General features: G+C 64.2%; 96 protein-coding genes, 4 pseudogenes and 1 riboswitch (2 of these 101 cut by a window edge). Of the genes and pseudogenes, 51 read left to right on the top strand and 49 right to left on the bottom strand.

The genetic code is table 11. The features are described from left to right. The 5 genes from JKP78_RS07435 to JKP78_RS07415 all read left to right on the top strand — a co-directional run. Positions 1 to 868, top strand: partial view of a glycogen/starch/alpha-glucan phosphorylase gene (locus JKP78_RS07435; protein WP_200626434.1) — the 3' portion only. It extends 1,583 nt beyond the left edge of the window; 868 of the gene's 2,451 nt are visible here — the last part of the coding sequence; its start codon lies off the left edge, out of view; its stop codon occupies positions 866 to 868. Positions 869 to 1,096: 228 nt separating this feature from the next. Continuing rightward, positions 1,097 to 2,107: a class 1 fructose-bisphosphatase gene (locus JKP78_RS07430; RefSeq protein ID WP_186684313.1), complete on the top strand. Its 1,011-nt coding sequence runs from the start codon at positions 1,097 to 1,099 to the stop codon at positions 2,105 to 2,107. Positions 2,108 to 2,110: 3 nt separating this feature from the next. Then, entirely contained in the window at positions 2,111 to 2,707 is a 597-nt protein-coding gene (locus tag JKP78_RS07425) for a DUF924 family protein (RefSeq protein ID WP_170033267.1), read from the top strand. Positions 2,708 to 2,935: 228 nt separating this feature from the next. After that, positions 2,936 to 3,190 carry an outer membrane protein assembly factor BamE domain-containing protein gene (bamE, locus tag JKP78_RS07420; protein WP_003249234.1) on the top strand — a complete coding sequence of 85 codons (255 nt, stop codon included), beginning with the start codon at positions 2,936 to 2,938 and terminating at the stop codon, positions 3,188 to 3,190. Beyond that, on the top strand, positions 3,187 to 3,759 hold the full coding sequence (locus JKP78_RS07415) for a lipocalin family protein (RefSeq protein ID WP_170033265.1): 573 nt from the start codon (positions 3,187 to 3,189) through the stop codon (positions 3,757 to 3,759). Before bamE ends, JKP78_RS07415 begins: the two co-directional genes overlap by 4 nt. A gap of 113 nt (positions 3,760 to 3,872) precedes the next feature. On the opposite strand, the gene JKP78_RS07410 is transcribed toward JKP78_RS07415, so the two are convergent. Next, positions 3,873 to 5,237: a formimidoylglutamate deiminase gene (locus JKP78_RS07410; protein ID WP_200626433.1), complete on the bottom strand. Its 1,365-nt coding sequence runs from the start codon at positions 5,235 to 5,237 to the stop codon at positions 3,873 to 3,875. Positions 5,238 to 5,380: 143 nt separating this feature from the next. On the opposite strand from JKP78_RS07410, the gene hutC reads away from it, so the two are divergent. The 11 genes from hutC to hutG all read left to right on the top strand — a co-directional run bounded on the left by hutC (position 5,381) and on the right by hutG (position 18,095). Further along, positions 5,381 to 6,091 carry a histidine utilization repressor gene (gene hutC / locus JKP78_RS07405; protein WP_170034323.1) on the top strand — a complete coding sequence of 237 codons (711 nt, stop codon included), beginning with the start codon at positions 5,381 to 5,383 and terminating at the stop codon, positions 6,089 to 6,091. Beyond that, complete coding sequence (locus tag JKP78_RS07400) at positions 6,088 to 6,663, top strand: HutD/Ves family protein (protein WP_170033261.1); 576 nt, start codon at positions 6,088 to 6,090, stop codon at positions 6,661 to 6,663. Before hutC ends, JKP78_RS07400 begins: the two co-directional genes overlap by 4 nt. Before the next feature lie 383 nt (positions 6,664 to 7,046). Further along, positions 7,047 to 8,726, top strand: coding sequence for a urocanate hydratase (hutU, locus tag JKP78_RS07395; RefSeq protein WP_200626431.1), 1,680 nt, complete (start codon positions 7,047 to 7,049; stop codon positions 8,724 to 8,726). A 106-nt stretch (positions 8,727 to 8,832) separates the two neighbouring features. Continuing rightward, positions 8,833 to 9,801 (top strand): ABC transporter substrate-binding protein, encoded by a 969-nt coding sequence (locus JKP78_RS07390; protein WP_200626429.1) that lies wholly within the window; start codon positions 8,833 to 8,835, stop codon positions 9,799 to 9,801. 26 nt (positions 9,802 to 9,827) lie between these two features. Beyond that, positions 9,828 to 10,679 (top strand): ABC transporter permease, encoded by an 852-nt coding sequence (locus tag JKP78_RS07385; protein ID WP_170033255.1) that lies wholly within the window; start codon positions 9,828 to 9,830, stop codon positions 10,677 to 10,679. After that, complete coding sequence (locus JKP78_RS07380; RefSeq protein ID WP_170033254.1) at positions 10,676 to 11,506, top strand: quaternary amine ABC transporter ATP-binding protein; 831 nt, start codon at positions 10,676 to 10,678, stop codon at positions 11,504 to 11,506. Before JKP78_RS07385 ends, JKP78_RS07380 begins: the two co-directional genes overlap by 4 nt. Positions 11,507 to 11,514: 8 nt before the next feature. Next, the gene (locus tag JKP78_RS07375) at positions 11,515 to 13,038 is read left to right on the top strand and encodes an HAL/PAL/TAL family ammonia-lyase (RefSeq protein ID WP_200626427.1); all 1,524 of its coding nucleotides are present in this window, start codon (positions 11,515 to 11,517) and stop codon (positions 13,036 to 13,038) included. 21 nt (positions 13,039 to 13,059) lie between these two features. Then, positions 13,060 to 14,592, top strand: coding sequence for a histidine ammonia-lyase (gene hutH / locus JKP78_RS07370; RefSeq protein WP_200626425.1), 1,533 nt, complete (start codon positions 13,060 to 13,062; stop codon positions 14,590 to 14,592). Positions 14,593 to 14,656: 64 nt separating this feature from the next. Next, the gene (locus tag JKP78_RS07365; protein WP_170033248.1) at positions 14,657 to 16,060 is read left to right on the top strand and encodes an amino acid permease; all 1,404 of its coding nucleotides are present in this window, start codon (positions 14,657 to 14,659) and stop codon (positions 16,058 to 16,060) included. 15 nt (positions 16,061 to 16,075) lie between these two features. Continuing rightward, on the top strand, positions 16,076 to 17,281 hold the full coding sequence (gene hutI / locus JKP78_RS07360; RefSeq protein ID WP_186684319.1) for an imidazolonepropionase: 1,206 nt from the start codon (positions 16,076 to 16,078) through the stop codon (positions 17,279 to 17,281). A gap of 10 nt (positions 17,282 to 17,291) precedes the next feature. Beyond that, positions 17,292 to 18,095: an N-formylglutamate deformylase gene (hutG, locus tag JKP78_RS07355; protein WP_200626423.1), complete on the top strand. Its 804-nt coding sequence runs from the start codon at positions 17,292 to 17,294 to the stop codon at positions 18,093 to 18,095. Positions 18,096 to 18,155: 60 nt separating this feature from the next. Here hutG and JKP78_RS07350 read toward each other — a convergent pair whose 3' ends face one another. Next, a complete protein-coding gene (locus JKP78_RS07350; RefSeq protein WP_234454557.1) occupies positions 18,156 to 23,687 on the bottom strand; it encodes an NEL domain-containing protein in 5,532 nt (1,843 codons plus the stop codon). Positions 23,688 to 23,855: 168 nt separating this feature from the next. Here JKP78_RS07350 and pip point away from each other — a divergent pair, with 168 nt between their 5' ends. From pip to JKP78_RS07315, 7 genes are all read left to right on the top strand, one after another. Further along, positions 23,856 to 24,827, top strand: coding sequence for a prolyl aminopeptidase (pip, locus tag JKP78_RS07345; RefSeq protein ID WP_186672301.1), 972 nt, complete (start codon positions 23,856 to 23,858; stop codon positions 24,825 to 24,827). After that, on the top strand, positions 24,824 to 25,261 hold the full coding sequence (dtd, locus tag JKP78_RS07340) for a D-aminoacyl-tRNA deacylase (RefSeq protein ID WP_170033240.1): 438 nt from the start codon (positions 24,824 to 24,826) through the stop codon (positions 25,259 to 25,261). Before pip ends, dtd begins: the two co-directional genes overlap by 4 nt. 263 nt (positions 25,262 to 25,524) lie before the next feature. Next, entirely contained in the window at positions 25,525 to 27,246 is a 1,722-nt protein-coding gene (locus JKP78_RS07335) for a glucan biosynthesis protein G (RefSeq protein ID WP_325166786.1), read from the top strand. Next, positions 27,239 to 29,812 (top strand): glucans biosynthesis glucosyltransferase MdoH, encoded by a 2,574-nt coding sequence (gene mdoH / locus JKP78_RS07330; protein WP_200626419.1) that lies wholly within the window; start codon positions 27,239 to 27,241, stop codon positions 29,810 to 29,812. Before JKP78_RS07335 ends, mdoH begins: the two co-directional genes overlap by 8 nt. 282 nt (positions 29,813 to 30,094) lie before the next feature. Then, positions 30,095 to 30,892: a transporter substrate-binding domain-containing protein gene (locus JKP78_RS07325; protein ID WP_186684455.1), complete on the top strand. Its 798-nt coding sequence runs from the start codon at positions 30,095 to 30,097 to the stop codon at positions 30,890 to 30,892. A gap of 79 nt (positions 30,893 to 30,971) precedes the next feature. After that, positions 30,972 to 31,934 (top strand): amino acid ABC transporter permease, encoded by a 963-nt coding sequence (locus JKP78_RS07320; RefSeq protein WP_170033234.1) that lies wholly within the window; start codon positions 30,972 to 30,974, stop codon positions 31,932 to 31,934. Then, entirely contained in the window at positions 31,927 to 32,661 is a 735-nt protein-coding gene (locus JKP78_RS07315; RefSeq protein WP_186684457.1) for an amino acid ABC transporter ATP-binding protein, read from the top strand. The genes JKP78_RS07320 and JKP78_RS07315 overlap by 8 nt, the downstream gene beginning before the upstream one ends. A gap of 137 nt (positions 32,662 to 32,798) precedes the next feature. On the opposite strand, the gene JKP78_RS07310 is transcribed toward JKP78_RS07315, so the two are convergent. From JKP78_RS07310 to ubiE, 12 genes and pseudogenes are all read right to left on the bottom strand, one after another. Beyond that, the gene (locus JKP78_RS07310) at positions 32,799 to 34,742 is read right to left on the bottom strand and encodes a methyl-accepting chemotaxis protein (RefSeq protein ID WP_200626417.1); all 1,944 of its coding nucleotides are present in this window, start codon (positions 34,740 to 34,742) and stop codon (positions 32,799 to 32,801) included. Between the two features lie 246 nt (positions 34,743 to 34,988). Beyond that, the gene (locus JKP78_RS25410) at positions 34,989 to 35,702 is read right to left on the bottom strand and encodes a methyl-accepting chemotaxis protein (RefSeq protein WP_442793974.1); all 714 of its coding nucleotides are present in this window, start codon (positions 35,700 to 35,702) and stop codon (positions 34,989 to 34,991) included. Positions 35,703 to 35,843: 141 nt separating this feature from the next. After that, positions 35,844 to 36,788: pseudogene (locus JKP78_RS25405) on the bottom strand (methyl-accepting chemotaxis protein); the annotation flags it as partial. 218 nt (positions 36,789 to 37,006) lie between these two features. Then, the gene (locus JKP78_RS07300) at positions 37,007 to 37,714 is read right to left on the bottom strand and encodes a 16S rRNA (uracil(1498)-N(3))-methyltransferase (protein WP_200626401.1); all 708 of its coding nucleotides are present in this window, start codon (positions 37,712 to 37,714) and stop codon (positions 37,007 to 37,009) included. Beyond that, positions 37,711 to 38,496, bottom strand: a complete 786-nt coding sequence (gene tatC / locus JKP78_RS07295) for a twin-arginine translocase subunit TatC (RefSeq protein WP_186672313.1) — start codon at positions 38,494 to 38,496, stop codon at positions 37,711 to 37,713. The genes JKP78_RS07300 and tatC overlap by 4 nt, the downstream gene beginning before the upstream one ends. Further along, complete coding sequence (gene tatB / locus JKP78_RS07290) at positions 38,493 to 38,870, bottom strand: Sec-independent protein translocase protein TatB (RefSeq protein ID WP_186684331.1); 378 nt, start codon at positions 38,868 to 38,870, stop codon at positions 38,493 to 38,495. Before tatB ends, tatC begins: the two co-directional genes overlap by 4 nt. A gap of 3 nt (positions 38,871 to 38,873) precedes the next feature. Beyond that, the gene (locus JKP78_RS07285; protein ID WP_186672316.1) at positions 38,874 to 39,146 is read right to left on the bottom strand and encodes a twin-arginine translocase TatA/TatE family subunit; all 273 of its coding nucleotides are present in this window, start codon (positions 39,144 to 39,146) and stop codon (positions 38,874 to 38,876) included. A 162-nt stretch (positions 39,147 to 39,308) separates the two neighbouring features. After that, entirely contained in the window at positions 39,309 to 39,644 is a 336-nt protein-coding gene (locus JKP78_RS07280; RefSeq protein WP_170033220.1) for a phosphoribosyl-ATP diphosphatase, read from the bottom strand. A 1-nt stretch (position 39,645) separates the two neighbouring features. Beyond that, positions 39,646 to 40,038 carry a phosphoribosyl-AMP cyclohydrolase gene (hisI, locus tag JKP78_RS07275; RefSeq protein WP_013974544.1) on the bottom strand — a complete coding sequence of 131 codons (393 nt, stop codon included), beginning with the start codon at positions 40,036 to 40,038 and terminating at the stop codon, positions 39,646 to 39,648. 72 nt (positions 40,039 to 40,110) lie between these two features. Beyond that, positions 40,111 to 41,730, bottom strand: a complete 1,620-nt coding sequence (ubiB, locus tag JKP78_RS07270) for a ubiquinone biosynthesis regulatory protein kinase UbiB (protein WP_186684334.1) — start codon at positions 41,728 to 41,730, stop codon at positions 40,111 to 40,113. Then, positions 41,727 to 42,350: a ubiquinone biosynthesis accessory factor UbiJ gene (locus JKP78_RS07265; protein WP_200626399.1), complete on the bottom strand. Its 624-nt coding sequence runs from the start codon at positions 42,348 to 42,350 to the stop codon at positions 41,727 to 41,729. The genes ubiB and JKP78_RS07265 overlap by 4 nt, the downstream gene beginning before the upstream one ends. Continuing rightward, the gene (gene ubiE / locus JKP78_RS07260) at positions 42,350 to 43,120 is read right to left on the bottom strand and encodes a bifunctional demethylmenaquinone methyltransferase/2-methoxy-6-polyprenyl-1,4-benzoquinol methylase UbiE (protein ID WP_186684338.1); all 771 of its coding nucleotides are present in this window, start codon (positions 43,118 to 43,120) and stop codon (positions 42,350 to 42,352) included. Before ubiE ends, JKP78_RS07265 begins: the two co-directional genes overlap by 1 nt. A gap of 124 nt (positions 43,121 to 43,244) precedes the next feature. On the opposite strand from ubiE, the gene JKP78_RS07255 reads away from it, so the two are divergent. The 4 genes and pseudogenes from JKP78_RS07255 to JKP78_RS25395 form a co-directional block, all read left to right on the top strand. Further along, positions 43,245 to 43,520 (top strand): polyhydroxyalkanoic acid system family protein, encoded by a 276-nt coding sequence (locus JKP78_RS07255; RefSeq protein ID WP_186672329.1) that lies wholly within the window; start codon positions 43,245 to 43,247, stop codon positions 43,518 to 43,520. Between the two features lie 263 nt (positions 43,521 to 43,783). Then, positions 43,784 to 44,203: a phasin family protein gene (locus JKP78_RS07250; RefSeq protein WP_085621735.1), complete on the top strand. Its 420-nt coding sequence runs from the start codon at positions 43,784 to 43,786 to the stop codon at positions 44,201 to 44,203. After that, positions 44,130 to 44,600: pseudogene (locus tag JKP78_RS25400) on the top strand (phasin family protein); the annotation flags it as partial. The gene JKP78_RS07250 and the pseudogene JKP78_RS25400, both read left to right, overlap by 74 nt. Positions 44,601 to 44,630: 30 nt before the next feature. After that, a pseudogene (locus tag JKP78_RS25395) lies at positions 44,631 to 44,966 on the top strand (hypothetical protein); the annotation flags it as partial. A 172-nt stretch (positions 44,967 to 45,138) separates the two neighbouring features. On the opposite strand, the gene JKP78_RS07240 reads toward JKP78_RS25395, so the two are convergent. The 14 genes from JKP78_RS07240 to gshB all read right to left on the bottom strand — a co-directional run bounded on the left by JKP78_RS07240 (position 45,139) and on the right by gshB (position 59,106). Continuing rightward, positions 45,139 to 45,753, bottom strand: coding sequence for a TetR/AcrR family transcriptional regulator (locus tag JKP78_RS07240; protein WP_170033208.1), 615 nt, complete (start codon positions 45,751 to 45,753; stop codon positions 45,139 to 45,141). Between the two features lie 13 nt (positions 45,754 to 45,766). Then, positions 45,767 to 47,449 carry a class II poly(R)-hydroxyalkanoic acid synthase gene (gene phaC / locus JKP78_RS07235; protein WP_200626391.1) on the bottom strand — a complete coding sequence of 561 codons (1,683 nt, stop codon included), beginning with the start codon at positions 47,447 to 47,449 and terminating at the stop codon, positions 45,767 to 45,769. Positions 47,450 to 47,569: 120 nt separating this feature from the next. Continuing rightward, on the bottom strand, positions 47,570 to 48,421 hold the full coding sequence (gene phaZ, locus JKP78_RS07230) for a poly(3-hydroxyalkanoate) depolymerase (protein WP_170033204.1): 852 nt from the start codon (positions 48,419 to 48,421) through the stop codon (positions 47,570 to 47,572). A gap of 60 nt (positions 48,422 to 48,481) precedes the next feature. Beyond that, a complete protein-coding gene (gene phaC, locus JKP78_RS07225) occupies positions 48,482 to 50,161 on the bottom strand; it encodes a class II poly(R)-hydroxyalkanoic acid synthase (RefSeq protein WP_200626389.1) in 1,680 nt (559 codons plus the stop codon). Positions 50,162 to 50,431: 270 nt separating this feature from the next. After that, complete coding sequence (locus JKP78_RS07220; RefSeq protein WP_085621741.1) at positions 50,432 to 50,809, bottom strand: gamma-butyrobetaine hydroxylase-like domain-containing protein; 378 nt, start codon at positions 50,807 to 50,809, stop codon at positions 50,432 to 50,434. A 163-nt stretch (positions 50,810 to 50,972) separates the two neighbouring features. Continuing rightward, complete coding sequence (gene hslU, locus JKP78_RS07215) at positions 50,973 to 52,316, bottom strand: ATP-dependent protease ATPase subunit HslU (protein ID WP_015272084.1); 1,344 nt, start codon at positions 52,314 to 52,316, stop codon at positions 50,973 to 50,975. Positions 52,317 to 52,392: 76 nt separating this feature from the next. Beyond that, on the bottom strand, positions 52,393 to 52,923 hold the full coding sequence (gene hslV, locus JKP78_RS07210) for an ATP-dependent protease subunit HslV (RefSeq protein ID WP_025340909.1): 531 nt from the start codon (positions 52,921 to 52,923) through the stop codon (positions 52,393 to 52,395). A gap of 195 nt (positions 52,924 to 53,118) precedes the next feature. Then, positions 53,119 to 54,390: a dihydroorotase gene (locus JKP78_RS07205; RefSeq protein WP_186684342.1), complete on the bottom strand. Its 1,272-nt coding sequence runs from the start codon at positions 54,388 to 54,390 to the stop codon at positions 53,119 to 53,121. Then, positions 54,387 to 55,391, bottom strand: coding sequence for an aspartate carbamoyltransferase catalytic subunit (locus tag JKP78_RS07200; protein WP_186684343.1), 1,005 nt, complete (start codon positions 55,389 to 55,391; stop codon positions 54,387 to 54,389). Before JKP78_RS07200 ends, JKP78_RS07205 begins: the two co-directional genes overlap by 4 nt. Before the next feature lie 14 nt (positions 55,392 to 55,405). Next, a complete protein-coding gene (pyrR, locus tag JKP78_RS07195; protein ID WP_186684344.1) occupies positions 55,406 to 55,924 on the bottom strand; it encodes a bifunctional pyr operon transcriptional regulator/uracil phosphoribosyltransferase PyrR in 519 nt (172 codons plus the stop codon). Positions 55,925 to 55,973: 49 nt separating this feature from the next. After that, on the bottom strand, positions 55,974 to 56,411 hold the full coding sequence (ruvX, locus tag JKP78_RS07190) for a Holliday junction resolvase RuvX (RefSeq protein WP_186684345.1): 438 nt from the start codon (positions 56,409 to 56,411) through the stop codon (positions 55,974 to 55,976). After that, positions 56,411 to 56,980, bottom strand: coding sequence for a YqgE/AlgH family protein (locus JKP78_RS07185; RefSeq protein WP_186684346.1), 570 nt, complete (start codon positions 56,978 to 56,980; stop codon positions 56,411 to 56,413). Before JKP78_RS07185 ends, ruvX begins: the two co-directional genes overlap by 1 nt. Positions 56,981 to 57,155: 175 nt before the next feature. Next, entirely contained in the window at positions 57,156 to 58,061 is a 906-nt protein-coding gene (locus JKP78_RS07180) for an energy transducer TonB (RefSeq protein WP_170033188.1), read from the bottom strand. Positions 58,062 to 58,152: 91 nt separating this feature from the next. Further along, positions 58,153 to 59,106 (bottom strand): glutathione synthase, encoded by a 954-nt coding sequence (gene gshB / locus JKP78_RS07175; protein ID WP_186684348.1) that lies wholly within the window; start codon positions 59,104 to 59,106, stop codon positions 58,153 to 58,155. A 297-nt stretch (positions 59,107 to 59,403) separates the two neighbouring features. Between gshB and JKP78_RS07170 the strand changes: the two genes are divergently transcribed. The 7 genes from JKP78_RS07170 to trhA all read left to right on the top strand — a co-directional run bounded on the left by JKP78_RS07170 (position 59,404) and on the right by trhA (position 69,149). After that, positions 59,404 to 59,805 (top strand): response regulator, encoded by a 402-nt coding sequence (locus JKP78_RS07170; protein ID WP_003257770.1) that lies wholly within the window; start codon positions 59,404 to 59,406, stop codon positions 59,803 to 59,805. Between the two features lie 47 nt (positions 59,806 to 59,852). Next, a complete protein-coding gene (pilH, locus tag JKP78_RS07165) occupies positions 59,853 to 60,218 on the top strand; it encodes a twitching motility response regulator PilH (protein WP_170033182.1) in 366 nt (121 codons plus the stop codon). After that, positions 60,215 to 60,769 (top strand): chemotaxis protein CheW, encoded by a 555-nt coding sequence (locus JKP78_RS07160; protein WP_186672370.1) that lies wholly within the window; start codon positions 60,215 to 60,217, stop codon positions 60,767 to 60,769. Before pilH ends, JKP78_RS07160 begins: the two co-directional genes overlap by 4 nt. A 47-nt stretch (positions 60,770 to 60,816) precedes the next feature. Beyond that, complete coding sequence (locus JKP78_RS07155; RefSeq protein ID WP_225931978.1) at positions 60,817 to 62,865, top strand: methyl-accepting chemotaxis protein; 2,049 nt, start codon at positions 60,817 to 60,819, stop codon at positions 62,863 to 62,865. Positions 62,866 to 62,874: 9 nt separating this feature from the next. Continuing rightward, positions 62,875 to 67,827, top strand: a complete 4,953-nt coding sequence (locus JKP78_RS07150; RefSeq protein WP_200626387.1) for a hybrid sensor histidine kinase/response regulator — start codon at positions 62,875 to 62,877, stop codon at positions 67,825 to 67,827. Beyond that, positions 67,820 to 68,293, top strand: coding sequence for a chemotaxis protein CheW (locus tag JKP78_RS07145; protein WP_170033174.1), 474 nt, complete (start codon positions 67,820 to 67,822; stop codon positions 68,291 to 68,293). Before JKP78_RS07150 ends, JKP78_RS07145 begins: the two co-directional genes overlap by 8 nt. A 238-nt stretch (positions 68,294 to 68,531) precedes the next feature. Next, a complete protein-coding gene (trhA, locus tag JKP78_RS07140) occupies positions 68,532 to 69,149 on the top strand; it encodes a PAQR family membrane homeostasis protein TrhA (protein WP_170033172.1) in 618 nt (205 codons plus the stop codon). Here the strand turns inward: trhA and JKP78_RS07135 are convergent, their stop codons facing one another. Beyond that, complete coding sequence (locus JKP78_RS07135) at positions 69,150 to 69,869, bottom strand: 16S rRNA (uracil(1498)-N(3))-methyltransferase (protein WP_200626379.1); 720 nt, start codon at positions 69,867 to 69,869, stop codon at positions 69,150 to 69,152. 176 nt (positions 69,870 to 70,045) lie between these two features. Beyond that, positions 70,046 to 71,452 carry an adenosylmethionine--8-amino-7-oxononanoate transaminase gene (locus tag JKP78_RS07130; RefSeq protein WP_170033168.1) on the bottom strand — a complete coding sequence of 469 codons (1,407 nt, stop codon included), beginning with the start codon at positions 71,450 to 71,452 and terminating at the stop codon, positions 70,046 to 70,048. A 269-nt stretch (positions 71,453 to 71,721) separates the two neighbouring features. On the opposite strand from JKP78_RS07130, the gene JKP78_RS07125 reads away from it, so the two are divergent. From JKP78_RS07125 to JKP78_RS07115, 3 genes are all read left to right on the top strand, one after another. After that, complete coding sequence (locus JKP78_RS07125; RefSeq protein WP_200626377.1) at positions 71,722 to 73,584, top strand: flavin monoamine oxidase family protein; 1,863 nt, start codon at positions 71,722 to 71,724, stop codon at positions 73,582 to 73,584. A 210-nt stretch (positions 73,585 to 73,794) separates the two neighbouring features. Continuing rightward, positions 73,795 to 74,346 carry a cytochrome b gene (locus JKP78_RS07120; RefSeq protein ID WP_186684358.1) on the top strand — a complete coding sequence of 184 codons (552 nt, stop codon included), beginning with the start codon at positions 73,795 to 73,797 and terminating at the stop codon, positions 74,344 to 74,346. Positions 74,347 to 74,380: 34 nt separating this feature from the next. Next, entirely contained in the window at positions 74,381 to 74,959 is a 579-nt protein-coding gene (locus JKP78_RS07115; RefSeq protein ID WP_200626375.1) for a YceI family protein, read from the top strand. A gap of 194 nt (positions 74,960 to 75,153) precedes the next feature. Here JKP78_RS07115 and JKP78_RS07110 read toward each other — a convergent pair whose 3' ends face one another. The 5 genes from JKP78_RS07110 to ahcY form a co-directional block, all read right to left on the bottom strand. Further along, positions 75,154 to 77,028, bottom strand: a complete 1,875-nt coding sequence (locus tag JKP78_RS07110; protein WP_200626373.1) for a DEAD/DEAH box helicase — start codon at positions 77,026 to 77,028, stop codon at positions 75,154 to 75,156. 221 nt (positions 77,029 to 77,249) lie between these two features. Beyond that, positions 77,250 to 78,038: a substrate-binding periplasmic protein gene (locus tag JKP78_RS07105; RefSeq protein ID WP_170033158.1), complete on the bottom strand. Its 789-nt coding sequence runs from the start codon at positions 78,036 to 78,038 to the stop codon at positions 77,250 to 77,252. 80 nt (positions 78,039 to 78,118) lie between these two features. Continuing rightward, complete coding sequence (locus tag JKP78_RS07100; protein ID WP_186684360.1) at positions 78,119 to 79,186, bottom strand: hypothetical protein; 1,068 nt, start codon at positions 79,184 to 79,186, stop codon at positions 78,119 to 78,121. A 90-nt stretch (positions 79,187 to 79,276) separates the two neighbouring features. Beyond that, positions 79,277 to 80,122 carry a methylenetetrahydrofolate reductase [NAD(P)H] gene (gene metF / locus JKP78_RS07095; RefSeq protein WP_085621759.1) on the bottom strand — a complete coding sequence of 282 codons (846 nt, stop codon included), beginning with the start codon at positions 80,120 to 80,122 and terminating at the stop codon, positions 79,277 to 79,279. Between the two features lie 161 nt (positions 80,123 to 80,283). Beyond that, positions 80,284 to 81,693, bottom strand: a complete 1,410-nt coding sequence (gene ahcY / locus JKP78_RS07090) for an adenosylhomocysteinase (protein ID WP_170033154.1) — start codon at positions 81,691 to 81,693, stop codon at positions 80,284 to 80,286. Positions 81,694 to 81,713: 20 nt separating this feature from the next. Then, positions 81,714 to 81,810, bottom strand: a riboswitch (S-adenosyl-L-homocysteine riboswitch). 178 nt (positions 81,811 to 81,988) lie between these two features. Here ahcY and JKP78_RS07085 point away from each other — a divergent pair. After that, on the top strand, positions 81,989 to 82,390 hold the full coding sequence (locus JKP78_RS07085) for an acyl-CoA thioesterase (protein WP_009399312.1): 402 nt from the start codon (positions 81,989 to 81,991) through the stop codon (positions 82,388 to 82,390). A 33-nt stretch (positions 82,391 to 82,423) separates the two neighbouring features. Here JKP78_RS07085 and JKP78_RS07080 read toward each other — a convergent pair whose 3' ends face one another. Further along, positions 82,424 to 83,659, bottom strand: a complete 1,236-nt coding sequence (locus JKP78_RS07080) for a cation:proton antiporter (protein ID WP_170033152.1) — start codon at positions 83,657 to 83,659, stop codon at positions 82,424 to 82,426. A gap of 253 nt (positions 83,660 to 83,912) precedes the next feature. Between JKP78_RS07080 and JKP78_RS07075 the strand changes: the two genes are divergently transcribed. Next, on the top strand, positions 83,913 to 84,746 hold the full coding sequence (locus JKP78_RS07075; RefSeq protein ID WP_170033150.1) for an EamA family transporter: 834 nt from the start codon (positions 83,913 to 83,915) through the stop codon (positions 84,744 to 84,746). A 28-nt stretch (positions 84,747 to 84,774) separates the two neighbouring features. Continuing rightward, complete coding sequence (locus JKP78_RS07070; RefSeq protein ID WP_186672396.1) at positions 84,775 to 85,158, top strand: MAPEG family protein; 384 nt, start codon at positions 84,775 to 84,777, stop codon at positions 85,156 to 85,158. A 50-nt stretch (positions 85,159 to 85,208) separates the two neighbouring features. On the opposite strand, the gene mltA is transcribed toward JKP78_RS07070, so the two are convergent. Next, a complete protein-coding gene (gene mltA, locus JKP78_RS07065; protein WP_186684362.1) occupies positions 85,209 to 86,360 on the bottom strand; it encodes a murein transglycosylase A in 1,152 nt (383 codons plus the stop codon). 119 nt (positions 86,361 to 86,479) lie between these two features. Between mltA and JKP78_RS07060 the strand changes: the two genes are divergently transcribed. Then, the gene (locus tag JKP78_RS07060) at positions 86,480 to 86,938 is read left to right on the top strand and encodes a c-type cytochrome (protein WP_186684364.1); all 459 of its coding nucleotides are present in this window, start codon (positions 86,480 to 86,482) and stop codon (positions 86,936 to 86,938) included. A gap of 70 nt (positions 86,939 to 87,008) precedes the next feature. Here the strand turns inward: JKP78_RS07060 and JKP78_RS07055 are convergent, their stop codons facing one another. From JKP78_RS07055 to JKP78_RS07040, 4 genes and pseudogenes are all read right to left on the bottom strand, one after another. After that, entirely contained in the window at positions 87,009 to 87,401 is a 393-nt protein-coding gene (locus tag JKP78_RS07055; protein ID WP_186684366.1) for a DUF1090 domain-containing protein, read from the bottom strand. Between the two features lie 132 nt (positions 87,402 to 87,533). Next, positions 87,534 to 89,234 (bottom strand): annotated as a pseudogene (ligB, locus tag JKP78_RS07050) (NAD-dependent DNA ligase LigB). 147 nt (positions 89,235 to 89,381) lie between these two features. After that, positions 89,382 to 90,572: a methionine adenosyltransferase gene (gene metK, locus JKP78_RS07045; RefSeq protein ID WP_170033138.1), complete on the bottom strand. Its 1,191-nt coding sequence runs from the start codon at positions 90,570 to 90,572 to the stop codon at positions 89,382 to 89,384. An 18-nt stretch (positions 90,573 to 90,590) separates the two neighbouring features. Next, entirely contained in the window at positions 90,591 to 91,583 is a 993-nt protein-coding gene (locus JKP78_RS07040; protein WP_170033136.1) for an ArsR/SmtB family transcription factor, read from the bottom strand. A gap of 227 nt (positions 91,584 to 91,810) precedes the next feature. On the opposite strand from JKP78_RS07040, the gene tkt reads away from it, so the two are divergent. The 10 genes from tkt to JKP78_RS06990 all read left to right on the top strand — a co-directional run bounded on the left by tkt (position 91,811) and on the right by JKP78_RS06990 (position 102,207). Beyond that, entirely contained in the window at positions 91,811 to 93,808 is a 1,998-nt protein-coding gene (gene tkt / locus JKP78_RS07035; protein ID WP_186684370.1) for a transketolase, read from the top strand. A 179-nt stretch (positions 93,809 to 93,987) separates the two neighbouring features. Beyond that, complete coding sequence (gene epd, locus JKP78_RS07030) at positions 93,988 to 95,049, top strand: erythrose-4-phosphate dehydrogenase (RefSeq protein ID WP_170033132.1); 1,062 nt, start codon at positions 93,988 to 93,990, stop codon at positions 95,047 to 95,049. A 12-nt stretch (positions 95,050 to 95,061) separates the two neighbouring features. Continuing rightward, the gene (locus tag JKP78_RS07025) at positions 95,062 to 96,225 is read left to right on the top strand and encodes a phosphoglycerate kinase (protein WP_186684372.1); all 1,164 of its coding nucleotides are present in this window, start codon (positions 95,062 to 95,064) and stop codon (positions 96,223 to 96,225) included. Beyond that, positions 96,225 to 96,476: a hypothetical protein gene (locus tag JKP78_RS07020; protein WP_186684373.1), complete on the top strand. Its 252-nt coding sequence runs from the start codon at positions 96,225 to 96,227 to the stop codon at positions 96,474 to 96,476. The genes JKP78_RS07025 and JKP78_RS07020 overlap by 1 nt, the downstream gene beginning before the upstream one ends. A gap of 101 nt (positions 96,477 to 96,577) precedes the next feature. After that, positions 96,578 to 96,907: an MliC family protein gene (locus JKP78_RS07015; protein WP_170033126.1), complete on the top strand. Its 330-nt coding sequence runs from the start codon at positions 96,578 to 96,580 to the stop codon at positions 96,905 to 96,907. Positions 96,908 to 97,007: 100 nt separating this feature from the next. Next, a complete protein-coding gene (fba, locus tag JKP78_RS07010; protein WP_170033124.1) occupies positions 97,008 to 98,072 on the top strand; it encodes a class II fructose-bisphosphate aldolase in 1,065 nt (354 codons plus the stop codon). A 246-nt stretch (positions 98,073 to 98,318) separates the two neighbouring features. After that, on the top strand, positions 98,319 to 100,445 hold the full coding sequence (locus JKP78_RS07005) for a putative bifunctional diguanylate cyclase/phosphodiesterase (RefSeq protein WP_186684374.1): 2,127 nt from the start codon (positions 98,319 to 98,321) through the stop codon (positions 100,443 to 100,445). Between the two features lie 39 nt (positions 100,446 to 100,484). Beyond that, a complete protein-coding gene (locus JKP78_RS07000) occupies positions 100,485 to 100,985 on the top strand; it encodes a M48 metallopeptidase family protein (RefSeq protein ID WP_186684375.1) in 501 nt (166 codons plus the stop codon). A 12-nt stretch (positions 100,986 to 100,997) separates the two neighbouring features. Beyond that, complete coding sequence (locus tag JKP78_RS06995) at positions 100,998 to 101,294, top strand: winged helix-turn-helix domain-containing protein (protein ID WP_170033118.1); 297 nt, start codon at positions 100,998 to 101,000, stop codon at positions 101,292 to 101,294. A gap of 175 nt (positions 101,295 to 101,469) precedes the next feature. Next, positions 101,470 to 102,207, top strand: coding sequence for a substrate-binding periplasmic protein (locus JKP78_RS06990; RefSeq protein ID WP_200626363.1), 738 nt, complete (start codon positions 101,470 to 101,472; stop codon positions 102,205 to 102,207). Between the two features lie 30 nt (positions 102,208 to 102,237). Here JKP78_RS06990 and yccS read toward each other — a convergent pair whose 3' ends face one another. The 8 genes from yccS to putA form a co-directional block, all read right to left on the bottom strand. Beyond that, positions 102,238 to 104,421, bottom strand: coding sequence for a YccS family putative transporter (yccS, locus tag JKP78_RS06985; RefSeq protein ID WP_200626361.1), 2,184 nt, complete (start codon positions 104,419 to 104,421; stop codon positions 102,238 to 102,240). A gap of 83 nt (positions 104,422 to 104,504) precedes the next feature. After that, complete coding sequence (locus JKP78_RS06980; protein WP_200626359.1) at positions 104,505 to 105,686, bottom strand: NAD(P)/FAD-dependent oxidoreductase; 1,182 nt, start codon at positions 105,684 to 105,686, stop codon at positions 104,505 to 104,507. 122 nt (positions 105,687 to 105,808) lie between these two features. Further along, positions 105,809 to 107,146 carry an ATP-dependent RNA helicase DbpA gene (dbpA, locus tag JKP78_RS06975; protein ID WP_234454573.1) on the bottom strand — a complete coding sequence of 446 codons (1,338 nt, stop codon included), beginning with the start codon at positions 107,144 to 107,146 and terminating at the stop codon, positions 105,809 to 105,811. Between the two features lie 112 nt (positions 107,147 to 107,258). Then, positions 107,259 to 108,686 (bottom strand): multidrug transporter subunit MdtD, encoded by a 1,428-nt coding sequence (gene mdtD, locus JKP78_RS06970; RefSeq protein WP_170033108.1) that lies wholly within the window; start codon positions 108,684 to 108,686, stop codon positions 107,259 to 107,261. Between the two features lie 127 nt (positions 108,687 to 108,813). After that, the gene (locus JKP78_RS06965) at positions 108,814 to 110,133 is read right to left on the bottom strand and encodes a TldD/PmbA family protein (protein ID WP_200626357.1); all 1,320 of its coding nucleotides are present in this window, start codon (positions 110,131 to 110,133) and stop codon (positions 108,814 to 108,816) included. Continuing rightward, entirely contained in the window at positions 110,130 to 111,575 is a 1,446-nt protein-coding gene (locus JKP78_RS06960; RefSeq protein ID WP_200626355.1) for a TldD/PmbA family protein, read from the bottom strand. The genes JKP78_RS06965 and JKP78_RS06960 overlap by 4 nt, the downstream gene beginning before the upstream one ends. Before the next feature lie 31 nt (positions 111,576 to 111,606). Next, a complete protein-coding gene (locus JKP78_RS06955; protein ID WP_200626353.1) occupies positions 111,607 to 113,409 on the bottom strand; it encodes an acyl-CoA dehydrogenase in 1,803 nt (600 codons plus the stop codon). 251 nt (positions 113,410 to 113,660) lie between these two features. After that, positions 113,661 to 115,343 carry the end of a trifunctional transcriptional regulator/proline dehydrogenase/L-glutamate gamma-semialdehyde dehydrogenase gene (gene putA, locus JKP78_RS06950; protein ID WP_186684389.1) on the bottom strand. Its footprint extends 2,271 nt past the window's final position, so the window shows 1,683 of its 3,954 coding nt (coding positions 2,272-3,954); its start codon lies beyond the right edge, outside the window; the stop codon is at positions 113,661 to 113,663.

Below are 115,343 nucleotides of genomic sequence, written 5' to 3'. Positions count from 1 at the left end.
ACGTGCCCTGGCCAGCCTCATCCAGGACCGCCTGGGTGTCACGGTCAACCCCGAGGCGTTGTTCGACGTGCAGGTCAAGCGCATCCACGAATACAAGCGCCAGTTGCTCAACCTGCTGCACACTGTGGCGCTGTACCAGGCCATGCGCAACGACCCGGGCACCGACTGGGTACCGCGGGTCAAGATTTTCGCCGGCAAGGCCGCTGCCAGCTATCACCAGGCCAAGCTGATCATCAAGCTGGCCAACGACATTGCCCGCGTGGTGAACAACGACCCGACGGTGCGTGGCCTGCTCAAGGTGGTGTTCCTGCCCAACTACAACGTCAGCCTGGCCGAAAGCATCATCCCGGCAGCCGACCTTTCCGAGCAGATTTCCACCGCCGGTTACGAAGCGTCCGGTACCAGCAACATGAAGTTCGGCCTGAATGGCGCGCTGACCATCGGCACGCTGGACGGCGCCAATGTGGAAATGAGCGAGCGGGTCGGGGCCGACAACATGTTCATCTTCGGCCTCACCGCGCAGCAGGTGGAAGCGCGGCGGCGCTCCGGTGACTTCGGTGCCAGTGCGGCGATTGCCGCCTCCAGCCGCCTCAACGACGTGCTGCAGGCCATTCGCAGCGGAGTGTTCTCGCCGGATGACCCCTCGCGCTACAGCACCTTGATCGATGGGCTGGTGGCCTATGACCGCTTCCTGGTGTGTGCCGACTTCGATGCTTACTGGGATGCCCAGCGCCGGGTAGAAGAGTTGTGGCACAAGCCGCAGGAGTGGTGGCGTATGGCGGTACTGAACACCGCGCAGATGGGCTGGTTCTCGTCGGACCGGACCATTCGCGAGTATGCCAGCGAGATCTGGAAGGCTCTGGACTGATTCAAGCCTGTACCGGCCCATTCGCCGGCACGCCCGCTGCCACGGAGAACGCATGGGGGCGGGCGTGCCCGCGAATGGGCCCACAACCAGACCATCGGCCTGGCGCCCGCTGAACTACCGACCTATTGTGCCGTCTGAGTGCCGTGGCGAGTCTCATCACTCGCTAGCCCGCAACTCTCCCTGTAAACTGCGTGGGTTTTTATCCCCACAATCCTTTCGGAGCCATACATGTCCCGCGTTACCCTGAGTCGCTATCTGATTGAGCAGACCCGCAGCAACAATACCCCTGCCGATCTGCGCTTCCTGATCGAGGTGGTGGCGCGTGCGTGCAAGGAAATCAGCCACCACGTGTCCAAAGGCGCCCTGGGCGGGGTGCTGGGCAGCATGGGCACCGAGAACGTGCAGGGCGAAGTCCAGAAGAAACTGGACGTGATTTCCAACGACATCCTGCTGGAGGCCAACGAGTGGGGTGGCCACCTGGCCGGCATGGCTTCCGAGGAAATGGACAACGCCTACCAGATCCCGGGCAAATACCCGAAAGGCGCCTACCTGCTGGTCTTCGACCCACTGGACGGCTCGTCCAACATCGACGTCAACGTGTCGGTCGGCACCATCTTCTCGGTACTGCGTTGCCCCAACGAGTACCTGAGCCAGAATGAAACCCTGAACGAAAAAGCCTTCCTGCAGCCAGGCACCCAGCAGGTCGCCGCCGGTTATGCCATCTACGGCCCGCAGACCATGCTGATCCTGACCCTGGGCAACGGCGTCAAGGGCTTCACCCTGGACCGCGAGCTGGGCAGCTTCGTCCTGACCCACGAAAACATCCGCGTGCCGGAAAGCACCGCCGAATTCGCCATCAACATGTCCAACCAGCGCCACTGGGAAGCGCCGGTGCAGCGCTACGTGGGCGAACTGCTGGCAGGTGAGACCGGCCCGCTGAAGAAGAACTACAACATGCGCTGGATCGCCTCGATGGTGGCCGACGTGCACCGCATCCTCACCCGTGGCGGCCTGTTCATGTACCCACGTGACGCCCGCGAGCCGAGCAAGCCGGGCAAGCTGCGCCTGATGTACGAAGCCAACCCGATGTCGTTCATCATCGAGCAGGCCGGCGGCGCTTCCACCAACGGTTACGAGCGTATCCTCGACATCCAGCCAGAGAGCCTGCACCAGCGCGTGTCGGTGATCCTCGGCTCGAAGGAAGAGGTCGAGCGCGTCACCGCCTACCACAAGGAGTAAGTCATGCTCGCACCTTGGCAGCCGTTGCTGGAGTGGTGGTTCGGTTGGGGCACCAGTCCCCAGGCCGTGGCTGACGAGAAGAGCACGCTGTGGTTCGGCAAGCATCACGATGCCGAGGCCCATGCGCTGTTTGGCGAGCTGGTCGAGCACGCCCTGGCGGGCGGGCTCGACGAATGGCAGCAGAGTCCGCAGGGTTGGCTGGGCCTGCTGATCCTGCTGGACCAGTTGCCGCGCATGATCTATCGCGATACGCCACGTGCCTTCGAAGGTGACCGGCGTGCCCAGGTAGTGGCCATGCAGGGCTTGCAGAAGGGCTGGGACTACCAGCTGCTGCCGATCCAGCGGGTATTCGTGCTGCTGGTGCTGGAGCATGCCGAGGTGCTGGACTGGCAAAACCTGTGTGTCGAGCGCTACCAGATGCTGCTGGACGAGCAGCCTGAGGCGAACCGCCGCCTGTTCGAAGGCTTCCTCGACTATGCCGAGCAGCACCAGCGGGTAATCGCCCGGTTCGGGCGCTTTCCGCACCGCAACCTGGTGCTGGAGCGGCCCAGTACCAGTGAAGAAATGGATTTTCTACTGGAGCCCGGTTCCAGGTTCTGAGGCCGTGGTACCTGCTACGCCTGCCGTTACGATGAAAGGCCGCGTCTGTCCAGGCGCGGCCTTTTTCTATTCGCAAAAGACTATTTCTTTGTGATTAATCGCACAGTAGTGGCCATCCGACCAATGGTGTAGGGGAAAGGGGGGGCGGGCAGGGAACCTGGGAGGGATTTTTCCGTCGAAGGTCACTGCAGGCCACTCGCCTGTATCCCCTGTCCAGGAGTGTCCTTCATGTCGTTGCGTTCCCTCGCCCTGTTGTCGCTGTGCGTCGTCCTGACTGCCTGCAGCAAGATCAATCAGGAAAACTATTCCAAGATCAAGGCCGGTATGAACAAGGCCGAGGTCGAGCAGTTGCTCGGCACGCCGACCGAGTGTTCCGGCGCGTTGGGCATGAGCAGCTGCACCTGGGGGGACGAGAAGAGCTTCATCAGCGTGCAGTACGCGGCTGACAAGGTGCTGATGTATTCCGGGCAGGGCCTCAAATGAGGCGCCTGTACCTGCTGATGGGGGTATGCCTGGCGTTGCTGCTGGGCGGCTGTGCTGGCTCGGTACACGACCCGCTGGCGCCGAAAACCGCTGGCAACGTCGACCTCAAGCGCTACCAGGGCAAATGGTACGAGCTGGCACGCTTGCCGATGCGCTACCAGGACGGTTGTGAGCAATCCGAGGCGCACTACAACCTCAGGGTCGATGGCAGCCTGGGTGTGCTCAACCGTTGCCGCACCATGGGTGATGAATGGCTGCGTGCAGAAGGGCATGCGAACATTCAGGAGCCGGGCCACACCGACAAGTTGTGGGTCGAGTTCGACAACTGGTTCACCAAGCTGGTGCCAGGCGTGGCCAGGGGCGAGTACTGGATTCTGTATGTGGACGAGCGTTATCGCACGGCAGTGGTTGGCAGCCCGGACCGCAAGCACTTGTGGCTCCTGTCGCGAACGCCGACGCTACCGGCCTGGGAGCGCGAGAACCTGATGTCCAGGGCGCGGCAACAGGGGTATGACACCAGCCGCTTGATCTGGCGTGCTTCCGACCAGCAGATCGTCAAGATGCATTGAATGGCTGGGGCCGCTTTGCGCCCATCGCGACACAAGACCGCTCCTGCAGGGGGCGGGATCACCTGTAGGAGCGGCCTTGTGTCGCGATGGGCTGCAAGACAGCCCCAATACCTCTACCCCAGCAGCTGGCGCAACACCCCGGCAAACGCCCGCCCGCTTTCCTCTTCCTGCGCATGTCGGCCCTGGCGCACCACCCACTGCCCGTTCACCATCACATCGCGCACCTGCCGATCACCACCAGCAAACAGCCAGCGGTTGAGAATGGCATCACCCTCGGCCATGGCGATGTAGGGATCCTGCCCATCGAGCACCAGCCAGTCGGCACGCTTGCCCACCGCTAGTTCCCCGACTGCCTGCCCCAACGCCTGCGCGCCACCGGCCAGCGCGGCGTCATACAACGTGCGCCCGACCATCGGCTGGTCGCCGCGATACAAGCGGTTGCGCCGCTGGTCTCGCAGCCGCTGGCCGTATTCCAGCCAGCGCAGTTCCTCCACCACGCTCAGCGATACATGGCTGTCGGAGCCGATGCCCAGGCGACCGCCCTGGGCCAGGTAGTCCACTGCCGGGAAGATCCCGTCGCCCAGGTTGGCTTCAGTGGTCAGGCACAACCCGGCCACTGCGCCGCTGCGCGCCATGGCGCTGACTTCATCCGGCTCGGCATGGGTGGCATGCACCAGGCACCAGCGCCGGTCGACGTCCACATGCTGGTACAGCCACTGCAACGGGCGCTGGCCGCTCCAGGCCAGGCAGTCATCGACTTCCTTCTGCTGCTCGGCGATGTGGATATGTATCGGGCATTGCTGGTCGCTGGCTGCCAGCACTTCGGCAATCTGCCCAGGCGTCACCGCCCGTAGCGAGTGGAAGCACAAACCCAGTTGCTGCGTTGCTTGCCCGGCCAGCAATGGGGCCAGTCGCGCCTGCAACTGCAGATACCTTTCGGTGGAGTTGATGAAGCGCCGCTGCCCATCGTTCGGCGCCTGGCCGCCAAACCCGGCATGGCTGTACAGCACCGGCAGCAGGGTCAGGCCGATGCCACTGTCGGCTGCGGCCGCGCTGATGCGGCGGGACAGCTCGGCCGGGTCGGCATAGGCCTGGCCAGCCTGATCGTGGTGCACGTAATGGAACTCGGCCACCGAGGTGTAGCCGGCCTTGAGCATCTCGATGTACAGCTGGCGGGCAATCACCTGCAGTTGCTCCGGGCTGATCTGGCCAACCAGGCGGTACATCAGGTCGCGCCAGGTCCAGAAGCTGTCGTTGGGGTTGCCAGCCACCTCCGCCAGGCCCGCCATGGCCCGCTGGAAGGCATGCGAGTGCAGGTTGGGCATGCCTGGTAGCACAGGGCCGCCAAGGCGCTCTGCGCCCTCGCCACTGGCATCGGCTGCGATTGCCGCCAGGGTGCCGTCGGCGGCTACCTCGAAACGGACATTGTGGGCCCAACCGGTGGGCAGGAGGGCACGTTCGGCGTAATAGGCGGGCATTGCGCTATCCTGTTATTGTTCAGCTTGTATATACATATACAGCCGTTTGCCTGCCGGGTAAACTCCGGCAAGCTACCATCAATCTATTCGCACAAGGATCAAACGCCGTGCCGACACCTTCTGTTTCCGCGCTGGTGGCCCAAATGGGCGAGGGCCCGGCGCCATTGTACGCCCGGGTCAAGCAGATGATCGTCCAGCAGATCGAGAATGGCAGCTGGCCGCCGCACCACCGCGTGCCTTCCGAGAGCGAGCTGGTCAGCCAGCTGGGCTTCAGCCGCATGACCATCAACCGCGCATTGCGCGAGCTGACCGCCGAAGGGCTGTTGGTGCGCATGCAGGGGGTCGGCACCTTCGTTGCCGAGCCCAAGACCCGTTCGGCGCTGTTCGAAGTCAACAACATCGCTGACGAGATTGCTGCCCGTGGCCACCAGCATAGTTGCCAGGTGATCACCCTGGCCGAGGAGGCCGCCGGCTCCGAACGCGCGCTGGCCCTCGATATGCGCGAAGGCCAGCGGGTGTTCCATTCGTTGATCGTGCATTACGAAAACGGCGTCCCGGTGCAAATCGAAGACCGTTACGTCAATGCACAGATCGCCCCGGACTACCTCAAGCAGGATTTCACCCGGCAGACGCCCTACGCCTACCTGTCCCAGGTAGCGCCACTGACTGAAGGCGAGCACGTTGTCGAAGCCATTCTCGCCGAGCCTGACGAATGCAAGCTGCTGCAGATCGAGCAAGGTGAGCCGTGCCTGCTGATTCGCCGCCGTACCTGGTCCGGTCGCCAGCCTGTCACCGCAGCGCGGTTGATCCACCCTGGTTCCCGTCATCGCCTGGAAGGACGTTTCAGCAAATGAGCCAACTGCAATGGTTGCGTGCCAAAGACTACCCGCGCATGCCGTGGAAGAACGGTGGCGGGTTCACCGAGGAAATCACCCGTGACGCAGGCGACGGGCTCGAGGGCTTCGGCTGGCGCCTGTCGATAGCCGATATCGAGGCCTCCGGTGGCTTTTCCACCTTCGCCGGGTATCAGCGCATCATCACCGTGCTGCAAGGCGATGGCATGCGCCTTACGGTGGATGGCCAGCCCAGCCGCCCACTGGTGCCCTTCGACGCCTATGCGTTCAGCGGTGAAAGCCAGGTGAACTGCTCGCTGCTGGGCGGGGCGATCCGCGACTTCAACCTGATCTACGCACCACTGCGTTACCGTGCGCGACTGCAGTGGTACCACGGCGGCAGCCGGCTGTTCAGTGCCGCCAGCACCGTACTGGTGTTCAGTGGCCAGGCGCAGTTGGCGGTGACTATCGACGGCCAACTGCAGCCGGCGCTGGGGCTGTATGACTGCCTGCACCTGAGCGGTAACGACCGCCTCCTGGAGGTGGAAGTGCTCGGTCGCTGCTGTGTCATCGAGCTGACCGCGCTTTCCTGAGTACCCGCCGGCCCTTCGCAACCAGGCGAAAGGGCCGCGCCGCCCCACCAAGAGTTACCCGGTAACGCCCCGAAAAGGTCTGGCCTGTTACCGAATGCCCCAAGATGGCGCAACGCCTTCTGATCCTCGTCTCCCTCTCCAATCGCCTCTCCAGTTTTTTTAGTTTTTCTGCATCCCTTGCGCCATGCGGGCTGCAACGCCATGGACGGGGTTGAAAAAACACCCAGCGAAGCAACTTGGCCGTTCAATTGCATATGCTTGTATGTACAAGTAAAGCCAAGTAGGCGAAAGTGGATAGGCCGTCCACTTTGCGCTGTACAGACCGCACCACTGGCCCGCCGATCGCGTCGGGTTTTGGATAGATCGCTCGAGGAGCACTTTTCGTGATTGACAACAAGCTGAACAAATTCCGTGACGTCGAGATCCGCGCCCCGCGTGGCAACAAGCTGACCGCCAAGAGCTGGCTGACTGAAGCGCCGCTGCGCATGCTGATGAACAACCTCGACCCGCAGGTTGCCGAAAACCCGAAAGAACTTGTGGTGTATGGCGGCATTGGCCGCGCCGCACGCAACTGGGCTTGCTACGACAAGATCGTCGAGAGCCTGACCCAGCTGAACGACGATGAAACCCTGCTGGTGCAGTCGGGCAAACCGGTCGGTGTGTTCAAGACCCACGCCAACGCCCCGCGCGTGCTGATCGCCAACTCCAACCTGGTACCGCACTGGGCCAACTGGGAGCACTTCAACGAACTGGATGCCAAGGGCCTGGCCATGTACGGCCAGATGACCGCCGGCAGCTGGATCTACATCGGTAGCCAGGGCATCGTCCAGGGCACCTACGAAACCTTCGTCGAGGCTGGCCGCCAGCACTACGGGGGCAGCCTCAAAGGCAAATGGGTGCTGACCGCTGGCCTGGGCGGCATGGGCGGCGCCCAGCCACTGGCAGCGACCCTGGCCGGCGCCTGCTCGCTGAACATCGAATGTCAGCAGAGCCGTATCGATTTCCGCCTGCAGACCCGCTACGTCGACGAGCAGGCCCACGACCTTGACGACGCCCTGGCGCGCATCGCCAAGTACACCGCCGAAGGCAAGGCGATTTCCATCGCCCTGCACGGCAACGCCGCCGAGATCCTGCCGGAACTGGTCAAGCGCGGCGTGCGCCCGGACATGGTCACCGACCAGACCAGCGCCCACGACCCGCTCAACGGCTACCTGCCGGCGGGTTGGACCTGGGAGCAGTATCGCGACCGTGCGCAGACCGAGCCGGCCGCCGTGGTCAAGGCTGCCAAGCAATCCATGGCCGTGCACGTGCAGGCCATGCTCGACTTCCAGAAGCAGGGCGTGCCGACCTTCGACTACGGCAACAACATCCGCCAGATGGCCAAGGAAGAAGGCGTCGCCAATGCCTTCGACTTCCCAGGGTTCGTCCCGGCGTACATCCGCCCGCTGTTCTGCCGCGGTATCGGCCCCTTCCGCTGGGCCGCGCTGTCCGGCGAGGCCGAGGACATCTACAAGACCGACGCCAAGGTCAAGGAACTGATCCCGGACGACGCCCACCTGCACCGCTGGCTGGACATGGCCCGCGAGCGCATCAGTTTCCAGGGCCTGCCAGCCCGTATCTGCTGGGTTGGCCTGGGGTTGCGGGCCAAGCTGGGCCTGGCATTCAACGAGATGGTACGCAGTGGCGAGCTGTCGGCCCCGATCGTTATCGGTCGCGACCACCTCGACTCGGGTTCGGTTTCCAGCCCCAACCGCGAGACCGAGGCCATGCAGGACGGTTCGGACGCTGTGTCCGACTGGCCGCTGCTCAACGCGTTGCTGAACACTGCCAGCGGCGCCACCTGGGTTTCGCTGCACCATGGCGGTGGCGTGGGCATGGGCTTCTCCCAGCACTCTGGCATGGTCATTGTGTGTGACGGCACCGACGCGGCGGCCGAGCGTATCGCCCGCGTGCTGACCAACGACCCGGCCACCGGGGTGATGCGTCACGCCGACGCGGGTTACCAGATCGCGATCGATTGCGCCAAAGAGCAGGGTCTGAACCTGCCGATGATCACTGGCTGATAGCCCCCTGGGTGCTGCGAGTTGATCCACGCAGCACCTTTAGGGAGCCAGCTTTTTTCTTGCAAGGACTGCCGAATTCCACTTTCAAGTTTGGGAGCGTCACGCAATGAAAACCAACAAGACCTTGCTTGCTTCGCTGTTTGCCCTTGGCCTGCTCGGTGCTGCCGGTAGCAGCCAGGCCGCTGGCTGGTGCGAGTCTGGCAAGCCGGTGAAGTTCGCCGGATTGAACTGGGAAAGCGGCATGCTGCTGACCGACGTGATGCAATTCGTGCTGAAGAATGGCTACGGCTGTTCGACCGACAGCCTGCCGGGCAACTCCATCACCATGGAAAACGCCCTGGGTACCAATGACATCCAGGTATTCGCCGAAGAATGGGTTGGCCGCAGCGAGGTCTGGAACAAGGCCGAAGCCGCCGGCAAGGTGGTCGGTGTCGGTGCTCCGGTCGTAGGGGCGGAGGAGGGCTGGTACGTGCCGCGCTACGTGATCGAGGGCGACGCCAAGCGCAACCTCGAAGCCAAGGCACCGGACCTCAAGCGCGTGGCCGACCTGGCCAAGTATTCCAGCGTGTTCAAGGACCAGGAAGAGCCCAGCAAAGGCCGCTTCTACAACTGCCCGGCCGGTTGGACCTGCGAGCTGGACAACACCAAGATGCTCAAGGAATACGGCCTGGAGAGCAGCTACACCAACTTCCGCCCCGGCACCGGCCCGGCGCTGGATGCCGCCGTGCTGTCGAGCTACAAGCGCGGCGAGCCGATCCTGTTCTACTACTGGACACCCACCCCGCTGATGGGCCAGGTGGACCTGGTCAAGCTGCAGGAAAAAGACGGCGTGGACAAGACCGTGTCGATCAAGGTCGGCCTGTCCAAGGCCTTCCACGACGAGGCGCCGGAGCTGGTCGAGGTGCTGCAGAAAGTCAACTTGCCGGTCGACCTGCTGAACCAGAACCTGGCCCGCATGACCAAGGATCGGATCGAGTCGCCCGCGCTGGCCAAGGCGTTCCTCAAGGAACATCCTGAAGTCTGGCAGGCCTGGGTCAGCGAAGAGGCTGCCAAGAAGATCAACGCGGCGCTCTGAGCGTCCTCAGCTGATGAGTGGAACCTATGTTTCCTGACAACCTGACATTCTCCATCGCCGACTGGGTCAACGGCTGGGTCGACGCCCTGGTGACCAACTATGGGGATGTGTTCCGGCACATCTCCGACACCCTGCTGTGGGCGATCGTCAGCCTCGAAGGCGCGCTGCGTGCAACGCCGTGGTGGTTGATGCTCGGCGTGGTGGCAGTCATCGCCTGGCACGCCACCCGGCGTGTCCTGCCGACCCTGGTGATCACCGGCCTGTTGTTCCTGGTGGGCGCTGTCGGCCTGTGGGACAAACTGATGCAGACGCTGGCGCTGATGCTGGTGGCCACGCTGATCTCGGTCCTGGTGGGCATCCCCCTGGGCATCCTGTCGGCGCGCAGCAACCGCCTGCGCGCGGTGCTGATGCCGCTGCTGGACATCATGCAGACCATGCCCAGCTTCGTGTACCTGATCCCGGTGTTGATGCTGTTCGGCCTGGGCAAGGTGCCGGCGATCTTCGCCACGGTGATCTACGCGGCGCCACCGCTGATCCGCCTGACCGACCTGGGCATTCGCCAGGTCGATGGCGAAGTGATGGAAGCGATCAACGCCTTCGGCGCCAACCGTTGGCAGCAACTGTTCGGCGTGCAACTGCCGCTGGCGCTGCCGAGCATCATGGCCGGTATCAACCAGACCACCATGATGGCCCTGTCGATGGTGGTGATCGCCTCGATGATCGGCGCCCGTGGCCTGGGCGAGGACGTGCTGGTCGGTATCCAGACCCTCAACGTCGGCCGTGGCCTGGAAGCAGGCCTGGCCATCGTGATTCTCGCGGTAGTGATCGATCGCATTACCCAGGCCTATGGCCGGCCACGCCATGAGGTGAGCAAATGAGCATGCAGCCGATCAGCAAGATCGAAGTGAAAAACGTCTTCAAGATCTTCGGCGACCGTGCCGACGAGGCCCTGCAATTGATCCGCAACAACCATGGCAAGGACCAGGTGCTGGCGCAGACCGGTTGCGTGGTTGGCGTCAACGACCTGTCGTTGTCCATCGGCAGTGGCGAGATCTTCGTGATCATGGGCCTGTCCGGTTCGGGCAAGTCGACGCTGGTACGCCATTTCAACCGCCTGATCGACCCCACCAGCGGGCAGATCCTGGTCGATGGCGAGGACATCCTGCAGTACGACATGGACGCCCTGCGCGAATTTCGCCGGCGCAAGATCAGCATGGTGTTCCAGAGCTTCGGCCTGCTGCCGCACCGCAATGTGCTGGACAACGTCGCCTATGGCCTGAAGGTGCGCGGCGAGAGCAAGCAGCTGTGTGCCGAACGCGCGCAGCAGTGGATCGAGACCGTCGGCCTGAAGGGCTACGAGAAGAAGTACCCGCACCAGCTGTCCGGCGGCATGCGCCAACGCGTCGGCCTGGCACGGGCGTTGGCGGCGGATACCGACATCATCCTCATGGATGAGGCATTCAGCGCCCTCGACCCGCTGATCCGCGCAGAAATGCAGGACCAGTTGCTGGAGCTGCAGAAGACCCTGCACAAGACCATCGTGTTCATCACCCATGACCTGGACGAGGCCGTGCGCATCGGCAACCGCATCGCGATCCTCAAGGATGGCCGCCTGATCCAGGTCGGCACGCCGCACCAGATCCTTCACGACCCGGCCGATGAATATGTCGACCGCTTTGTCCAGCGCCGCGCGGTCGCGGTATGAGAGGCAACATGTCGCAGGTCGATACGGTCATTCTCAGCGGCGCTGCACTGCGCTGGCAGGACATCGCCGCGGTCGCCCGCCAAGGGGCGCGCCTCGAGCTGGCCCCGCAGGTCTGGGCACGCATCGACAATGCCCAGGCGATCGTTCGCCATATCGTCGCCAGCGGTGAGCGCGCCTATGGGGTGAACACCGGGCTGGGCGCGCTGTGCAATGTGTCGCTGCAGGGCGAGCAGCTCAGCCAGCTGTCACGCAACACCTTGCTCAGCCACGCCTGTGGCGTTGGCCCGGCGCTGGCTGATGATCAGACCCGGGCGATCATCTGTGCGGCCATTTGCAACTACAGCCATGGCAAGTCCGGTATCCAGCGCAGTGTGGTCGAGGCATTGCTGGCGTTGCTCAACCACGGCATCACCCCGCAGGTGCCGTCACAGGGTTCGGTTGGCTACCTGACCCACATGGCCCATGTTGGCGTGTGCCTGCTGGGTATCGGCAAGGTCAGCTACCGCGGGCAGATTGTCGATGCCGCCCAGGCCCTGGCCGATGCAGGCCTGGCGCCGGTACAGCTGGGGGCCAAGGACGGCCTGTGTCTGGTCAACGGCACGCCGTGCATGACCGGGCTGGCCTGCCTGGCCCTGGACGATGCCAGCCAGCTGCTGCAATGGGCCGACGTGATCGGCGCCATGAGCTTTGAAGCGCTGCGCGGTCAGATCGACGCCTTCGACCCCGAGATCATTGCCCTCAAGCCACATCCCGGCATGCAGGTGGTGGGCGCGAACCTGCGGGCGTTGCTGGCCGACAGCGAAGTGATCGCGGCCAGCAAAGGCCTCCGTACCCAGGATGCCCTGAGCATCCGCTCGATCCCCCAGGTGCACGGCGCCGCCCGCGACCAGCTGGCGCATGTACAGAAGCAGATCGAGGCCGAACTCAACGGCGCCAACGACAATCCGTTGCTGCTGGGCACGCCGGACGCCTTCCGGGTGGTTTCCCAGGCCAACCCGCACGGCCAGTCGGTGGCCCTGGCTGCCGACCTGCTGGCGATTGCCATGGCCGAGATCGGTGCGATCGCCGAGCGCCGCCTGGACCGCCTGGTCAACCCGCTGGTCAGCGGCCTGCCGGCGTTTCTGGTCAGCAACCCAGGGGTCAATTCGGGGATGATGATCGCCCAATATGTGGCCGCCTCGCTGTGCGCGCAGAACCGCCAACTGGCGCAACCGGCAGTGCTCGACAACTACGTCACCTCCGGGTTGCAGGAAGACCATCTGAGCCTGGGCACCAATGCCGCCCTGAAACTGCACCAGGTGCTGGAGAACTGCTTCCAGATTCTGGCCATCGAGTACCTGCTGGCCGCCCAGGCATTCGAATTCCTCAACGGCCAGCGCTTCGGCGTTGGTACCCATGCCGCTTGGCGCCTGCTGCGTGAGCAGGTACCGGCGTACCTGGAAGACCGCTGGCTGGCTCCGGACATCGCCCGCGCCGCCGCGCTGCTGAAATCCTCGCCCGCGCCGCAGCCTGTGCTGCCGGCCGCGCACTGAACAATAGAAAGGAGACGTTACGTGGAAGCCCTGAACCTCATCCCTGGCCAGCTGACCCTGGCCCAGCTGCGCCGCATCCACCAGGCGCCGCTGCACCTGAGCCTGGATGCCTGTGCCGGTGCGGCCATCGACGCCAGCGTTGCCTGCGTCGAGCAGATCATTGCCGAAGACCGTACCGCCTATGGCATCAACACCGGTTTTGGCCTGTTGGCCTCGACCCGCATCGCCAGCCACGACCTGGAAAACCTGCAGCGCTCGCTGGTGCTCTCCCACGCTGCCGGTGTCGGCGCGCCGCTGGACGATGACCTGGTCCGGCTGATCATGGTGCTGAAGATCAGCAGCCTCAGCCGTGGCTTCTCCGGCATCCGCCGCAAGGTCATCGACGCGCTGATCGCGCTGGTGAACGCCGAGGTCTACCCGCACATTCCGCTCAAGGGTTCGGTGGGTGCCTCCGGCGACCTCGCCCCGCTGGCGCACATGTCGCTGGTACTGCTCGGCGAAGGCAAGGCCCGCCACAAGGGCCAGTGGCTGCCGGCCACCGAAGCCCTGGCGGTCGCCGGCCTCGAGCCGCTGACCCTGGCCGCCAAGGAGGGCCTGGCCCTGCTCAACGGTACCCAGGCTTCCACCGCCTATGCCCTGCGTGGCCTGTTCCAGGCCGAAGACCTGTATGCCGCGGCCATCGCTTGCGGCGGCCTGAGCGTCGAAGCGGCATTGGGCTCGCGCTCGCCGTTCGATGCGCGTATCCACGAAGTGCGTGGCCAGCGTGGCCAGATCGATACCGCTGCCTGCTTCCGTGACCTGCTGGGCGATTCCAGCGAAGTCTCGCTGTCGCACAAGAACTGCGACAAGGTCCAGGACCCGTACTCGCTGCGCTGCCAGCCGCAGGTCATGGGTGCCTGCCTGACCCAGCTGCGCCAGGCCGCCGAAGTGCTGGGCATCGAGGCCAACGCCGTGTCGGATAACCCGCTGGTGTTCGCCGCCGAGGGCGACGTCATCTCCGGCGGCAACTTCCACGCCGAGCCGGTGGCCATGGCCGCCGACAACATCGCCCTGGCCATCGCCGAGATCGGTTCGCTCAGCGAGCGCCGCATCTCGCTGATGATGGACAAGCACATGTCCCAGCTGCCGCCGTTCCTGGTGGAAAATGGCGGGGTCAACTCTGGCTTCATGATCGCCCAGGTCACCGCTGCCGCCCTGGCCAGCGAGAACAAGGCGCTGTCGCACCCGCACAGTGTCGACAGCCTGCCGACCTCGGCCAACCAGGAAGACCACGTGTCGATGGCCCCGGCTGCCGGCAAGCGCCTCTGGGAAATGGCCGAGAACACCCGTGGCGTGCTGGCCATCGAATGGCTGGGCGCCTGCCAGGGCCTGGACCTGCGCAAGGGCCTGAAGACCTCGGCCAAGCTGGAGCAGGCGCGCCAGGCGCTGCGCAGCGAGGTGCCGCACTACGACCGTGACCGTTTCTTTGCGCCCGACATCGAAAAGGCCGTGGAACTGTTGGCCAAAGGTAGCCTTACCGGCCTGCTGCCGGCAGGTGTGCTGCCAAGCCTGTAATGCCCTGGGGCCGCTGTGCGGCCCCCTCGATCTCACGACCACAAAAACAACTCAAGGACGTGACATGCAACAAGCTCAAGGTCTCAAGCGTGGCCTGTCAGCCCGCCATATCCGTTTCATGGCCCTCGGCTCCGCCATCGGCACCGGGCTGTTCTACGGCTCCGCCTCGGCCATCCAGATGGCCGGCCCGGCCGTGCTGCTGGCCTACCTGATCGGTGGCGCTGCCGTGTTCATGGTCATGCGCGCGCTCGGTGAAATGGCCGTGCACAACCCTGTTGCCGGCTCGTTCGGCCACTACGCCAGCACCTACCTCGGCCCCATGGCCGGCTTCATCCTCGGCTGGACCTACGCTTTCGAGATGGTCATCGTCGCCATTGCCGACGTCACCGCCTTCGGTATCTACATGGGCTTCTGGTTCCCGGAGGTGGCCCGCTGGATCTGGGTGCTGGGCATCGTCTTCGTGATCGGTGGCCTCAACCTGTGCAACGTCAAGGTATTTGGCGAGATGGAATTCTGGCTGTCGCTGCTCAAGGTCGGCGCCATCGTCGCGATGATCCTGGCCGGCCTCGGCATCATGGCCTTCGGCTTCAGCCAGGCAGGCAACGGGCAGGCCGTGGGCATCAGCAACCTGTTCGAGCACGGTGGCTTCATGCCCAATGGCGTAGGTGGCCTGATCGCCTCCTTTGCCGTGGTGATGTTTGCCTTCGGCGGCATCGAGATCATCGGCGTCACCGCCGGTGAGGCCAAGGATCCGCAGCGCGTGATCCCCAAGGCGATCAATGCCGTGCCGCTGCGCATCCTGCTGTTCTACGTACTCACCCTGTTGGTGCTGATGTGCCTGTACCCGTGGCCGCAGATCGGCAGCCAGGGCAGCCCGTTCGTGCAGATCTTCAGCAACCTGGGCATTGGTTCTGCCGCCGCCGTGCTGAACATCGTGGTGATTTCCGCCGCGATCTCGGCCATCAACAGCGACATCTTCGGCGCAGGCCGCATGATGTATGGCTTGGCCCAGCAAGGCCACGCCCCGCGCGGCTTCGGCAAGTTGTCCAGGCATGGCGTGCCGTGGATGACCGTGGTGGTGATGGGCGCTGCGCTGCTGATCGGCGTGCTGCTCAACTATCTGATCCCGGAGAATGTGTTCCTGCTGATCGCCTCGATCGCGACCTTTGCCACCGTATGGGTGTGGCTGATGATCCTGCTCACCCAGGTGGCGATGCGCCGCAGCATGAGCCGCGACCAGGTCGCCAAGCTGCAATTCCCGGTACCGTTCTGGCCTTATGGCCCGGCCATGGCCATTGCGTTCATGGTATTCATCTTTGGTGTGCTCGGTTACTTCCCCGATACCCAGGCGGCATTGTTCGTCGGCGTGCTGTGGGTGGTGTTCCTGGTGGCGTCCTACCTGCTGTGGTGCAAGCCGCGCGCAGGGCAGGGCCAGCCGGCAGCGGAGCCGGCCGAGCTGCACCGCTAGCAAAGGAGATTGTGCATGACAACCCTCTGGCAGCACTGCCATGTGGCAACCATGGCCGAGGGCCGTTACTCGGCCATCGAGGACGCGGCCATCGTCACCCGCGCCGGGCTGATCGAATGGATCGGCCCGCGCGCCGAGCTGGCGCCGGTCGAGGTTGAACGCACGGTGGACCTGGGCGGCGCCTGGGTCACCCCCGGGCTGATCGACTGCCACACCCACGCGGTGTTCGGCGGCAACCGCAGCGGCGAGTTCGAGCAGCGTCTGCAGGGCGTGAGCTATGCCGAAATCGCCGCCCAGGGTGGTGGTATCGCCAGCACCGTGCGGGCGACCCGCGCAGCCAGCGAAGACGAGCTGTTCGCCAGTGCCCGTCAGCGGGTCCAGGCGCTGATGCGCGATGGCGTGACCACTATCGAGATCAAGTCCGGCTATGGCCTGGACCTGGCCAACGAACGCAAGATGCTGCGCGTGGCCCGGCGCCTGGCCGATGAGCTGCCGCTGGCAGTGCGTAGCACCTGCCTGGCGGCGCACGCCCTGCCGCCGGAGTACGCCGGTCGGGCCGACGACTACATCGCCCACATCTGCGACGAAATGCTGCCAGCCCTGGCTGCCGAAGGACTGGTGGACGCAGTGGATGCCTTCTGCGAGCACCTGGCGTTCTCCCCGGCCCAGGTCGAGCGGCTGTTCATCAAGGCGCGCGAGCTGGGCCTGCCGGTCAAGCTGCACGCCGAACAGCTGTCGTCGTTGCATGGTTCCAGCCTGGCGGCGCGCTACCAGGCGCTGTCGGCCGACCATCTGGAGTTCATGACCGAGGAAGATGCCATTGCCATGGCCAAGGCTGGCACGGTCGCCGTGTTATTGCCGGGGGCGTTCTACTTCCTGCGCGAAACCCAGTTGCCGCCGATGGACGCGCTGCGCCGCCACGGGGTGAAGATTGCCCTGGCCAGCGACCTCAACCCCGGCACCTCGCCTGGGCTGTCGCTGCGGCTGATGCTGAACATGGGCTGCACCTGCTTCCGCCTGACCCCGGAAGAAGCCCTGGCCGGCGTCACCGTGCACGCTGCCACGGCGCTGGGCCTGGGCGGCAGCCACGGCTCGCTGGAAGTAGGCAAGGTGGCCGACTTCGTCGCCTGGCAGATCGAACGCCCTGCCGACCTGGCCTACTGGCTGGGCGGTGACCTGCCCAAGCGCGTGGTGCGCCTGGGCCAGGAAATTCCCAATTGAGTGAGACACGATGGACAAGGTACTGAGTTTTCACCAAGGCCACCTGCCGCTGTTGATCAGCATGCCGCATGCCGGCCTGCGCTTGAGCGACGCCGTGCGCGACGGCCTGGTCGAGCCGGCGCGCAGCCTGCCGGATACCGACTGGCATATCCCGCGGCTGTACGATTTCGCCCGCGAGCTGGGTGCCAGTGTGGTAGCCGCTGAGTATTCACGCTTCGTCATTGACCTGAACCGGCCGGATGACGACAAGCCGCTGTATGCCGGCGCCACCACCGGGCTGTACCCGGCCACGCTGTTCGAAGGCGAACCGCTGTTCCAGCCCGGCATGCAACCGACAGGCGAAGAGCGTGCGGCCTATCTGGAGCAGATCTGGCGCCCTTATCACAGCACCCTGCGCCGTGAGCTGCACCGGCTGCGCGCGCAGTTCGGCTACGCCTTGCTGTGGGATGCCCATTCGATCCGCTCGCTGATTCCGCACCTGTTCGATGGCAAGCTGCCGGATTTCAACCTGGGCACCTTCAACGGCGCCAGCTGCGATGCGGAACTGGCCGAGCGGTTGCAAGCGGTATGTGCCCAGGCGCAAGGCTACAGCCATGTGCTCAACGGGCGCTTCAAGGGGGGGCATATCACCCGTCATTACGGCGACCCGGCCAACCATGTTCATGCGGTACAGCTGGAACTGGCGCAAAGTACCTACATGGAGGAAACCGAGCCGTTCACCTACCGTGAAGACCTGGCCCGGCCGACGCAGCAGGTATTGAGGGGGCTGTTGCAGGCACTGCTGGCGTGGGGCGCTGAGCGGTACGGGCGGTAGACTTCGGCGGTTGAAAACGGCGACGCGATGCAGGGCATGCGCGTCGCCAGTCAGCAGGCCTCAGTTGCCAGCGTTGCTGTTGATCTGCGCGAGGGTGAGTTCACGCAGCAGCTCGCGCTCTTCCTGGTGCTTGTCTTCCAGCAGGCCTTGCTGCAGGTTCAACTCGTCCTGAAGCGGGTGGTCCTTGCTGGCTAGTTCAAGCACACGCATGCGGAAGCGTGCCTCTATTTCGGCAAAACGATCGGCATGTTCGACGCGCAGGCGCGTGGTCCAGTCGCTATTCGCCAGCATATAGTCGATCAGTGCATCGCTCAGTTCACTTTGGCGGACCTTTTCCAGCACGCTGGCCAGTTCACCGGCCGCCAGGTTCGCGGCACCTCGGAAACGCATTCTGTCGGAAAGCGGCAGGTCCAGCTCCCTGGCCAGTTCGCGGCGGTAGGCCAGTCTCACCGAGACGTGGTCACCCGAGCCAGTCCTGTGTTTGGCCAGTTCCTCCAGCTGATTGATGCGGAACAGTTGCAACAGGCGTCGGTGCAGTGCTTTCAGTGTATCGCCAGCCTCGATCAGCAGGTGCTGGTTCATCAGGTACAGTTCGATATCGTTGAATGTCTGCAGTGCACCATCATGGCAGGTGGGCACCACCTTGGTCACCGGGTGAGGCAAGGCGTCCACGGCGATTTGCTCCATGGTCGCGCGTTCTATCTCGTTGCTGGCTGCCGCCACCAGAACCAGGCGCACCCGCTCGCAGAAGGTGGTTCGGGTTTTGGGATCGGCGTAGGGAGCGGCATTGTGCAAACGGCCCACCAGGCGCAGCAGGTCACTGCCCTCCAGGCGTGCCCAGCAGTCCTGCAAGGCCTCGTTCTGTGCCTCGTTGCCGAGCATCCAGTCCTCCAGCCTGGGCGTATCGTCGCCGAGCAGGGGGAAGTGAGGGTGATCGAGGGAGCCTTCGCTCGAGGAATCGACCAGCTGCAGGTTACCGGGGATATCCAGGGCGAAGGAGTAGCTGTGCTGGCTGTCCGAGAATGCCCGCACGCGCAGGATGGTATCGAGTGGTAAGGGGTTGTCGAACAGCGCGATCGACGAAATCGGCATCGGGTTGTTCAAGTTCGACAGGATGTGCTCGGGCAACTGGCTGATATTGTTCGAGCTCAAGTCCAGCAGCTCGAGGGGCAGCAGGCTGTCACACCAGCTTGGCCAAGCCTGGAGGTTCATGTTGGTCAGCGCCAGTGATTGCAGGTTGTAGGATAACTGTGCTGGCACCTGGTTGATGGTCCCCACACGGTTGCCGGACAGGTCTATCGAGGTGAGCTGTTCCAGCCGCGCGAACACTTCCAGCATGGACTGGTCGATCTCCAGGCCCATGTTGCGAAACTCCAGGAAAGTAAGCTGCGGCAGGCGCATCAGGGCCGAGGCCAGTGCTGGGGTGGCTGCCTGGTGTGCATCGATGGTCAACCGGGTGACATTGGGAAAGCGCCGCAACAGTTCATCGAGCTGCGAAGCGCTGCCACGCAGACGGGTCAGGCTCAGCGCCCGTACGCGGTCGCCGAAGAACGCTGGAAGCCGTCGGGGAAAATGCTCGATGGCCACATCCTCGAGGTGCAGGCGCAGGTATAGCTGGCCCCGCTCCTGCTGCTGCCAGAACTCACTGATCGCGGTGCCGATGCGCTGCCTGTCCGCCAATGCTTCCTGGGTCAGCGGGTTGCGCGAACTGGAGGCGTGGGCCCAGCCATCGATCGCATCACGCATCTGCTGGCGCTCATTGCGGATACGGGTGAGTTGCTCGGTAAGCGCGGCAGACTGGTCGGTGCTGATACCGGACATGTCGACACGCTCATTGAGCAGCAAGCGCTGCAGGTCGTTCTCATTGATGCTGTTGCCCTGCAGCGAGATAACCGGCGGGGTGGCCATGGTGCCTGCTTCATTGAGCAGGAACGAAGGCAACGACCTGAGGTTGTTGTCGCGCAGGGACAAGTGGGCGATGCGCCCAAGGGCATCGCTGCCAATGCCGATGGGCCATTGGGACAACTGCATCTGGTTCAGGCCCAGGTAATCCAGGGACAGTTCGTGGAAACTCGGGCTGTTGTTCTGTGCCACGCGATTGCCGCTCAAGTCCAGGTAGCGCAATTGGCCGAGCCCCGACAGCAGGCTCAGGTCGCTTTCGGACAGCGCGATGTTCTGGTTGGTCAACGTCAGCCGCTGCAAGCCGGGCAGGGTCTCGGTAATGGTAGGAATGCTGAACAGGAAGGAGGATGGTGTGGCCCTGGGATCATAGGCCCGGCTGATTTCCAGGGACTCGATCCGTGGCATCTGGCTGAGCAGGCGTTGCAACAGGCGCTCGTTCTGCGCCCAGCCTGCCAGGGCTCCTGAAGGCAGGTCGACCAGGCTGAGGCTGCGCACGCGGGTATTGAAGAAGTCGGGCAAGGTCAGAGGAATGTCGGCCAGAGGAACGCGGGTAATCCGTAGCTCGGCGGCATGCCCGGCGCTTTCGTCCAGCGCGACGTCGTACCAGTGTTGCAGGATCGCTTCACGCAGGTTGTCGTAGTCGCGTGCTGCCTGGTCGGTTGCCGGGGAAATGGCTTCGCTCCAGTCATCCAGCCGGCTTAGCAGTTCGTTGCGTTGCTCAATCAATGTCTGCAGATGTTCGAGAATCTGCAGCGGTGTACGGCCGGTGCTGGAAAGCGCCAGCAGAATCTGCTCTGCCGAGCGGCCAGAGTGTGTGGCCAGCCCCGTGGCCTCGACGGCTTCGAGCAGGCGCTGGCGGGTGACGCCTTGTACGGCCGCGCCGCCACCACTGAGCGGGTAGCCCAGGCGGCCATCGGCCAGGCGCATGGGGGAGCGGTAGCCGGGGCGTACAGGCTGCATGCCCAGAAGCATCCTCAGTGCCGGGCGGGGTAGTAACGGGCTTTCCTGTACCAGGCGCTCAAGCGCCTGCTGGTCGCTGATGCCCATTGTTGTCATGGCTACTGGCAGAGCTTCGTACAAGGCAGCGTAAAGGCTGGGGTAGACGCTTGGCACTGCATTCGACGGGCCATTGTCATGAACGATGTATCCTGCCTCGGCGTGGGTAATGGTTTTGTACGGAAGGCCATCCAGCGGGCCCAGCTCATAATCCTGAGCCGGCCATGCCCAGCGCTGCAGCAGCCGCACCCGGGTTTCTGCTGGCCAGTCCGGTAGCTGCGCCAGGGTATGCACGACCAACCGGTCGCTGTCCCAGTTCGGCACGCAGGACAGGTACAGCCCTTCGTAGGCACGGGCCAGGCGGATCTGTTGTCGGTAGACGCGAATTTCTTCGTTGAGGCGCAGGGGCATCTTGCCGTTGCCGAGCATCTGCAATTCTGTGGTACTGGCGGCGCGGGCCAGTTCATTGGCCACCACCGCCGGTAGTTGTGGGGAAACCCGCAGGAGGGCTTCGGCGCCTGGTGCGAGCGCGATCGGCAAGGCGGTGTAAGCCCTGTGGAATTCGGCAGATCGCGTGTCGGGTAGCAGGCGGAGAGTGTCGTCCAGCCTGAAGCGTTGCAAGGTATCTTCGAGCAGGGCCGGCAGCCGCTGGTTCGTTGCCAGGGCCCGGCGCAGCTGATCTTCGTCGCTGCCGCTGATGGCAACGATGCGTTGTAGCGTCGCCTCGTCGAAATACGCGTTCAAGTGGCCGATACGGCGCAGCAGCTGCATGCCTGACCAGCTCAGCGGTCGATCCGTTCCGAGCAACCAGGCGCCGGCGCCATTGTGCCGCAGTGGGGGTTGATAACGCCCAGGGTCTCGCGGGTGTTGCAGGCGGTATTCGCCGGTTACCGCTTCCTGCTCGACAATGTATTGGTCACCCTGCACAACCAGCCAGTGCCTGCCATCATGCTGGCGTAGGCCGAGCGCATCCGCTTCCAGGCCTTCGGGCAACGCCTCGGTGCTCCGGTATGGCGCAAGGTCGGGTTTCCACAGGCGAACCTGGCCATCGGCGGTTTCCACGTCTTCCAGTTCTTCGATGAATGAGGGCGTCTCCACCGGAATACGCTCTATTTCCGGGGCCTCGTCATCGCCGTCACCGACCTCTTGCCCCTCCACGGCAGTGCCGGCCTCATCGCCCCGTGCGCCCTTCAAGGCTTTGGCCGCCGCGCTGAACGCCGCCATGAGCGCCACGTTCTCGACCACATCGACCAGGTAGCCATAGGCGATGTCGCGTTCGTCGTTTTCCCAGGCTTCGATGCCGTCATATACCTCGGAAGCCAACTGGGCCACACACACGGCAAGCATGGCCTCACCCAGCCCGGGCACGAAGAACCCGGCGATATTCAAGGCGGTCAACCCACGCCCCGCGATCAGTTCCCGGTGCGCTTGCGCGGTGCGCCGGTCGACGATCTCGGTGGGTATGGCATGAAACAGAACATCCTTTTCATGGCGTTGGGTTTTCTGGAAGGCCATGACGCCCTGGAACGCATGGCTGAAAGGCTTTGCCACGGGATACAGGGTGGCATGCGGATCTGCAACACGTTCTCGGATCCCTCGGGTACTCCAGCCCAGAGGTGTGAGTCGGTCCTTGAGGCGGGCGATGATCGAGGGTTTGTCGCGGTCGCCGATGTGTTTGTCCAGATAGTGGATATCGGCCTGCAACCTTTCGCCGAGTTCGGCAAACAAGGCTTCCTGGCTGGTGAACTCCTTGACGGGCAGCGTGCTGTCTTCCGGGATATACAGGGCCACGGCCTGATGATCGGCTGCTTGCAGCGTGATGAGCACGACGCCGGTCAGTTCTGCCTCCCACAAGTCGAGCAAGCTGAACGTGAGTGTCGAGTTGGCCGATGGCGCCTGGTCGAGTGGCGCGGCCAGGGCGGCGGCGTACAATGTTTCGCTGATGTCCCCCTTGAGCCGGGCGAAATGCAGCGATTGCCTGAACGCCGAAACCTCGGCGCGGCCCAAGGTTTCATAGACGGCCAGTGCGGCTTGGTCGGCGTCTGCTCGCGGCATGCCCGCTGGGTAGTAGATGGCATGCACTTGCTCATGGTACTTGCCGCCGATATCCAGGGTGCGACACAAGTCGGCAAACGCTTCGGCGGCGATCTCCACCGTATTGGTGATCGGCACGGTGCCCATGAAGCGGCGGTGATCGAGGATGACCGACTTTTTCAGCAAGGCATCAGGCGCATCCATGCCATGCTCCTCAGCGGCGGCCTGGTCGAAGTTGTGCAGCGCGCAGTGCAACAGCGAACGGGTGGCCCGATCGACCGCCTGACGGCTGTCGATCGCGTTACGGCTGTCGATCAGGCGGGCATCGACCAGGTAGGTGTTGCGTACGTCCAGGTCGAGTCCGAAGCGCTGCTTGATCGCCTCGGTCAGCGTTTCGCTGGCGTAGGTTTCCAGGTCGGGTAGCCGTTCGAACAGTTTCTGTACCTGGGCCTGGTGCTCGCGGTGGCGGGCATGTTCCTTCTGCCATGCTCTGGCGATGCCCGGTTGTCGCTGGATCGCCGCTGGCAGCCAGGCGGGGGCCTGTTGCCAGTTGCGCATCGCGCGGTGGGTTTCGGGCGGGGCAAGTTTGAGCCATGCGGGGATCTTGCGTTCGATGGTGGCGTAGTGAACGCCGGGCTGGGAAATCGCTGGGTTTGGCATATAGGCGGCCTTGCTTGGTAGGGCAAGTGACTATCACCGGCTTGCCTGGCCTGTGAGAGGTAGATATGTCTGCCGCTGCGCAGCGAACGTGTCAGAGAGGACGGTGCTGAAAGCGCAATTCAGGTTTATGATGGCCCACGGCCGAATAATCCTCACACGGAGTGCACAATGCAGACCCTGTACCCGCAGATCAAACCCTACGCCCGGCACGATCTGGCCGTGGAAGCGCCGCATGTGCTGTATGTCGACGAAAGCGGCTCGCCAGAAGGTCTGCCGGTGGTGTTCATCCACGGTGGCCCCGGGGCTGGCTGCGACGCCCAGAGCCGTTGCTACTTCGACCCGACGCTGTATCGCATCATCACCTTCGACCAGCGTGGCTGTGGCCGCTCCACGCCGCATGCGAGCCTGGAGAACAACACCACCTGGCACCTGGTCGAGGACCTGGAGCGAATTCGCGAGCATCTCGGCATAGACAAGTGGGTGCTGTTCGGCGGCTCTTGGGGTTCTACCCTGGCCCTGGCCTACGCCCAGACGCACCCCGAGCGGGTGCATGGCCTGATCCTGCGCGGCATCTTCCTGTGCCGCCCCCAGGAAATCCATTGGTTCTACCAGGAGGGCGCCAGCCGGTTGTTCCCCGACTACTGGCAGGACTACATCGCGCCAATTCCGCCGGAAGAGCGTGGCGACCTGGTCGCAGCTTTCCACAAACGCCTGACCGGCAACGACCAGATCGCCCAGATGCACGCCGCCAAGGCCTGGTCCACCTGGGAAGGCCGCACTGCCACCCTGCGCCCCAACCCGCTGGTGGTCGACCGCTTCTCCGAGCCGCAGCGGGCCTTGTCGATCGCCCGCATCGAATGCCACTACTTCATGAACAACGCGTTCCTCGAGCCGGACCAGCTGATCCGCGACCTGCCGAAGATTGCCCACCTGCCGGCGGTAATCGTGCACGGTCGTTACGACGTGATCTGCCCGCTGGACAATGCCTGGGCGCTGCACCAGGCCTGGCCGAACAGTGAGCTGAAGGTGATTCGCGACGCCGGCCACGCGGCTTCCGAGCCCGGCATCACCGATGCCCTGGTGCGTGCTGCCGACCAGATGGCCCGACGCTTGCTCGACCTGCCGCTGGAAGAAGCATGAGGGGCCTGCTGCAGCGCGTGCGTGGCGCACGGGTCGAGGTGGCCGGGGAAATCGTCGGCGCCATCGACCAGGGGTTGCTGGTGCTGGTGGCGGTCGAACCCGGGGATTCGCCTGAGCATGCCGACAAGCTCTTGCACAAACTGTTGAACTACCGGGTATTCAGCGATGAGCAGGGCAAGATGAACCTGTCGCTGAAAGATGTTGGCGGCGGGCTGTTGCTGGTTTCCCAGTTCACCCTGGCGGCGGATACCCGCAATGGCATGCGTCCGAGCTTTTCGACGGCGGCGCCACCGGCCCTCGGTGCCGAGTTGTTCGACTATCTTTTGCAGCAGGCCAAGGCCCGGCATGGCGACGTGGCGAGCGGGCAATTCGGCGCGGACATGCAAGTACACCTGGTCAATGATGGCCCCGTAACATTTATGTTACAAATATGAGGTCGAAAAACCCCCTGTTCACAGGAAAACAAGGGGTTTTGTACGATAAATAGTTGTTCCAGCCTGATGCGTTGTAACGCGACCTGCTGGATAATCGCGCGCTGCATGGGCCTGCGTTCGCAGGTTCGTTTCACTTTGACTCGAGCATTGTCTGGATCCGTTTGGGGAATCATTACGCCCTCACGGGGTCCGAACAGTGCTCGCCAACCCGGCATTTGTCGCTGGCCGTTGGTTTCATGATCTGTTTTCGGCGAGGGTTGCTCGTGATTGTTAGTCCACAAAAAGCATCAAGAATCCCCGGCAACGGGCTGCGCAAGGCTCTGATGGCCAGTGTGGCACTGGTCGGCCTGATGAGCGCGGGCCAGCTGTGGGCATTCAATCTTGACGATGTTGCAGCCAAGGCAAAGGATCTGGCCGGTCAGAAGTACGAAGCCCCAAAAAGCAACCTGCCGGCAGTGTTCCGCGACATGAAGTTCGCGGATTACCAGAAGATCCACTTCCTGCAGGAAAAAGCCGAGTGGGCCAAGGACAAGACCCCGTTCAAGCTGTCGTTCTATCACCAGGGCATGCACTTCGACACGCCGGTGAAGATCAACCAGGTCACCGCCACCAAGGTCGAGGAAATCAAGTACGACCCGAGCCGCTTCGAGTTCGGTGACGTGCCGCACGACCCGGAAACCACCAAGAACCTGGGTTACGCCGGTTTCCGCGTGCTGTATCCGATCAACAAGGCCGACAAGCAGGACGAGATCATGACCCTGCTTGGCGCCAGCTATTTCCGTGTGGTCGGCAAGGGCCACGTGTACGGCCTGTCGGCGCGTGGCCTGGCCATCGACACCGCGCTGCCGTCGGGCGAGGAATTCCCGCGCTTCACCGAGTTCTGGGTGGAGAAGCCCAAGCCGACCGACAAGCACCTGGTGATCTACGCGCTGCTCGACTCGCCGCGCTCCACCGGCGCCTACAAGCTGACCCTGCGCCCTGGCAACGACACCGTGGTCGACGTGCAGTCCCGCGTGTTCCTGCGTGATCACGTCAGCCGCCTGGGCATCGCCCCGTTGACCAGCATGTACCTGTTCGGCCCCAACCAGCCGTCCAAGGTCCTCAACTATCGCCCGGCCCTGCATGACTCCGAAGGCCTGTCGATCCATGCTGGCAATGGCGAGTGGCTGTGGCGCCCGCTGAACAACCCGAAACACCTTGCCGTGAGCAACTTCAGCGTCGAGAACCCGCGCGGGTTCGGCCTGATGCAGCGCCAGCGCGCCTTCAGCGACTACGAAGACCTCGATGACAACTACCAGAAGCGTCCGAGCGCCTGGATCGAGCCGAAGGGTGACTGGGGCAAGGGTACCGTCGACCTGGTGGAAATCCCGACCGCCGACGAAACCAACGACAACATCGTGGCCTTCTGGAGCCCGGAGAAGCTGCCTGAGCCAGGCAAGCCGATCGAGTACGCCTACCGCCTGCACTGGACCATCGACGAGCCGAAGTTCCAGGCCCCCGAGCTGGGCTGGGTCAAGCAGACCCTGCGCTCGACCGGTGACGTCAAGCAATCCAACCTGATTCGCCAGCCTGACGGCAGCGTGGCCTTCCTGGTCGACTTCGCCGGCCCGGCGCTGGCGGCCTTGCCGGAAGACACCGCCGTGCGCAGCCAGATCAGCGTCGGCGACAACGCCGAGGTGGTCGAGAACAACTTGCGCTATAACCCAGAGACCAAGGGCTGGCGCCTGACCCTGCGGCTGAAGGTCAAGGAAGCCAACAAATCGACCGAAATGCGTGCCGCGCTGGTGCGTGACGTGCCGGTCGAAAGCACCAAGCCTGCCGCGGATGCCAAGCAGGACAAGGCTGCAGCCAAGCATGCCAAGGCCGACAAAGCCGCCAAGGCCGAACAACCTGCCGCCGATGCGGCGCCCACCAACGGGACCCCGGCCACCACCGAGAAGGTGCTGACCGAGACCTGGAGCTATCAGTTGCCTGCCGATGAGTAACTCAAGCGCAAGGCCGGAATCGCTGCGCGAATACCTGGCCCATCTACCACTGAGCGACGAGCAACGGGCGGAACTCGCCAACTGCACGTCCTTCAGTGAGCTGCACCAACGCCTGGCGGCCAACCCGGCCGCCAGCTCTGCCGAGGCCGTGCAGGCCTCGGTGGGGCCGCGCCTGACCGTAGGCAGCGCCGCCGAGCTGGAGGACGCCGAAATGCTCGGCGTCGACGGCAGCGGCCGCCTGTGCCTGAAGATCGCCCCGCCGATCAAGCGCACCAAAGTCGTGCCCGAGCCATGGCGTACCAACGTGCTGATCCGCATGTGGCGGCGCATGACTGGCCGTACCAATGCACCGCAGCCGCCCAAGCGCGAGCTGCCGCCGGCCCGCTGGCGCACGGTCGGTTCGATCCGCCGTTACATCCTGTTGGCGCTGATGATCGGCCAGACCATCGTCGCCGGCTGGTACATGAAAGGTATCCTGCCGTACCAGGGCTGGTCGTTCGTGGACTTCGACGAAGTCGCCAACCAGCCGCTGTGGGACACCGTGGTGCAGGTATGGCCGTATGCCCTGCAAACCTCCATCCTGGTTCTGTTCGGCATCCTGTTCTGCTGGGTGTCGGCAGGGTTCTGGACCGCACTGATGGGCTTCCTCGAGTTGCTCACCGGGCGTGACAAATACAAGATCTCGGGAAGCAGCGCCGGTAATGAGCCGATCGCGCCCGAGGCGCGCACTGCGCTGGTGATGCCGATCTGCAACGAAGACGTACCGCGGGTGTTCGCCGGCCTGCGTGCGACGTTCGAGTCGGTAGCCGCCAGCGGCAACCTCGACCGTTTCGACTTCTTCGTGCTCAGCGACACCAACGACACCGACATCGCCGTGGCCGAGCAACAGGCCTGGCTCGACGTGTGCCGCGAAACCAAAGGCTTCGGCCGTATCTTCTACCGCCGCCGTCGGCGTCGGGTGAAGCGCAAGAGCGGCAACCTCGACGACTTCTGCCGTCGCTGGGGTGGCGAGTACAAGTACATGGTCGTGCTCGACGCCGACAGCGTCATGAGCGGCGAGTGCCTGAGCAGCCTGGTGCGCCTGATGGAGGCCAACCCGGACGCCGGCATCATCCAGACCGGGCCGAAAGCCTCGGGCATGGACACCCTGTACGCGCGCCTGCAGCAGTTCGCCACCCGCGTGTACGGCCCGTTGTTCACCGCCGGCCTGCACTTCTGGCAGCTGGGCGAGTCGCACTATTGGGGCCACAACGCGATCATCCGCATGAAGCCGTTCATCGAGCACTGCGCCCTGGCGCCGTTGCCGGGCAAGGGGGCGTTCGCCGGTGCGATCCTGTCCCACGACTTCGTCGAGGCCGCGCTGATGCGCCGCGCCGGTTGGGGCGTGTGGATCGCCTACGACCTGCCGGGCAGCTACGAAGAATTGCCGCCGAACCTGCTCGACGAGCTCAAGCGTGACCGCCGCTGGTGCCACGGCAACCTGATGAACTTCCGCCTGTTCCTGGTCAAGGGCATGCACCCGGTGCACCGCGCGGTGTTCCTCACCGGGGTGATGTCGTACCTGTCGGCGCCGTTGTGGTTCCTGTTTCTGGTGCTGTCGACCGCGCTGTTGGCGACCAACACGTTGATGGAGCCGCAGTACTTCATCGAGCCGTACCAGCTCTACCCGCTGTGGCCGCAGTGGCATCCGGAGAAGGCCGTGGCGCTGTTCTCCACCACCATCGTGCTGCTGTTCCTGCCCAAGCTGCTCAGCGTCATCCTGATCTGGGCCAAGGGCGCGACCGAGTTCGGTGGGCGGATCAAGGTCACCCTGTCGATGCTGATGGAGATGCTGTTCTCCATGCTGCTGGCGCCGGTGCGCATGATCTTCCATACCCGCTTCGTGCTGGCCGCGTTCCTCGGCTGGGCGGCGACCTGGAACTCGCCGCAGCGTGACGACGACTCCACGCCCTGGAGCGAAGCCGTGCGCCGGCATGGCCCACAGACCTTGCTGGGGATTGCCTGGGCGGCGCTGGTGGCCTGGCTGAACCCGAGCTTCCTGTGGTGGCTGGCGCCCATCGTCGGTTCGCTGGTGCTGTCGATCCCGGTTTCGGTGATTTCCAGCCGCACCCGCCTGGGCCTGGCGGCCAAGGACGAGAAGCTGTTCCTCATCCCCGAGGAATACGCCACCCCGCAGGAGCTGCTGGCGACCGACCAGTACACCCACGAAAACCGCTGGCATGCCCTGCATGATGGCTTCGTGCGCGCTGTGGTCGACCCGCGGCAGAACGCCCTGGCCTGCGCCATGGCCACGGCCCGTCACGGCCAGGCGGCACCGATCGAGGCGCTGCGTGCCGAGCGTGTGGCCAAGGCGATGGAGGTCGGGCCGAAGGGGCTGGACCTCAACACCCGCCTGGCCCTGCTCAGCGACCCGGTGGCGCTGAGCCGCCTGCACGAACAGGTGTGGACCGAGCACAATGCGGCGTGGATCGATGTGTGGCGTGCATCGATAAAGAACGACCCGCATTCGCCGCTGTTGCCGCTGCATCCGGAGAATGAAGGCCAGCCGGCACTCGTCGGCGCCTGATCGGGCCTCTTCGCGGGCACGTCGGATCGCCGCACCGCCGCTCCCACAGGTACTGCACAGCCTTTGAGGCATGCGCTGTACCTGTGGGAGCGGCGGTGCGGCGATCCGACGTGCCCGCGAAGCTTTTAGGGCCTTGCCTCGATTTTGGCCAACAAAGTCCCCCCCAGCTCTAGGTCCCCGGGCCGCCATGCGTTAGCATCCCTCTCCGGTATGCCGCATCGGCCAGTACGGCCGTGCCAACAATAAGATTCGCTACTTTTCTTGTTAGGGGACCTGGTGATGATCAAGAAATACCTTTCGCGACTGCTGGTCGGTGTCACCGCCCTGGTCGCGGTGACTGCGGCCCAGGCGGGGGCCATCGATGACGCGGTCAAGCGCGGCACCCTGCGGGTGGGCATGGACCCGACCTACATGCCGTTCCAGATGACCAACAAGCGTGGCGAGATCATCGGCTTCGAGGTCGACATCCTCAAAGCCATGGCCAAGTCCATGGGCGTCAAGTTCGAGCCGGTCTCCACCGCCTATGACGGCATCATTCCGGCCCTGCTGACCGACAAGTTCGACATGATCGGCAGCGGCATGACCCTGACCCAGGAACGCAACCTGCGCCTGAACTTCAGCGAACCCTTCATCGTGGTCGGCCAGACCCTGCTGATCCGCAAGGAGCTGGCGGGCGAGATCAAGTCGTACAAGGACCTGAACAACGAAAAGTACCGCCTGACTTCCAAGCTGGGTACCACCGGTGAAATGGTCGCCAAGAAGCTGATCGGCAAAGCCAAGTACCATGGCTATGACAACGAGCAGGAAGCGGTAATGGACGTGGTCAACGGCAAGGCTGATGCCTTCGTCTACGACGCGCCTTACAACGTCGTCGCCGTGGACAAGGCCGGTGCCGGCAAGCTGCTGTTCCTCGAAGAACCCTTCACCTACGAGCCGCTGGCCTTCGGCCTGAAGAAAGGCGACTACGACAGCATCAACTTCATCAACAACTTCCTGCACCAGATCAAGAACGACGGGACCTACGATCGTATTCACGACAAGTGGTTCAAGAACAAGGACTGGCTGAAGGAAATGGAATAAGGCCCAGGCCACAAGCCCGGCTTTATGACCCCGACGCGCAGGCAAACCCTGCGCGTTCGCATTTACGGAAGTACCCCACGTGATCAAACACAAGAAAGCCCAGTGGCCCTGGCATGGCCTGACCGCCCTGGTCCTGGTGGGCCTGGCGTTCAGCCTGTACCTGGCCACCTCGATGATTTCCTACGAGTGGCGCTGGAACCGCGTACCGCAGTACTTCGCCTACAAGGCCGAGGAGGCACAGCGCGCCGCCGGTTACGGTACCGTGCAGGAGATCGTCATCTCAGGTGACAGCGCTCGCGTCACGCTGAAGGACGAGAACGGTGACGAGCAGGTGCTCGACGTGGCCAAGGACAGCCTGCAACTGGCCCGTGGCGATGATGTCGCCGAAGGAGACCAGGTTGGCGTTACCCGCCACTGGGCCGCCGGCCCACTGGCCTGGGGCCTGTGGACCACCCTGTGGATTTCGGTGGTGTCCGGTGCCCTGGGCCTGGTCATCGGCCTGTTCGCCGGCCTCTGCCGGCTGTCCAGCAACCCGACCTTGCGTGACCTGTCGACGGTCTATGTCGAACTGGTGCGCGGTACTCCGCTGCTGGTCCAGATCTTCATCTTCTATTTCTTCATCGGCACCGTGCTCAACCTGTCCCGCGAGTTTGCCGGGGTGGCCGCGCTGGCGCTGTTCACGGGCGCCTACGTGGCCGAGATCGTGCGTGCCGGTGTGCAATCCATCGCCAAGGGCCAGAACGAAGCCGCCCGCTCGCTGGGCCTGAATGCGGGCCAGTCGATGCGCCATGTGATCCTGCCGCAGGCGTTCAAGCGTGTGCTGCCGCCGTTGGCCGGCCAGTTCATCAGCCTGGTCAAGGACACCTCGCTGGTCTCGGTGATCGCCATCACCGAACTGACCAAAAGTGGCCGCGAGGCCATCACCACCTCGTTCTCGACCTTCGAGATCTGGTTCTGCGTGGCAGGCCTGTACCTGCTGATCAACCTGCCGCTGTCGCACCTGGCCAGCCGGCTCGAGCGGAGGCTTGCGCAAAGTGATTGAAGTCCGTGACCTGCTGAAAGTCTTCGACACCCGTGGCCACGTGGTCCGCGCTGTGGATAACGTCACCACCCAGGTCGCCAAGGGCGAAGTGGTGGTGGTGCTTGGGCCGTCGGGTTCGGGCAAGTCGACCTTCCTGCGTTGCCTCAATGGCCTGGAGCATTTCGACCAGGGCCATGTGGCCATCGATGGCCTGCAACTGGCCGACCCGAAGACCGACATCAACGCCTACCGACGCGAAGTCGGCATGGTGTTCCAGCACTTCAACCTGTTCCCGCACATGACCGTGCTGGAAAACCTGTGCCTGGCGCAAAAGGTGGTGCGCAAGCGCAACAAGGCCGAGCGCGAGGCCAAGGCCCGGGCACTGCTGGAGAAAGTCGGCATTGCGCAGAAGGCCAACGAATACCCGTCACGCCTGTCCGGCGGCCAGCAGCAGCGGGTGGCGATTGCCCGTGCCCTGGCCATGGACCCGAAAGTGATGCTGTTCGACGAGCCGACTTCCGCGCTGGACCCGGAAATGGTCGGCGAGGTGCTGGACGTGATGAAGGCCCTCGCCCAGGAAGGCATGACCATGGTCTGCGTCACCCACGAAATGGGCTTTGCCCGCGAAGTGGCGGACCGCGTGCTGTTCTTCGACCATGGCAAGTTGCTGGAAGATTCGCCACCGTCGGCATTCTTCGCTGCGCCGAAGGACCCGCGTGCGCAGGCCTTCCTGCGCCAGGTGCTGTAACCACCGGGGCGCTTTGCGCCCCTTTCGCGACACAAGGCCGCTCCTACCGGGAAATGCGCGCGACCCCAGGGGAAACCGCGATCACCTGTAGGAGCGGCCTTGCGTCGCGAAAGGGCTGCAAGGCAGCCCCGGCAATCTCAAATGCTGAAGCGCCTCACCATCCCCCGCAGCTGTTGCCCCAACTGCTCCAGTTCCCCGCTCGAAGCCGCGGTCTGCTCACTGGCTGCGCTGGTCTGATCCGACACGTCCCGCACATTCAGCACACTACGGTTGATCTGTTCGGCAACCACGCTCTGCTCTTCGCTGGCCGTGGCGATCTGCTGGTTCATGCCCTGGATGTTCGACACCGTGTCGGTAATCTGGCTCAGCGCATGCCCGGCGCGGCGGCTCAGTTCCACGCTTTGCTCGGTCAGGCTCTTGCTGTTGTCCAGTAGTCGGGTCACTTCGTCGGTGCCATTGTGCAAGCTGTCGATCAGTTGGCCAATTTCTTCGGTCGCGGTCGACGTGCGCTGGGCCAGGCCACGGACTTCGTCGGCCACCACGGCAAAGCCGCGCCCGGCTTCACCGGCCCGTGCTGCTTCGATTGCTGCATTCAGGGCCAGCAGGTTGGTCTGTTCGGACACCGACTTGATCACATCGAGGATGCTGCCGATGCGCTGGCTCTCGCCAGCCAGGTGCTGCATGGCTGCCAGGCAATGGTCCATCTGCCCGGCCAGCTGTTCGATCCGGCCGATGGCCTCGGCCACCACCTGGTCGCCCATCTGCGCCTGCTGGTCGGCATTGGTCGCGGCCAGCGAGGCCTGTTCGGCGTTCTGCGCGACTTCCTGCACCGTGGCGCTCATCTGGTTCATGGCGGTGGCCACCTGGTCGGTTTCCTCGCGCTGCTGGTTGATGCGCAGCTTGGTATCCTCGCTGCTGGTGGCCAGCTCCGAGGCGGCCTGTGACAGCTGGCCGACACCCTGGTCGATGCCGCCGATCAGCTCGCGCAGGCTCAAGGTCATGTCGCGCATGCTGCTTTGCAGCTGGCCCATCTCGTCACGGCGCTGCACGGCTTCGACCTGGCTCAGGTCGCCCTTGGCAATGCGCGCGGCTACGGCCAGGGTCTGGCGCAGGGGCTGGGTAATCTGCAGGGTGATCAGCCAGCCGGCCACGACACCCACCAGCAGCGCCAGCAATGCCACGCTGGTCAGCAGCGAGCGGGCGGCCAGGGCTTCGCTGTCGCGTTGCTCGACCTTGCGCTTGCCCAGTCCCAGGCTCACGGCACGCAATTCGTCGCCCATGGTTTCCAGGTTGTTCTGCAGCTGCTCGACGCGCACGGCGGCGCGGCGGTACTGGTCCAGGCTGGCGCGGTACTTGGCCAGTTCGGCCCCAGGCTGTTCGATCAGGGCGCGGGGCAAGCCCAGCGGGGCAAGGCCTCTGAGCAGTTGTTCCAGGCTGCTGTCCGCGGCATCGAGGGCGCTGTTTCCAACCTTGGCGAAGTCCTCGACGGGAGAAAAGGTGTAGGCCGGCACCAGGCTCTGCTGGTTGGCACCGTCGATGTGCCGGCTTACGGTGTCCATCAGGCCGAGTACGCCTCTTTGCTGGCTATCGGCACCCATCCTCAGCAAGGCCTGGGTCTGCAGTTCGTCGATCGCATCGTTGAGTTTCTGCTCTTGGGCCTGCATGGCCTGGCGCAGGGCAATGCGGTCAGCGACGCTGCGTTGCAGTTCGCTGAAGTCGTCGCGCAGGCGCTGCAGCAAGGCCAGCTTTTCGCTGAGTATCTGCCTTGACTCGTCGACGTTGCTGCGTTGCTGCAGGGTGGCCAGCCTGTCGTTCAGCTGATCGAGAATGCTGGTTATCCGCGATCGGCTGGTGTCATCGTTGAGGACCCGGTAGGTGATGCGCTCTGCGCGCAGGTCCTTGGTCAGGTCGTTGATCAGGCCAATCTCGCTGAGTTGCTGCGAGCGCACGATAGCGCCATCCAGCGCGCGCCAGCCGCTGATCGTAGTGGCCAGGGTAAGCAGCAGCACCACGGCAAAGCCGAGGGCCAGCTTGGCACCGACACTGATGTTGCCGAGCTTGCGGTTGAGGTAGCCGAGCATGGTGAGTCTCCGTGCAATTGGGGGGAGGGCGTGCGGGCGCATTGCCAGCATCACACCTCTGCCAATCGGCAGCGGAGTTGTAGGACTTGACCTGATAATCAGGTAGGAAATTTCACTTCAGCAGGTAGGAATGATGTGCCTGTGCTGGGCCCTTCGCGGGTAGTGCACTGCCCTTGAGAGCGGTGGTATCCCTGTGGCAGCGGGTTTATCCGCGCAGAGGCCAGCACAGGCAGCCCATAGTTCAGGTCAGAGCCTGAACCGCCCCACCAAGCCCTGCAGGTGGGTACCCAGGCGCGCCAGCTCCACGCTCGAGCTGGCCGTCTCTTCACTCGCCGCCGAGGTCTGGTCGGAAATGTCCCGTACATTCATCACGCTGCGGTTGATCTCCTCGGCTACGGCCGTCTGTTCTTCCGCCGCCGTGGCGATCTGCTGGTTCATCGCCTGGATCGACGACACGGTGCGGGTGATGGTTTCCAGCGAGGTGCCGGCGCGGCGGGTCAGTTCGACGCTGCTGTCGGTCAACTGGCGGCTGCTGTCCATCACGCTGGCCACGCGCTGGGTGCCACTTTGCAGGCCGGCGATCAGCTCTTCGATTTCCTCGGTGGATTGCTGCGTTCGCTGGGCCAGGCTGCGTACCTCATCGGCAACCACGGCAAAGCCACGCCCGGCCTCGCCGGCACGGGCGGCCTCGATCGCCGCGTTGAGGGCCAGCAGGTTGGTTTGCTGGGCCACCGACTTGATGACATCGAGCACGCTGCCGATCTTGTCGCTCTCGGCCTTGAGCTGGTTCATCGCTTCGCTGGAATTGACCACTTCACCCGCCAGGCGCTCGATCTGCGCCACCGCTTCGCCCACCACGCGGTCACCTTCGCGGGCCTGCTGGTCGGCCATCAACGCGGCTTCCGAGGCCTGCTCGGCATTGCGTGCCACTTCGTGCACGGTGGCGGTCATCTGTTTCATCGCGGTCGCCACCTGATCGGTTTCGACCTTCTGGTTGTTGACCCCGGCGCTGGTCTGTTCGGTCACCGCCGACAGCTCCTCGGCGGCGCTGGCGATCTGCGTGACACCATCGCCGATACCGCTGATCAGTTCGCGCAGGCCCTGGGTCATGCGCTGCATGCTGGCTTGCAACTGGCCGAGTTCGTCGCGGCGTTGTACCTGCTGCTGCTGGGTCAGGTCGCCATTGGCCACACGTTCAGCGGCCTGCAGGGTCTGGCGCAGTGGGATGATGATCTGCCGGGAAATGCTCCAGGCCGCCAACAGGCCCAGGGCCAAGGCCAGCGCAGTGGCCAATGCCAGCAGGCGCTTGGCCTGGGCGGCGCCGGCATCGCGTACCTCGGTTTGCGAAGCGGTCATCGCCTGGCTGGTCTGCAGCAGCACCGTGCCGTGCTCAACCATGCTCTGCAGAGCATGCTCAGTGGCGGCCTGGGCATCGCCAAACTGGGTAAGCGCGTCGCGGTAGCCGGCCATGGCGGTGGCGGCATCGTCGAGGCTGGCGGCATGTTCTGCAGGTACCTTGGCCGGCAGCGCACGCAGCTCGGCCAGGGCCTGGTCAATCGCTTTCAATGCCGTTTGCTGGAAGTCGGCGTTGCCGCTGTAGGTGTAGCCGCGCACCTGGAAGCGCGCCTGCTGCAGCAATGCGCTCACTTCCACTGCATGCTGGTACTGGCTGATATCGCCGCCCTGTTGCAGCGCCCGTTGCACTTTGCCGACCAGTTCCGTGGCCTTGTCGGCGGTGTCGCCAAGCACACCGCGGCTGGCCTCGCGGCGCTGGCCGGCCTGCTTCAGCTCGCTGAACGCCTGCTGGTAGCCGCGCACGGCCTCACGCTGTTGCTCCAGCCGCTGGCGGTCGGCAGATTGCTCGATCTGGGTGAGCATCAGTTGCACCTGGCGGTCGAGATTGCCCAGGGCTTTTTCCAGCTCTGCCACCGAGGCGTCGTCACGCTGGCGTTGGTATTGCTGGCGGGCGATGCGCAGTTCCTGGGTATATTGCTGGATGAGCGAGATGTTACCCAGCTTGTCGCCACGGTTGACGATGCTGTCCATGCCGTACCAGCCAGTCAGGGTAATGGCTAGGGTCAATAGCAGCACGAGGCCGAACCCCAGCCCCAGTTTGCGACTGACGCTCACGTTGCCCAACGATTGGGCGATCCATTGATACATGTGAAACTCCCTGGCCGGCTTGGCAGCACAATATCTGTTGTTGTTGCCAAGGCCATCGGCGCGCGGGAGGGAAACTTTATGGGTAAAAGTTGACTTTTGCGTCAGAAAATTCGCGCGAGCAGCGCTGTCACTGCGGTCTCTACCCGCAGGATGCGCTCACCCAGTTGCACCGGCGCCAGGCCGGCCGTGCCCAACAGCTCCACTTCGTAGGGGATCCAGCCGCCCTCCGGGCCGATGGCCAAGGTCACCGCTTGCTCCACGGCACGCGGGCAGGCAGGGTAGGGGCCAGGGTGGCCGACCAGGCCCAAGGTGCCTGCGGCGATGGACGGCAGGCGGTCCTCGACGAACGGTTTGAAACGCTTTTCGATGATCACCTCCGGCAGCACGGTGTCGCGCGCTTGTTCCAGGCCGAGGATGAGGTTTTCGCGGATGCTGTCGGGGTGCAGGAAGGGCGTTTGCCAGAAGCTTTTCTCGACCTTGTAACTGTTCACCAGGATCAGCCGCGGTACGCCCAGGGTGGCTACGGTCTGGAACAGCCGACGCAGCATTTTCGGGCGGGGAACGGCGAGCACCAGGGTCAACGGCAGTTTGGCCGGTGGCTGCTGGTCGAAGACGACTTCCAGTTCGGCCTCGTGGGTTTCCAGGCGCACCACCGTGGCCTTGCCCATCAGGCCGTTGATACGGCCCACGCGCAGGTTGTCACCCACCGCCACGCGGTGGATCTCCTGCATGTGGGTGAAGCGCCGGTCGGCAAGAACGACGCGGTCGTCCGCGACGAAGTCGGCCTCTTCAAGGAGCAGCAGGTTCACGGTTGGGTCGCAGGTGGCTGGTCGTTATGGTCGTTGGCAGCATTGGCTTCGCTGCGCTTGCGGATCAGGCTGCCGCATAGCACACCGATCTCGAACAACAGCCACATGGGCACCGCCAGCAGGGTCTGGGAGAAGATGTCCGGCGGGGTGAGGACCATGCCGACCACGAAACAGCCGATGATCACGTAGGGGCGGATCTTCTTCAGGTACTTCACGTCGACTACGCCGATCCACACCAGCAGTACCACCGCCACCGGGATCTCGAAGGCCACGCCGAAGGCGAAGAACAGCGTCATCACGAAGTCCAGGTAGCTGGCGATGTCGGTCATCATCGACACGCCTTCCGGCGTGGCGCTGGCGAAAAAGCCGAAGATCAGCGGGAACACCAGGAAATAGGCGAAGGCCATGCCGGCGTAGAACAACAGGATGCTCGACACCAGCAGCGGGATGGCGATGCGCTTTTCATGACGGTACAGCCCGGGCGCGATGAAGCCCCAGATCTGCTGGAGGATGAACGGGATCGCCAGGAACAGTGAGACGATCATGGTCAGTTTGAACGGCGTCAGGAACGGCGAGGCCACGTCGGTGGCGATCATCGTTGCATTGGCCGGCAAATGTTCGCGCAGCGGTGCCGAAACCAGGGTGTAGATCTGCTGGGCGAAGGAGAACAGCCCGGCAAAGATCAGGAAAATGACGGCAACGCAGCGCAACAGGCGTGTGCGCAGTTCGGTCAGGTGCGATACCAGCGGCATCGGCTGGTCGTGTTCCGGGTTCTCGCTCATGGGGCTCGCGGCGGTTGGGGCGGTTCGGCAGGGGTGGCCGGGGCGGCAGCTGTGTCGACCGGCAGGGGCTCGAGCCCCGCAGGGGGCTGCACGGTTGCAGTGGTAACGGGCGGCTGCGCGGGTGGTGTCATCGGGTTGAGGATGCGCTTGGCTTCCTCTTCCATCTGCAGGATGTGTTCGTTGTGCAGCTGGCGACGGATCTCGTCAGCGCCGATTTCACGCTCCACTTCCATCTTAATGCTATTGAAGCTGCGCTTGAGCCGCCCGATCCACAGGCCTGCCGTGCGCGCGGCACCGGGCAGGCGCTCGGGGCCGAGCACCAGCAGGGCGACCAGGCCGACGAGCAGCAGCTCGCTGAAACTGATGCCGAACATGGGTCAGTCTTTCCGCTGTGGCTCTTGGACCGGCTGGGCCTGGCCTTCGATAGTGTGGCCCTGGTTCTGCTGGGCGGTGTTCTGCATTGGCGGAACGGGCTGGGCAGGCGGCGGGGTGTGCTCGGCCGGCTTGTTCTCTTCTTCGCTCATGGCCTTGCGGAAGCCCTTGATCGACTCGCCCAGGTCGCTGCCGAAGTTCTTCAGCTTCTTGGTGCCGAACACCAGGACCACGACGACCAGCAGGACGATCCAGTGTTTCCAGTCAAAGATACCCATTTTCGTACTCCTGAAAAATGTGTGTACAGCAAATCGATCCGGCAACACGCTCCCTGTGGGAGCGGACATGTCGAGGCGTCGAACCGCCGCGAGCACCGGCGTAGCCGGTGCCATGCACCGCGTCGGACTCTTCGCGGGCACGCCCGCTCCCACAGGCGCCCGTCAGGCAGTAGGCGTTCGTGCGGCCTTCTCATCGTGCCCGGACAGCCCGAAACGGCGTTCTAGTTCATCCAGCACGGCTTGCGGGTGCTGGCCCAGTGCGCTGAGCATCACCAGGCTATGAAACCACAGGTCGGCGGTTTCGTAGATGACATCGCTGTAATCCTTGCTGAGCGCGGCGTCCTTGGCGGCGATGATCGTCTCCACCGATTCTTCGCCGAGCTTCTCGAGAATCTTGTTCAGGCCCTTGTGGTACAGGCTGGCCACGTAGGAGCTGTCGGGTGCCGCCTGCTTGCGTTCTTCAAGCACTTCGGCCAGGCGATTGAGGGTGTCGCTCATGTCAGTGTCCTGCGCTGTAGATGGCATCCGGGTCCTTCAGGACCGGGTCGACGGTTTTCCACTGGCCGTCTTCGAAAACACGGTAGAAGCAGCTTTCACGGCCGGTATGGCAGGCGATATGGCCCAGTTGCTCGACCATCAGGATGATCACGTCGGCATCGCAGTCCAGGCGCATTTCATGCAGCTTCTGCACATGCCCGGACTCCTCGCCCTTGCGCCACAGCTTGCCACGCGAACGCGACCAGTAGATGGCGCGTTGTTCGGCGGCGGTCAGGGCCAGCGATTCGCGGTTCATCCAGGCCATCATCAGCACGCGTCCGGTCTTGTGGTCCTGGGCGATCGCCGGTACCAGGCCTTCGCTGTTCCACTTGATCTCGTCCAGCCAGTCTTTCATCGTCGACTCCAAGGCGGGCCCGCTCCTGTGCCGGGCCCTTTGCGCTAGTGTGCCAGCCATGCGCGCGGCTGGCTATTGGCGCACGATCAGGTAAAGGCCAGCGGCCAGCATCAACCAGGCCGGCCAGGCGCTTGGGGCGGCCAGGCTGGCAGCCTCGGCGGCGCCGGCGGCCAGCACCGCGCCGCCCCCCAGCAGGCCGGCACCGAGCAGGCGCAGCGGCCAGCGGTCGCCCTGGCGGCGACGTTCCGGCAGTTGCGGATCGTGCAGGTGCGGTTGCGACAGGCGTTCGAGCACGTCGCGGGCCATGTCGGCCAGGTGCGGCAGCTGTTCGACCTGGCTGTGGATGTTGCCAAGCACGGCTTTCGGGCTCATGCGGTCGCGCATCCAGCGTTCGAGGAACGGCTTGGCGGTACTCCACAAGTCCAGGTCGGGGTACAACTGGCGGCCCAGGCCCTCGATGTTGAGCAGGGTCTTCTGCAGCAGCACCAGTTGCGGCTGCACTTCCATGTTGAAGCGCCGGGCGGTCTGGAACAGGCGCATCAGCACCTGGCCGAAGGAAATATCCTTTAACGGTTTTTCGAAGATCGGCTCGCACACGGTGCGGATGGCGGCCTCGAATTCGTTGACCTTGGTATGTGCCGGTACCCAGCCAGAGTCGATGTGCAGCTGCGCCACGCGACGGTAGTCGCGCTTGAAGAAGGCGATCAGGTTGCGCGCCAGGTAGTCCTGGTCCTCGTCCGTCAGGCTGCCGACGATGCCGCAGTCGATGGCGATGTATTGCGGGCTCCAGGGCCGGACCGTGCTGACGAAGATGTTGCCGGGGTGCATGTCGGCGTGGAAGAAGCTGTCGCGGAACACCTGGGTGAAGAATACTTCCACGCCGCGCTCGGCGAGCATTTTCATGTCGGTGCGCTGGTCGGCGAGGGTGGCCATGTCGGTTACCGGGACGCCGTAGATGCGCTCCATCACCAGCACCTTCGGCCGGCACCAGTCCCAGTACACCTGCGGCACGTACATCAGCTCGGAGCCTTCGAAATTGCGCCGCAGCTGGCTGGCGTTGGCTGCTTCGCGCAGCAGGTCGAGTTCGTCGTAGATGGTCTTTTCGTAGTCACTGACGATTTCCACCGGGTGCAGGCGGCGGGCGTCGGCAGAAGCACGCTCGGCGCCTTTGGCGATCAGGAACAGCCAGGCAATATCGGCGGCGATTACCGGCTTGAGGCCCGGCCGGACCACCTTGACCACGACCTCCTCGCCGCTTTTCAGGCGGGCTGCATGAACCTGGGCCACCGAAGCGGAAGCCAGTGGCTCCACGTCGAAGCGGCTGAATACCTCACCCACCTTGGCGCCGAGCTGTTCCTCGATCAGCGCCACGGCCTGTTGCGGGTCGAATGGCGGTACGCGGTCTTGCAGCAACATCAACTCGTCGGCGATGTCGGTTGGCAGCAGGTCGCGGCGGGTGGACAGCAACTGGCCGAACTTGATGAAGATCGGCCCCAGGTCCTGCAGGGCCAGGCGCAGGCGTGCGCCACGGTTGAGCTCGGACGGCTTGCGGGGCAGCCAGCGCCATGGCATCAGCAGGCGCAGGCTCATCAGCCACCATGGCAGCGGGTAGTCGAACAGCAGGTCATCCAGCCGGTACCGGATGACTACGCGCTGGATGCGGAAAAGACGGCGGACGGCGAGCAGCTTCATGCGTTATCGCTGGTATCAAGGGATTGGGAGAGGCGCTTGATGCGCGCCTCGAGGCGTTCTGTCTCAAGCTTGAGGGCATCGAGTTCGCTGAAGGCGGCTTCGGCTTCGCGCTTGCCGACCAGGGTGCGGGATTCTTCGGCCAGGTATTCGGAGAGGTTCTGGCTGAAGCGCGCGAAGCCCTGACGGGTCCAGCGTGCACGCAGGCGGACGTGGCCTGCGAGCATGGCCGTGGCGACCGGGCCGAGCCAGCGCTGCAGCTCGTGTTCCCAGTCCAGTTCCAGGTCCTGCAGCACCCCGAACAGGTCGAGCAGCACGGCACTGTCGCCATGCAGTTCGACTTGCGGGCTGTGCAGCACGGCAGTCTTGTCCTTGGCCAGGGCCAGGTGCGCCAGGCTGCCGGCCGGGGCGCGCAGGCTGCAATCGACAGCGCCCTCCCAGTGGGCAGCCAGCATCAGGCCTTCTTCATCGGGCAGGATGAATACCTGCAGGGCCGGTTGGCGGCAGTCGATCTCGATGACCTTGCCTTCCAGCGCGGCCAGCCGCGGCAGGGCCGTGCTGTCCATGCGCAGGATGCGGTTCAGGCCATGTTCGACGCTGGCGAGCAGCCCGGCCAGCAGCATCAGGGCTTGATTCCCCGGTGCACGGCGACGATGCCGCTGGTCATGTTGTGATAAGTGACGCGGTCGAAACCGGCCTCGACCATCATGGCCTTGAGGGTTTCCTGGTCGGGGTGCATGCGGATCGACTCGGCGAGGTAGCGGTAGCTGTCCGCATCGTTGGTGATCAGCTTGCCGGCCAGGGGCATGAAGGCGAACGAGTAGGCGTCGTAGGCCTTGGACATCAGCTTGTTGGTCGGTTTGGAGAACTCCAGCACCAGCAGGCGGCCGCCCGGCTTGAGTACACGCAGCATCGAGCGGATCGCTTCGTCCTTGTGGGTGACGTTGCGCAGGCCGAAGGCGATGGTCACGCAGTCGAAATGGTTGTCCGGGAACGGCAGCTTCTCGGCATCGGCCTGGACGAACTCGATGTTGCCGGCCACGCCACGGTCGAGCAGGCGGTCACGGCCAACCTTGAGCATCGATTCGTTGATATCGGCCAGCACCACCTGCCCGGTCGGGCCGACCAGCCGCGAGAACTTGGCCGCCAGGTCACCGGTACCGCCGGCGATGTCCAGCACGCGGTTGCCGGCGCGTACGCCAGACAGCTCGATGGTGAAGCGCTTCCACAGGCGGTGCATGCCGCCGGAAAGCACGTCGTTCATCAGGTCGTACTTGGCCGCCACCGAGTGAAACACTTCGGCGACTTTCTTCGCCTTCTGGCTTTCAGGGACGTCCTGGTAACCGAAATGGGTGGTGGGTTCGGCTTGGTCGCCTTTGCGCTGGTCGTTCATATCGCTTCACCGGAAAAAATTACCGCCATTCTAGGGCGAACGGGCGGATTTGTCTTGGCGGGGTGTGCCAGTGGGCAGGGGCGGGCATAATGCCCATTATGTCTTCATCCTCAGGAACACCTGCATGACTCAGATCAGCGTCGAACGCAAACACTCCCTCGGCCGCGATGCCGCCCGTGCCAAGGCCGAAGCGCTGGTAGACAGGCTGGTCCGGGAATACGACCTCAAGGCGACCTGGAACGGCGACCGGGTCGATGTGGCGCGCAGTGGTGCCAACGGCAGCGTGCATATCGGCGAAGACAGCATCCGCGTAGAGCTGAAGCTCGGCATGATGCTGTCGATGATGAGCGGCACGATCAAGGGCGAGATCGAGCGGGCACTGGACAAGGCCCTGGCCTGATCGTTTGCCGAGCCCTGCAGTCACCTTAGGCTCTGTGTGAAAAGCCTTGATACTCGGTGGTGCTGCGTTGAAAACAGCCTCGGAATGCTCATTTACAACCCGTAAACTCCGCTTCCTCGGCTGTTTTCGCCTTGCCTGACCTTCGTCTCAAGACTTTTCACCCAGAACCTAGGGTGAAGATTCTAATTTCCCTCTCTATCTTGTGCTCAAGCCCAACCTCCATGGGCGGTTCCCCCCCCACTCATGAGCATGAGGTACAGAGCATGGCCAAAGTGACTGTGAAGAAAAAGGACGACGCCCCGGGTACGCTGGGCGAAGTGCGTGGCTACGCGCGCAAGATCTGGCTGGCGGGTATCGGCGCCTATGCACGCGTGGGCCAGGAAGGCTCCGACTATTTCAACGAGCTGGTCAAGGCCGGTGAAGGTGTCGAGAAACGTGGCAAGAAGCGTATCGACAAACAACTGGACGCGGCCAACAACCAGATCGATGAAGCGACCCAGGCCGTTAGCCGTGTCCCAGGGCGGGTCGAAATTCAACTCGACAAAATCGAAAAAGCTTTCGACGCACGGGTAGGGCGCGCCTTGAATCGCCTGGGCATTCCGTCTAAACATGACGTTGAGGCGTTGTCCATCAAGCTTGAACAGCTGCATGAGCTGCTCGAGCGCGTCGCGCACAAACCATAAGGAGAGCAGGATGGCTGGCAAGAAGAACACCGAAAAAGAAGGCAGCTCCTGGGTCGGCGGGATCGAGAAATACTCCCGCAAGATCTGGCTGGCGGGGCTGGGTATCTATTCGAAGATCGACCAGGACGGCCCGAAGCTGTTCGACTCGCTGGTGAAGGATGGCGAGAAGGCCGAGAAGCAGGCGAAGAAAACCGCTGAAGATGTTGCCGAGACTGCCAAGTCTTCGACCACTTCGCGGGTGTCTGGCGTGAAGGACCGTGCATTGGGCAAATGGAGCGAACTCGAAGAGGCTTTCGACAAGCGCCTGAACAGCGCCATTTCGCGCCTGGGTGTGCCGAGCCGCAACGAGATCAAGGCCCTGCACCAGCAGGTGGACAGCCTGACCAAGCAGATCGAGAAGCTGACCGGTGCTTCGGTTACGCCGATTTCGTCGCGCACCGCTGCTGCCAAACCGGCTGCGAGCAAGGCGGCGGCCAAGCCACTGGCCAAAGCGGCAGCCAAGCCTGCGGCAAAAACCGCAGCGGCCAAACCGGCAGCCAAGCCTGCGGCCAAGGTTGCTGCGGCCAAGCCAGCCGCCAAACCGGCAGCGGCCAAGCCTGCTGCGGCGAAGAAGCCTGCGGTGAAGAAGCCTGCGGTGAAAAAAGCCCCGGCCAAACCGGCAGCCGCCAAGCCAGCAGCCCCAGCGGCCAGCGCCGCCCCGGCCGCGACCGCAGCTCCGGCACCTGCCGCTGCCCCGGTCAGCAGCACGCCGTCGGCACCAGCGGGCACCGGTCCCCTGATCTGATACCGCGTCGCCTGCTTCGCGGGCATGCCCGCTCCCACAGGTTTATCGCAGAGCCCTTGGTTTGTGCGATCCCTGTGGGAGCGGGCGAGCCCGCGAAGGGCTGCAAAGCAGCCCCAGTCAAACGGGAGGACTCAGTTGGCTGGCATCATTGTTACCCCTCCAGATACCGCACCGCCAACTGCTCCGCCGCCGCTCGCGCCTGCGCCTGCAAATGCGGCGCCACCAGCATCATCACCTGATACACCACAATACCCACGTCCCCCTCGCGCCCCAGCACGCGCTGATAATCCAGCGAGAACATCAGGGTCAGGGTGATCTGCTCCACCAGTTGCCCCAGCGCCTGGGTCTCGCTTTCGACCTGCCCCTGGCCCTTGAGGCTGGCCAGCAACGCTGCGAGCGTACGCTTGAGCGCGTTGATCAGGCTGCGCATGCCGCGCGCCAGCTTGGGCAGGCGCCCGGTCAGGTTCGACAGGTCCTGGAACAGAAATCGGTACTGCGCCATGTGTTCGACGATCAGGTGCAGGAACAGCCAGTAGTCTTCGGCGTCCAGGCGCACCTCGAGCGGTGGGTCGAGCAAGGGCATCAGCGCCTCTTCGAAGCGCTCGAACAGGCCCAGTACCAAGGGCTCCTTGCCGTGGAAGTGGTAGTACAGGTTGCCCGGGCTGATGCCCAGTTCGTTGGCGATCTCCAGGGTGGATACGTTCGGCTCGCCCTGCTGATTGAACAGCTGCAAGGCGCACTCGAGGATACGGTCGCGAGTCTTCATCCCGTCGGCAGGCTCAGCGGGTCATCACGTAGGTACCCGGTGCGGGCCCCAGCGGTGGGTATGTGGCATTGCCCAGCTCGCTGCGCGGTGCCTTGAGCGGGCCGGAGCGCGGGGTGATCCAGTCCAGCCACAACGGCCACCAGCTGCCTTCGCTGCGCTTGGCGTCGTGGAACCAGGCGCGCGGGTCGCCGGGCAGCTTGGGGTTCGCCAGGTAATAGGCCTTGGGGTTGCCAGGCGGGTTGATGATGCTCTGGATATGCCCGCTGTTGGCCAGCACGAAACGCCGGTCGCCACCCAGCAGCAAGGCCGAGCGGTATACCGCGTCCCACGGGGTGATGTGGTCGTTGCTGCCGGCGACGGTGAAACTGTCCAGGTCGACCTTGTGCAGGTCGATGGGCGTACCGCACACCTCCAGACCGGCCGGATGGGTCAGCGGGTTGAGCTTGAAGAAGTCCAGCAGGTCGCCATGCAGCGCAGCGGGCAGGCGCGTGCTGTCAGCGTTCCAGTAGAGGATGTCGAACGCCGGTGGCGTCTTGCCGAGCAGGTAGTTGTTGACCCAGTAATTCCAGATCAGGTCATTGGGCCGCATCCAGGCGAATATCCGTGCCACCTCGGCGCCGTCCAGCACGCCACGCTGGTAAGAGCGGCGCTTGGCGGCCTCGATGGTTTGTTCGTCGGCGAACAGGCTGGCGGGGCTTTCGAACTTGCTGTCCAGCAGGCTTACCAGGTAGGTGGCGCTGCGCACCCGGCGCAGCTGGTGCCTGGCCTGCAGGTGGCCTTGCAGCGCGGCCATGGTCAGGCCGCCGGCGCAGGCACCCATCAGGTTGGGGTCGCGATTGCCGCTGATGCTGCGGCAGGCGTTGAGTGCCTCTTCCAGCGCTTGCACGTAACTGGACAAGCCCCATTCGCGGTGGCGCGGTTCGGGGTTGCGCCAGCTGACCATGAATACCTGCAGGCCGCTCTTGAGCATGTATTGCACGAAGCTGTTGGTCGGGCCCAGGTCGAAGATATAGAACTTGTTGATTTGCGGCGGTACCACCAACAGCGGGCGTGCATGTTGTTTTTCGCTCATCGGCTTGTACTGGATCAGCTCCAGCAAGTCGTTGCGAAACACCACTGCGCCAGGTGTAGCTGCCAGGTTGCCGCCCACTTCAAAGGCGCGCTCGTCCACCTGGCGGGGCAGGCCGTCGTTGTGGCGCAGGTCGTCGAGCAGGTGGGCCACGCCGCGCACCAGGCTCTGCCCGCCGGTATTGAACAGTTCCTTCACCGCCAGCGGGTTGAGCAGCGAGTTGCTTGGTGCCAGGGCGTCGTTGACCAGATTGAACAGAAAGTGCGCCCGCGCCCGGTCATCGTCGTCCAGATAGCTTTCCTCGATCCACAGGCGGGTCTGCTTCTGCCAGGCCAGATAGGCCTGCAGGCCGCGGCGGTAGAACGGATTCTGGCTCCAAGTAGGATCGTTGAAGCGTGGGTCGCGCGGGTTCGGCTGGTAAGGCGTGTCCCCCAGCAGCACGCGACCCAGTTGGCCGCCCAGGGCCAGTAGATGGTGGGCGGTATGCAGCGGGTGGCGCAGGCCATGGCGGCTGACATTGCGCAACGTGGACAACAGGTCACGCCCGCGCAGGCCGAGGATGGCGTTCTGCACATTCATGCGGGTGGCGGGAAGCGTTGGCGTTCCTTTGGCCGGTTTGTCTTTCATGGCAACACTCCCTCGTCTGAGCCGTTTCGCTGTCGAGACCTTCGCGGGCAATGCCCGCTCCCACAGGTTCAGCGCCGTCCCTGTGGGAGCGGGCGCGCCCGCGAACAAGGCCGCATCGATCTACCCGCCCGAAGCCGGGCGAGGGTGCATGACGGCGCGCTGTCGTTCTTGCTGAAGGAAACTCATGATGATCGGGGCGACGGCCTCGGCCCGGGTGATCAGGAACAGATGACCGTCGTCGATAATGTGTAGCTGGGCATTGGGAATCCGCCAGGCCAACAGGCGCATGTTGATCAGCGGGATCAGCGGGTCGTCGTCACCGGCCAGTACCAGGGTTGGCTGCTGGATCTTGTGCAGCCAGTGGATGCTGGTCCAGCCAAGCCCGGCGAACAGTTGCCAGTAGTAACCCATCTTGCCCCCGGAGCGCACCTTGGCGGCATGCTGCATGGCCAGGTCCGGATCGCGCCGGAAGCCACCGCCATAGATCAGCGGCGCAATGCGGATAACGTGCGACGGTTGTACGTAGCGGCGCGGGCTGGCCATCATCCACAGCACCTTGGGCTTGCCTGGCACCATCACGGCACCGGCGGCGGTAGCAGCGAGCACCAGCTTCTTGCAGCGTTCGGGGTAGTCGTGGGCGAACTGCTGGGCCAGGGCACCGCCCCAGGACACGCCGATGACGTTGACCTGGCCGTAATCGAGGTAATCCAGCATCCGTGCCGTGAGCTTGGCCAGCCCGGGGAACCGGTACGGGTGGCGAGGCGTTGACGAACCGCCGACCCCGGGTACATCGAAGGCGATCACTTCCAGGTCCGGGTCCAGTGCTTCGATGAACGGGAACACCAGCTCCAGGTTGGCGCCGATACCGTTGAAGATCAGCAACGGCGTCAGGTGCGGCTTGCCCGGGCGGACGGCGGTACGGATGGACTGGTTATCCAGCTCTACAGTCCTGAAGATATAGGGTTGCGGCATGCGCATGACTCTTGGGTGAATGAACACCGTGGCGCCCGCAGGTGGCCACGGCGCTGCAGCTCAACGCTCGTGAACGTACGTACCCGGGGCGGCTTCGCCGGCGGCGTAGGCCCGGTTGCCCAGGCGCGTCGGCGCCTTCTTCAGCTCACCGGCGCGCTCGGCCAGCCAGCCTTGCCAGTGCAGCCACCACGAGTCGGCATGCTTGGTGGCATTTTCCTGCCAGGCCAGCGGGTCACCCGGGCGGTCGGCACCGGTCATGAAGCGCGCCTTGGGGTTGCCCGGCGGGTTGAGGATGCTCTGGATATGCCCGCTGTTGGACAACACGAATTCGATCTTGCCGCCGAACAGGTGCGCCGAGCGGTAGCACGACTGCCACGGAGTGATGTGGTCAGCGGTGCCGGCCACGCTGAAGATGTCGCATTGCACCTGCTTCAGGTCGATCGGTGTGCCACACACTTCCAGGGCATTGGGGCGGGTCAGCGGGTTGCTCTTGAACATTTCGATCAGGTCGCCATGGAAGGCGGCCGGCAGGCGCGTGGTGTCGTTGTTCCAGAACAGGATGTCGAACACCGGCGGCTCGTTGCCAAGCAGGTAGTTGTTGACCCAGTAGTTCCAGATCAGGTCGTTGGGGCGCATCCAGGCGAACACCTTGGCCATCTCGCTGCCTTCGAGCACGCCGGCCTGGTAGGAGTGGCGCTTGGCGGCCTCCAGGGTCTGCTCGTCGACGAACAGCGCCACCTGGGTATCCACGGTGGTGTCCAGCACGCTTACCAGCAAGGTCAGGGCATTGACCTTGTTCTCGCCCAGGGCGGCATAGTGGCCCACCAGGGCGGTGCAGGTAATGCCGCCGGAACAGGCGCCGAGCATGTTCAGGTCCTTGCTGCCGGTAATCGCCAGCACCGCGTCGACGGCTTCCTTGAGCGCATCGATGTAGGTCGACAGGCCCCATTCGCGCTGGGCCTTGGTCGGGTTGCGCCAGCTGATGATGAAGGTCTGTTGCTGCGAGCGCAGGCAGTAGCGCGCCAGGCTCTTTTCCGGGCTCAGGTCGAACACATAGAACTTGTTGATCTGCGGCGGCACCACCAACAGCGGGCGGGCGTGTACCTGCTCGGTGATCGGGCTGTACTGGATCAGCTCCAGCACATCGTTGCGGTACACCACGGCACCTTCGCTGGTGCCCAGGTTCTTGCCCACTTCGAAGGCATCCATGTTCACCTGGCTGGGCATGCCACCGTTGTTGACCACGTCCTTGGCCAGGTTGGACAGGCCGTCCAGCAGGCTCTTGCCGCCGGTTTCGAAGAAGCGCTTGACCGCCGCGGGGTTGGACAGGGTATTGGTCGGCGCCATGGCCTCGGTCATCAGGTTGATGACGAACTGGCCGCGGCTGATGTCCTGGGGTGACAGGTCGCTGCTGCCGATCCAGTCCTGCAGCTCCTTGCGCCAGGCCAGGTAGGTCTGCAGGTAGCGGCGGTAGAGCGGGTTGTGGCTCCAGGCCGGGTCGTTGAAGCGACGATCATCGCTTTCCGGGGCCAGGCTGGATTTGCCCAGCAGCACATTCTTCAGCTCCAGGCCGAAGTGGGCCACATGCTTGGCGCTGTGCAGCGGTTGGCGCACGGCCTGGCGCAGCACGGTACGTGCCGAACTCAACAGGTCCTTGCGACGAATACCGATGACCGGGTTCAGCCCCAGGGTGTTTTCCGAGGCTTGCCGCTGCAGCTCATCGTTGTTCTTGTTACTCATCTACGACGCTCCGTTGTCCTGAGACGAGTACCGGTTTGCTGTGACGGGTGCACAGTGCTGAGCCCGGTACTGCTACTCGGGTGACCAGTGATAAGGAACAGCGGTGCTGCGAGGGTGCTGATTACCTGCAAGGTGATGCAGGGAACTTGCCACTCCCCATTGGTTACCCGACTTTCATGTAATGCGCAAGACAGCCCTTCATTGGGCTGTCTGTAGGGCATTCAAACAGATGATTCTAGAAAATGCGCTCTAAACCCCGGGGCCCTTGCGCTAGAGCATCAGTTTGACCACCGACTCGGCGGGGTCGCGGGATTTGCCGGCCTTGTGCAGCTCGTCGAGGTACTCGGCCCACAGTTGTTCCTGGCGCAGGCACAGCTGTTCGAGGTATTCCCAGGTGAACAGGCCGCTGTCATGGCCGTCGTCGAAGACCAGTTTCAGTGCATATTGGCCGGCAGGCTCCAGGCCGCTGAGGCCGACGTTGATCTTGCCGAACTGCAGGATGGGGTTGCCGTGGCCCTGGACCTCGGCGGAGGGGGAGTGCACGCGCAGGAATTCGGCGGGCAGGTGGTAGACCTCGCCGGGGGCATAGGTGAGGCTGAGGGTTTTCGAGGCTTTGTGCAGGTTGATGGCGGTGGGCAGGCGGGCCATGGGCAGAATCTCTCGGGAGCTGATGAAGCAAGCTTCCAGCTTATGATGGAGGGATTCAAGGGCCTCTTCGCGGGCACGCCCGCTCCCACAGGATCATCACATGCTTTGGGTCTGTGGTGATCCTGTGGGAGCGGGCGTGCCCGCGAAGCAGTCGACGCCGTTTTTACAGGATGTAACGCGACAGGTCTTCGTTCTGCGCCAGCTCACCCAGGTGGCTGTTCACATAGGCCGCGTCGATCTGGATCGGCGCTTCGTCATGGGTGCTGGCCAGGTCGCCGGCACTGAACGACACCTCTTCGAGCAGGCGCTCGAGCAAGGTGTGCAAGCGGCGGGCACCGATGTTCTCGGTCTTCTCGTTGACCTGGTAGGCGATTTCGGCCAGGCGCTTGATGCCGTCCGCCAGGAACTCGATGTTCAGCCCTTCGGTCTTCAGCAGGGCCTGGTACTGTTCGGTCAGCGACGCGTGCGGCTCCTGCAGGATACGCTCGAAGTCTTCCGGGGTCAGGGCCTTGAGTTCCACGCGGATCGGCAGGCGGCCTTGCAGCTCCGGCACCAGGTCGCTCGGCTTGCTCAGGTGGAACGCACCCGAGGCAATGAACAGGATGTGGTCGGTCTTGACCATGCCCAGCTTGGTATTGACGGTGCAGCCTTCGATCAGCGGCAGCAGGTCACGCTGCACGCCTTCGCGGGACACGTCGGCGCCGCCAACGTTGCCGCGCTTGGCAACCTTGTCGATTTCGTCGATGAACACGATGCCGTGCTGCTCGACCGCTTCCAGGGCCTTGGCCTTGAGTTCTTCCTCGTTGACCAGGCGGCTCGCTTCTTCGTCGCGAACCATCTTCAGCGCTTCCTTGACCTTCAGCTTGCGGGCCTTGCGCTTGCCTTTGCCCATGTTGGCGAACAGGCTCTGCAACTGGTTGGTCATTTCTTCCATGCCGGGCGGCGCGGCAATTTCGACGCCCACGGCATCGGCGACTTCGATCTCGATTTCCTTGTCGTCCAGCTGGCCTTCGCGCAGGCGCTTGCGGAACAGCTGGCGGGTGTTGGAATCGGTGCTGGTCTGCGCGGCTTCCTCGGCAAAGCTGCTGACCCGTGCCTGTGGCAACAGGGCATCGAGGATGCGATCTTCGGCGGCATCTTCGGCGCGGTGGCGCACGCGGATGATTTCTTGCTCACGCAGCATTTTCAGCGCGGCATCGGCCAGGTCGCGGATGATCGACTCGACGTCGCGGCCGACGTAGCCCACTTCGGTGAACTTGGTGGCCTCGACCTTGAGGAACGGCGCATTGGCCAGCTTGGCCAGGCGGCGGGCGATTTCGGTCTTGCCGACGCCGGTAGGGCCGATCATCAGGATGTTCTTCGGCGTTACTTCGGCACGCAGCTCGGCAGGGAGCTGCATGCGCCGCCAGCGGTTGCGCAGGGCAATGGCCACGGCGCGCTTGGCGTCATCCTGGCCGATGATGTGGCGGTTGAGTTCGTGGACGATCTCGCGGGGGGTCATGGACATGATCAGTTGGGTCCTTGGGCAGATGAGTCAGCGTGGAAAAGCCCCCGCACCGGGCGGGGGCGCCAGAACAGCTGAATCACTCGGCCAGGTCCTGCTCCTCGATGGTCAGGTTGTGGTTGGTGAAGACGCAGATGTCGCCAGCGATGTTCAGGGCGGTCTCGGCGATTTCCCGGGCGGAAAGGTCGGTCTTGTTCAGCAGGGCGCGTGCAGCGGCCTGGGCGTATGCACCGCCGGAACCCATGGCGATCAGGCCGTCTTCGGGTTCGACCACGTCGCCGTTGCCGGTAATGATCAGCGAGGCATCCTTGTTGGCTACCGCCAGCATGGCTTCCAGGCGGCTCAGGGAGCGGTCGGTACGCCATTCCTTGGCCAGTTCGACGGCAGCACGGACCAGGTGACCCTGGTGTTTTTCCAGCTGGCCTTCGAAGCGCTCGAACAGGGTGAACGCATCGGCGGTGGCGCCGGCGAAGCCCGCGATGACCTGGCCGTGGTACAGGCGGCGCACCTTCTTGGCGTTGCCTTTCATCACGGTGTTGCCGAGGGATACCTGGCCGTCGCCGCCCATGACGACTTTGCCATTACGGCGGACAGAAACGATGGTGGTCAAGGGAGAGTCTCCACGCAGCGGGGCGAAAGTGCCTGATGCAGACTCATATGGGGGTGGGGGGAAAGATTTCAACCGTAGGGGATGAATGGTCGCGCTTGGCAGGGGGCACCGTGCAAGGGCATTCGCGGGCATGCCCGCTCCCACAGGGGACAGTGATCTGCTGTGGGAGCGGGCGTGCCCGCGAATGGCTTTTACTCAGGCCTCGTGGCAGACATGCCCGTCGACCAAGGTATACCGCACCGCACCCGGCAGGCAGTGGCCGATGAACGGGCAGTTCTCGCCTCGCGAGAACCACTGCTCGCCAGCCACGGTCGAAGCTTGCGGGTCGAACAGCACCAGGTCGGCGGCGCCGCCCGCCTTCAGCTCGCCGGCCGGCAGGCGCAGGGCCGCTGCTGGGCCGCTGCTCAGGCGTGCCAGCAGGGTTGGCAGGTCGAGCAGGCCGTCCTGCACCAGGGTCATGGCCAGTGGCAGCAGCAGTTCGACGCTGCTGATGCCCGGCTCGGTGGCACCGAACGGGGCCAGCTTGGCGTCGCGCTCGTGTGGCTGGTGATGGCTGGAAATCGCCTGGATCACCCCCGACTTCACTGCCTCGCGCAGGCCGTCACGGTCGGCAGCGGTGCGCAGCGGTGGTTGCACGTGGTAGAGACTGGAGAACTCACGCAGCGATTCGTCGGTGAGGATCAGCTGGTACAACGCTACGTCAGCGGTCACCGGCAGGCCTAGCTGCTGGGCCTGCTCGATCAGCCGCGCGCCTCGGGCGCTGGTGATCTGGGTGAAGTGCGCACGTACGCCAGTCTGCTCCACCAGCAGCAGGTTGCGTGCCAGGGCCACGGTCTCGGCGGTTTCCGGGATGCCCGGCAGGCCGAGGAAGCTGGCCATGGCACCTTCATGGGCCAGGCCGCCCTGGGCCAGGTCGCGGTCCTGGGAGTGGAACACCACGGTCAGGTCGAAGGTGGCAGCGTATTCCAGGGCGCGCGCCAGGGTACGGTTGTTGGGGATTTCCTTCAGGCCGTTGCCGAAGGCCACGCAGCCGGTGTCGCGCAGGGCCACCAGCTCGGCCAGCTGCTCGCCTTCCAGGCCCTTGGTCAGGGCGCCGATCGGGTAGACCTTGCTGTTGGCGGCCTCGCGGGCGCGGTCAAGGATCAGCTCGGCCACCGCCGAAGTGTCCAGCACCGGCCTGGTCTGCGGTGGGCAGCACAGGCTGGTGACCCCGCCAGCCACGGCAGCGCGGGTTTCGCTGGCGATGTTGCCTTTGCGGCTGTAGCCCGGCTCGCGCAGCGACACGCCGAGGTCTACCAGGCCAGGCGCGGCGACCAGGCCGGCGGCGTGGATCGTGCGGCTGGCGTTGAACCCGGCCGGGGCGGCGCCGATGGCGGCAATGCGACCGCCGTCGAGGTGCAGGTCGGTGACCTGGTCGAAGCCACTGTTCGGGTCGATGACCCGGGCGCCGAGAATACTGACGGTCACTGGGCGTTCTCCTGCTCGAATTGACGTTGCGCGTTCTGCCCGCTCATGGCCATGGACAGCACGGCCATGCGCACGGCGATACCGTAGGTGACCTGGTTGAGGATCACCGAATGCTTGCCATCGGCCACCGCCGACTCGATTTCCACACCGCGGTTGATCGGGCCGGGGTGCATGACGATGGCATCGGGCTTGGCGCCGGCCAGGCGCGCGGTGGTCAGGCCGAACAGGCGGTAGAACTCGCCTTCGCTGGGCAGCAGGCCGCCGGCCATGCGCTCACGCTGCAGGCGCAGCATGATCACCACATCGACGTCCTTCAGGCCTTCGGCGAGGTCGGTGTAGACCTTCACCCCGTACTGCTCGATACCCACGGGAATCAGGGTTTTCGGGCCGACCACGCGAATGTCCGGGCAGCCCAGCGCCTTGAGTGCGAGCATGTCGGAGCGGGCTACGCGCGAGTGCAGGATGTCACCGACGATCGCCACCGACAGGTTCTCGAAGCTGCCTTTGTGGCGACGAATGGTGAGCATGTCGAGCATGCCCTGGGTCGGGTGCGCATGGCGGCCATCACCGCCGTTGATCACCGCAACCTCGGGGCACACGTGCTCGGCGATGAAGTGCGCGGCACCGGAGTCCGAGTGGCGTACCACGAACATGTCGGCGGCCATGGCTTCGAGGTTGCGCAGGGTGTCGAACAGGGTTTCGCCCTTGCTGGTCGAGGAAGTCGACACGTTCAGGCTGATCACGTCGGCCGACAGGCGCTGGGCTGCCAATTCGAAGGTAGTACGGGTACGGGTCGAGTTCTCGAAGAACACGTTGCACACGGTCTTGCCGCGCAGCAACGGGACTTTCTTCACGGCCCGGGCACCAACTTCGAGGAAGGAGTCGGCGGTGTCGAGGATCTCGGTGAGCAGTTCGCGGGGCAAACCGTCGAGCGAGAGGAAGTGGCGCAGCTGGCCCTGATCATTGAGCTGCAGCGGGCGCTTGGCGTCGATTGGCGTCATCGCGGGGGGGACTCTTAAAGGGCGGAAGCGTTGGCGAGGTCCTGGCGCTCGAGGGCGAGCGGTGCGGGTCCGGTCAATTTTACCCGTTCATGGGCCGCCAGGGACAGGGTGGCGCCGAGCACATTCGGGCGGATAGGCAGTTCACCGGCATCCAGGTCCAGCAGGCAGACCAGGGTGACGCTGGCCGGGCGGCCGTAGTCGAACAGTTCATTGAGCGCGGCGCGCACCGTGCGGCCACTCATCAGCACATCATCCACCAGCACCAGGTGCTGGCCCTCGACCTCGAATGGCAGTTCGGACGGGCGCACCTGGGGGTGCAGGCCGTTCTGGCTGAAGTCGTCGCGGTAGAACGAGACGTCCAGGGTGCCCATGGGGCTGCTGTCGCCCATGGCTTCCTGCAGGGCCTGGGCGACCCAGACGCCGCCCGTGCGGATACCGATATAGCGTGGCTCGGCAATTGCCCGGCGGGCCAGGTGGGCGCGAAGGTCGACAGCCATCTGCCGAATCAGCTCGGCGGGATTGGGTAGGCTCATTGCGGGCTCCTTGGAAGGGTGCGCCGGGCTGGCCCGGCGGCAAAGATGATCAGGTGTTGGCCTCCAGCCAGCCTTGCAGCAACAGTGCGGCAGCAATGGCATCGACCGGGTTGTCACGGTAGCTGCCGCGCTGGCCGCCACGGGCCATGCGCTCGCCTTTGGCCTCGAAGGTGGTCAGGCGCTCGTCGTGGGTGTGCACCGGCAGGTTGAAACGGCCGTTCAGGCGGCGGGCGAATTTTTCTGCGCGGGCGCTCATTTCGCTGGGGGTGCCATCCATGTTCAGCGGCAGGCCGACAACGATGGCATCAGGCTTCCACTCGACAATCAGCTTTTCTACCTGGGTCCAGTCCGGCACACCATTCTGTGCCTTCAAGGTGCACAGCTCGCGGGCCTGGCCGGTGACTACCTGGCCGACGGCTACGCCGATCTGTTTGCTGCCGTAGTCGAAACCCAGCAGCAGGCGTGGTTCGGGCTGCAGTTCGGCCATCAGGCGTGGCCCGCCTGACTGGTCAGCAGGTTCAGGTTGATGCCCAGGCTGGCGGCTGCGGCTTCCAGGCGCAGGTCGCTGGCCAGGCCGAAGATGATTTCCGGGTCGAACGGGCAGTTGAGCCAGGCATTGTCGGCAAGCTCGGCTTCCAGCTGGCCCGGTTCCCAGCCGGCATAACCCAGGGTAATCAGGCTCTTCTGCGGCCCCACGCCTTCGGCGATGGCGAACAGCACATCCTGCGAAGTGGACAGTGACAGGCCCTGGAGTTCGACGGTGGCCTGGTAGCTGCATTCGCTGCTATGCAGCACGAAGCCACGGTCGGTCTGCACCGGGCCGCCTTGGTAGATCGGCACCTGCAGGGTGCTGGCTGGCGGCGCTTCGTCCGGGCGCAACTGTTCGAGGATGTCGGCCAGGTTGAGTTCCTGTGGCCGATTCACCACCAGCCCCATGGCGCCATGGGCGTTGTGCTCGACGATGTACGTGAGGGTCTGGGCGAAGTTCGGATCGGCCATGTGCGGCATGGCGATCAGAAACTGATGCTTGAGGTAGCTCGGCGTGAGGTTTTTCATGGAGGATAGTGTGGCGCCAGGTGGCGAGGCTGACAAGGTGCGGATTTGTGTCGTCGTTTTGGTTCGGGCGTTAGGGGCTTGGCGTCTGTCAGGCCTGACGCCGCCTGCTCGCGATGCACCGCGCGGGCGGCGCTCGATATCCGTACCAACCCGTTCCCGTGTCCAGCGACAATGCTCAGTTACTGGACAAACGGTCCCCGCGGGCAAAGCGCCAAGTGCGGATGATTTCCAGCCGGTCGAACTCGGCCAGGTCGCCAGTAAACGGCGCGAACGGCGCCGCCAGCCGCACGATGCGCTGGGCCGCCTGGTCGAGCACCGGCTGCCCGGACGACTCCAGCACCAGCACCTCGTACAATGAGCCATCGCGGTTGATCGACACCATCATCCGCAGGTTGCCGTAGATCTGCTGCCGCCGCGCCTCCTCGGGGTAGTTGAGGTTGCCCACCCGCTCGACCTTCTTGCGCCACTCTTCCTTGTACCAGGCGCCCTTGTCGCGCATGGTCGATGCGGCATTCAGGCGATGGATGCGCGGGCGCTTGGCATACATCTGCTGTTCGTTGGACAGCTCGGCTTCGAGGCTGGCGATCTGGCTCGACAGTTGCGAACTGTCGAACTCCGGCGTGGCGGCTGCGGGTTTGGGTTGCGGCTTGCTTTCCTTGGGCTTGGGCTCGACCTTCTGCGCTTTCGGCGCCTTGGTCGCCACAGCGGATTTTTCCGGCACCGGCGGGGGCGCCACTTCGGGCTTGGCCGCAGGCGGCGGGGTGACCTTGTTGATCTTGCTGTCCTGGAACGGCGCCACCTCGGTGGTGGTGGGTACCGCCTTCTTGTCCAGGGTGCCGCTACCCTGCTGGTTGTCCTGGGCCTGGAAATCGGCCTTTTCCGGCCGCTTCTCGCTCTTGAACGAGGCCAGGGTGATGTCCATGGTCTGGCGGATTTCCGCTGGCTTGACCACGGTGAAACCCACGCCAAGGATCAGCGCCAGGTGCACCAGGGCAGCCAGGAACAGGGTAAAGCCAAGCCGATCCACCGGGCGAACGCGCGGTGGCAGCAGGTCGGCGGGGATGTCGGCAGGCAGCGTCATCAGGTATCCAGCAACCGCAGGGCGGGGCAGCAGCTCAGTCGAAAAGGACCGGCATCATACCCCACTCCGCGCATTTGCTCCGCGTCGGCGGTCAGCGCGCCTTGAGCTTGCGATCAATGGCATCCATCAGCTTGCCACCGATGTCGGTGTTGTAGGCCGCGTCGATCTCGCGGATGCAGGTGGGGCTGGTGACGTTGATTTCGGTGAGGTAGTCGCCGATCACATCCAGGCCGACGAACAGCAGGCCCTTTTCGCGCAGGGCAGGGCCGACCTGGGCGGCAATCCAGCGGTCGCGCTCGGTCAATGGGCGCGCCTCGCCACGGCCACCGGCCGCCAGGTTGCCACGGGTCTCGCCGCTGGCCGGGATGCGCGCCAGGCAGTAGTCGACTGGCTCGCCGTCGATCATCAGGATGCGCTTGTCGCCATCCTTGATTTGCGGCAGGTATTCCTGGGCCATGATCTGCTGGTTGCCGTGCTGGGTCAGCGTTTCGAGGATGACCGACAGGTTGGGGTCCTCCTTGCGGTGGCGGAACACCGAGGCTCCGCCCATGCCGTCCAGCGGCTTGAGGATCACGTCGCCACGGCTATCGGCGAATTCGCGCAAGATGTCGACGCGGCGGCTGACCAGGGTCGGCGCCATGCATTGCGGGAACTGCGTGGCGAACAGCTTCTCATTGCAGTCGCGCAGGCTCTGCGGGCGGTTGACCACCAGCACACCCTCGCGCTCGGCCTGTTCCAGCAGGTAGGTGCTGTAGACGAACTCCATGTCGAAGGGCGGGTCCTTGCGCATCAGCACCACGTCCAGCTCGGCCAGTGCGCTGTCCTGCTCCTCGCCCAGCTCGAACCAGCGGGCCGGGTCGGCGAACACCTTCAGCGGGCGCATTTGCGCGCGGGCCTGGCCGGCACCCAGGTACAGGTCGCGCTGCTCCATGTAGAACAGGCTCCAGCCGCGTGCCTGGGCGGCCAGCAGCATGGCCAGCGAGCTGTCCTTCTTGTAGGAGATGGACGCGATGGGGTCCATGACAATGCCGAGGCGAACGCTCATGGGGTGGTTCCTCTTGGCGGCGCGTGGCCGCGGTAGATCGAAAGTAAAGTGGCTCAGGGTGGCGCCGTGAACGCCGCTGGTCAAGGGGCGTGGTAGATGGAACGGGCACCCGGAGTGTGCTAAAAATGCCAGTCATAGCGCTGTGCAACAGGCCTTTGGGGCTGCTGCGCAACCCTATCGCGACGCAAGGCCGCTCCTACAGGAGATCGCGGTCCCTTGTAGGAGCGGCCTTGCGTCGCGATAGGGGCGCGCAGCGGCCCTACGATTTCCGCATTATCAGCGACGGTAGCCCAACAGATGGAACAACCCCTGAAGGTGATGGTGATCGACGATTCGCGCACGATCCGCCGCACCGCACAGATGTTGCTCGGCGAAGCGGGCTGCGAGGTGATCACCGCCAGCGATGGCTTCGATGCCCTGGCCAAGATCGTCGACCACCAGCCCAGCATCATCTTCGTCGATGTGCTGATGCCGCGCCTGGACGGCTACCAGACCTGTGCGGTGATAAAGCACAACAGTGCCTTCAAGGACACCCCGGTCATCCTGCTGTCGTCGCGTGACGGCCTGTTCGACAAGGCCCGCGGCCGGGTGGTCGGGTCCGACCAGTTCCTGACCAAGCCGTTCAGCAAGGAAGAATTGCTCGATGCGATCCGTGCCCACGTGCCCGGTTTCGCCGCAGCTCAACAACACGCACCCTGACTGCGCCCCGCCATGGCACGGTCTTTCTTTCCTGATGGGGAAACAGCATGGCCCGAGTTCTGATTGTCGACGACTCGCCGACAGAGATGTACCGATTGACCGGATGGCTGGAAAAGCACGGCTTCCAGGTGCTCAAGGCCAACAACGGTGCCGATGGCGTGGCCCTGGCCCGGCAGGACAAGCCAGACGCGGTGCTGATGGACATCGTCATGCCCGGCATGAACGGCTTCCAGGCTACCCGGCAGCTCAGCAAGGACCCGGAAACCAGCGCCATCCCGGTGATCGTGGTTACCACCAAGGACCAGGAAACCGACCGGGTCTGGGCTACGCGCCAGGGCGCCCGTGACTTCCTCACCAAACCGGTGGAGGAGGACGCCTTGATCGCCAAGCTCAAAGAGGTGCTGGGGGCTTGACCACCCGCCCGCAGGGCGCGTCGCTGACCGCCTTCGAGTTGTTGCTGGACATCGACCGGCGCTGCCGCCTGCTGGTCGCCGACCAGCCGCCGCAGGACCAGCGCCTGCAACAGTGGAGCGGCATCGGCTTCCGTATTGCCGGCCAGTGGTTCGTGGCGCCGATGGGCGAGGTCGCCGAGGTGCTGCGCGAACCGCGCAGTAGCCGTGTACCCGGCGTGCAACCGTGGGTGTGCGGGGTGGCCAACCTGCGTGGTCGGCTGCTGCCGGTGATGGACCTGAGCAGCTTCTTTGGCCTGGGCCAGGCCGCCCCGGGCAAGCAGCGGCGGGTGCTGGTGCTGGACCACGATGACCTGTTCGTCGGCCTGCTGGTGGACGAAGTCCTGGGCCTGCAGCACTTTGCCCTGGACAGCCTGCAGTTGTCGCCACCGCAACCGCTGATCCACGCCGCTGCGCCCTTCGTGCAGGGGCACTTCCCGCGTGAACGCAACTGGGCGATCTTCAGCCCCTTCGCCCTGGCCCAGGCGCCGGGCTTTCTCGATGTGGCGTTATAGGACCTGCGAACGTGAACAAGCCTGCCCCTCCCGTCACCGCGACCACCGTGACCCCACGTACCCGCAGCATTGCGCAGATCACCGTACTGTTCCTGATCCTGATCCTGTCGATCATCCTGCTGTTCGCCAACTTCGCCTACCTCAACACCCAGTCCAACTACGACAAGCAGTACATCGGCCATGCCGGCGAATTGCGCGTGCTGTCGCAACGTATCGCCAAGAATGCGACCGAAGCCGCCACCGGCAAGGCGCTGGCGTTCAAGCTGCTGTCGGACTCGCGCAACGATTTCGAACGGCGCTGGGGTTACCTGCGCGAAGGTGACAAGTCCACCGGCCTGCCACCGGCACCACCGGCGGTGCGTGACGAGATGGAAGCGGTACGCCGTGACTGGGAAAACCTGCGCAGGAACACCGACACCATCCTGGCCAGCGAACAGACCGTGCTGTCGCTGCACCAGGTGGCGGCGACCCTGGCCGAGACCGTGCCGCAGTTGCAGGTGGAATACGAAAAGGTGGTGGAGATCCTGCTGCAGAGCGGGGCCCCGGCCAGCCAGGTGGCGGTGGCCCAGCGCCAACTGCTGCTGGCCGAACGCATCCTCGGCTCGGTCAACACCGTGCTGGCCGGCGACGACAGCGCAGCCCAGGCGGCCGACGCCTTTGGTCGCGATGCCGGGCGCTTTGGCCAGGTGCTGGAGGGCATGCTCAACGGTAACGCGGCAATCCAGGTGACCCGCGTCGAGGATGCCGACGCCCGCACGCGCCTGGCCGAAATCGCCGAACTGTTCCAGTTCGTCGCCGGCTCCGTGGACGAGATCCTGGAAACCTCGCCCGAGCTGTTCCGGGTACGTGAAGCCGCAGGCAACCTGTTCAGCCTGTCGCAAACCCTGCTCGACGAGGCCTCGCACCTGGCCAACGGCTTCGAGAACCTGGCCGGCGGGCGTACCCTCGACACCGTTGGCGGCTACATCCTCGGCTTGCTGGCGCTGGCCTCGATCATCCTCATCGGCCTGGTCATGGTGCGCACCACCAACCGCCAGCTGCGCGAGACGGCGGAGAAGAACGAACGCAACCAGCAGGCGATCATGCGCCTGCTCGATGAAATCGAAGAACTGGCCGACGGCGACCTGACCGTGACTGTGTCGGTAACCGAAGACTTTACCGGCGCCATCGCCGATTCGATCAATTATTCGGTCGACCAGCTGCGCGACCTGGTCGCTACCATCAACCACAGTGCGTTGCAGGTCGCCGCCGCCGTACAGGACACGCAGAACACTGCTCGCCAGCTGGCCAAGGCCTCGGAACACCAGGCCGAGCAGATCAGCGAGGCGTCCGAGGCAGTCGGCGACATGGTCGAGTCGATCGATCGGGTTTCGGCCCACGCCTACGAGTCGGCGAAGGTGGCCGAGCGCTCGGTGGCGATCGCCAACAAGGGCAACGAGGTGGTGCACAACACCATCAATGGCATGGACAACATTCGCGAGCAGATCCAGGACACCGCCAAGCGGATCAAGCGCCTGGGCGAGTCCTCCCAGGAAATCGGCGATATCGTCAGCCTGATCGACGACATTGCCGACCAGACCAACATTCTTGCCCTCAACGCGGCGATCCAGGCCTCGCTGGCCGGTGAGGCCGGGCGGGGTTTTGCCGTGGTCGCCGATGAAGTGCAGCGCCTGGCGGAACGTTCATCTTCGGCCACCCGACAGATCGAGGCGCTGGTACGCACTATCCAGGCCGACACCAACGAGGCGGTGATCTCCATGGAACAGACCACCGCCGAAGTGGTACGCGGTGCGCGCCTGGCCCAGGATGCGGGCGTTGCCCTGGCCGAGATCGAAGGGGTTTCGCAGAACCTCGCCGACCTTATCCACAGTATTTCCGACGCTGCCCAGTTGCAGACTTCGTCGGCCGGGCAGATTTCCCACACCATGGCGGTGATCCAGCAGATCACCGCACAAACCTCCGCCGGCTCCAGCGCCACTGCCGACAGTATCCGCCACCTGGCTCGCATGGCCAGCGAGATGCGTCGTTCGGTGTCCGGGTTCACCCTGCCGCCACCTGCAGAGCCCATGACGAGCCCTAGTGAAGCGCCGCGCTGAGGAATGCCAATGGCCGTAGCTGCAATAAGCCCCGAACGCCACGATACCGTGGCGCTGGCCTGGACCAAGGCCGCCATCCTCGACTGCCTGGCCCAGGCGCGCCAGGCGCTGGAGCGCTTTGCCGGGGAACCGGGCGACCTGTCGATGCTGGCCTTCGTGGTCGACAACCTGCACCAGGTGCACGGTTGCCTGCGCATGCTCGAACTGCGCGGTGCCACCCGCCTGGCCGAGGAACTGGAATTGTTCGCCAAGGCCTTGGCCGAAGGCCAGGTCAGCCCCCGGGGTGATTGCCTGGGCGCTTTGTTTCGTGGTCTGGAGCAACTGCCGTCGTACCTGGAACGCCTGCGCGGTGCCCGCCACGACCTGCCGCTGGTGATGCTGCCGCTGCTCAATCAGCTGCGCGCGTGCCGTGGCGAGGAACCGTTGGCGCAGGCCAGCCTGATCAGCGGCGCCACTCAGCGCTTTGCCGGCGCCGACGACCTGGCCAACCTCGACCTGTCGCTGGGTAACTGGCGTGAGCAGATGCAAGCCGGACCGGGCCGCGATGCCCTGCGCTCGGTGGTGACCGCGCTGTGTGACGACCTGATGCGCATCAAGGAGCGCCTGGACCAGTTCGTGCGTGGCGACCGCCAGCACAGCGAGCAGCTGGATGCCCTGCTGGCCCCCCTGCGCCACGTGGCCGACACCTTGGCGGTGCTGGGTTTCCAGCAGCCGCGTCGGGTGATTATCGACCAGGTGCTGGCGCTGCAGGCTTTGGCCCAGGGCGAGCGAGCAGTGGATGACGCGGTGTTGATGGACGTGGCGGGGGCGCTGCTGTACGTCGAGGCTACGCTTAACGGCATGGTCGGCCCGCTGGAGGAAAACGGCCAGGGCGGCCTGCCGGGCTCGGACCTCGCCGAGATCCGCCAACTGGTGTTGAACGAGGCACTGAACGTGCTGCAACAGGCCAAGGACCTGATCGGCGATTGCCTGGAGTCCGGTTGGCCGCGGCAACGCCTGCAACCTTTGCCGGGGCTGTTGCAGCAGGTTCGCGGGGCGCTGGCGATGTTGATGCTGCCGACCGTGGCCGAGCTGTTCGAAGGCTGCGCCAGTTATGTACAGCGCTGGCTGCAGCACCTGGAGGTAGAGCCGCCAGCCGATGAGCTGACGCACCTGGCCGAGGCCTTGAGCGCAGCCGAATGCTACCTGCAGTGGCGAGTGGCCGACCCGTTGGCGGATGCCCAGCCGTTCATCGACATGGCCCGCGCCAGCCTGGCGACGCTGGGCGTGCAGTGCACCCAGGTCGATGCCACTGCAAGCCACGATGGTAGCGCCGATGGCATCGACGATGAGCTGCGCGAGGTGTTTCTCGACGAAGCCGGTGAACTGTTGCCGGAAATCGAGCGCCACTGGCTGCGCTGGCGGGCCGACAACCAGCAGCACGAGGCATTGAAGGAAATGCGCCGTGCGCTGCATACGCTCAAGGGCAGTGGCCGCATGGTCCATGCCGAGGCGGTGGCCGAGCTGGCCTGGGGCGCCGAGCATCTGCTCAACCGGGTGCTCGAGGGCCGCAGCGTGCTCAGCCCGGAAGGCGTGGTGGCCTTGCAACGGGTGTTCGTCCACCTGCCCGACCTGCTGGCCGATTTTGCCGCCGGCCAGTTGCCGCAACTGAGCGAAATCGAGCAACTGGCCGGGCACCTGCATGCCCTGGCCGAAAACGCTGCGCCGTTGGCAGCGGACCTGGGCGGCCTCGACCCGCAATTGCTGGACATCTTCCGCAGCGAGGCGCAGGGCCACCTGGCCAGCCTGGATGCTTTCCTGCGCGATGCCGGCGACCACGACACGCCGGTCAGCGATGGCCTGCAGCGTGCGTTGCACACGCTCAAAGGCAGCGCCGCCATGGCCGGAGTGATGCCGGTGGCCGAACTGGCGACTGCCTTCGACCGTCTGGCGCGTGAATACAAGGGCCACCAGCTGCCGCTGCAAATGGCCGAGATCGAATGGCTGGAAGCCGCACGCTCGCTGTTTCACCTGGGCCTGGCGCAACTCGACAGCACGCCGCTGGCAGCCATCCCCGGCGCCGCCGAGCTGATCGAGCAGGTCGGCCAGGTGGTGGACGAACGCCTGGCCAGCTTGCATGACGACCCGCAGCATGCGCGGCGCAGCAAGCGTGACCCGCAGCGGGTGGCCAGTTTCCTGGCCCAGGCCATGGATACCCTGCTGGATGCCGAATCGTTGCTGTCGCGCTGGCGTCAGCAGCCCGGCCAGCGCGACCCGTTGGACACCCTGCTCGACCAGCTCACCACCTTGGGCCACGCGGCACACCTGGCCGACCTGCGGCAAATGGACGATGTGTGCGAGGCCCTGCTCGACCTGTACGGTGCCGTGGAGGAGGGCAGCCTGCCCGCCGATGCGCGCTTCTTCGCCCAGGCCCAGCGGGCCCATGAAGCCCTGCTGGACATGCTTGACGAGGTGGCCGCCGGGCAGGACATTGCACCCCGCGCCGAGCTGCTCGACAGCCTGCGTAATCTGCTGGACCAGGCCCTGGCGCCGGAGGCCACTGGCCTGGTTGGCATCGACACGGTCACGCCGCTGCACCCGGACATGGACCTGGGCGCTACCCTGGGTCTGGGGCTGGCGCACAAGCCTGTGCCGCCGGCTGCGGCGGAGTTGCTGGTCGAAGAGCCGGAAAGCCCTGGCGCAGAGCTGCTGGAAGTGTTCCTTGAAGAAAGCTCGGACATCGTCGAGAGCGCTGCTGCGGCGTTGGCCCGCTGGCAGGCCGACCCGCGTAGCAGCGTCGAGGTGGACAACCTCCTGCGCGACCTGCACACCCTCAAAGGTGTGGCGCGCATGGTCGAGATCGCGCCAATCGGCGACCTGGCCCATGAGCTGGAGTTTCTCTACGAGCTGTTGGCCGCGGGGCGCCTGCCGCCGAGTGCGCCGCTGTTCGCCCTGTTGCAGAACTGCCATGACCGCCTGGCGCACATGCTCGATGCCGTGCGCCTGGGCCAGCCGCTGCATGCCGCCACGGCGCTGATCGACTACATCCGCAACTTCAGCAGCGCGGCGCTGACCGACAGTGCTGCGGGCCAGGGGCCGGTCGGTGCCGCTGCCAGCGAGGCGCCAGCGGCGGTACCGGAGCGGGCGCCAGGCGACATGGTCAAGGTCGATGCCGAGCTGCTCGACGAACTGGGCAACCTGGCCGGTGAACACTCGATCATCCGTGGGCGCATCGAGCAGCAGGTCAACGATGCCCAGTTCACCCTCAACGAGATGGAAACCACCCTCGAGCGCATGCGCGACCAGTTGCTGCGCCTGGACATCGAGACCCAGGGGCGGATTTCCAGCCGCCAGCAGTTCGAAGGCGATGCCTATGACGACTTCGACCCCCTGGAGATGGACCGTCATTCGCAGCTGCAGCAGCTGTCGCGGGCCCTGTTCGAGTCTGCCTCGGACCTGCTCGACCTCAAGGAAACCCTGGCCCAGCGTGCCCAGGAGGCCCATAGCCTGCTGCAACAGCAGGCGCGGGTGAACAGCCAGTTGCAGGAAGGCCTTACGGCTACCCTGATGGTGCCCTTCGAGCGCCTGGTGCCGCGCTTGCAGCGCGTGGTGCGGCAGGTGGCCAGCGAGTTGGGCAAGCAGGTCGAGCTGGTGGTCGGCAATGCCGAGGGCGAGCTGGACCGCAGCGTGCTCGAACGCATGGTGGCACCGCTGGAGCACATGCTGCGCAATGCCGTCGACCACGGCCTGGAAAGCCGGGAAATGCGCCTGGCCGCTGGCAAGCCGGAGCAGGGCACCATTCACCTGAATCTACTGCACGAAGGCGCCGACATCGTCATCGAAATGACCGACGACGGTGCCGGCGTGCCGCTGGAAGCGGTGCGACGCAAGGCCATCAAGCGCGGCCTGCTGGACCCGCAGGCACATTTGAGCGATCACGAAATCCTCCAGTTCATCCTTCGGCCAGGCTTTTCCACTGCCGAGAAGATCACCCAGATTTCCGGGCGCGGCCTGGGCATGGACGTGGTCCACGAAGAGGTCAAGCAACTGGGCGGCTCGATGAGCATCGAGTCGGCCCCAGGCAAGGGCGCGCGCTTCCTGATTCGCCTGCCGTTCACCGTGTCGGTCAACCGTGCGCTGATGGTGCATCTGGGTGAAGAGCAGTACGCCATCCCGCTGAACACCATCGAGGGCATCGTCCGCGTGCCGCCCGCTGAACTGGCGGCATGCTACCAACTGGACGTGCCACGCTATGTGTACGCCGGCCATGAATACGAGTTGCGTTATCTGGGCGAACTGCTGCAAGGCATGCCGCGCCCGGCCTTGCTGGGGCAAAGTGTGCCGCTGCCGGTGCTGCTGGTGCATTCCCAGGAACAATCGTTCGCGATTCAGGCTGACGCCCTGTCGCCCAGCCGCGAAATCGTGGTGAAGAGCCTGGGGCCGCAGTTTGCTGCGGTTGCCGGTTTGTCGGGGGCGACATTGCTGGGCGATGGCCGTGTGGTGCTGATTCTCGACTTGTTGGGCCAGTTGCGTGGCCAGCAGCGGCGCCTGGCGCGCCTGCCGGGTGGTGGTGCGGCCCAGCGCCAGGTATTCGGGCCGGCACCGCGGCGGGCCTTGCTGGTGATGGTGGTGGACGACTCGGTAACCGTGCGCAAGGTCACCAGCCGCCTGCTCGAGCGCCACGGCATGAGCGTGCTGACGGCCAAGGACGGGGTCGATGCCATGGCCCTGCTGGAAGAGCACCGCCCGGATGTGCTGCTGCTGGATATCGAGATGCCGCGCATGGATGGTTTCGAGGTGGCCACGCGCATCCGCCGCGACGAGCGGCTGAAAGACCTGCCGATCATCATGATCACCTCGCGCACCGGGCAGAAGCACCGCGACCGAGCCATGGCCATCGGCGTCAATGAATACCTTGGCAAGCCGTATCAGGAATCGGTCCTGCTGCAGAGCATCGCCCACTGGAGCCAGGCCCATGCTTGAACTGATCGCCGGCCAGCGCAGCAGCCTGACCGGGCTGTTGCTGCCGTTGGGTGACCGTACCCTGGTGTTGCCCAATGTCGCGGTGGCCGAGTTGAGCGGCCAGCGCAACGTGCTGTGCCAGCGCGGCGAGCCGGCCTGGCACCTGGGCTGGATCGACTGGCGCCAGCAACGCCTGCCGCTGATCGGCTTCGAGGCCGCCTGCGGTGGCGAGACCCCCTGCGGCGAGCGGGCCCGTGTCGTGGTGCTGAATGCCCTGGGTGATACCGGCCTGCGTTACCTGGCGCTGCTGCTGCAGGACATCCCGCGCTCGTGCAAGCTCGACAGCCAGCTGAACTATGTGGACGTGGCACTGGGCCGCCTGGAACTGGCGGCGGTGCAGGTGGGCGAGCAGGTGGCGCGGGTGCCGGACCTGGTCGGGCTGGAGCGGCTGGTGCGTGACGCTGATCTGCAACCTGACCTTGGTTAGGATGTGAAGCAAAGCGCTTGGTCGTTTGGCTGACGCGGTCGTTGCAGGAGCGGCCTTGTGTCGCGAAAGGGTCGCGAAGCGGCCCCAGGATCTCATTGCCACGGCATAAATTGCAGGGGCTGCTCCGCAGCCCGTTCGCGACACAAGGCCGCTCCTACAGGGAGCGTGCGAGCCTGACGGGCCGCGGCGGAACAGACCGGCGCAGGAACCCAGCCCACCGCAGGAGGTCTGTGTTTGCATGTACTACGGTGAACGCTTCAACGCCTGGACCCACCTGGTCGGTGCTGTCCTGGCCTGTATCGGTGCCATCTGGCTGATCGTGGCCGCGGGCCTGCAAGGCGACCCGTGGAAGATCGTCAGCTTTTCCATCTACGGCAGCACCCTGCTGTTGCTGTACAGCATCTCTACCCTGTACCACAGCACCCGTGGGCGGGCGAAGGTGATCATGCGCAAGCTCGATCACCTGTCGATCTACCTGCTGATCGCCGGCAGCTACACGCCGTTCTGCCTGGTCAGCTTGCGTGGCCCGTGGGGCTGGAGCCTGTTCGGCATTGTCTGGGGGCTGGCAGTAATCGGCATGCTGCAGGAGATCAAGCCGCGCTCCGAGGCGCGCATCCTGTCGATCATCATCTATGCGGTAATGGGCTGGATCGTGCTGGTGGCCGTGCAGCCGCTGCTGCACGCGCTGGGCACTGCCGGCTTCGCCTGGCTGGCTGCCGGCGGTGTGTTCTACACCGTCGGCATCCTGTTCTTTGCCTTCGACAGCCGCTTCCGCCACTGGCACGGCATCTGGCATCTGTTCGTGATTGCCGGCAGCCTCATGCACTTTGTGGCGGTGTCGTTCTATGTGCGTTAGCTAGAAGTCGCCCCACAACTGCTGCGCCACCGACAGGGCTACCACGGGGGCGGTTTCGGTACGCAGCACCCGTGGCCCGAGGCGCGCGGCGTGGAAGCCAGTGGCTTTGGCCTGGTCGACCTCTGCCTCGCTCAGGCCGCCCTCCGGGCCGATCAGGAAGGCCAGCGTGGCCGGCCTGGCATGGCTGGTGAGGGGTTCGGCGACTGGGTGCAAAACCAGTTTCAGGTCGGCCTTGGCACAGTTCAACCATTCGCCCAGGGTTACCGGCGGGTGGATGACTGGCAAGGTCGAGCGACCGCACTGTTCGCAGGCACTGATCGCTACCTGGCGCCAATGGGCCAGGCGCTTGTCGGCGCGTTCGTCCTTCAGCCGCACTTCGCAACGTTCGCTGACGATCGGGGTGATTTCCTTTACCCCCAGTTCGGTGGCCTTCTGGATCGCCCAGTCCATGCGCTCGCCGCGGGACAGCCCCTGTCCGAGATGGACATGCAGCGGTGAATCAGCCTGGCCGGCAAGGGCCTGGTCGAGGCTGACGCGCACGGTTTTCTTGCCCACTTCGAGCAGCTGGCCACGGTACTCCTGGCCGCTGCCGTCGAACAGCTGCACGGCGTCGCCGGGGGCCATGCGCAGCACGCGGCCGATGTAGTGGGCCTGGGCTTCGGGCAGGTCGTGCTCGCCGAGGCTCAGGGGGGCGTCGATGAAGAAACGGGACAGTCTCATGGGGTGCTCGTAGGAAAAGGTGTACTCGTCCCCTGTAGGAGCGGCCTTGTGTCGCGAAAGGGCCGCGCAGCGGCCCCGGCGGTTTGTACATCACCGCTGAAATACTGGGGCTGCTACGCAGCCCTTTCGCGACACAAGGCCGCTCCTACAAGGGGTATGCGGTCAGGTCTGCAAGCCTAGCCCGGGTCGCGGAAGTCGGGGTGGAAGTTGGCCGGTACCGCCACGCTGACGCTTTCACGGGTTGCGATGTCGATACCCTCGCTGGCCACTTCGGCGAGGAAGTCGATCTGCTCCGGGGTGATCACATAAGGCGGCAGGAAGTACACCACGCTGCCCAGCGGGCGCAGCAGGGCACCACGGGTCAGGGCATGCTCGAATACCTTCAGGCCGCGTCGCTCCTGCCACGGGTAGGCAACCTTGCCGGCCTTGTCCTTGACCATCTCGATGGCCAGGGCCATGCCGGTCTGGCGGATTTCGGCGACATGGGCATGCTCGGCCAGGTGTGCGGTGGCACTGGCCATGCGCGCAGCCAGGCCCTTGTTGGCTTCGATCACGTTGTCCTGCTCGAAGATGTCCAGCGTCGCCAGTGCGGCAGCACAGGCCAGCGGGTTACCGGTATAGCTGTGCGAGTGGAGGAACGCGCGCAGGGTCGGGTAGTCGTCGTAGAACGCCTGGTAGACCTTGTCGGTGGTCAGGCATGCGGCCAATGGCAGGTAGCCACCGGTCAGGGCTTTGGACAGGCACAGGAAGTCCGGGCGGATGCCGGCCTGCTCGCAGGCGAACATCGTGCCGGTGCGGCCGAAGCCCACGGCGATCTCGTCGTGGATCAGGTGCACGTCGTAGCGGTCGCAGGCCTCGCGCAGCAGCTTGAGGTACACCGGGTGGTACATGCGCATGCCGCCAGCGCCCTGGATCAACGGCTCGACGATTACCGCACTGATCGAGGCGTGGTGTTCGGCCAGGGTCTGCTCCATGGCCTGGAACATGTTGCGCGAATGCTCCTCCCAGCTCATGCCTTCGGGGCGCAGGTAGCAATCGGGGCTGGGCACCTTGAGGGTGTCGAGCAGCAACGCCTTGTAGGTTTCGGTGAACAGCGGCACATCGCCGACCGACATCGCGGCGATGGTTTCGCCGTGGTAGCTGTTGGTCAGGGTGACGAAGCGCTTCTTGCCGGGTTTGCCGACGTTCTGCCAGTAGTGGAAGCTCATCTTCAGCGCCACTTCGATGCACGACGAACCGTTGTCGGCATAGAACACCCGGTCGAGCCCGGCCGGGGTCATGGCCACCAGGCGCTCGGACAGCTCGATCACTGGCTGATGGCTGAAACCGGCCAGGATCACGTGTTCCAGCTGGTCGACCTGATCCTTGATGCGCTGGTTGATACGCGGGTTGGCGTGACCGAACACATTGACCCACCAGCTGCTCACCGCATCCAGGTAGCGCTTGCCTTCGAAGTCTTCCAGCCACACGCCTTCGCCGCGCCGGATCGGGATCAGCGGCAGCTGCTCGTGGTCTTTCATCTGGGTACAGGGGTGCCACAGGACCTTGAGGTCACGTTGCATCCACTGATCATTGAGGCCCATGGGCACTTCTCCTGGCTTGCGGCTTGGTTCGACCGCGTAAGCCTAAGCAATGCCGCAGGGCAGGACAACCGCTGCGCTTTAATGGCGCTGGGCGCCGCTGCAATCGAGCCTGCGGGTGACCGCGGCAATGGCAAAAATGTCAGTTGGCAAAAGCACTTGATGTCGCTGTGCTGGCAGGGCCGACGGACCTGACGTATTCTTAACGCATCTCTCTCGGGGCATTCCTGCCTCTACCCGTTTCTGTAACCCCTGACTCGGAGTTCGCCGACATGGCTGCTGCTTGGGTGCGCCTGTGCGCGTTGGTATTGATTGGTGTGTCCAGCGGCGCCGCGCTGGCAAAGGACAAGACACCTTCGGCAATCGTCGTGGGTGGCGGCCTGGCGGGCCTCACGGCCGCCTATGAGCTGCAGAACAAGGGCTGGCAGGTGACACTGCTGGAAGCCAAGCCAGGCATGGGCGGGCGCTCGGGCCTGGCCACCAGCGAATGGATCGGCAATGCCAAGGCGCACCCGGTGCTCAACCAGTACCTCGAGCGTTTCAAGATTGAAACACAGCCGGCACCGGAATTCGTGCGCACCCCCGGCTACCTGATCGACGGCGAGTATTTCAGCGCCACCGACCTGGCCAGCAAGCAGCCGGCCACTGCCGAGGCCATCAAGCGCTACGAGAAAACCCTCGACGACCTGGCGCGGTCGATCGACGACCCGCTGAATCCGCAAGCCACCAGTACGCTGTTCGCCCTCGACCAGATCAACGTCTCCACCTGGCTGGACAAGCTGCAACTGCCGGCCACCGCCCGCCAGCTGATCAACCAGCAGATCCGTTCCCGTTACGATGAACCGTCGCGCCTGTCGCTGCTGTACTTTGCCCAGCAGAACCGTGTTTACCGTGGCGTCAGTGACCGTGACTTGCGGGCCGCGCGCCTGCCGGGTGGCAGCCCGGTGCTGGCCCAGGCCTTCGTCAAGCAGCTGAAGACCATCAAGACCAATTCGCCTGTGACGGCCATCGTCCAGGACAAGGACGGCGTCACGGTCAAAGTCGGCAATGTCGGTTACCAGGCGGATTACCTGGTGATGGCCGTGCCGCTGCGCGCCCTGGCCAAGATCCAGATGACCCCGAGCCTGGACAGCCAGCACCTGGCAGCGATCAAGGGCACCAACTATGGCTGGCGCGACCAGCTGATGCTCAAGTTCAAGAAACCGGTGTGGGAAAGCCGTGCGCGCATGTCCGGCGAAATCTTCAGTAACGCCGGCCTGGGCATGCTGTGGATCGAGCCGGCGCTCAAGGGTGGCGCCAACGTGGTGATCAACCTGTCGGGCGACAATGCCCGCTTGCTGCAAGCGTTCGGTGACAAGCAGATGGTCGACCAGGTGCTGATCCGCCTGCACGCGTTCTATCCGCAGGCCCGTGGTTCGTTCACTGGCTACGAAGTCAAGCGTTACAGCACCGATGCCGGTACCGGTGGCGCTTACCTGGCCTATGGCCCGGGGCAGATCAGCAAGTACTGGCGCTTGTGGGAGCGCCCGGTGCAGCGCATCGCCTTTGCCGGTGAGCATACCGACGCGCTCTACCCCGGTACCCTGGAAGGTGCCCTGCGCAGTGGCCAGCGTGCGGCAAGCCAGGTGCAGGACCTGCTGGCGGGCAAGTCGTTCGACCCGGCCAAGGCGGCACCGGTGGCGGCTGCTGCGGCAGGCGTCGTGGCGGCCAAGCAGAACAAGGACGGCGGGTTCTTCTCCAATCTGTTCGGCGGTTCTGCCGACAAGGGCGACAAGGCCCCCGCGAAAGCCGAGGCGAAAAAAGTCGAAGAGGCCAAGCAGGACAAGCCAGGCTTCTTCTCGCGGCTGTTTGGCGGCGCGGACAAGCCTGAAGTGAAAGCCGAGCCGATTGCCACGGCGGAACCGGTGTCGCCGACACCTGCGCCAGCGCCGCAAGTTGCACCGGCCCCGGTTGCGCCAGCACCTGCGCCAGTGGCCAAGGATGCGCCGGCCAAGCCTGCGGCAACCAAGGCCGCGCCCGCCAAACATGCCCCCGTGCACAAGCCAGCCCGCAAGCCTGCCGAAACCAGGAAGGCCACTGCCAAGTCTGCACCTGCCAAGAAAGCCGTGGTCGATACCCAGGCCAAGGCCGGTTGATTCGTTGATTGTATCGGCCCTATTGCCGCTTGCTGGCGATAGGGCCGATACAGTCAAGCACTGACTTCCCACCTATCGTTAATGTTTCCTTAATGGGAAGCTTTCACAATAAATATCGAATTTATCGATAATCCAGAGCAATTTTTTCCGCTTTTCTTCGATACGTTTCGCGTTAGTCTGTGCACAGCTTTCACGGGGAAACAGGTCAACATGCAACTGCGCAACTCACCTTCTCGCTACGGCGTGGTCAGCATCGTCATGCACTGGGGCGTGGCCCTGGCAGTCTTCGGCCTGTTCGGCCTGGGCCTGTGGATGGTCGGTCTCGACTACTACAGCCCTTGGCGCAAGGCTGGCCCGGACTTGCACAAGAGCATCGGCCTGGTCCTGCTGGCGGTGATGCTGCTGCGGGTAGTCTGGCGTTTCATCAGCCCGCCGCCACCGGCACCGGCCAGCCACGGCGCATTCACTCGCCTGGCCGCCAAGCTGGGGCACCTGGCGCTGTACGTCGGGCTGTTCGCGGTGATGATCGCCGGCTACCTGATCTCCACTGCCGACGGCGTGGGCATACCGGTGTTCGGCCTGTTCGAAGTGCCGGCACTGGTCAGCGACCTGCCTGACCAGGCCGACCTGGCTGGGGTGATTCATCTCTGGCTGGCCTGGGGCCTGGTGATTTTTGCCGTACTGCATGCCCTGGCAGCGCTCAAGCACCATTTTATCGACCGTGACGCGACCCTGACCCGCATGCTGGGCCGCAAAGCTTGACTCTCAACCTCAATTGCATAGGAAGGAAGTAAGGATGTTGAAAAAGACTTTTGCCGCTCTGGCGCTCGGTACCGCACTGATCTCCGCCGGCCAGGCCATGGCTGCCGAGTACAAGATCGACAAGGAAGGCCAGCACGCCTTCGTCGACTGGAAGATCAGCCACCTGGGCTACAGCTTCATCCACGGTACCTTCAAGGATTTCGACGGTAACTTCACCTGGGACAGCGCCAAGCCTGAAGCCAGCAAGATCAACGTCGACCTGAAAACCGCCAGCCTGTGGTCGAACCACGCCGAGCGTGACAAGCACATCGCCAGCGCCGACTTCCTTGACGTGAAGAAATATCCGCAAGCCAAGTTCGTCTCCACCAGCGTCAAGCCGACTGGCGACAAGACTGCTGACGTGAACGGCGACCTGACCCTGCATGGCGTGACCAAGCCGGTGACCTTCAAGGCCACCTTCAACGGCGAAGGCAAGGACCCATGGGGTGGCGAGCGTGCCGGTTTCAACGCCACCACCACGCTGAACTTGAACGACTTCGGCATCAAAGGACCGGGCGCTACCTCGCAGACCCTGGACCTGGATATCAGTCTCGAAGGTGTCAAGCAGAAGTAATTCAGACCTGCTGAAGACCGAGGGGCCGCTTTGCGGCCCTATCGCGACACAAGGCCGCTGCTACAGGGTATGAGCTGCGCCCCAGATGTTGGAAACCTGTCCACCATCTGGGGCGCAGCTCATTACGTTATTCCTGTAGGAGCGGCCTTGTGTCGCGATAGGGCTGCGAAGCAGCCCCTCGGTATTTCTCTCTGTCAGCCCTTGCGGGTCAGCAGTGCCGGGCGCTCACCACGCGGACGGCTTGGCAGGTCATCCAGTTGCTCGGGCGTCGGGTAACGGTCGAGCTTGGATTCCTTGCGGATGATCACCGGTTGTTTTTCCGGTTGGCGCGGGTTGCGCACGGCCGGCTCTTGCCGGGTTACATCATCGCGCGCGGGACGGCCACGGCCAGCGCCCCCATCACGACGGGCACCGCCACCATTGTTGGCGCGGGCCGGGCGTTTCTCGCCGCCACCGCCGCTGCGCTGCTGGCCGCCCGTACGACCTTGGCCGCCGCTGTTGCTGCGCTGGCCGGTGCCTTGGCCGGCATTGCCGCCCGGGCGGCGATTGCGACCCTGGCCCTTGCCGTTCTGGTACGGGCTTACGTAGTCGGCACGGTTGCCGAAGTTGTCGATTTCGTCGTCCAAGAACTCTTCCGGGTCGCGGTCGGCAGGCACTTTCGGCACGCTGGTGCTGGCTTGTTGCTGCTGCTGACGTGGCTTCTTGTCGCGCGGTTTGCGCGGCTGTTGCTTGTCACCCGCCTTGTCCTTCTCGGCCTGCTTGTCCGCAGCCTGCTGCTTGGCCTTGCCTTTATCCTTGCCCTTGTCCTTGCGGCCGCCGTTGGCGTCTTTGCCGCCTTCGCCACGGGCCTGCTGGTTACGCCCGCCACGGCCATTGTTCTGCGGGCGCTCGCGTACTTCCGGCTTCTCGGCTTCTACCTGGCTGGCGTCGAAGCCCATCAGGTCGCCGTCCGGGATCTTCTGCTTGGTTACCCGTTCGATGCTCTTGAGCAACTTCTCTTCATCCGGCGCGACCAGGGAAATGGCCTCGCCCGAGCGCCCGGCACGGCCGGTACGGCCGATACGGTGAACGTAGTCTTCCTCGACGTTCGGCAGCTCGAAGTTGACCACGTGGGGCAGCTGGTCGATGTCCAGGCCGCGGGCGGCGATGTCGGTAGCGACCAGTACCCGCACACTGTTGGCCTTGAAGTCGGCCAGGGCCTTGGTGCGGGCGTTCTGGCTCTTGTTGCCGTGGATAGCGGCAGCGGTCAGGCCGTGCTTTTCCAGGTATTCTGCCAGGCGGTTGGCGCCGTGCTTGGTGCGGGTGAACACCAGCACCTGCTCCCAGGCGCCGAGGGTGATCAGGTGCGCCAGCAGCGCGCGCTTGTGGCTGGCGGGCAGGCGATAGATGCGCTGCTCGATACGCTCGACGGTGGTGTTCGGCGGGGTCACCTCGATCCGCTCCGGGTTGTGCAGGAGCTTGTCGGCGAGGTCGGTGATGTCCTTGGAGAAGGTGGCCGAGAACAGCAGGTTCTGGCGCTTGGCCGGCAGGCGGGCAAGTACCTTCTTGACGTCATGGATGAAGCCCATGTCGAGCATGCGGTCGGCTTCGTCGAGTACCAGGATTTCCACATGGGCCAGGTCAACCTTGCCTTGGCCGGCCAGGTCGAGCAGGCGGCCCGGGCAGGCGACCAGGACGTCGACACCCTTGGCAATGGCCTGGATCTGCGGGTTCATGCCGACGCCGCCGAAAATGCAGGCGCTGACCAGTGGCAGGTCGCGGGCGTACACCTTGAAGCTGTCATGGACCTGGGCGGCCAGTTCGCGGGTCGGGGTCAGGACCAGCACGCGGGGCTGGCGTGGGCCGTGGCGCTGCGACTTGTCGGGGTGGCCGGCCGGGAACAGGCGCTCAAGGATCGGCAGGGCGAAGCCGCCGGTTTTACCAGTACCTGTCTGTGCAGCGACCATCAGGTCGCGGCCTTGCAACACGGCGGGAATCGCCCGCTGTTGCACCGGGGTCGGCTGGGTGTAGCCCGCAGCCTCGATAGCGCGGACAAGAGCCTCGGAGAGACCGAGGGAAGCAAAGGACATGGGCAATCCTGTTCTCGTGTGGGCTGGGCCCGTGTGGGATGTTCTGCCTGGCGCGACGGGCATCGGTGGGATGCGATCGCGTCCGGTCCAGCTGGGCTTTCACTGCACATCCAAGTAACGGAGGGTGGACGCTAAAAGGTGCGTCGATGCCGATCGGGATGCCTGTTGCGAGGCCGAGCGTCCGGGCGTGAGCCGGGCGGGAAGGCCCGAGTATAACAGAGCTATCGCGCCGTGCTGCTTTCCTGCTGCTCAACGGCGTTGGGAATGTTTCCGATGTCGCCTGTGTAGCGCTGGCTGATTGCTGCGTAGGCCGGTTCCTGCTTGAAACGCCGCAGTTCTTCGGCAAAGGCCTGGGCCAGCAACTCGCGCCCAGGCTTGCGTACCAGGGCCAGGTATTGCGCCTGGCGGTTGATCACCAGCGGCAATACCTCGACTTGCTGTTGCAGGCCCAGGTGCCGCAGCAGGTAATGGCCGACCCTGCGGTCGGTGACTGCCAGGTCGATGCGGCCCAGGACCAGCTTGCCGAAGTTGGCTTGGTGGGTAGGGGCGGCTTCGCGTTTGAAGTAGGCGGCCTCGTTGAACGCTGCACCATAGCTGTAGCCGGGCGAGGTGCCGACGGTGAAGCCGGCGAGATCGCCCAGCTTGCTGACCGGATGGCGACGTGCACTGGCCTGGAACAGCACGAACTCGACATCCGACATGGGCTCGGCGGCGTAAACCAGGTAGGGCTGGCGTGACTCATTCTGGAAGACGTCGAGGATGCCGTCGGCCAAGCCTTGCTCGATCATTGCCAGGCAGCGCTTCCAAGGCAGGATCTGCACCTCCACCTCGATGCCGAGGCGTGCGAACACCTGGGTGGTGACCTCGTAGTCGATGCCACGCAGCTGGCCGTCCTGTAGATACACGTAGGGTGCCCAGTCATCGGTCACCAGGCGCAGGCGCTCGCCCAGGGCCAGGGGGCTCAGGCAGGCGAACAAGAGGATCCACAACAGACGGGCGACGTACGGCATGGCCGGAGATTACAAGCTCGGTCTGTTCAAGACCAGCGCCCGCGACATCCAAAGTGAGCGAGGCCGCTCCTGCAGGCAGTTCAGCCCTGCGAAGACCGCAGCAGATGCGCCTCGATGTCCTTGCGCCGTTCGCCCAATGTCAGGCGCAGCCCCGGATGGCGCAGGCACTGGCGCAGTTGCTCGGGCTGCATGTGGCCATGACGGGCATTGAGGTTTTCCAGTGCCTTGTCCCACCAGGCCGGCGCACAGGCGCGGTCGAACTCGTTGGGGTAGTGGTAGCAGCCATACAGCAACTCGCGGGCGAACTGGCGTTCGTGGCTGGGCAGGGTCATGCTCAGTGCCTTGTAGCCCAGGCGTTGCAGGGCCGGCGGCCGTGGCAGCTGGTCGTTGACCAGGTACACGTCAGCCAGCGCGGCGTCGCTCAGCGGGTCATGGCCATGCTTGCGCAGCCAGGCCTGGATCTTGGCGCGGAACTGCGCCTTGCGGCTCCAGTAATGGTGGATGACGTCGGTGCATTCGGCCAGCTCCAGGGTGCGATAGGCTGCCACCGCCAGGCAGAATTCCTCGAGGGTATAGGCCTCGCGAGCCAGCGGGTGGAACTCGTCCATCATGGCGATGGAGCGGTCCAGGGTGCCTGCATCCTGCGCCGTGAGGCCGATCACCCCGGAGTTGACCAGCGGCATCTGGCAATCGGCAAGGCCGCGGGACTCGAGGATGGCCAGCAGGTTCTTGTACAGCAGGCATTTCTGGTTGCTGCCATAGCGTGCGCCGATGGCATTGCACAGCAGGCGCCCTGGGGCTACCCGGGCGAACAGCTCCAGCGGCGACTTGCGGAAGAACGTGTCGGTGTCGATCAGCACTGCCAGTGGGTGTTGCTGCAGCACTTGGCGCAGCAGCACATGCTTGCTGCGAAAGTGATACCCGTGAGGGGCGTTCCAGGCCTGGCGCGTGGCTTCGTCGAGCACGTGCACGGTTACCGGCAGGCCGGCATAGGGCTGCGGGTTGTCGGTGTAGACCTGGATGTCCATGGCTTCGCCTGCTGCGCTGTCCAGGTGGGCCAGGGCGCTGATGATGCTGAAGCAGGCTTCCTGATGGTAGGTCGCCGGGCCAAAAGCCAGGTAGACGAGCTGTGGATGCGAGTGCTGCATGGCAGGCAAGACCTGTGTAACCGAAAAAAATAAGGCTTTAGTCTATGACCAAAGCCTTAATCGGTTGTTAAACAGGTTTTGCAAAAAATTTCAGCGCGGCAGCTTCAGATTGTTCCAGATGGCCAGGCTCGGTTCGGCCTGGTTCAAGGTATAGAAGTGCAGGCCCGGTGCGCCGCCCTGCAGCAGTTGTTCGCACATGCGGGTGATCACCTCTTCACCGAATGCCTGGATGCTGGCGGTGTCATCGGCATAGGCTTCCAGCTGCTTGCGGATCCAGCGCGGGATCTCGGCGCCACAGGCGTCGGAGAAGCGTGCCAGTTTGCTGTAGTTGGTGATCGGCATGATGCCGGGCACCACCGGGATATCCACGCCCAGCTTCTGTGCGCGCTCGACGAAGTAGAAGTAGCTGTCGGCGTTGAAGAAGTACTGGGTAATGGCGCTGTCGGCACCGGCCTTGACCTTGTGCACGAAGTTGGCCAGGTCGGCCTCGAAGTTGCGCGCTTGTGGGTGCATCTCCGGGTAGGCGGCCACTTCCAGGTGGAAGTGGTCAGCGGTTTCCTGGCGGATGAACTCGACCAGGTCGCTGGCGTAGCGCAGTTCACCACTGGCCATGCCCATGCCCGAAGGCAGGTCGCCACGCAAGGCGACGATGCGCTTGATGCCGGCAGCCTTGTACTCGGCCAGCAGGGTGCGCAGTTCGGCCTTGGTGTCACCCACGCACGACAGGTGCGGCGCGGCGGGCACCTTCACTTCGCTTTCCAGCTGCAGCACGGTGTTCAGTGTGCGGTCGCGGGTCGAGCCACCGGCACCGTAGGTGCAGGAGAAGAAGTCCGGGTTGTAGGCGGCCAGCTGGCGGGCGACGCCCATCAGCTTTTCGTGGCCGGCATCGGTCTTGGTCGGGAAGAACTCGAAACTGTAGCGGCGTTCCTGGGACATTAGACGTTCCTCTAGCAGCCAGCCTCAAGCAGCAAGCTGCAAATAGAAGCCAGATCGGTGATGGCCGATCTGGCTTGGGCATCGTTCAACAAGTTTGAGCCTGGGCTGCAAGCGGCATGGGGCGTTTTCGCACCTGTCTGCCGCCTGCAGCTTGCCGCTTGTCAGTAGCGGTAGGCGTGCGGCTTGAACGGGCCTTCTACGGTAACGCCGATGTAGTCGGCTTGCTGCTGGGTCAGCTGGGTGACCACGCCGCCGAAGCCGCGGACCATTTCCAGGGCCACTTCTTCGTCGAGCTTCTTCGGCAGCACTTCAACGGTCAGGCGTTCGGCTTTCTTCTCGGCCGACAGGTCGGCGAACTTCTGCTGGAACAGGAAGATCTGTGCCAGTACCTGGTTGGCGAACGAACCGTCCATGATGCGGCTTGGGTGGCCAGTGGCGTTACCCAGGTTGACCAGGCGGCCTTCGGCCAGCAGGATCAGGTAGTCGTCGTTCTGTGGGTCGAAGCTGCCGGCGCCGGTGCGATGGATCTTGTGCACCTGCGGCTTGACCTCTTCCCAGGCCCAGTTCTTGCGCATGAAGGCGGTGTCGATCTCGTTGTCGAAGTGGCCGATGTTGCAGACCACGGCGCGCTTCTTCAGGGCCTTGAGCATGTTGGCGTCGCAGACGTTGACGTTACCGGTGGTGGTCACGATCAGGTCGATCTTGCCCAGCAGGGCCTTGTCGATGCTGGCTTCGGTGCCGTTGTTGATACCGTCGATGAACGGCGAAACCACTTCGAAGCCGTCCATGCAGGCCTGCATGGCGCAGATCGGGTCGACTTCGGTGACCTTGACGATCATGCCTTCCTGGCGCAGGGACTGGGCCGAGCCCTTGCCCACGTCACCGTAGCCGATCACCAGGGCCTGCTTGCCCGACAGCAGGTGGTCGGTACCACGCTTGATGGCGTCGTTCAGGCTGTGACGGCAGCCGTACTTGTTGTCGTTCTTGCTCTTGGTGACCGAGTCGTTGACGTTGATCGCCGGGACTTTCAGCTCGCCCTTGGCCAGCATGTCCAGCAGGCGGTGCACGCCTGTGGTGGTTTCTTCGGTGATGCCGTGTACGCGCTCCAGTACCTGCGGGTACTTCTTGTGCAGCAGTTCGGTCAGGTCGCCACCGTCGTCGAGGACCATGTTGGCATCCCATGGCTGGCCATCCTTGAGGATGGTCTGCTCCAGGCACCACTCGTATTCTTCCTCGGTTTCACCTTTCCAGGCGAACACCGGGATGCCGGCGGCGGCGATGGACGCGGCGGCCTGGTCCTGGGTGGAGAAGATGTTGCAGGACGACCAGCGCACTTCGGCACCCAGGGCAACCAGGGTTTCGATCAGCACGGCGGTCTGGATGGTCATGTGGATGCAACCCAGGATCTTCGCACCCTTGAGCGGTTGCTCGGCCAGGTACTTGCGACGCAGGCCCATCAGTGCAGGCATTTCCGATTCGGCGATGATGGTTTCGCGACGGCCCCAGGCGGCCAGGGAGATGTCGGCGACTTTGTAATCGGTAAAACCAGCAGGCATGTTTGCAGCGCTCATGAGAGCCTCCATTCGTAATGTGCGAATGGGCGCCGTTGTGCGTTGAGCGTCCGCGGGAGCGGACAACGCCCCATCCGAGCCTGACAGGCCTAGCCTGCTGCAGCGCCCCTCGGACGGGTGGCGGGCATGGCACCGCTGTGGGCAACCATGTGAAGCGGCGGAGATTATAGCCGCGCCCGCTGGCTTGCCCAAGGTTTTCTGTCGATTAATCGCGACGATAGTCGATGTTCAATGGAGCGACAGCGACCGCTCTGCCATCATTGCTACACCGTAGCCAAGCAGGTCAGGAGTACAGATGAACTTTCACACCCGCAAATGGGTTAAACCCGAAGACCTCAACCCCAATGGCACGCTGTTCGGTGGCAGCCTGTTGCGCTGGATCGATGAAGAGGCGGCGATCTACGCCATTGTCCAGCTGGGCAACCAGCGCGTGGTGACCAAGTACATATCGGAAATCAACTTCGTCAGTGCCTCGCGCCAGGGCGACATCATCGAGCTTGGCATCACCGCCACCGAGTTCGGCCGCACCTCGATCACCCTCAAGTGCGAAGTGCGCAACAAGATCACCCGCAAGGCCATTCTCACCGTCGACAAGATGGTCTTCGTCAACCTGGGCGAAGACGGGCTGCCGGCGCCTCACGGGCGCACCGAGATCAAATATATCCAGGACCAGTTCCCGGATTCGGCGGTGGAGTGACGATTTCGGGGCTGCAAAGCAGCCCCGAAAACCTCATGGCTGGGCGCTGACCTTGCGCACCACCCGGCCAATGCTCAAACCCTGCACCAGGATCGACGACAGCACCACGATGTAGGTGATCGACAGCAGCAGGTCACGTTCCTCGCCCAAAGGCAGCGACAGCGCCAGGGCCACCGACACCCCACCGCGCAGGCCACCCCAGGTCAGCACCCGTACCGTGCCCTTGGGCACCGGGCGCCAGCGCCGCAGCAGGACGATCGCCGGGGCCACGGTCAGTAGCCGCGACAGCAGCACCGCCAGGGCCAGCACGCCACCGGCTGCCAGGTGCAGCCAGTTGAACGGCAGCAGTAACAGCTCCAGGCCGATCAGCGCGAACAGCAGGGCATTGAGCATGTCGTCGATCAGCTCCCAGAAACCGTCCATGTAGCGGCGGGTCATGTCGTTCATTGCCAGGTTGCGTCCCAGGTTGCCGATGATCAGGCCGGCCACCACCATGGCGATCGGCGCCGAAACGTGCAGTTCGTAGCACATGGCCGAGCCACCGATGACCAACGCCAGGGTCAGCATCACTTCCACCTGGTACTGCTCGACGCTCTTGATCATGCGGTAGGTGGCGTAGCCGATCAGGCCGCCGAACACTACCCCGCCGATGGCCTCGCGGGCGAACAGGATCGCCGTGTCGGTCATGCTCGGGGTTTCGCCCAGGCGGATGATGCCGAGCAACACGGTGAACACCACCACTGCGGTGCCATCGTTGAACAGCGATTCGCCGACAATGGTGGTCTTGAGCGGCTTGGAGGCATTGGCGGTACGCAGCGCGCCAAGCACGGCGATCGGGTCGGTGGGCGAGATCAGGGCGCCGAACAACAGGCAGTAGATCAGTGGCACCTGCCAGCCGAACAGGGCGAACACCCAGTGCGACAGGTAACCGATGACCACGGTGGCGATCAGCACACCGACGGTGGCCAGCAGGCCGATCGGCCAACGGTAGCTGCGCAGGTCGGCGAGGTTGACGTGCAAGGCGCCGGCGAACAGCAGGAAGGCCAGCATCCAGTGCATCAGCAGGTCGTTGAAGTCGATCTGGTTCATCAGCCCTTCGACGCGTGCTTCCAGGCCGGGGAAGCCGATCAGGCTCAGGCCCTGCAGCATCAGGGAGAACAGCAGCGCCGTAACCATCACGCCAATGGCGGGGGGCAGGCCGATGAAACGGTAATTCACATAGGTGAGGAGGGTGGTGAGGCAGATAAATGCGGCAACTAGTTCAAGCATCCCGAATCCTGTAGCAGTGGCTTCCAAGTCATAACCCGAATGGCTCGGGCAGTTCTTTGATGATCTGGCGAGGGCTTCGGGGCACAGGATTTGACCAGAATTGCTGGAAGCGTTCCGGGTGTTTACAGCTGGAGGGTGCAATTATGGCGGCGAGGTGCAGGTCACGATATTTTCAGCGCCGAACACATCCCAGGCAACCCGACCACCAACGCTATATATTCATCCCTCGAAAACGTCACAAGGACCCAACGGTGTGCTGGCAACTTCCCTGGTACTGATCGCCGCCTTGCTGCATGCGACCTGGAATACCCTGATCAAATTCAGTGGTGAGCGCCTGCTGGTGATCGCCAGCATGGACACGGTGGCGCTGGCTTTCGCGGTGCTTGCCGTGGCCTTCGCCGAGGTGCCGCCGGCCAGCGTCTGGCCTTGGCTGCTGGCGTCGGCGTTGGCCGAGCAGTTGTACCGCTTCCTGCTGATCCAGGCCTACCGCGTCGGCGATCTGGGGCTGGTCTACCCGCTGATGCGCGGGCTATCGCCCCTGGTGGTGCTGGCACTGACCCTGGCCTTTGCCGGCGAATCGCTGAGCCAGCAGCAGATCATCGGCATCCTGCTGATCCCCTGCGGCATGGCCTGCCTGTTGTGGCAGGGCGGTGGCGGTGAGCGGCTACCCTGGTCGATGCTACCGGTGGTCGCCCTGATCGGCCTGTGCATCGGCTGCTACACCTGGTTTGACGGCCAGGCCGTGCGCCTGTGGGGCAAGCCCTGGGACTACCTGGTGTGGCTGACATTGCTCAGCGCCTGGCCCTTTCCATTGCTGGCCAGCGTGGCGCGACGTGCGCCGTTCGTGCTGTTCTGGCGCCTGCAGTGGCGCCTGGGGCTGGCAGTCGGGCTGTGCGTATTGCTCAGTTACGCCCTGGTGCTGTGGGCCATGCACCTCGGCTCGGTGGCTGAGGCGGCGGCACTGCGGGAATTGAGCGTGATCCTGGTGGTAGTGCTGGGCATGCGCTACCTCAAAGAACCTTTTGGCCGGCCCAGACTCCTAGCTTGCGGGCTGGTGTTGGCCGGCATGTTGATAATGAAGCTTTGACCTCGAGACTGAACAAGGAGTCCTGCCTATGACCGTTGCCCTGTGGTGCATTTTGATCGCGTTGGTGCTGCCACCCCTGTGCGGGCTGATCGCCAAGGTAAGTGGCCGTTTCGGCCTGAAAGACAACCACGACCCGCGCGCTTTCCTGGATACGCTTTCCGGCCTGCCACGCCGTGCACATGCCGCCCAGCAGAACAGCTACGAGGCCTTTCCGGCGTTTGCCGCGGCGGTGCTGGTGGCCGATATCGTCGGCAATGCCGAGCAGGTGACCCAGGATGTGCTGGGGGTGATGTACATCACCAGCCGCTTGCTTTACATCATCTGCTACCTGGCGGACTGGGCCGTGCTGCGCTCGCTGGTGTGGTTTGCCGGGATGGCGATGATCGTGGCGTTCTTTGTAGTTTCCATCTGAAAACCGGGGGGCCTGATTCGCGGGCAAGCCCGCGAAGAGCCCACCGCCGATCAAGGCACCTTTGGTACTTCAGGCAACGGCTTGCCCTTGGGCCACAGCATCCAGATCTGCCCTTGCTGCTTCATGTTCCCGGCCAGTTCCCCGGCTTCCGGCCCGGTGCCCCAGAACAGGTCGGCCCGCACCTCACCCGTAATTGCCCCTCCGGTATCCTGAGCCGCCACCGGGCGTACCACCGGAGTTGCGTCCGGGCGGGTGGTGGATAGCCAGAGCAGGCTGCCCAGCGGAATCACCTTGCGGTCGATGGCTACGCTGTACCCAGCGGTCAGGGGCACGTTCAGTGAACCACGCGGGCCTTCGTTGCTGTCGGGGCGGGTGCTGAAGAAGACGTAGCTGGGGTTGCTGGCAAGCAGCTCCGGTACCCGCTGCGGGTTGGCCTGGGCCCAGGCGTGAATGGCGCCCATGCTGACTTCTTCCTTTTTCAGCTGGCCTTGTTCCACCAGCCAGCGCCCGATCGGCCGGTATGGATGGCCGTTCTGGTCGGCGTAGCCCAGGCGCAGCTGGCGGCCGTCTTCCAGTTGCACCCTGCCGGAACCCTGCACCTGCAAGAATTGCAGGTCCATAGGGTCGGTCAGCCAGGCCAGCACCGGTGCCTTTACGCCGTTGCGGTTGATGACCTCGGCGGTGTCGTAAGGCTTGAGCACCCGCCCGTCGAGGCGCCCGCGCAGGCGCTTGCCCTTGAGCTCGGGGTACACGCTGGCCAGGTCGACCACGATCATGTCATCGGGAATACCGTAGACCGGCACGTGGTTGGTTGCCGATTGCTTGAGGCTGCCGGGGTAGACCGGTTCGTAGTAGCCGGTAATCAGGCCATGGGCGTTGTTCTCGGCGGAGCGCAGGCCGTATACCTCCAGGTTCTGCTCAAGGAATGTGCGCACCTGGGCGGCGCTGGCCGTGGCACTGCCGGCGGCTTCGCAGGTGGCGGCCCACACCGGGTCGCGCGCGAGCTTCTCGCAACCGCTGCGCCAGGCATAGAAGCCGGCCAGCAAGTCTTCGTCGCTGACTGCCGGCAGGTCATTCCAGGTGGCCGGGACGTAGGTGGCAATGGCGTGGGGCTCCGGCTTGGCGTTCTCGCCGCCGTTGCAGCCGGCCAGCAAAGCCAGCACCGGGAGCGTCCAGGCCAGATGGCGCAGGGCTGATTTCATGTGTGCATTCCTGTCATGGGCGAAGATGAATATTCACCCCTGTATTTCATGTGGCTATTGGTCTTTGGCCCGCGGGCAGCGATACTGGCCGCCCATTTGCGCAGGCCGAAGTGAGTGTGATGTTGAAGCGATTGACCGTTGTTCTGCTGGCAGCATTGGCCCTGGGCGGCGCCTTGAGTGGTTGCGACCGGGTCGACCCCAACTCGCCGCTGGGCAAGCGCAAGGTAATCTTCAAGGACATGCTCAGAACCAGCGAAGACCTGGGCGGCATGTTGCGTGGCCGGCTGCCTTTCGATGGGGTGAAGTTCGCCGACGGTGCTCAGAAGCTGGACAACCTCGCGCACCAGCCCTGGCAACACTTTCCACAGGTGCGTGATGGTGGCGACAGCAGCGCTCGCGCCGAGGTATGGGAACGCCAGGCACGCTTTCACGACCTGGCCCGGCAGCTGGAAGGCGTCACAGGCGAACTGGCCGATATCAGCCGTAGTCAGCCGCTCGATGCTGCGCAGTTGAAGGCGCCGATGGACAAGGTCGAAGCGGCGTGCAAGGCCTGTCATAGCGAATTTCGTAATCATTGATGGCTTGCATGGCTCTGTCTGCAGGCGCGACACAAGGCCGCGCCTGCAGTGATCGCGTTTGCCGCTGGCCTTAGCGGTCCAGGTCCTCCACCGCTTCCTGCAATTCCTTGCGCGACTCGGCCAGCTTGTCCTTGCGCTTGTTGATTTTCTCCGAGTCGCCTTTCTTCTCGGCTTTCTTCAAGTCCTTTTCCCGTTGTGCCACTTCGTGACGGGCGTCGAGCACCTTTTGCTCACGTTCCTTGCGCAGGCCGGCATCGGTGCAATTGTCGACCCCGCGCAACGCCTCTTCCAGCCCTGTGACCTGGCCGGTGTTGCCATGGTCGCGGGCAATCTTCAGCTGGTTCTCGATGGCGCTGCGCTTGGCGGCGCAGCCGGTCAGGCCGGCATCCGGCTGGGCTGCCTGGGCAGTGCCAGCGGCCAGGCCAAGTGTCGAGAGCAGGAAAAGGGTCGAAATACGTTTCATGAAAAGCCTCCTTGACGGGGCGGGGCAGCAAAAGTTGGGGGAAATCCTGCCTTGGTTTTGCCCTTTTAGGAACCCTTGTCGGGTTTTTCCGGTGGAATCTCGGTTTATCCCCACAGGTAAATTGGTAAAAATTCATTGCTCGATGCCATGCCCGTCGATCCGGAAACCGTCGATTCCTGCCTTGGCCAATTGCCTGGCAATGGCCTGAACCTCGGCGCTGGCAAAGAACTCGGCAAGCTGCTGCGCACGCTTTTCGCCTATGCCGGGCAAGGCTTGCCATTCGCGACCTGTGCGCGCCGCCAGGTCCTGCCAGCCACCGGTCACTTGCAAGCCTGTCGGTGTGGGCGCGCCGAGCGCGCGCAACCATTGCGCAAAGGGCCGTGAGCGGGCGGCGTCGAAACTGGTCTGCAACTGCGTAGCCGTCGCCTCGCTGATACCCGCTACCTGGCCCAGGCGCTCGCCATCCAGGTGCAACCAGTCGGTCATCGAAGTCACCAGCCCGGCCGTTACCAGTCGGCGCCATGTGCCAGGGCCGGTGCGCGGCAAAGCCAGCCCCTGCTTGCCGCTGAGCCAGGCAAGGCGAGCGACAAACTGTTCCTCGCAGCCCTCGCTGGCCTGCCAGCAGCTGTGTGCGTGATGTTCGCCGGGCGCCGGCGCGGATACCGGCGTGCGCTCGACAGCGCGGTGCACCACTTGCTCCAGGCGCGGGATGGTCAGCCCGGCAAGGCTGACGGCCACTTGGTCACCGGGGCGGATGTCGAGCTGGAACCAGCGGGCCAGCGAACCCAGGCTCACCTGGCTAATCCGGCGGTCATCGAGAGTAACCGGCAACAGATGCAGTACCGGCGTGATCCTGCCAGTGCGGCCGACGCGGAAGCGTACTGCGCGCACTTCGGCCAGGGCCTGCGTGTAGGGGTATTTCCACGCGGCGATCCAGTAGGGGGCCTTGGCCTGCCAACGTTCGGCCGGTGGCCGGCTGCCCTGGCGCAGCACCACGCCATCGGTGGCAAAGGGCAAGGGCGAGCGGTACCAGTGCTCGCGCCAGTGCGCTGCATCGTCCGCTGTGGCGATGGCAACGGTGTATGGCTGACTGTGCGTGAAGCCCAATTTTGCCAGTTGCGCGAGGCGTTCGGCCTGCTGCTCGGGGCCGTGCGGCCAGTCCCACACGAACAGGCCGATGCTCTCGCCTTGCTCGTCCTCCAGCTGCTTGCGGGCCAGCAGCCCGGCCACCGTACCGCGGGCATTGACACTGCCCGCCTCAGCTTGCACATGCGCCTCCCGGCGCAGGTAAAGTTCGCCCTGCAACTGCAGGTCGATGGCCACGGGCAACTGCCGGTTGATCGCGCCAAGCTGTGGTATGTGGCGACTCCAGTCGTGCCCCTGCACGCCATCTCCGCGGCTGATCACCTGCACCAGTCGGCCCTGCCTGTATATGAGCGAAACCGCAACGCCATCGACCTTGGGCTGTACCCATACGCCGGTCTTCCCGGACATCCAGCGTTCCACCGCCCGCCGGTCGGGCAGCTTGTCGACGCCGGTATGCGGCACTGGGTGGGGGAGCGGGCCGCGAGCGCTGGCCAGCGGCGACTGGGCGCTCGCCAGGCCGAAGCATTGCTGCAGATGCGTCAGCCGCAAGCGGCTCTGGTCATACAGTTCGTCGGGCACCAGCGCAACGCCCTGGCGATGGTAATGGTCGTCCCAGCGGGCGAGGGTGGCACGCAGCTGGGCCACTTCACTGTCGATTTGTTGCGGGTGCCAGTCGGGGCACTATGCGGCCCAGGTTACTGGGGTATGGAACATCAGCAGGAGGGCGAACAACAGCATTAGCGGCATGGCCAGCATCCTTGCATGGCGGGTGGGAACTCCCAGCCTAGGCAGCCAGCGCACGGGCAGCCATGCAGCGTTTGTCAGCCAATATGTCAAAAAAAAAGCCCCTGCCGATTACTCGGCAGGGGCTTTTGCCCAGCGCTGCAGGAAAAGTTACAGGCCGGCAGCGTCACGCAGCGACTGGGCGCGGTCGGTACGCTCCCAGGTGAAGGTGGTGAAGGTGTCGTCGCCGACAGTCTTCTGTTGCGGGGTACGACCGAAGTGGCCGTAGGCGGCGGTTTCCTGGTACATCGGGTGCAGCAGGTCGAGCATGGTGGTGATGGCGTATGGACGCAGGTCGAAGCACTCGCGCACCAGCTGGACGATCTTGTCATCGGAAACCTTGCCGGTACCGAAGGTGTTGATCGAGATGGAGGTCGGCTGGGCCACGCCGATGGCGTAGGAAACCTGGATCTCGCAACGTTCGGCCAGGCCGGCGGCAACGATGTTCTTGGCCACGTAACGGCCAGCGTAGGCGGCGGAGCGGTCGACCTTGGACGGGTCCTTGCCGGAGAACGCGCCACCACCGTGGCGGGCCATGCCGCCGTAGGAGTCGACGATGATCTTGCGCCCGGTCAGGCCGCAGTCACCCACCGGGCCACCGATGATGAAGCTGCCAGTCGGGTTGATGTGGTACTGGGTACCCTTGTGCAGCAATTCGGCCGGCAGGGTGTGCTTGACGATCAGCTCCATCACCGCTTCCTGCAGGTCTTTCTGCGAAACCTCAGGGTTGTGCTGGGTCGACAGCACCACGGCGTCGATGCCGACCACCTTGCCGTTTTCGTAACGGCAGGTGACCTGCGACTTGGCGTCCGGGCGCAGCCATGGCAGCAGGCCGGACTTGCGCGCTTCGGCCTGGCGCTCGACCAGACGGTGCGAGAAGCAGATCGGTGCCGGCATCAGTACTTCGGTTTCGTTGCTGGCATAGCCGAACATCAGGCCCTGGTCACCCGCGCCCTGGTCTTCCGGCTTGGAGCGGTCCACGCCCTGGGCGATGTCCACCGACTGCTTGCCGATGATGTTCATCACGGCGCAGGTGGCGCCGTCGAACCCGACGTCGGAGCTGTTGTAGCCGATATCGATGATGACCTTGCGCACCAGGTCTTCGAGGTCGACCCAGGCCGAAGTGGTGACTTCGCCGGCGATGATGGCAACACCGGTCTTGACCAGGGTTTCGCAGGCTACGCGGGCGTATTTGTCCTGGGCGATGATGGCATCAAGGACGGCGTCCGAAATCTGGTCGGCGATCTTGTCCGGATGCCCTTCGGACACGGACTCGGAGGTGAAAAGGGAGTATTCGCTCATCTCGAAGGTTCCTGAAATTTACCGATGGTGTATGTCGCCAGCCGTCCGCTGAAAATGGCGGACCTGGATCTGGAAACCGTTACGCAAGCCCACGTACAGGCTGTCCCCCGGGGCCAGCCCGGCTGCCGTGGCCCAACGGGCCAGGTCGTCCTGTTCAAAACCGAGCCAGAGGTCGCCGCAGGCTTCCCGCGCCCAGCCCTGGTCATGGCTGCACAGTTCGGTGACCAGCAGGCTGCCGCCTGCCTTCACCCGTTTGGCCAGCTGGCGCAGGGCCAGGGCCGGATCGCTGAAATGGTGCAGGACCATGTTCAGCACAACGCAGTCGGCTTCCACATCCGTTGCACCCAGTGCATCGGCCAACTGCAGGTTTACATTACCCAGACGTTCACGTTCGCAGACCTGGCGTGCCAGTTCGAGCATGGTCGGGCTGTTGTCCAGCGCGGTGACCCGGGCAAAGCGGCGTGCCAGGTCTGGCAGGAAGCCGCCGTCACCGGGGCCGACCTCCAGGGCACTGGCGGCCGGGTCGAAATTCAGCTTGTCGAGCAGCGCCAGCAGGCTTTCGCGATACTGCGGCAGGCCGGCGATCAGGTCCTGCTGGGCGCGAAACTTCTCTTCCACACGCAGGAAGAAATCCTGGCTGGTGGCGGCACGACGTTGCTGTACCTGGGCAATGCGCGCTTGCACCTCGGCTGGCAGGGCCAGGTCGTCGACCTCTTCGAGCAGTGCCGCATGCAGCCTGCCGCCCAGGCGCAAGCTGTCGGGCAGGGCACGGCGGTAGAAGATGGCGTTGCCTTCGCGGCGGGTGGCGACCAGCTCGGCCTGGGCCAGCACCTTCAGGTGGTGGCTCATGCCCGATTGGCCAACGCCGAAGATCTGCGCCAGTTCCAGCACGCCGAACGAGTCGTTGGCCAGGGCGCGCAACACGTTCAGGCGCAACGCGTCGCCACTGGCTTTGCACAAGGCAGCCAATGCTTCGCATTGCTCGGGGATCAATTGCGCACGAAGGTTCATGGGGCGGCAGTCTAGACAGGCATCGTTGCCCTAGCAAGGGCAATATCAAAAAGTTTTGATATTGGGTGATGAGCGGGACGGTTCGCCCGGTTTTGCCCCGAATTGAAGCCCGATCACAGGAAAATCCCCCGACTGCGACCATACGTCATTGCCCCAAGCCCCCCCAGTGGGCGAAAATGGCCGCCTTTTTCGTGACACCACCTATTCAAGCCCCCAGGAGATCAGCGATGCCCAGCCGTCGTGAACGTGCCAACGCCATTCGTGCCCTCAGCATGGATGCCGTGCAAAAGGCCAACAGCGGCCACCCAGGTGCCCCCATGGGCATGGCGGATATCGCCGAAGTGCTTTGGCGCGACTATCTGAAGCACAACCCGAGCAACCCGAATTTCGTCGACCGCGACCGCTTCGTGCTGTCCAACGGCCACGGTTCGATGCTGATCTACTCGCTGCTGCACCTGACCGGCTACGACCTGTCGATCGACGACCTCAAGGCCTTCCGCCAGCTGCACAGCCGTACCCCGGGCCACCCGGAATACGGCTACACCCCGGGCGTCGAGACCACCACCGGCCCGCTCGGCCAGGGTATCGCCAACGCCGTGGGCTTCGCCCTGGCGGAGAAAGTGCTGGCCGCCCAGTTCAACCGTGACGGCCACAACATCGTCGACCACAACACCTACGTGTTCCTTGGCGACGGTTGCATGATGGAAGGCATTTCCCACGAAGTCGCCTCGCTGGCCGGCACCCTTGGCCTGAACAAGCTGATCGCCTTCTATGATGACAACGGCATCTCCATCGACGGCGAAGTGCACGGCTGGTTCACCGATAACACCCCAGCGCGCTTCGAAGCGTACAACTGGCAGGTGATCCGCAATGTCGACGGCCATGACGCCGACGAGATCAAGACCGCCATCGAGACCGCCCGCAAGAGCGATCGTCCGACCCTGATCTGCTGCAAGACCATCATCGGTTTCGGCTCGCCGAACAAGCAGGGCAAGGAAGACTGCCACGGCGCACCACTGGGCAACGACGAAATCGCCCTGGCCCGCCAGGCGCTGAACTGGAACCACGGCCCGTTCGAAGTCCCGGCCGACATCTACGCCGAGTGGGACGCCAAGGCCGCCGGTGCCAAGGCTGAAGCCGAGTGGAACCAGCGTTTCGAGGCCTATGCCAAGGCTTATCCGGAGCTGGCTGCCGAGTTCCAGCGTCGTGCTGCCGGCGAGCTGCCGGCCGACTTCAGCGAGAAGGCCCAGGCCTACATCAACGAAGTGGCGGCCAAGGGCGAAACCATCGCCAGCCGCAAGGCCAGCCAGAACGCCCTGAATGCCTTCGGCCCACTGCTGCCCGAGTTCCTCGGCGGTTCGGCTGACCTGGCCGGCTCCAACCTGACCCTGTGGAAGGGCTGCAAGGGTGTCGAAGCCAACGATGCCAGCGGCAACTACGTGTTCTACGGTGTGCGCGAGTTCGGCATGACCGCCATCATGAACGGCGTTGCCCTGCACGGTGGCCTGGTGCCTTACGGCGCGACCTTCCTGATGTTCATGGAATACGCCCGCAACGCCGTGCGCATGTCGGCGCTGATGAAGCAGCGGGTGATCCACGTCTATACCCACGACTCCATCGGCCTGGGCGAAGACGGCCCGACCCACCAGCCGATCGAGCAGCTGACCAGCCTGCGCAGCACGCCGAACCTGGACACCTGGCGCCCGGCCGACGCGGTAGAATCCGCCGTGTCCTGGAAATACGCCCTGGAGCGCAAGGACGGCCCTTCGGCACTGATCTTCTCGCGCCAGAACCTGCAGCACCAGGCGCGTGACGCCCAGCAGATCGCCGCCATCAGCCGCGGCGGCTACGTGCTCAAGGACTGCGCCGGCGAGCCTGAGCTGATCCTGATCGCCACCGGTTCGGAAGTGGGCCTGGCGGTTCAGGCGTTCGACAAGCTGACCGAGCAAGGCCGCAAGGTGCGTGTGGTTTCCATGCCGTGCACCAGCGTGTTCGATGCCCAGGACGCTGCCTACAAGCAGTCGGTATTGCCGCTGGAAGTGGGTGCGCGCATTGCCATCGAAGCCGCCCATGCCGACTTCTGGTACAAGTACGTTGGCCTGGAAGGTCGCGTCATCGGCATGACCACCTACGGTGAGTCGGCGCCGGCTTCGGCTCTGTTCGAAGAGTTCGGCTTCACCGTCGAGAACATCCTCGGTACTGCCGAAGAGCTGCTGGAAGACTGATGTGAAGATGGAGGGCGGTGACGTCCTCCAGGTCGTGCAAGGGGAGGGCTTTGCCCTCCATCGCGATACAGGGCCGCGCCTACAGGGTACTGCGCATGCAGCCCCTTGTAGGCGCGGCCTTGTGTCGCGATGGGCCGCAACGCGGCCCCAACAGCCATCATGCGTTAGCGAGCCAACGAATGTCCCACCCGCGTCCCTACAAAGTTGCACTCAACGGTTATGGCCGTATTGGCCGCTGTGTCCTGCGCGCGCTGTTTGAGCGGGGGGCGAAGGCCGGTTTCGAGATCGTCGCGCTGAACGACCTGGCCGACCAGGCCAGCCTGGAATACCTGACACGCTTCGACTCCACCCACGGGCGTTTTCCCGGTGAGGTGAAGGTCGATGGCGACTGTCTGCATATCAATGGCGATTGCGTGAAGGTAATGCGCAGTGCCACCCCGGAAGGCATCGACTGGGCCGCCCTGGGCATCGACCTGGTGCTGGAGTGCTCCGGCGCCTACCACACCCGCGCCGATGGCCAGCGCTTCCTCGACGCTGGTGCACCGCGGGTGCTGTTCTCGCAGCCGATGGCCAGTGAGGCCGATGTCGACGCCACCGTGGTCTACGGCATCAACCAGGCCTGCCTGACCGGCCGTGAGCGCCTGGTGTCGAACGCCTCGTGCACCACCAATTGCGGCGTGCCGCTGCTGCGCGTGCTGGACCAGGCGTTCGGTATCGAGTACGTGCAGATCACCACCATCCACTCGGCAATGAACGACCAGCCGGTGATCGACGCCTATCACCACGAAGACCTGCGCCGCACGCGTTCCGCCTTTCAATCGGTGATCCCGGTGTCCACTGGTCTGGCGCGTGGCATCGAACGCCTGCTCCCGGAACTTGCCGGGCGAATCCAGGCCAAAGCGGTACGCGTACCGACCGTCAACGTCTCGTGCCTGGACATCACCCTGCAGACTGCCCGTGATACCAGTGCGGCCGAGGTCAACCGGGTGTTGCGCGAGGCGGCGCTGGAAGGCCCGCTGAAAGGCTTGCTGGCCTATACCGAGTTGCCGCATGCCAGCTGTGATTTCAACCATGACCCGCATTCGGCGATCGTCGATGCCAGCCAGACCCGTGTTTCCGGCCCGCGCCTGGTGAACCTGCTGGCCTGGTTCGACAACGAATGGGGGTTTGCCAACCGTATGCTCGACGTTGCCGAACACTATCTGCACGTCGTCCACCCCACCCGCAACAAACAGCCCTGAAGGACTGCATTCATGACCGTGTTGAAGATGACCGACCTCGACCTGCAAGGTAAACGCGTACTGATCCGCGAAGACCTCAACGTGCCTGTGAAGGACGGTGTGGTTGCCAGCGATGCGCGTATCCTGGCAGCGCTGCCGACCATCAAGCTGGCCCTGGAGAAGGGCGCGGCGGTAATGGTCTGCTCGCACCTGGGCCGTCCGACCGAAGGTGAATTTTCGGCCGAGAACAGCCTCAAGCCAGTTGCCGACTACCTGAGCAAGGCCCTGGGCCGTGAAGTGCCGCTGGTTGCCGACTACCTCGAAGGTATCAAGGTCCAGGCCGGTTCCCTGGTGCTGTTCGAGAACGTGCGCTTCAACAAGGGCGAGAAGAAGAACGCCGACGAGCTGGCGCAGAAGTACGCCGCCCTGTGCGACGTGTTCGTCATGGACGCTTTCGGTACCGCCCACCGCGCCGAAGGCTCGACCCACGGTGTTGCCAAGTTCGCCAAGGTCGCTGCTGCCGGCCCGCTGCTGGCAGCCGAGCTGGACGCCCTGGGCAAGGCCCTGAAAGCCCCGGCCAAGCCGATGGCCGCCATCGTTGCCGGCTCCAAGGTGTCCACCAAGCTGGACGTGCTGAACAGCCTGAGCGCAGTCTGCGACCAGCTGATCGTCGGCGGCGGCATCGCCAACACCTTCCTCGCCGCCGCTGGCCACCCAGTGGGCAAGTCGCTGTACGAGCCTGACCTGGTCGACACGGCCAAGGCCATCGCTGCCAAGGTCAGCGTGCCGCTGCCGGTCGACGTGGTGGTTGCCAAGGAATTTGCCGAAAGCGCCGAAGCCACCGTCAAGGCCATTGCCGAGGTTGCCGCCGACGACATGATCCTGGACATCGGCCCGCAAACCGCTGCCAACTTCGCCGAGCTGCTGAAGTCGTCGAAAACCATCCTGTGGAACGGCCCGGTCGGTGTGTTCGAGTTCGACCAGTTCGGCAATGGCACCAAGGTGCTGGCCAAGGCCATCGCCGATAGCGCCGCATTCTCCATCGCTGGCGGCGGTGACACCCTGGCGGCGATCGACAAGTATGGCGTTGGCGCCGATATCTCCTACATTTCTACCGGTGGGGGCGCCTTCCTCGAGTTCGTCGAGGGCAAGGTCCTGCCGGCCGTGGCAATTCTGGAAGAGCGGGCCAAGGCCTGATGACGCCGGCGCTTGGCAAAGGGAGTGGCCTGATGGTCAAGCAATTGCCTGTGATGATGCTGGCTGGCCTGCTGAGCGCCTGCGCCGGCAGCCCGGCCTCCGACAGCGACCCGGCGCAACCGCCCAAGGGCGGCTGCTACCAGTCCGAGTGGCAAGCCGAGACCGTGCCGGTCATCAGCAAGCGCGTGGGCCCGGAAGGCCTGGAAAAGTACGACGAAGACCACCAGCGCAAGGCGCCGGGTTGCCCTTGATCGGGTAACAGGCAACCTGAAGGCTGATTTGTGGTCTTGAGGTAGGGCCCGCTGTGCGGCCCTTCGCGGGCTGCACAGTAGCCCCAAATCGAGGAAGCTGAATGAAAGCGCTTTTGGCCGTGACGGCCCTGGCGACACTGGCAGGATGCTCGCTGCTGCAGCCGGCGCAGCCCGCCCCGGCGGATGACTGGACCCGTTGGGTCTGCGACAGCCAGGCTGAAGTGCTGTGGCGCTTCGCCGATGCGCAACGTGACCAGGTCGATGTGCGCCTGGGTGGCGGCGACCAGGTCTACCGGCTCAAGGCCGAGCCCGGTGCATCGGGTGCGCTGTACAGCGATGGCATGCTGGCCTTCCATACCAAGGGCGAAGAGGGCCTGGTGTATTGGGTGGCGACCAACGATCTGATTGGGCGGGGCTGCAAGGCACCGTGACTGGCCGGGCCGCGAGGGTGGCCCACACTACTTGAACAGCAACCGCCCCTGCGGCAGGCTTGCACGAAACAAACGACGCTTGTCGGGAGAGAGATACACCATGGCACTCATTAGCATGCGCCAGATGCTGGACCACGCCGCCGAGTTCGGTTACGGCGTACCAGCTTTCAACGTCAACAACCTCGAGCAGATGCGCGCCATCATGGAAGCGGCCGACAAGACCGACTCGCCGGTGATCGTCCAGGCTTCGGCCGGTGCGCGCAAATACGCCGGCGCGCCGTTCCTGCGTCACCTGATCCTGGCTGCCATCGAAGAATTCCCGCACATCCCGGTGTGCATGCACCAGGACCACGGCACCAGCCCTGACGTCTGCCAGCGTTCGATCCAGCTGGGCTTCAGCTCGGTGATGATGGACGGCTCGCTGGGTGAGGACGGCAAGACCCCGACCGACTACGAGTACAACGTCCGGGTTACCCAGCAGACCGTGGCCATGGCTCACGCCTGCGGCGTTTCGGTAGAAGGCGAGCTGGGCTGCCTGGGTTCGCTGGAAACCGGCATGGCCGGTGAAGAAGACGGCATCGGCGCCGAAGGCGTGCTGGACCACAGCCAGATGCTGACCGACCCTGAAGAGGCTGCGGACTTCGTCAAGAAGACCCAGGTCGACGCCCTGGCGATCGCCATCGGTACCAGCCACGGTGCCTACAAATTCACCAAGCCACCAACCGGTGACGTGCTGGCGATCGACCGCATCAAGGAAATCCACAAGCGCATCCCCAACACCCACCTGGTGATGCACGGTTCGTCCTCGGTACCGCAAGAGTGGCTGGCGATCATCAACCAGTACGGCGGCGACATCAAGGAAACCTATGGTGTGCCGGTCGAGGAAATCGTCGAAGGCATCAAGTACGGCGTGCGCAAGGTCAACATCGACACTGACCTGCGTCTGGCTTCCACCGGTGCCATCCGCCGCCACATGGCCATGCACCCGAGCGAGTTCGACCCACGCAAGTTCTTCGCCGAGACCGTGAAGGCCATGCGTGACGTGTGCATCGCCCGCTACGAAGCTTTCGGCACCGCCGGCAATGCCTCGAAGATCAAGCCGATCTCCCTGGAAGGCATGTTCCAGCGCTATGCCAAGGGCGAACTGGCCGCCAAGGTCAACTGATCGACTGGCAACACGAAAAACCCGCAGAAATGCGGGTTTTTCATTTTTCGCGTTCAGAATATTGCTGCTGCCGTACAGGCTCGGCCCACAGGCGCTGGATAAACCACGGCGAACCGACCGTTAGTCGGCTACGGTACAGTTAAGTCCCTGATAGCGTTCTGATTGCATTGCGTGTTATTCGCGTAGAGCTAGAGTACTAATGGATCCAAGTGTATTTTGAAGTCGGTCACATAATAGAGAAGCAGCATGGATGGCGCTCACGCTCTACCACAGCCACTGGATGGCAATTCGGTTCTCCTGGTGGTAGACGATTACCCCGAGAACCTCATCAGCATGCGGGCGTTGCTGGCCCGTCAGGATTGGCAGGTGTTAACGGCAAGTTCGGGTATGGAAGCCTTGAACGCATTGCTCGAACATGAAGTCGATCTGGTCTTGCTGGATGTACAGATGCCGGAAATGGATGGCTTCGAAGTCGCCCGGCTGATGCGCGGCAGCCAGCGTACCCGGCTGACGCCGATCATCTTCCTCACCGCCAACGAACAGTCCGAAGCGGCCGTGCTCAAAGGCTATGCCAGCGGCGCCGTGGACTACATGTTCAAGCCGTTCGACCCACAGATCCTCAAGCCCAAGGTCCAGGCCCTGCTCGAGCAGCAGCGTAACCGGCGCATGCTGCAACGCCTGACCCGCGAGCTGGAAGCGGCCACGGCGTTCAATGCGTCGATCCTGGAAAACGCCGCCGAGGGCATCCTGGTGGTGGATGCGCAGGGCATCATCAGCTTTGCCAACCCGGCCATATCCAACCTGTTGTCCACGCCGGTAGCACAGCTGCAGGGCGCCCGCCTGCTCGATCTGGTGCAACTGGCCAATGCCAGCTCGTGGGAGGACTCGGGCTTCTACCAGGCCTACCTGGGCAGGCAGATCTTCCGTGTGCATGATGCCCAACTGCGCACCTCTGGCGCTGAGCTGTTGCCCGTGGCGTTGTCCTGCGCACCGCTGCCGGTCGACCAGCAGGCCGTGGTGGTGACGGTGCTGGACATGTCGGTGGTGCGCAACCTGCACCAGCAGCTGGAGTACCAGGCCGTGACCGACCCGCTTACCGGCCTGCTCAACCGCCGCGGTTTCTACCAGGCCGCCGAAGGCGCGCTGTTGCGCAACGAGCGCTCGGACAAGTCGCAGGCATTGATGTACATGGACCTGGACGGCTTCAAGCGCATCAACGACTCGCTTGGCCACGACGCCGGTGACCGGGTGTTGCGCTGGGTCGCCGAGCAGCTCAAGGACTGCCTGGGCAGCGAGGCGCTGCTCGCGCGCATGGGCGGCGATGAATTCACCGCGCTGTTCGACGGCCTGCCCTATCCGGAGCAGGCCGGGCGGTATGCCGAGCGGCTGCTCGAACGCGTGTCCATCAGCCACGAGGTGGACGGCTTCGATGTGTGCCTTGGGGTCAGCATCGGTATCGCCACCTACCCGGACTGCGGCGCCAACGTCGAAGGCCTGTTGCGTGCTGCCGATGCGGCGATGTATGCGGCCAAGCAGGCGGGGCGCCAGCAGTACCGCTTCTACGACCAGGAACTCAATGGCCGGGCGCGGTCACGACTGATGCTGGAAGACAGCGTGCGCGCGGCTATCGAGCAGCAGGACTTCACCCTGGTGTACCAGCCGCAGGTCGCCTTCGCTGACGGTCACCTGCGTGGTTTCGAGGCGTTGCTGCGCTGGCAGCACCCCAGTGTTGGCGATGTGCCGCCGGGGTTGTTCATTCCGCTGCTGGAGGAAGCGCGCCTGATCAACCGCCTGGCCAGCTGGATCTACCGTCAGGGTGCGGCCCAGCGCCAGGCCTGGTGCCAGCGCTTTGCCGCAGACCTGGTGCTGGGAATCAGCCTGAGCCGTGCGCAATTCGTCATGCCGGGCCTGGTCGAGGAATTGCAGCGGGTAATCCAGCTGTACCAGCTGGACCCGACGCAGCTGGAAGTGGAAGTGGCGGAAACTTCGTTGATGTACAACATCGATGCGGCGGTGAAACAGATCCACCGTTTGCGCGAACTGGGTGTCCGGGTAGCGCTGGACGATTTTGGTGCTGGCGACTGTTCGTTGCGCATGTTGCGCGACCTGCCGATCGATACGCTCAAACTCGACCGCCACCTGGTGGCGCGCCTGCCCGACTCGGCGGTGGATGCCGCGCTGGTGCGCAGCGTTATCAGCCTGTGCGCCGACTACCGCATCACGGTGATCGCCGAAGGCGTGGAAACCCCGGTTCAGGCGGCCTGGCTGAAGGCCAATGGTTGTCAGTACGTGCAGGGTTTCCTGGTGGCTTACCCGATGACGGCAGCGGATGCCAGCAGTTTCCCGGCGATTTTCTCCTGGCCCCAGCCTTGATTGGCTAGAATCGGCATTCGCCATACCGAAAGCCGCGCCATGACTGTATTACGTTACCTGCAAGCCTACCCCCCGCACCTGCAGCAGCAGGTGCGGCAGATGATCGACAGCGACCGCCTGGGCGAGTATCTGCAGCGCCGCTACCCTGACCGCCATGATGTACAAAGCGACAAGGCGCTGTACGGCTATGCCCAGGACCTGCGCCAGCAATACCTGCGCAGCGCGCCGAACCTGGACAAGGTGCTGTTCGACAATCGCCTCGACCTGACCCACCGGGCCCTGGGCCTGAACACGGCGGTGTCCAGGGTGCAGGGCGGCAAGCTCAAGGCGAAGAAGGAAATCCGCATTGCCTTGCTGTTCAAGGAGGCAGCGCCGCAGTTCTTGCGCATGATCGTGGTGCACGAACTGGCACACCTGCGCGAGCGTGATCACAACAAGGCGTTCTACCAGCTCTGCCAGCACATGGAGCCGGACTACCACCAACTGGAATTCGACCTGCGCGTCTACCTGACCTATCGGGAGCTGCCGGGCAACTGTTAAGGACCATGCAGCATGGAAGTGAGCAAGACCAAGAGCAGCTTCTACCGCCGTCTGTACGTGGCCTGGCTGATCGACAGCCAGACCGCGACCAGCGTGCCCGCCCTGATGGAGGCCACCGGCATGCCACGGCGTACCGCCCAGGACACCATCGCCGCGCTGGCCGACCTGGATATCGTCTGCGAGTTCGAGCAGCAGGCAGGCGCGCGCAATCACGCCGGGCACTACCGTATTCATGACTGGGGGGCGATCGACAAGCAGTGGATCATCCGCCACCTGCGGCAGATTCGGGAAGTGCTGGGTTACCCCTGAACAATCCGCGCCGTATGCGCAATGTCGCCTGCTGGATATGGGCTTCGGCCAAAATAGAGGCTAAATGACACTATTGGCCGCTGTCCTGCACACGCGCTTTGTGTAATCTCATCGGCAGTTGCAAAGAAGACCGCGCTGACAATGTGTGCTCCCTCATTGCGAAAAGGACTTGAGCATGCGGCCACTGCTATGTGTTCTGGGATTACTGGCAATGATGCTGGCAACTCCCGCCCTGGGTCTGGACAAGCTGCGCCTGGTGGCAGACAACTGGCCACCGTTCACCGACGCCGGTATGCCGGGCGGCGGCCTGGCGACCAGTATTGTCACCACCGCGCTGACCCGGGCCGGCTATACCAGCGAGTTCGAAGAGGTGCCGTGGGCGCGGGCGTTGCTCGGCATAGGCGAAGGGCGCTACGACGTGCTGATCAACGCCTGGTACAACGATTCGCGTGAACGTATCGGGCAGTTTTCCTCCCCCTACCTGAATAACCGCATTCGCCTGCTGCAGCGCAAGGGCGAGGCGTTCCGCCATGAACGCCAATCCGATTTGTACCCCTACAGTATTGCGGTGGTGCGTGGATACGCCTATTCCCCGGAGTTCGACAACGACGCCCAGCTGCACAAAGTGCCGGTGCGCAACTTTTCCTCGGCGGTGCGCATGCTGGCAGCAGGTCGGGTGGACCTGGCAGTGGAAGAGGAGTACGTGGCCCGTTACAACCTGCAGCGCGAACCGCAGGCGGTGCGTGACGCAGTGATGCTGGTGGAACCGCCGCTGGGAGAGAACACCCTGCACATCCTGGTCAGCTTGAAGCATCCCGAGCATGCACGGATCGTCGAGCGGTTCGAACGGGCGATTACGGCGATGAAGGCCGATGGCAGCTATGCGCGGCTGCTGCGCCAGTATGGTTTCTGACCCCTGGCGCCTGTACGGGCCGCACAACAATCAGCCCGGGGCACCTTCCTTGATCAGGTGCGCTGCCAAGGTCCGCAGGGGTGCCAATTGCCGGCAGATCAACGCCAGCTGCGTCTGCACCAGGCGTTGGTGCTCGTCCAGCTCTTCCGGCATCTGCTCCAGGGTATTGGCCAGCGCCTCTTCGGCATCACTGTGAATCGCCACCGGCGACCGCGCGGCCAGGCCATTGGCGATCTCGTCCAGGCTGCTGGCCAGGCTTTGCCCGGCACCTTCGATCAATTGTTCCTGCACCTCCGCCGGCAAGGCGGTATCGCGGTGCGCGCCCAGCCCGGAGAGGTAGCTGAGCAAGGTATGCGACAGTACCAGGAAGCGGAAACCGACGTCGGCTTCCTTGCGGAAGTGCCCCGGCTCCATGAGCATGTTGGCCAGGGTGGTGGACAGTGCCGCGTCGGCGTTGTGGGCGTTACGCCGGGCCAGGCGGTAGGCCAGGTCGTCGCGCTTGCCGTGGGCGTACTGCTGCATGATCTGGCGCAGGTACACGCTGGCGCAGGTCAGGGTATTGGCCAGCACCTTGTTCAAGCGTCGCCCCTGCCAGTCGGGCAGGAACAGGAATACCGCAAGAATGGCGATCAGGCTGCCCACCAGGGTATCGAACAGGCGTGGCAGGAACAGGCCGTAGCCATCGCCGATCTGGTTGAAACAGAACAGCACCATCAGGGTGATGGCTGCCGTGGCCAAGGTATAGCGGGTGGTGCGGTTGACGAAGAACACCACCCCGGCGACCACGGCGAACAACGACTGCACGACCGGGTTGGGGAACAGGTCGAACAACGCCCAGCCGACGGTAAGGCCGAACGCGGTACCGACTATCCGCTGCCCCAGCTTGCGCCGGGTTGCACCGTAGTTGGGTTGGCAGACGAACAGGGTGGTGAGGATGATCCAGTAGCCTTGGGTCGGGTGGATCAGGTGCACCATGCCATAGCCGATCGACAATGCCAGCGGCAGGCGCAAGGCATGGCGGAACAGCAGTGAGGTCGGGGTCAGCTGGGTGCGCAAGCGCGTCCACACGTCCTTCAGCGAACGTGGCGAGCGGTCGAGCAGGCTGCTGTCGCTGGCATCGGCCAGGCTGTCCGGGTTGCTGGCCGCACTGAGCAGGCGGTCCAGCGTCGCCAGGTTGGCCGCCAGCGCCCTCAGCGAGCGCAACAGGCTGCGCCACGCCGGGTTGCTCTGGATGCGCAGGTGTTCCAGCGAGGCGTTGAGGTCCTCGAGGGCTTCGGGATAACCGCTGGCCAGCACGAACGGCTGGCGCAGGCGGATCGAACGGGCCAGCTCCTGGCAGGACGAGCCCTGTTTGCGCAGCAGGCGTTGACAGCGGAACATCACGTCGCTGTGGAAGAACGCCTCGGTCAGGGCATTGTATGGGTAATGCGAGGCGCTGACCCGCTCATGGATGTCCTGCGCCAGGAAGTACAGCTTGAGGTAGCGGCTGACCTTGGAGTTGGGCTGGCTGTTGCCTACCCGGTGCAGGATGATTTCCTTGGCCGTGTTGAGGGCCGCCACCACCTTGCCGTTCTGCTGGGCCAGCTCCAGGCGCCGCGCTTCGATATCGAGGGTGCGGATGGGCTCGAACAGGCTGGCCTTGAGCTTGAGGTAGCTGCCTAGCTCGAAGAACAGCTTGGCCAGGCTCTGTTGCACCGGCTGGTTGGAAAACAGCGCTTGCCACAGCACCGACAGCAGCCCGTACCAGGCCGCACCTGCCACCAGCAGCAACGGTTCGTGCCAGAAGTCGGTGACCAGGCCGCCGCGCTGGTCCACACCGATCATGGTGTAGACCGATGTGATCAAGGTCGCCGAGGCGATGGCGCCGTAGCGCTCGCCCAGCGCCCCGAGCATGGTCAGGCTGAAGGCGGCGACCGCCAGGGCGATGACGAAGATCCAGGGGTAGGGGAACAGCAGCTCGACTGCCAGCGCGGCGATCGCGAAACACACCAGGGTAACGGCCAGGGCGCTGAGACGGCCCTGCCAGCTGTCATCGGTTTCCGCCAGGGCGCTGGCGATGATGCCGAGGAACAGTGGGATCAGCAGGGCCATCTCGTTCTGGTACCAGCACAGGGCCAGGCTGCCGGTGAGGGCGATGGTGACCCGGATGCTGTAGCTGAACTTGTCTTGGCCCCACAGGCGACGCAGTGACTGACGGAACGAGCTCGATGACATGATGGCCTGCTGGGCAGTGAGCGATTGAATGCATGGCGGCACGGTCAGCAAGAAGCGTTCCGTGCTGCTGAATGGATTCTACTCTACACGAACTGCGCAGCGGCATTGGCGGAGGCCCAGGCCCACTGGAAATTGAAACCGCCCAGGTGGCCGGTGACATCGAGTACTTCACCGATGAAATACAAGCCAGGGCTCTTCAGCGACTCCATGGTCTTGGACGATACTTCGCGGGTGTCCACCCCACCCAAGGTCACTTCGGCGGTGCGGTAGCCCTCGGTGCCGGCCGGTACTACCTGCCAGTTCGCCAGCTTGTCGGCGATCTGCGCCAGTTCTGCCGGGGTGTACTGCTTCATGGGCCTGGACTCGAACCACTGCTCGGCCAGCAGGTTGGCCAGCTTGCGGGTGAACACCTCGCCCAGCACGGTCTTCAGTTCGGCGTTGGCGCGTTCGGCCTGCATCTGTTGCAGCCAGGCCAGCGCATCGCGGTCGGGCAGCAGGTTGATCTCGACCGTGTCACCGGCTTCCCAGAACGACGAGATCTGCAGGATCGCCGGGCCGCTCAGGCCGCGGTGGGTGAACAGCAGGTTCTCGCGGAAGCTGGTGCCGTTGCAGCTGGCGGTGCAATCCAGCGAGGTGCCGGACAGCTCGGTGCACAGTGCCTTGAGTTGGGGCTCGGTGATGGTGAATGGCACCAGGCCGGCGCGGGTCGGCAGCAGGGTATGGCCGAATTGGCGCGCCACCTGGTAGCCGAAGCCGGTGGCACCCAGGGTCGGGATCGACAGGCCGCCGGTGGCGATCACCAGCGACTGGCAGGCGAACTGGCCGCTGCTGGTCTGCAGCAGGTAGCCGCCTTCGGTCTTCTCGATCTGTTCGATGCTGGTGTGCATGCGGATCTCGGCACCGGCCTCGTCGCATTCGGCCAGCAGCATGTCGAGGATGTCGCTGGCCTTGTTGTCGCAGAACAGCTGGCCGAGCTTCTTCTCGTGGTAGGCCACGCCGTGCTTGCACACCAGTTCGATGAAGTCCCACTGGGTGTAGCGGGCCAGCGCCGACTTGCAGAAGTGCGGGTTGTGCGAGAGGAAGTTGCCGGGTTCGGTGTACAGGTTGGTGAAGTTGCAGCGCCCGCCACCGGACATGAGGATCTTCTTGCCCGGTTTGTTGGCGTGGTCGAGTACCAGCACCCGGCGGCCGCGGCGGGCGCTGAGCTGGGCGCACATCAGGCCGGCGGCGCCGGCGCCGAGGATGATCACGTCGGTGGAGTACACGGTGTAAACCTTATGAGAAAGAAACACAGAACCCTGTGGGAGCGGGTTCACCCGCGAAGGCGGCAGTGGGGCCACCATCGCATTCGCGGGTAAACCCGCTCCCACACGGACCTTGCCTGGCTTTAGATAATGCGGACTTTCAGCGAGCGCCCCTTGATCTTGCCGCTGTTCAAACGCTGCATCGCCTGCTTGGCCAGCGGTCGCTCCACGGCCACGAACGCCTGGAAGTCGAAGATCGCAATCTTGCCCACCTGCTTGCCCGGGATCCCGGCATCCCCGGTCAGCGCGCCAAGGATGTCGCCCGGGCGCAGCTTGTCCTTGCGCCCGGCGGCGATGCACAGGGTGCTCATCAGCGGCAGCAGCGGCTCGCCGCCCTTGCTCTTCAGGCTGTCCAGCTGGTCCCAGCGCAGCGGGCTTTTCTGCAGCGCTTCGATGGCCTGGGCGCGGTGGCCCTCGGCAGGTGCCACCAGGCTGACCGCAATACCTTTTTCGCCCGCACGGCCAGTACGGCCCACACGGTGCACATGGATTTCCGCATCACGCGCCAGCTCGACGTTGATGACCATGTCCAGGCCGTCGATGTCCAGGCCGCGTGCAGCCACGTCGGTGGCCACCAGCACCGAACTGCTGCGGTTGGCGAACATGGTCAGCACCTGGTCGCGGTCGCGCTGCTCCAGGTCGCCGTGCAGGGCCTGGGCAACGATGCCCTTGGCGGTCAGATGGGCGACCACGTCCTCGCACTGCTGCTTGGTGAAGCAGAACGCCACGCAGGACTGCGGACGGTAGTGGCCGAGCACACGGGTGACGGCCTCCAGGCGCTGTTGCGGGTCGATTTCGATGAAACGCTGCTCGATCTGGTTGTCAGTATGCAGGCTCTCGACCTTTACCTGTTGCGGGTTGCGCATGAAGTCGGCGGCCAGTTGCTTGATACCGGCCGGGTAGGTGGCCGAGAACAGCAAGGTCTGGCGGCGCGACGGGGTCTTGCCGATGATGCTGGCGATGGCGTCGAAGAAGCCCATGTCGAGCATGCGGTCGGCTTCATCCAGCACCAGGGTGTTCAGGCCGTCGAGTACCAGGGTGCCCTTGTCCAGGTGCTGCTGGATGCGCCCCGGGGTACCGACGATGATGTGCGCGCCATGCTCCAGCGAAGCGATCTGCGGGCCCAGCGAAACGCCGCCGCACAGGGTCAGGATCTTGATGTTGTCCTCGGCGCGGGCCAGGCGGCGCAGCTCCTTGGCCACCTGGTCGGCAAGCTCGCGGGTGGGGCACAGCACCAGCGCCTGGCAGCCAAAGTAGCGCGGGTTGATCGGGTTGAGCAGGCCGATGCCGAAGGCGGCGGTCTTGCCGCTGCCGGTCTTGGCCTGGGCGATCAGGTCCTGGCCCTTGAGGATGACCGGCAGGCTCTCGGCCTGGATCGGCGTCATCGAGGCATAGCCGAGGGCGTCCAGGTTGGCCAGCATGGCGGCGGACAGCGGCAGGGAGGCAAAGGCGGTGGAGTCGGTGGTCACGAGGCGGGCCTGCGTTGCGAAGCGAAAAATGCCGCATAGTCTACCAGCCTCGTGGCCATTCGCCCTACGACTCCATGTGTTGTTCCGGACGACGGGCACGCCTTCCGTCCGTCGGCGCCAGCTGCAGGAAGATCGCCGCCGCGAGCATGGCCATCACGCCAATGGTCACGAAGGTCAGCTGGAATGCTCCCAGGGTGGTTTCCACACCCTCGGCGCTGCCGGCAGCGGTAAAACCGCCAAGCAATGCGCCGGCGCAGGCCACGCCCAGGCTCAAGGCCAGCTGCGCCACCACCGACAGCAGGCTGTTGCCGCTGCTGGCGCTGGCGTCGTCAAGGTCGATCAGGGTCACCGTGTTCATCGCCGTGAACTGCATGGAGTTCACGGCTCCCAGCAGGCCGAGCTGCAGCAGCAACACGGCATAAGGGGTTTGCTCATCGACCAGGCCGAGGCTGGCCAGCAGCACGCCCAGCAGCAAGGTGTTGCCGGTAAGAATGATGCGGTAGCCAAAGCGTTCGATCAGCGGCCTGGCGATGGACTTGGCGAGCATGGCCGCCGCAGCCAGCGGAATCATGCTCATGCCGGCCTGGGCCGGCGAGTAGCCCAGCGCCACCTGCAGCAGCAACGGCACCAGGAACGGCAGGGCGCCACTGCCCAGGCGGGCGAACAGGTTGCCGAGGATGCCGATGGCAAAGGTGCGCACGCGGAACAGGCTGGGCGAGAACAGGGGCTCCGGGTCGCGCCCGGCGCGCAGCCAGTAGGCCGCCAGGCAGGCCATGCCGGCGAACAGCAGCAACATCACCCGCAGGTGTGGCAGGTGCAGTTCACCCAGGCCCTCCATGGCGATGGTGATCAGCACCATCGCCGCGCCAAACAGCAGGAACCCCGGGCCGTCGAAGGTGGTGCGTTCGGCGCCGCGCAGGTCGGGGATGAACTTCCACACGGCATAGCAGCCGACCAGGCCAACGGGCAGGTTGAGCAGGAAGATCCAGTGCCAGCTGAGAATTTCCACCAGCCAGCCGCCGACCGTCGGGCCCAGCAGCGGGCCGAGCAGGCCGGGAATGGTGATGAAGCTCATGATGCGCACCAGCTCGGTGCGTGGGTAGGCGCGCAATACCACCAGGCGCCCGACCGGCAGCATCAGCGCACCGCCCAGGCCTTGCACGACACGGGCGAAGATCAGGAAGCCGAGGCTGTTGGCCGCTGCGCACAGCAGCGAGCCGAAGCTGAACAGCAGGATGGCGCTGAAGAAGATGCGCTTGGTACCGAAGCGGTCGGCGATCCAGCCCGAGGCGGGGATCAGCAGGGCCACGGTGAGCATGTAGGCGACGATCACGCCTTGCATGCGCAGCGGGTCTTCGGCCAGCGAGCGGGCCATGGCCGGCAATGCGGTATTGAGGATGGTGCCGTCCAGGGACTGCATGAAGAAGGCGATGGCCACCACCCAGGGGATCCAGCGGGCGGTAACGGGGTCCAGCGGGGTGCGTTCGGGCATGACTTCCTCGTTTGTCAGTGCCGGCCTCTTCGCGGCTGAAGCCGCTCCCACAGGGGTATAACCACACTCAAGGGCGGTGGAGATCCTGTGGGAGCGGCTTTAGCCGCGAAAGGGCCGGCAAGTCCAGTCACAATGTCAGCGTCAGGCCTTTGACCAGCGCCCCCGGCAAATGACTCGACCCGGTACTGCGCTGCCCATAGGTGCTGGTCGACAGGATCATCTCGCGCTCGCGGGTCAGGTCCTCCAGTTGGCTACCGAGCAGACTGTACAGGCTGTCATCGAAGCGCATGGTGCCTACTGGCCCCTGGATCTGCCCGTTCTCCACCCAGAAAGTGGCGAAGCGGGTCAGCCCGGTCATCCGCGCTGCCGGCAGGTCCGAGTAGTTCAGGTACCACAGGTTGCTGATGTACAGCCCGGTGCCGAGCCGCTCAAGCACCTGTTCGTTGGGCAAGCCACCTGGTGCAAGGCTGAGCGCGCATGGCGATTCGTAGCTGTCGGCGCCATTGGCCAGCAGCTCGAATTCGGCCGAGCTGCGTGCGCTGACCAGACGTTGCCGTGCCTCGCCTTGCTGGATCAACGGCACGTCCAGGCGCGGCGAGCCTTCATCGGAGAACGCCGGGCTCAGTGAGCCGCTGACCTGCTCGCTGAAACTCACCAGCGGGCTCAGCCGCGCATCGCCGTTGTATAGGCGCTGCAGGGCGCTGCTGCCGGTGGCCAGGGCCTGCGCAGAAAAGCCGCCCCAGCACAACATGCCAGCGATCTCGTCCATCGCCGCCGGGGCCAGGTAGGCGCGGTAGCTGCCAGGCTCCAGGGTAACTGCCGGGCGGCCGAGGAAGCCCAGTTGTTCTCGTGCCTGGCGCAGGCGCGTGGTGAAGTCGTCAGCACGCCACAGCTGCCCTGCGTAGTTGGCCTTCACCGCCTCGGCGTTTTCGTGGAACAGGCTCCAGTCAAAGTTGAAGCTGTTGGCCTGGTGCCAGCCAAAGGCCCCGAACGAGCTGGCGAAGCCCCGGCAGATGGGGCCGGCGGCATAGATGCCGACCAAGTCCAGGTCGCCGGCTTCGCGCTCGAGCAGGGCCAGTACTTCATGCAGTTCGGGCAGCGGCTGTTGCTGCTGGCTGTGGCTGTGCCAGGCGCTTTGGTCCAGGCGCAGGTATGGGTCGACGGCCAACAGCGGCAAGGTCTGGCGCAGTTGTTCAAGGGCAGTGTCCAGGCGCTGGCTGTCGAGTAGCGGGTCACCACTCAAGGTCACCTGTTGCTCCGCCTGACGGCCCTCGCGGATCAGGCGCAGTTGCGCACTGGCCTGGCTCACTTCGCCGGCCTGGCGCACCTTGGCGTGATTGAAGCGTACGAACTGCGACTGCTCGGCACTGTAGCCGAGGGTGAACTGCTCGCCCGTCTGCAAGGCTTTGTTCAGCGCCGCGACCAAGGTTTCGAAAGCGTTCTTCACGAGGCGTCTCCTCCGAATACATCGATCTGGCGGAACACGCAGGCTGGCGAGGCGTGACCAACCCGTACCACCTGGTTGGGTTCGCCCTTGCCGCAATTGGGTGTACCCAGCACCTGGAAGGTGCTGCGATCACCGACCGCCGCCAGGTTACGCCAGAAATGCGCGGAAATGCCGCGGTAGTTGGGGTTCTTGACGATGCCCCTGAGTTGGCCCTCTTCGATCAGCTGACCCCATTCGCAGCCGAACTGGAATTTGTTGCGGGCGTCGTCGATGGACCAAGAGCGGTTGGTGCGCATCAGGATGCCGTGCTCGATACCTTCGATCAGCTGGCTCAGCGACTTGTCCCCCGGCTCGATGTTGAGGTTGGCCATGCGGTCGATCGGCGCACGGTTCCAGCCGCAGGCGCGGCTGTTGGCCACGCCGTCGAGGCCGGAGCGGAACTGCGACAGCGCACCGCCCAACGGGCGCAGCAACAGGCCGTCGCGGATCAGGAACTGCTTGCTGGCCGGGGTCCCGTCGTCATCGAAGCTGTAGCTGGCCAGCTCTTCGCCGATGGTTGGGTCGAAGGTCACGTTCAGCAGGCTGGAGCCGTATTGCAGGTGGCCGAAATCGCTGTTTTTGACGAAGCTGGTGCCGGCGTAGTTGCGCTCGTCGCCGAGGATGCGGTCCATCTCCAGCGGGTGGCCGATCGATTCGTGGATCTGCAGCATCATCTGGTCCGGCATCAACAGCAGGTCGCGCGGGCCGCTGGGGGTGTTCGGCGCCAGCAGCAGTTGCAGCGCCTCGTCTGCCACCCGGCGGGCGGCACCCACCAGGCCGCAGCGCTCGATGACCTCGAAGCCGCCCTGCTGGCCGAAGTTGTCACGGCCCAGGCTGCGGCTCTGACTGTCCTGGCCGTCGCTGGCGGTGACCCCGACGCCGGGGAACAGGAAGCGTTGAGCATGGCGCAGTTGCGCGCCGGCCGAATTCAGGTAGGTCTGCTCGACCAGGCTCATGCCCAGGCTGGCTTGCCAGTCCACCAGGCGACTGTCCTTGGGCACGCTGGCCGATTCTGCCGCGAGCAGGCCAAGGCAGTCGGCAAGGGAGGGCACAGGCTGGTCGAAGTTGGGCGAAACGTGGTCATGATGGGCACTGGTCACTGCCTGCCCGCGCAGGTCCAGCAGGCTGTGCCGGGCGATCTGCCGGGCCAGTGCCTCGGCTTGCTCCAGCGCGCGTTGCAGGCCGGCCTGGGACAGGTCGGCGGTAGCGGCATAGGCTTCCACGCCGTTGATCCGCACGGTGAGCATGGCGCCTTCGTCCTGGCTGAACAGCGGTGGCTCTGCGACATTGCGGCGTACCGACAGGGCCTGGTGCGACTGTTTCACATGACGCAGGGAAAACAAGTCGGCCGTACTGCGCAGCGCGGCAAAGCGCTGGCGCAGCAGGGCGCTGGAATCGAACATTCGGAAGCCTCCGTGTACACGGTGGCTCCCCCTAGAACCACCCGTCTTGCATGGCGAGGCAGGTATCGTCGCGCGCCTCGAGCAATGCCAGCTCATTATGGCAGCCTGGCACTTCCCAGGTCAGGAAATAACGTGCGGCCTGTAGCTTGCCGAGGTAGAAGTCGCGGTCGGTGGGGTTGTCTTTCATCAACCCGAGTTCGGCGTGGATCGCCTGCTCCAGCCAGCGCCAACCGATCACGCAATGGCCGAAGGCCTTGAGGTATAGCGCCGAGTTGGCCAACGCATTGGTGACCTTGCCCTGGGCCAGGTCGCCGAGCAGGGTCAGGGTTACCGCTTGCAGGCGGTTGACCAGTTGCTCAAGTGGCTGGCGCAGTGGGTCGAGGTTGGGGTGATGGCTGGCGCGCTCGCCGGTGGCGGCGATCAGGCGGATCAGTTGCTTGAGCCCAGCACCGTTGTGCTGTGCCAGCTTGCGGCCCAGCAGGTCAAGCGACTGGATGCCCTCGGTGCCTTCGTGGATGGGGTTCAGGCGGTTGTCGCGATAGTACTGCTCCACCGGGTATTCCCGGGTGTAGCCGTGGCCGCCAAGAATCTGGATCGCCAGTTCGTTGGCCTTGAGGCAAAACGTCGAAGGCCAGGACTTGACGATCGGGGTCAGCAGGTCGAGCAGCTCTTGCGCTTGTCTACGGGCGCTTTCATCGGCGGCGGTATGGCTGTCGTCGAACAGGCGTGCGGCGTACAGGCCCAGGTCGAAGGAGCCCTCTACATAGGCCTTTTGTGCCAGCAGCATGCGTTTCACATCCGTGTGCTCGACAATCGGCACCGCCGGGCTGTGCGGGTCCTTGTTGTCCGGTAGCCGGCCCTGCGGCCGCTGGCGGGCATATTCCAGCGAGTACAGGTAACCTGCGTAGCCGAGCATCACTGCGCCCATGCCAACGCCGATGCGTGCTTCGTTCATCATCTGGAACATGCAGGCCAGGCCCTGGTGCGGCTGGCCGACCAGGTAGCCGACGCACTGGCCGTTGTCGCCGAAGTTCAGCGCGGTGGAGGTGGTGCCACGCCAGCCCATCTTGTGGAACAGCCCGGCCAGCAGCACGTCGTTGCGTGGGCCGCGCCTGCCGTCCGGGTTGACCAGGTACTTCGGCACGATGAACAGCGAGATGCCTTTCACCCCGGGCGGGGCGTCCGGCAACTTGGCCAGCACCATGTGCACGATGTTTTCCGACAGTTCGTGGTCGCCGCCGGAAATGAAGATCTTGTTGCCCTTGAGCCGGTAGCTGCCGTCACCGGCAGGCTCGGCACGGGTGCGGATATCGGCAAGCGAAGAGCCGGCATGAGGTTCGGTCAGGGCCATGGTGCCGAAGTAACGGCCCTCGATCATTGGCTGCAGGAACAGGCGCTTCTGTTCTTCACTGCCGAAGCTTTCGATCAGGTTGGCTGCGCCCATGGTCAGGAACGGGTAGGCCGTGGTGCCTGCGTTGGCGGCCTGGAAGTGGGCGAAGCAGGCCTGTGAGACCAGGCTGGGCAACTGCATGCCGCCGACCTCGAAGTCGCGGTTGGCGTTGAGAAAGCCGGCTTCGAGGAAGGCGTCGATGGCGGGTTTCACTTCCGGGATCAGTTCGGCGCGGCCGTCCACATAGCGCGGCTCGTTTTCATCGGCTTTGCGGTTGTGCGGGGCGAAGAACCTTTCGGCGATGGTGCGGGCGGTGGTGAGCGCCGCATCGAAGGTTTCGCGGCTGTGCTCGGCAAAGCGCGGGCGCTGGGTCAGGGCTTCGGCGTCGAGCACTTCGTAGAGCTCGAAGGCCAGGTTGCGGGGGCTGAGCAGGGTCTCGGGCATGGTCGCGGTCCTGAGGCGGAATGCTGCGAGTCTAGGCGGATAGGGTGGGGTGGGGGAGGTTAATAGGTTTGGGTGATGTCGGTTTAGAAATGGGTTGGGCATTCAGGCTCTCGCCTTCAGTCTTTTGGCGCTTTTGAGATCGAGCGCCGCCCGCGCGGCGCTCGATCTCATGGGCGCAAAAGATCTCAAGACATGCGCGTATAAAAAAGGAGAGCCGAGGCTCTCCTTTTTTCTTCAACAACCCTCAGCCATCAGCCAATGGTCATCAGGCTGGCGTTACCACCCGCCGCCGCAGTGTTCACACTTACCGCCCGCTCGATCACCAGGCGTTCCAGCGCAATCTGATGATCCCCGCTGGACAGCCCGTGTACACCGACGATCGCCCCGGCACGCTTGGCCACCTGCTGGCACACGCCGCGCAGCTGGTCCGAGTCGCCATGGTGGATCACGGCGTCGAACGCCACTTCGTCCTTGCTCCAGTCCGCCACCAGCTTGACCTTGGCCTGCAGCTCTTTCGGCAGGCGAGCGCGCAGGGCCTTGCCAGGTTCGCCGTCTACCCACACCGCCGAGCTACCTACAGCCAGCACTGCGGCGAACTGCGCCAGCAGGTCGGCTTCGTTGTCAGCCAGGCACAGCACGTGCTCACGCGGCAGGATGGTATAGCTGTTGCGCTCGCCGGTCGGGCCTGGCAGCAGGCGGGCGATGCCGCTCTGCGACTGGCTGGCAAACTGGCTGCACAGCGCGCTCAGGTCGGCATGCTGGTTGCTCTCGGCCCAGGCTTTCAGACCGTGCAACGGCCTGATCAGCTGCTCGTGCAGGCTGCGGTCCGGCTTGCCTTCGCCGTCCTGCTGCTGGAAGTGGCGGCCGATCGCGTCCGCCGGGCGGGTCGAGAGCAGGCGGTACAGGTACAGCGGGCCGCCGGCTTTCGGGCCGGTGCCGGACAGGCCTTCACCACCGAACGGCTGCACGCCAACTACGGCACCGACAATGTTGCGGTTGACGTACATGTTGCCGGCTTTGGCGGTTTCCACCACCTTGGCGATGGTCTCGTCGATGCGGGTGTGCACGCCGAGGGTCAGGCCGTAACCGGAGTTGTTGATCTGCTCGATCAGCTGGTCCAGATTGCGGCGGTTGTAGCGCACCACGTGCAGCACCGGGCCGAAAATCTCACGCTTCAGTTCGTCGAAGCTTTCCAGTTCGATCAGGGTCGGCATGACGAAGGTACCGCGCTTGATCTCGGCAGCATCGGCAATCGCCACCTGGTAGACCGGGCGGCCTTTCTCGCGCATGCCCTGGATGTGCTTCTCGATGCCGGCCTTGGCTTCGGCGTCGATCACCGGGCCGATGTCCACGGCCAGGCGGTCCGGGCTACCCAGGCGGCTTTCGGCCATGGCGCCCTTGAGCATTTCGATCACGCGGTCGGCGGAGTCTTCCTGCAGGCACAGCACGCGCAGTGCCGAGCAACGCTGGCCGGCACTGTCGAAGGCCGAGGACACCACGTCGATCACCACCTGCTCGGTCAGCGCCGAGGAGTCGACGATCATCGCGTTCTGGCCACCGGTTTCGGCGATCAGCGGGATTGGTCGGCCCTGGTTGTCCAGGCGGCCGGCGACGTTGCGCTGCAGCAGGCGGGCGACTTCGGTGGAACCGGTGAACATCACGCCCTTGACGCGCTCGTCACCGACCAGGCCGGCACCGACGGTTTCGCCGCGGCCTGGCAGCAGTTGCAGCACGCCTTCCGGAATGCCGGCTTCCAGCAGCAGGCGCACGGCCTGGGCGGCGATCAGCGGGGTCTGCTCGGCCGGCTTGGCCAGCACCGGGTTACCGGCGGCCAGGGCCGCGGCCACCTGGCCGGTGAAGATCGCCAGCGGGAAGTTCCACGGGCTGATGCACACCACCGGGCCCAGTGGGCGGTGGGCGTCGTTGCTGAAGTC

Origin of the sequence: Pseudomonas sp. LAM2023 (assembly GCF_016620375.1) — a bacterium.
Classification (GTDB): domain Bacteria; phylum Pseudomonadota; class Gammaproteobacteria; order Pseudomonadales; family Pseudomonadaceae; genus Aquipseudomonas; species Aquipseudomonas anuradhapurensis.
This window is presented reverse-complemented; position numbering and strand designations above follow the sequence as displayed.

Bases quoted from the DNA above. Each gene is read 5' to 3' on its own strand.
- JKP78_RS07000 (WP_186684375.1), top strand. From the start codon at position 100,485: ATGACTGTATTACGTTACCTGCAAGCCTACCCCCCGCACCTGCAGCAG.
- JKP78_RS07180 (WP_170033188.1), bottom strand. From the start codon at position 58,061: ATGACGCTGCCTGCCGACATCCCCGCCGACCTGCTGCCACCGCGCGTT.
- gshB (WP_186684348.1), bottom strand. From the start codon at position 59,106: ATGAGCGTTCGCCTCGGCATTGTCATGGACCCCATCGCGTCCATCTCC.
- hutI (WP_186684319.1), top strand. From the start codon at position 16,076: ATGACAACCCTCTGGCAGCACTGCCATGTGGCAACCATGGCCGAGGGC.
- dtd (WP_170033240.1), top strand. From the start codon at position 24,824: ATGAGGGGCCTGCTGCAGCGCGTGCGTGGCGCACGGGTCGAGGTGGCC.
- JKP78_RS07185 (WP_186684346.1), bottom strand. From the start codon at position 56,980: ATGAAAAACCTCACGCCGAGCTACCTCAAGCATCAGTTTCTGATCGCC.
- JKP78_RS06960 (WP_200626355.1), bottom strand. From the start codon at position 111,575: ATGTTCGATTCCAGCGCCCTGCTGCGCCAGCGCTTTGCCGCGCTGCGC.
- JKP78_RS07380 (WP_170033254.1), top strand. From the start codon at position 10,676: ATGAGCATGCAGCCGATCAGCAAGATCGAAGTGAAAAACGTCTTCAAG.
- epd (WP_170033132.1), top strand. From the start codon at position 93,988: ATGTCCCACCCGCGTCCCTACAAAGTTGCACTCAACGGTTATGGCCGT.
- JKP78_RS07410 (WP_200626433.1), bottom strand. From the start codon at position 5,237: ATGCCCGCCTATTACGCCGAACGTGCCCTCCTGCCCACCGGTTGGGCC.
- JKP78_RS07350 (WP_234454557.1), bottom strand. From the start codon at position 23,687: ATGCCAAACCCAGCGATTTCCCAGCCCGGCGTTCACTACGCCACCATC.
- mltA (WP_186684362.1), bottom strand. From the start codon at position 86,360: ATGAAATCAGCCCTGCGCCATCTGGCCTGGACGCTCCCGGTGCTGGCT.
- ubiB (WP_186684334.1), bottom strand. From the start codon at position 41,730: ATGAAGCTGCTCGCCGTCCGCCGTCTTTTCCGCATCCAGCGCGTAGTC.
- JKP78_RS07055 (WP_186684366.1), bottom strand. From the start codon at position 87,401: ATGAAACGTATTTCGACCCTTTTCCTGCTCTCGACACTTGGCCTGGCC.
- JKP78_RS07170 (WP_003257770.1), top strand. From the start codon at position 59,404: ATGGAACAACCCCTGAAGGTGATGGTGATCGACGATTCGCGCACGATC.
- phaZ (WP_170033204.1), bottom strand. From the start codon at position 48,421: ATGCCGCAACCCTATATCTTCAGGACTGTAGAGCTGGATAACCAGTCC.
- pyrR (WP_186684344.1), bottom strand. From the start codon at position 55,924: ATGAGCCTACCCAATCCCGCCGAGCTGATTCGGCAGATGGCTGTCGAC.
- mdoH (WP_200626419.1), top strand. From the start codon at position 27,239: ATGAGTAACTCAAGCGCAAGGCCGGAATCGCTGCGCGAATACCTGGCC.
- ahcY (WP_170033154.1), bottom strand. From the start codon at position 81,693: ATGAGCGCTGCAAACATGCCTGCTGGTTTTACCGATTACAAAGTCGCC.
- hisI (WP_013974544.1), bottom strand. From the start codon at position 40,038: ATGAAAGACTGGCTGGACGAGATCAAGTGGAACAGCGAAGGCCTGGTA.
- ruvX (WP_186684345.1), bottom strand. From the start codon at position 56,411: ATGGCCGAACTGCAGCCCGAACCACGCCTGCTGCTGGGTTTCGACTAC.
- hslU (WP_015272084.1), bottom strand. From the start codon at position 52,316: ATGTCCATGACCCCCCGCGAGATCGTCCACGAACTCAACCGCCACATC.
- JKP78_RS07040 (WP_170033136.1), bottom strand. From the start codon at position 91,583: ATGAACCTTCGTGCGCAATTGATCCCCGAGCAATGCGAAGCATTGGCT.
- phaC (WP_200626389.1), bottom strand. From the start codon at position 50,161: ATGAGTAACAAGAACAACGATGAGCTGCAGCGGCAAGCCTCGGAAAAC.
- JKP78_RS07280 (WP_170033220.1), bottom strand. From the start codon at position 39,644: ATGAGCGACACCCTCAATCGCCTGGCCGAAGTGCTTGAAGAACGCAAG.
- trhA (WP_170033172.1), top strand. From the start codon at position 68,532: ATGTACTACGGTGAACGCTTCAACGCCTGGACCCACCTGGTCGGTGCT.
- JKP78_RS07255 (WP_186672329.1), top strand. From the start codon at position 43,245: ATGACTCAGATCAGCGTCGAACGCAAACACTCCCTCGGCCGCGATGCC.
- bamE (WP_003249234.1), top strand. From the start codon at position 2,936: ATGTCGTTGCGTTCCCTCGCCCTGTTGTCGCTGTGCGTCGTCCTGACT.
- JKP78_RS07425 (WP_170033267.1), top strand. From the start codon at position 2,111: ATGCTCGCACCTTGGCAGCCGTTGCTGGAGTGGTGGTTCGGTTGGGGC.
- JKP78_RS07100 (WP_186684360.1), bottom strand. From the start codon at position 79,186: ATGCAGCACTCGCATCCACAGCTCGTCTACCTGGCTTTTGGCCCGGCG.
- JKP78_RS07390 (WP_200626429.1), top strand. From the start codon at position 8,833: ATGAAAACCAACAAGACCTTGCTTGCTTCGCTGTTTGCCCTTGGCCTG.
- JKP78_RS07220 (WP_085621741.1), bottom strand. From the start codon at position 50,809: ATGGCCCGCCTGCCCACCGCCATCAACCTGCACAAAGCCTCGAAAACC.
- fba (WP_170033124.1), top strand. From the start codon at position 97,008: ATGGCACTCATTAGCATGCGCCAGATGCTGGACCACGCCGCCGAGTTC.
- JKP78_RS07250 (WP_085621735.1), top strand. From the start codon at position 43,784: ATGGCCAAAGTGACTGTGAAGAAAAAGGACGACGCCCCGGGTACGCTG.
- JKP78_RS07060 (WP_186684364.1), top strand. From the start codon at position 86,480: ATGTTGAAGCGATTGACCGTTGTTCTGCTGGCAGCATTGGCCCTGGGC.
- JKP78_RS07080 (WP_170033152.1), bottom strand. From the start codon at position 83,659: ATGCTTGAACTAGTTGCCGCATTTATCTGCCTCACCACCCTCCTCACC.
- JKP78_RS07115 (WP_200626375.1), top strand. From the start codon at position 74,381: ATGTTGAAAAAGACTTTTGCCGCTCTGGCGCTCGGTACCGCACTGATC.
- JKP78_RS07400 (WP_170033261.1), top strand. From the start codon at position 6,088: ATGAGCCAACTGCAATGGTTGCGTGCCAAAGACTACCCGCGCATGCCG.
- pilH (WP_170033182.1), top strand. From the start codon at position 59,853: ATGGCCCGAGTTCTGATTGTCGACGACTCGCCGACAGAGATGTACCGA.
- tkt (WP_186684370.1), top strand. From the start codon at position 91,811: ATGCCCAGCCGTCGTGAACGTGCCAACGCCATTCGTGCCCTCAGCATG.
- tatC (WP_186672313.1), bottom strand. From the start codon at position 38,496: ATGAGCGAGAACCCGGAACACGACCAGCCGATGCCGCTGGTATCGCAC.
- JKP78_RS07145 (WP_170033174.1), top strand. From the start codon at position 67,820: ATGCTTGAACTGATCGCCGGCCAGCGCAGCAGCCTGACCGGGCTGTTG.
- JKP78_RS07015 (WP_170033126.1), top strand. From the start codon at position 96,578: ATGAAAGCGCTTTTGGCCGTGACGGCCCTGGCGACACTGGCAGGATGC.
- JKP78_RS07375 (WP_200626427.1), top strand. From the start codon at position 11,515: ATGTCGCAGGTCGATACGGTCATTCTCAGCGGCGCTGCACTGCGCTGG.
- JKP78_RS07070 (WP_186672396.1), top strand. From the start codon at position 84,775: ATGACCGTTGCCCTGTGGTGCATTTTGATCGCGTTGGTGCTGCCACCC.
- JKP78_RS07125 (WP_200626377.1), top strand. From the start codon at position 71,722: ATGGCTGCTGCTTGGGTGCGCCTGTGCGCGTTGGTATTGATTGGTGTG.
- dbpA (WP_234454573.1), bottom strand. From the start codon at position 107,146: ATGCTGGCCAACCTGGACGCCCTCGGCTATGCCTCGATGACGCCGATC.
- metF (WP_085621759.1), bottom strand. From the start codon at position 80,122: ATGTCCCAGGAACGCCGCTACAGTTTCGAGTTCTTCCCGACCAAGACC.
- pip (WP_186672301.1), top strand. From the start codon at position 23,856: ATGCAGACCCTGTACCCGCAGATCAAACCCTACGCCCGGCACGATCTG.
- tatB (WP_186684331.1), bottom strand. From the start codon at position 38,870: ATGTTCGGCATCAGTTTCAGCGAGCTGCTGCTCGTCGGCCTGGTCGCC.
- phaC (WP_200626391.1), bottom strand. From the start codon at position 47,449: ATGAAAGACAAACCGGCCAAAGGAACGCCAACGCTTCCCGCCACCCGC.
- JKP78_RS07085 (WP_009399312.1), top strand. From the start codon at position 81,989: ATGAACTTTCACACCCGCAAATGGGTTAAACCCGAAGACCTCAACCCC.
- JKP78_RS07105 (WP_170033158.1), bottom strand. From the start codon at position 78,038: ATGCCGTACGTCGCCCGTCTGTTGTGGATCCTCTTGTTCGCCTGCCTG.
- JKP78_RS07285 (WP_186672316.1), bottom strand. From the start codon at position 39,146: ATGGGTATCTTTGACTGGAAACACTGGATCGTCCTGCTGGTCGTCGTG.
- JKP78_RS06990 (WP_200626363.1), top strand. From the start codon at position 101,470: ATGCGGCCACTGCTATGTGTTCTGGGATTACTGGCAATGATGCTGGCA.
- JKP78_RS07025 (WP_186684372.1), top strand. From the start codon at position 95,062: ATGACCGTGTTGAAGATGACCGACCTCGACCTGCAAGGTAAACGCGTA.
- JKP78_RS07130 (WP_170033168.1), bottom strand. From the start codon at position 71,452: ATGGGCCTCAATGATCAGTGGATGCAACGTGACCTCAAGGTCCTGTGG.
- hutG (WP_200626423.1), top strand. From the start codon at position 17,292: ATGGACAAGGTACTGAGTTTTCACCAAGGCCACCTGCCGCTGTTGATC.
- metK (WP_170033138.1), bottom strand. From the start codon at position 90,572: ATGAGCGAATACTCCCTTTTCACCTCCGAGTCCGTGTCCGAAGGGCAT.
- mdtD (WP_170033108.1), bottom strand. From the start codon at position 108,686: ATGCCCGAACGCACCCCGCTGGACCCCGTTACCGCCCGCTGGATCCCC.
- hutC (WP_170034323.1), top strand. From the start codon at position 5,381: ATGGGCGAGGGCCCGGCGCCATTGTACGCCCGGGTCAAGCAGATGATC.
- JKP78_RS07430 (WP_186684313.1), top strand. From the start codon at position 1,097: ATGTCCCGCGTTACCCTGAGTCGCTATCTGATTGAGCAGACCCGCAGC.
- JKP78_RS06995 (WP_170033118.1), top strand. From the start codon at position 100,998: ATGGAAGTGAGCAAGACCAAGAGCAGCTTCTACCGCCGTCTGTACGTG.
- JKP78_RS07310 (WP_200626417.1), bottom strand. From the start codon at position 34,742: ATGCTCGGCTACCTCAACCGCAAGCTCGGCAACATCAGTGTCGGTGCC.
- yccS (WP_200626361.1), bottom strand. From the start codon at position 104,421: ATGTCATCGAGCTCGTTCCGTCAGTCACTGCGTCGCCTGTGGGGCCAA.
- JKP78_RS07265 (WP_200626399.1), bottom strand. From the start codon at position 42,350: ATGCTGCTGGCCGGGCTGCTCGCCAGCGTCGAACATGGCCTGAACCGC.
- ubiE (WP_186684338.1), bottom strand. From the start codon at position 43,120: ATGAACGACCAGCGCAAAGGCGACCAAGCCGAACCCACCACCCATTTC.
- JKP78_RS07240 (WP_170033208.1), bottom strand. From the start codon at position 45,753: ATGAAGACTCGCGACCGTATCCTCGAGTGCGCCTTGCAGCTGTTCAAT.
- JKP78_RS07385 (WP_170033255.1), top strand. From the start codon at position 9,828: ATGTTTCCTGACAACCTGACATTCTCCATCGCCGACTGGGTCAACGGC.
- JKP78_RS07365 (WP_170033248.1), top strand. From the start codon at position 14,657: ATGCAACAAGCTCAAGGTCTCAAGCGTGGCCTGTCAGCCCGCCATATC.
- JKP78_RS25410 (WP_442793974.1), bottom strand. From the start codon at position 35,702: ATGAAACAGATGACCGCCACCGTGCACGAAGTGGCACGCAATGCCGAG.
- JKP78_RS07120 (WP_186684358.1), top strand. From the start codon at position 73,795: ATGCAACTGCGCAACTCACCTTCTCGCTACGGCGTGGTCAGCATCGTC.
- JKP78_RS07415 (WP_170033265.1), top strand. From the start codon at position 3,187: ATGAGGCGCCTGTACCTGCTGATGGGGGTATGCCTGGCGTTGCTGCTG.
- JKP78_RS07005 (WP_186684374.1), top strand. From the start codon at position 98,319: ATGGATGGCGCTCACGCTCTACCACAGCCACTGGATGGCAATTCGGTT.
- JKP78_RS06955 (WP_200626353.1), bottom strand. From the start codon at position 113,409: ATGCCCGAGACCCTGCTCAGCCCCCGCAACCTGGCCTTCGAGCTCTAC.
- JKP78_RS07110 (WP_200626373.1), bottom strand. From the start codon at position 77,028: ATGTCCTTTGCTTCCCTCGGTCTCTCCGAGGCTCTTGTCCGCGCTATC.
- JKP78_RS07135 (WP_200626379.1), bottom strand. From the start codon at position 69,869: ATGAGACTGTCCCGTTTCTTCATCGACGCCCCCCTGAGCCTCGGCGAG.
- JKP78_RS07200 (WP_186684343.1), bottom strand. From the start codon at position 55,391: ATGACGCCAATCGACGCCAAGCGCCCGCTGCAGCTCAATGATCAGGGC.
- JKP78_RS07020 (WP_186684373.1), top strand. From the start codon at position 96,225: ATGACGCCGGCGCTTGGCAAAGGGAGTGGCCTGATGGTCAAGCAATTG.
- JKP78_RS07150 (WP_200626387.1), top strand. From the start codon at position 62,875: ATGGCCGTAGCTGCAATAAGCCCCGAACGCCACGATACCGTGGCGCTG.